80 protein-coding genes, 3 tRNA genes and 1 pseudogene are annotated in these 85,676 nt (G+C 50.3%); 39 read left to right on the plus strand and 45 right to left on the minus strand.

Translation table 11 applies throughout. The features are described from left to right. Window positions 1–6: 6 nt before the first annotated feature. A complete protein-coding gene (locus ABEB26_RS15045) occupies window positions 7–828 on the plus strand; it encodes a DUF92 domain-containing protein (protein ID WP_345722856.1) in 822 nt (273 codons plus the stop codon). Here ABEB26_RS15045 and ABEB26_RS15050 read toward each other — a convergent pair. Then, on the minus strand, window positions 825–1,463 hold the full coding sequence (locus ABEB26_RS15050; RefSeq protein ID WP_345722857.1) for a hypothetical protein: 639 nt from the start codon (window positions 1,461–1,463) through the stop codon (window positions 825–827). The genes ABEB26_RS15045 and ABEB26_RS15050 overlap by 4 nt on opposite strands. Before the next feature lie 10 nt (window positions 1,464–1,473). Beyond that, window positions 1,474–2,208, minus strand: coding sequence for a zinc-binding protein (locus tag ABEB26_RS15055; RefSeq protein WP_345722858.1), 735 nt, complete (start codon window positions 2,206–2,208; stop codon window positions 1,474–1,476). A gap of 155 nt (window positions 2,209–2,363) precedes the next feature. On the opposite strand from ABEB26_RS15055, the gene ABEB26_RS15060 reads away from it, so the two are divergent. The 3 genes from ABEB26_RS15060 (at window position 2,364) to ABEB26_RS15070 (ending at window position 5,984) form a co-directional block, all read left to right on the plus strand. Next, on the plus strand, window positions 2,364–2,999 hold the full coding sequence (locus tag ABEB26_RS15060) for an HAD family hydrolase (RefSeq protein WP_345722859.1): 636 nt from the start codon (window positions 2,364–2,366) through the stop codon (window positions 2,997–2,999). Next, window positions 2,999–4,183, plus strand: a complete 1,185-nt coding sequence (locus tag ABEB26_RS15065; RefSeq protein WP_345722860.1) for a glycosyltransferase — start codon at window positions 2,999–3,001, stop codon at window positions 4,181–4,183. The genes ABEB26_RS15060 and ABEB26_RS15065 overlap by 1 nt, the downstream gene beginning before the upstream one ends. Window positions 4,184–4,310: 127 nt before the next feature. Then, a complete protein-coding gene (locus ABEB26_RS15070) occupies window positions 4,311–5,984 on the plus strand; it encodes a hypothetical protein (protein ID WP_345722862.1) in 1,674 nt (557 codons plus the stop codon). 51 nt (window positions 5,985–6,035) lie between these two features. On the opposite strand, the gene ABEB26_RS15075 is transcribed toward ABEB26_RS15070, so the two are convergent. Both ABEB26_RS15075 and ABEB26_RS15080 read right to left on the minus strand, forming a co-directional pair. Then, a complete protein-coding gene (locus ABEB26_RS15075) occupies window positions 6,036–7,145 on the minus strand; it encodes an MraY family glycosyltransferase (protein ID WP_345722863.1) in 1,110 nt (369 codons plus the stop codon). 45 nt (window positions 7,146–7,190) lie between these two features. Further along, window positions 7,191–8,222, minus strand: a complete 1,032-nt coding sequence (locus ABEB26_RS15080; protein WP_345722864.1) for a ThiF family adenylyltransferase — start codon at window positions 8,220–8,222, stop codon at window positions 7,191–7,193. A gap of 240 nt (window positions 8,223–8,462) precedes the next feature. On the opposite strand from ABEB26_RS15080, the gene ABEB26_RS15085 reads away from it, so the two are divergent. Then, window positions 8,463–9,188, plus strand: a complete 726-nt coding sequence (locus ABEB26_RS15085) for a sensor histidine kinase (protein WP_345722865.1) — start codon at window positions 8,463–8,465, stop codon at window positions 9,186–9,188. 37 nt (window positions 9,189–9,225) lie between these two features. Here the strand turns inward: ABEB26_RS15085 and ABEB26_RS15090 are convergent, their stop codons facing one another. The 4 genes from ABEB26_RS15090 to ABEB26_RS15105 all read right to left on the minus strand — a co-directional run bounded on the left by ABEB26_RS15090 (window position 9,226) and on the right by ABEB26_RS15105 (window position 13,610). Continuing rightward, window positions 9,226–10,035 carry an alpha/beta fold hydrolase gene (locus ABEB26_RS15090; protein WP_345722866.1) on the minus strand — a complete coding sequence of 270 codons (810 nt, stop codon included), beginning with the start codon at window positions 10,033–10,035 and terminating at the stop codon, window positions 9,226–9,228. Window positions 10,036–10,047: 12 nt separating this feature from the next. Continuing rightward, window positions 10,048–10,992 (minus strand): hypothetical protein, encoded by a 945-nt coding sequence (locus tag ABEB26_RS15095; protein ID WP_345722867.1) that lies wholly within the window; start codon window positions 10,990–10,992, stop codon window positions 10,048–10,050. A gap of 218 nt (window positions 10,993–11,210) precedes the next feature. Continuing rightward, complete coding sequence (locus ABEB26_RS15100) at window positions 11,211–13,373, minus strand: peptidase domain-containing ABC transporter (RefSeq protein ID WP_345722868.1); 2,163 nt, start codon at window positions 13,371–13,373, stop codon at window positions 11,211–11,213. A gap of 36 nt (window positions 13,374–13,409) precedes the next feature. Beyond that, on the minus strand, window positions 13,410–13,610 hold the full coding sequence (locus tag ABEB26_RS15105) for a hypothetical protein (protein WP_345722869.1): 201 nt from the start codon (window positions 13,608–13,610) through the stop codon (window positions 13,410–13,412). Window positions 13,611–13,802: 192 nt separating this feature from the next. Between ABEB26_RS15105 and ABEB26_RS15110 the strand changes: the two genes are divergently transcribed. The 6 genes from ABEB26_RS15110 (at window position 13,803) to ABEB26_RS15135 (ending at window position 21,670) form a co-directional block, all read left to right on the plus strand. Continuing rightward, window positions 13,803–14,030: a mersacidin/lichenicidin family type 2 lantibiotic gene (locus ABEB26_RS15110; RefSeq protein ID WP_345722870.1), complete on the plus strand. Its 228-nt coding sequence runs from the start codon at window positions 13,803–13,805 to the stop codon at window positions 14,028–14,030. Between the two features lie 56 nt (window positions 14,031–14,086). Continuing rightward, on the plus strand, window positions 14,087–16,819 hold the full coding sequence (locus ABEB26_RS15115) for a tetratricopeptide repeat protein (protein WP_345722871.1): 2,733 nt from the start codon (window positions 14,087–14,089) through the stop codon (window positions 16,817–16,819). Next, window positions 16,816–18,651: a type 2 lanthipeptide synthetase LanM gene (gene lanM, locus ABEB26_RS15120; RefSeq protein WP_345722872.1), complete on the plus strand. Its 1,836-nt coding sequence runs from the start codon at window positions 16,816–16,818 to the stop codon at window positions 18,649–18,651. Before ABEB26_RS15115 ends, lanM begins: the two co-directional genes overlap by 4 nt. A 110-nt stretch (window positions 18,652–18,761) precedes the next feature. Beyond that, on the plus strand, window positions 18,762–20,162 hold the full coding sequence (locus ABEB26_RS15125; RefSeq protein ID WP_345722873.1) for a DUF7133 domain-containing protein: 1,401 nt from the start codon (window positions 18,762–18,764) through the stop codon (window positions 20,160–20,162). Continuing rightward, on the plus strand, window positions 20,162–20,572 hold the full coding sequence (locus tag ABEB26_RS15130; RefSeq protein WP_345722874.1) for a c-type cytochrome: 411 nt from the start codon (window positions 20,162–20,164) through the stop codon (window positions 20,570–20,572). The genes ABEB26_RS15125 and ABEB26_RS15130 overlap by 1 nt, the downstream gene beginning before the upstream one ends. A 30-nt stretch (window positions 20,573–20,602) precedes the next feature. Then, complete coding sequence (locus ABEB26_RS15135; RefSeq protein WP_345722875.1) at window positions 20,603–21,670, plus strand: glycosyltransferase family 4 protein; 1,068 nt, start codon at window positions 20,603–20,605, stop codon at window positions 21,668–21,670. 238 nt (window positions 21,671–21,908) lie between these two features. Here ABEB26_RS15135 and ABEB26_RS15140 read toward each other — a convergent pair whose 3' ends face one another. Beyond that, complete coding sequence (locus tag ABEB26_RS15140) at window positions 21,909–22,133, minus strand: helix-turn-helix domain-containing protein (protein WP_345722876.1); 225 nt, start codon at window positions 22,131–22,133, stop codon at window positions 21,909–21,911. A 124-nt stretch (window positions 22,134–22,257) separates the two neighbouring features. On the opposite strand from ABEB26_RS15140, the gene ABEB26_RS15145 reads away from it, so the two are divergent. Next, entirely contained in the window at window positions 22,258–23,415 is a 1,158-nt protein-coding gene (locus ABEB26_RS15145; RefSeq protein WP_345722877.1) for an RNA-guided endonuclease InsQ/TnpB family protein, read from the plus strand. Window positions 23,416–23,807: 392 nt separating this feature from the next. After that, entirely contained in the window at window positions 23,808–24,179 is a 372-nt protein-coding gene (locus ABEB26_RS15150; protein WP_345722878.1) for a response regulator, read from the plus strand. A gap of 106 nt (window positions 24,180–24,285) precedes the next feature. Here the strand turns inward: ABEB26_RS15150 and pruA are convergent, their stop codons facing one another. The 3 genes from pruA to ABEB26_RS15165 all read right to left on the minus strand — a co-directional run bounded on the left by pruA (window position 24,286) and on the right by ABEB26_RS15165 (window position 27,300). Further along, complete coding sequence (gene pruA / locus ABEB26_RS15155) at window positions 24,286–25,839, minus strand: L-glutamate gamma-semialdehyde dehydrogenase (protein ID WP_345722879.1); 1,554 nt, start codon at window positions 25,837–25,839, stop codon at window positions 24,286–24,288. A gap of 78 nt (window positions 25,840–25,917) precedes the next feature. Next, entirely contained in the window at window positions 25,918–26,664 is a 747-nt protein-coding gene (locus tag ABEB26_RS15160) for an iron-sulfur cluster-binding protein (RefSeq protein ID WP_345722880.1), read from the minus strand. A 240-nt stretch (window positions 26,665–26,904) separates the two neighbouring features. Beyond that, a complete protein-coding gene (locus tag ABEB26_RS15165; protein ID WP_345722881.1) occupies window positions 26,905–27,300 on the minus strand; it encodes a CoA-binding protein in 396 nt (131 codons plus the stop codon). 220 nt (window positions 27,301–27,520) lie between these two features. On the opposite strand from ABEB26_RS15165, the gene ABEB26_RS15170 reads away from it, so the two are divergent. After that, on the plus strand, window positions 27,521–28,147 hold the full coding sequence (locus ABEB26_RS15170) for a nitroreductase family protein (protein ID WP_345722882.1): 627 nt from the start codon (window positions 27,521–27,523) through the stop codon (window positions 28,145–28,147). A 243-nt stretch (window positions 28,148–28,390) separates the two neighbouring features. Here ABEB26_RS15170 and ABEB26_RS15175 read toward each other — a convergent pair whose 3' ends face one another. The 4 genes from ABEB26_RS15175 to ABEB26_RS15190 all read right to left on the minus strand — a co-directional run bounded on the left by ABEB26_RS15175 (window position 28,391) and on the right by ABEB26_RS15190 (window position 33,029). Then, window positions 28,391–29,806, minus strand: coding sequence for a phosphoglucomutase/phosphomannomutase family protein (locus tag ABEB26_RS15175; RefSeq protein ID WP_345722884.1), 1,416 nt, complete (start codon window positions 29,804–29,806; stop codon window positions 28,391–28,393). 112 nt (window positions 29,807–29,918) lie between these two features. Beyond that, window positions 29,919–30,899 (minus strand): nucleotidyltransferase family protein, encoded by a 981-nt coding sequence (locus ABEB26_RS15180; protein WP_345722885.1) that lies wholly within the window; start codon window positions 30,897–30,899, stop codon window positions 29,919–29,921. A gap of 75 nt (window positions 30,900–30,974) precedes the next feature. Then, window positions 30,975–32,045 (minus strand): mannose-1-phosphate guanylyltransferase, encoded by a 1,071-nt coding sequence (locus ABEB26_RS15185; RefSeq protein ID WP_345722886.1) that lies wholly within the window; start codon window positions 32,043–32,045, stop codon window positions 30,975–30,977. A gap of 15 nt (window positions 32,046–32,060) precedes the next feature. Beyond that, window positions 32,061–33,029, minus strand: a complete 969-nt coding sequence (locus ABEB26_RS15190) for a GDP-mannose 4,6-dehydratase (protein ID WP_345722887.1) — start codon at window positions 33,027–33,029, stop codon at window positions 32,061–32,063. Between the two features lie 121 nt (window positions 33,030–33,150). Between ABEB26_RS15190 and ABEB26_RS15195 the strand changes: the two genes are divergently transcribed. From ABEB26_RS15195 to ABEB26_RS15215, 5 genes are read left to right on the plus strand one after another with little or no spacing between them, the layout of a single operon-like run. Next, window positions 33,151–33,801 carry an NUDIX hydrolase gene (locus ABEB26_RS15195; protein WP_345722888.1) on the plus strand — a complete coding sequence of 217 codons (651 nt, stop codon included), beginning with the start codon at window positions 33,151–33,153 and terminating at the stop codon, window positions 33,799–33,801. A gap of 27 nt (window positions 33,802–33,828) precedes the next feature. Beyond that, entirely contained in the window at window positions 33,829–34,350 is a 522-nt protein-coding gene (locus ABEB26_RS15200; RefSeq protein WP_345722889.1) for a hypothetical protein, read from the plus strand. 11 nt (window positions 34,351–34,361) lie between these two features. After that, window positions 34,362–34,877 (plus strand): hypothetical protein, encoded by a 516-nt coding sequence (locus ABEB26_RS15205; RefSeq protein ID WP_345722891.1) that lies wholly within the window; start codon window positions 34,362–34,364, stop codon window positions 34,875–34,877. 11 nt (window positions 34,878–34,888) lie between these two features. After that, window positions 34,889–35,680, plus strand: a complete 792-nt coding sequence (locus ABEB26_RS15210; protein ID WP_345722892.1) for a zinc-ribbon domain-containing protein — start codon at window positions 34,889–34,891, stop codon at window positions 35,678–35,680. 1 nt (window position 35,681) lies between these two features. After that, window positions 35,682–36,431: a glycosyltransferase family 2 protein gene (locus tag ABEB26_RS15215; protein ID WP_345722893.1), complete on the plus strand. Its 750-nt coding sequence runs from the start codon at window positions 35,682–35,684 to the stop codon at window positions 36,429–36,431. A 74-nt stretch (window positions 36,432–36,505) separates the two neighbouring features. Here the strand turns inward: ABEB26_RS15215 and ABEB26_RS15220 are convergent, their stop codons facing one another. After that, a complete protein-coding gene (locus ABEB26_RS15220; protein ID WP_345722894.1) occupies window positions 36,506–37,000 on the minus strand; it encodes a Dps family protein in 495 nt (164 codons plus the stop codon). 262 nt (window positions 37,001–37,262) lie between these two features. On the opposite strand from ABEB26_RS15220, the gene ABEB26_RS15225 reads away from it, so the two are divergent. Continuing rightward, window positions 37,263–38,342 carry a hypothetical protein gene (locus ABEB26_RS15225; protein ID WP_345722895.1) on the plus strand — a complete coding sequence of 360 codons (1,080 nt, stop codon included), beginning with the start codon at window positions 37,263–37,265 and terminating at the stop codon, window positions 38,340–38,342. 24 nt (window positions 38,343–38,366) lie between these two features. Here the strand turns inward: ABEB26_RS15225 and ABEB26_RS15230 are convergent, their stop codons facing one another. Then, window positions 38,367–39,008, minus strand: coding sequence for an alpha/beta hydrolase (locus ABEB26_RS15230; RefSeq protein ID WP_345722896.1), 642 nt, complete (start codon window positions 39,006–39,008; stop codon window positions 38,367–38,369). 4 nt (window positions 39,009–39,012) lie between these two features. Beyond that, a complete protein-coding gene (locus ABEB26_RS15235) occupies window positions 39,013–40,095 on the minus strand; it encodes a DPP IV N-terminal domain-containing protein (protein WP_345722897.1) in 1,083 nt (360 codons plus the stop codon). Window positions 40,096–40,196: 101 nt separating this feature from the next. Between ABEB26_RS15235 and ABEB26_RS15240 the strand changes: the two genes are divergently transcribed. Continuing rightward, entirely contained in the window at window positions 40,197–40,712 is a 516-nt protein-coding gene (locus tag ABEB26_RS15240) for a MogA/MoaB family molybdenum cofactor biosynthesis protein (RefSeq protein WP_345722899.1), read from the plus strand. Between the two features lie 760 nt (window positions 40,713–41,472). On the opposite strand, the pseudogene ABEB26_RS15245 reads toward ABEB26_RS15240, so the two are convergent. Next, window positions 41,473–44,040, minus strand: a pseudogene (locus ABEB26_RS15245) (lamin tail domain-containing protein); the annotation flags it as partial. Between the two features lie 210 nt (window positions 44,041–44,250). On the opposite strand from ABEB26_RS15245, the gene ABEB26_RS15250 reads away from it, so the two are divergent. Beyond that, a tRNA-Gln gene (locus ABEB26_RS15250) sits at window positions 44,251–44,324 on the plus strand. Between the two features lie 99 nt (window positions 44,325–44,423). Here ABEB26_RS15250 and ABEB26_RS15255 read toward each other — a convergent pair. The 3 genes from ABEB26_RS15255 to ABEB26_RS15265 all read right to left on the minus strand — a co-directional run bounded on the left by ABEB26_RS15255 (window position 44,424) and on the right by ABEB26_RS15265 (window position 46,875). Continuing rightward, window positions 44,424–45,641, minus strand: coding sequence for an MFS transporter (locus tag ABEB26_RS15255; protein ID WP_345722900.1), 1,218 nt, complete (start codon window positions 45,639–45,641; stop codon window positions 44,424–44,426). An 8-nt stretch (window positions 45,642–45,649) separates the two neighbouring features. Next, the gene (locus tag ABEB26_RS15260) at window positions 45,650–46,345 is read right to left on the minus strand and encodes an SGNH/GDSL hydrolase family protein (RefSeq protein WP_012192320.1); all 696 of its coding nucleotides are present in this window, start codon (window positions 46,343–46,345) and stop codon (window positions 45,650–45,652) included. Between the two features lie 239 nt (window positions 46,346–46,584). Further along, window positions 46,585–46,875 (minus strand): GlsB/YeaQ/YmgE family stress response membrane protein, encoded by a 291-nt coding sequence (locus ABEB26_RS15265; protein WP_345722901.1) that lies wholly within the window; start codon window positions 46,873–46,875, stop codon window positions 46,585–46,587. 367 nt (window positions 46,876–47,242) lie between these two features. On the opposite strand from ABEB26_RS15265, the gene ABEB26_RS15270 reads away from it, so the two are divergent. Together ABEB26_RS15270 and ABEB26_RS15275 are read left to right on the plus strand one after the other, a co-directional pair. Beyond that, window positions 47,243–47,509, plus strand: coding sequence for a hypothetical protein (locus ABEB26_RS15270; RefSeq protein WP_345722902.1), 267 nt, complete (start codon window positions 47,243–47,245; stop codon window positions 47,507–47,509). Between the two features lie 214 nt (window positions 47,510–47,723). Then, window positions 47,724–49,016 carry an MFS transporter gene (locus tag ABEB26_RS15275; RefSeq protein WP_345722903.1) on the plus strand — a complete coding sequence of 431 codons (1,293 nt, stop codon included), beginning with the start codon at window positions 47,724–47,726 and terminating at the stop codon, window positions 49,014–49,016. A 69-nt stretch (window positions 49,017–49,085) separates the two neighbouring features. Here the strand turns inward: ABEB26_RS15275 and ABEB26_RS15280 are convergent, their stop codons facing one another. The 8 genes from ABEB26_RS15280 to ABEB26_RS15315 all read right to left on the minus strand — a co-directional run bounded on the left by ABEB26_RS15280 (window position 49,086) and on the right by ABEB26_RS15315 (window position 58,705). Continuing rightward, window positions 49,086–49,856 carry a class I SAM-dependent methyltransferase gene (locus ABEB26_RS15280; protein WP_345722904.1) on the minus strand — a complete coding sequence of 257 codons (771 nt, stop codon included), beginning with the start codon at window positions 49,854–49,856 and terminating at the stop codon, window positions 49,086–49,088. A 24-nt stretch (window positions 49,857–49,880) separates the two neighbouring features. Further along, window positions 49,881–50,648, minus strand: coding sequence for an HNH endonuclease (locus ABEB26_RS15285; RefSeq protein ID WP_345722905.1), 768 nt, complete (start codon window positions 50,646–50,648; stop codon window positions 49,881–49,883). Between the two features lie 59 nt (window positions 50,649–50,707). Further along, a complete protein-coding gene (locus ABEB26_RS15290) occupies window positions 50,708–51,664 on the minus strand; it encodes an aspartate carbamoyltransferase catalytic subunit (RefSeq protein ID WP_345722906.1) in 957 nt (318 codons plus the stop codon). Window positions 51,665–51,739: 75 nt separating this feature from the next. Beyond that, window positions 51,740–54,823, minus strand: a complete 3,084-nt coding sequence (locus ABEB26_RS15295) for an AAA family ATPase (RefSeq protein ID WP_345722907.1) — start codon at window positions 54,821–54,823, stop codon at window positions 51,740–51,742. Further along, a complete protein-coding gene (gene pyrR / locus ABEB26_RS15300) occupies window positions 54,823–55,359 on the minus strand; it encodes a bifunctional pyr operon transcriptional regulator/uracil phosphoribosyltransferase PyrR (protein WP_054535825.1) in 537 nt (178 codons plus the stop codon). Before pyrR ends, ABEB26_RS15295 begins: the two co-directional genes overlap by 1 nt. Window positions 55,360–55,453: 94 nt before the next feature. Continuing rightward, on the minus strand, window positions 55,454–56,170 hold the full coding sequence (locus ABEB26_RS15305) for a dolichyl-phosphate beta-glucosyltransferase (protein ID WP_345722908.1): 717 nt from the start codon (window positions 56,168–56,170) through the stop codon (window positions 55,454–55,456). 339 nt (window positions 56,171–56,509) lie between these two features. After that, window positions 56,510–57,808: a fumarylacetoacetase gene (gene fahA / locus ABEB26_RS15310; RefSeq protein WP_345722909.1), complete on the minus strand. Its 1,299-nt coding sequence runs from the start codon at window positions 57,806–57,808 to the stop codon at window positions 56,510–56,512. Next, complete coding sequence (locus ABEB26_RS15315) at window positions 57,809–58,705, minus strand: hypothetical protein (protein WP_345722910.1); 897 nt, start codon at window positions 58,703–58,705, stop codon at window positions 57,809–57,811. Window positions 58,706–58,931: 226 nt separating this feature from the next. Here ABEB26_RS15315 and ABEB26_RS15320 point away from each other — a divergent pair, with 226 nt between their 5' ends. From ABEB26_RS15320 to ABEB26_RS15340, 5 genes are all read left to right on the plus strand, one after another. Further along, window positions 58,932–59,480 carry an RNA 2'-phosphotransferase gene (locus ABEB26_RS15320; RefSeq protein WP_345722911.1) on the plus strand — a complete coding sequence of 183 codons (549 nt, stop codon included), beginning with the start codon at window positions 58,932–58,934 and terminating at the stop codon, window positions 59,478–59,480. Between the two features lie 138 nt (window positions 59,481–59,618). Then, window positions 59,619–60,176, plus strand: coding sequence for a CvpA family protein (locus ABEB26_RS15325; RefSeq protein ID WP_345722912.1), 558 nt, complete (start codon window positions 59,619–59,621; stop codon window positions 60,174–60,176). 41 nt (window positions 60,177–60,217) lie between these two features. Next, the gene (locus tag ABEB26_RS15330; protein WP_345722913.1) at window positions 60,218–62,638 is read left to right on the plus strand and encodes an endonuclease MutS2; all 2,421 of its coding nucleotides are present in this window, start codon (window positions 60,218–60,220) and stop codon (window positions 62,636–62,638) included. Window positions 62,639–62,690: 52 nt separating this feature from the next. Further along, window positions 62,691–63,065, plus strand: a complete 375-nt coding sequence (locus ABEB26_RS15335; RefSeq protein WP_345722914.1) for a hypothetical protein — start codon at window positions 62,691–62,693, stop codon at window positions 63,063–63,065. 96 nt (window positions 63,066–63,161) lie between these two features. Further along, window positions 63,162–64,256, plus strand: a complete 1,095-nt coding sequence (locus tag ABEB26_RS15340) for a sensor histidine kinase (RefSeq protein WP_345722915.1) — start codon at window positions 63,162–63,164, stop codon at window positions 64,254–64,256. A 40-nt stretch (window positions 64,257–64,296) separates the two neighbouring features. On the opposite strand, the gene ABEB26_RS15345 is transcribed toward ABEB26_RS15340, so the two are convergent. Next, window positions 64,297–64,977 (minus strand): deoxynucleoside kinase, encoded by a 681-nt coding sequence (locus tag ABEB26_RS15345; RefSeq protein ID WP_345722916.1) that lies wholly within the window; start codon window positions 64,975–64,977, stop codon window positions 64,297–64,299. Between the two features lie 329 nt (window positions 64,978–65,306). On the opposite strand from ABEB26_RS15345, the gene ABEB26_RS15350 reads away from it, so the two are divergent. After that, a tRNA-Thr gene (locus ABEB26_RS15350) sits at window positions 65,307–65,382 on the plus strand. Window positions 65,383–65,411: 29 nt separating this feature from the next. On the opposite strand, the gene ABEB26_RS15355 is transcribed toward ABEB26_RS15350, so the two are convergent. The 3 genes from ABEB26_RS15355 to ABEB26_RS15365 form a co-directional block, all read right to left on the minus strand. After that, window positions 65,412–66,347 carry a YitT family protein gene (locus ABEB26_RS15355; RefSeq protein WP_345722917.1) on the minus strand — a complete coding sequence of 312 codons (936 nt, stop codon included), beginning with the start codon at window positions 66,345–66,347 and terminating at the stop codon, window positions 65,412–65,414. Window positions 66,348–66,603: 256 nt separating this feature from the next. Beyond that, a complete protein-coding gene (locus ABEB26_RS15360) occupies window positions 66,604–68,172 on the minus strand; it encodes a sensor histidine kinase (RefSeq protein WP_345722918.1) in 1,569 nt (522 codons plus the stop codon). 79 nt (window positions 68,173–68,251) lie between these two features. Next, window positions 68,252–68,734, minus strand: a complete 483-nt coding sequence (locus ABEB26_RS15365; protein ID WP_345722919.1) for a DUF2306 domain-containing protein — start codon at window positions 68,732–68,734, stop codon at window positions 68,252–68,254. Window positions 68,735–68,938: 204 nt separating this feature from the next. Here ABEB26_RS15365 and ABEB26_RS15370 point away from each other — a divergent pair, with 204 nt between their 5' ends. Continuing rightward, a complete protein-coding gene (locus ABEB26_RS15370) occupies window positions 68,939–69,520 on the plus strand; it encodes a redoxin domain-containing protein (RefSeq protein WP_345722920.1) in 582 nt (193 codons plus the stop codon). 3 nt (window positions 69,521–69,523) lie between these two features. On the opposite strand, the gene ABEB26_RS15375 is transcribed toward ABEB26_RS15370, so the two are convergent. The 6 genes from ABEB26_RS15375 to ABEB26_RS15400 all read right to left on the minus strand — a co-directional run bounded on the left by ABEB26_RS15375 (window position 69,524) and on the right by ABEB26_RS15400 (window position 75,419). Continuing rightward, a complete protein-coding gene (locus ABEB26_RS15375) occupies window positions 69,524–70,264 on the minus strand; it encodes a tetratricopeptide repeat protein (RefSeq protein WP_345722921.1) in 741 nt (246 codons plus the stop codon). Then, entirely contained in the window at window positions 70,261–71,274 is a 1,014-nt protein-coding gene (locus ABEB26_RS15380; RefSeq protein WP_345722922.1) for a vWA domain-containing protein, read from the minus strand. The genes ABEB26_RS15375 and ABEB26_RS15380 overlap by 4 nt, the downstream gene beginning before the upstream one ends. Beyond that, entirely contained in the window at window positions 71,274–72,266 is a 993-nt protein-coding gene (locus tag ABEB26_RS15385; RefSeq protein ID WP_345722924.1) for a vWA domain-containing protein, read from the minus strand. The genes ABEB26_RS15380 and ABEB26_RS15385 overlap by 1 nt, the downstream gene beginning before the upstream one ends. 185 nt (window positions 72,267–72,451) lie before the next feature. Beyond that, window positions 72,452–73,372, minus strand: coding sequence for a hypothetical protein (locus ABEB26_RS15390; protein ID WP_345722925.1), 921 nt, complete (start codon window positions 73,370–73,372; stop codon window positions 72,452–72,454). 10 nt (window positions 73,373–73,382) lie between these two features. Continuing rightward, complete coding sequence (locus ABEB26_RS15395) at window positions 73,383–74,270, minus strand: DUF58 domain-containing protein (protein ID WP_012192422.1); 888 nt, start codon at window positions 74,268–74,270, stop codon at window positions 73,383–73,385. Between the two features lie 171 nt (window positions 74,271–74,441). Beyond that, window positions 74,442–75,419 (minus strand): AAA family ATPase, encoded by a 978-nt coding sequence (locus ABEB26_RS15400; protein ID WP_012192423.1) that lies wholly within the window; start codon window positions 75,417–75,419, stop codon window positions 74,442–74,444. Window positions 75,420–75,749: 330 nt separating this feature from the next. Between ABEB26_RS15400 and ABEB26_RS15405 the strand changes: the two genes are divergently transcribed. The 5 genes from ABEB26_RS15405 (at window position 75,750) to mtnP (ending at window position 80,520) form a co-directional block, all read left to right on the plus strand. Then, entirely contained in the window at window positions 75,750–76,232 is a 483-nt protein-coding gene (locus ABEB26_RS15405; RefSeq protein WP_345722926.1) for a plastocyanin/azurin family copper-binding protein, read from the plus strand. Window positions 76,233–76,392: 160 nt separating this feature from the next. After that, complete coding sequence (locus ABEB26_RS15410; RefSeq protein WP_345722927.1) at window positions 76,393–77,466, plus strand: PstS family phosphate ABC transporter substrate-binding protein; 1,074 nt, start codon at window positions 76,393–76,395, stop codon at window positions 77,464–77,466. Between the two features lie 3 nt (window positions 77,467–77,469). Next, window positions 77,470–79,143: a sensor histidine kinase gene (locus ABEB26_RS15415; RefSeq protein ID WP_345722928.1), complete on the plus strand. Its 1,674-nt coding sequence runs from the start codon at window positions 77,470–77,472 to the stop codon at window positions 79,141–79,143. 26 nt (window positions 79,144–79,169) lie between these two features. Further along, window positions 79,170–79,562, plus strand: a complete 393-nt coding sequence (locus ABEB26_RS15420) for a response regulator (protein ID WP_012192427.1) — start codon at window positions 79,170–79,172, stop codon at window positions 79,560–79,562. Window positions 79,563–79,659: 97 nt separating this feature from the next. Beyond that, window positions 79,660–80,520 carry an S-methyl-5'-thioadenosine phosphorylase gene (mtnP, locus tag ABEB26_RS15425; RefSeq protein WP_345722929.1) on the plus strand — a complete coding sequence of 287 codons (861 nt, stop codon included), beginning with the start codon at window positions 79,660–79,662 and terminating at the stop codon, window positions 80,518–80,520. A gap of 100 nt (window positions 80,521–80,620) precedes the next feature. Here the strand turns inward: mtnP and ABEB26_RS15430 are convergent, their stop codons facing one another. From ABEB26_RS15430 to ABEB26_RS15445, 4 genes are all read right to left on the minus strand, one after another. Further along, window positions 80,621–80,776: a Flp family type IVb pilin gene (locus tag ABEB26_RS15430; RefSeq protein ID WP_345722930.1), complete on the minus strand. Its 156-nt coding sequence runs from the start codon at window positions 80,774–80,776 to the stop codon at window positions 80,621–80,623. Window positions 80,777–81,002: 226 nt separating this feature from the next. Beyond that, window positions 81,003–81,158: a Flp family type IVb pilin gene (locus tag ABEB26_RS15435; protein ID WP_345722930.1), complete on the minus strand. Its 156-nt coding sequence runs from the start codon at window positions 81,156–81,158 to the stop codon at window positions 81,003–81,005. Between the two features lie 101 nt (window positions 81,159–81,259). Continuing rightward, a complete protein-coding gene (locus tag ABEB26_RS15440) occupies window positions 81,260–82,303 on the minus strand; it encodes a histidine kinase (RefSeq protein WP_345722931.1) in 1,044 nt (347 codons plus the stop codon). A 64-nt stretch (window positions 82,304–82,367) separates the two neighbouring features. Next, the gene (locus ABEB26_RS15445; RefSeq protein WP_345722932.1) at window positions 82,368–83,564 is read right to left on the minus strand and encodes a beta-ketoacyl-[acyl-carrier-protein] synthase family protein; all 1,197 of its coding nucleotides are present in this window, start codon (window positions 83,562–83,564) and stop codon (window positions 82,368–82,370) included. A 107-nt stretch (window positions 83,565–83,671) separates the two neighbouring features. Between ABEB26_RS15445 and ABEB26_RS15450 the strand changes: the two genes are divergently transcribed. The 3 genes from ABEB26_RS15450 to ABEB26_RS15460 form a co-directional block, all read left to right on the plus strand. After that, window positions 83,672–84,523 carry a DUF72 domain-containing protein gene (locus ABEB26_RS15450; protein WP_345722933.1) on the plus strand — a complete coding sequence of 284 codons (852 nt, stop codon included), beginning with the start codon at window positions 83,672–83,674 and terminating at the stop codon, window positions 84,521–84,523. Between the two features lie 32 nt (window positions 84,524–84,555). Further along, a tRNA-Sec gene (locus ABEB26_RS15455) sits at window positions 84,556–84,652 on the plus strand. Window positions 84,653–84,919: 267 nt separating this feature from the next. Continuing rightward, on the plus strand, window positions 84,920–85,676 hold a 757-nt coding region (locus ABEB26_RS15460), incomplete at its 3' end, for an elongation factor Tu (RefSeq protein ID WP_345720277.1).

The following is an 85,676-nucleotide window of genomic DNA, read 5'->3' on the forward strand; positions in this document are numbered from 1 at the left end:
AGCGGCATGCTCCTACGCTTGTTAGCAGGATTTGGCTTGAGTTTGCTGGTTGGCGGGCTAGGCTACTGGCGACGCTCATTAAGCCTGAGTGGTTGGCTAGGTGCAGTTTTGATCGGCACATTGACGGTGGGCTGTGGCAGTTGGGCTTGGGGCTGGCTGATTATTTTATTCTTCGCTAGCTCAAGCCTACTTTCCAAAGTGGGCAAGCGTCGCAAAGCCGCCGTGGCACTCGATAAATTCAGCAAAGATGATCGGCGCGATTTGTGGCAGGCCATGGCCAACGGTGGCATTCCCTTGCTAACGGCCTTGGGCTACGCTTGGCAACCGCATTTCGCTTGGTGGGCTTTGGCACTCGGTGCAACTGCAACTGCAACCGCCGATACTTGGGCCACTGAAATCGGTACACTGAGCAAAGGTCGCCCGTTTATGCTAACAACCTTTAAGCAGGTTGAACGTGGCCGCTCAGGGGCGATTTCGGGCTTGGGCATGGCTGCCACCAGCCTTGGAGCTTTACTGATTGGCCTGAGTGCTTGGGGCTTGACTGGTTTAGGGCTTGGTAATGGCCAAGAACCACAGGTGTGGTTTGTGATCGCCGCAACGATTGGCGGGATTGGTGGCTCTTTGGCCGATAGTTTGCTCGGCGCGACGGTGCAGCAAATGCGCTGGTGTGAGCATTGCGCCAGCGAAACCGAGCGGACAATCCATAAATGTGGCAACCAAACCCGCCATTATCGTGGCCTGGCCTGGCTTAACAACGATTGGGTTAATTTGATCAGCACTGGGGCGGGAGCCTTGGTCGCACTATTAATTGCGGTTTTAGCCAATTAAAAATAATTACTGGTATACCACGGCGAATATTTAATATGGCGAAATTCGCGGCTGGGATAAATCACCATGGGATCATCAGCATCGATCTGCACAGCAATCGTGTTGCCAATCGCGATGCGAGCAAACTGCAACTCTTCAACCATCCAAGCAGTTTGGGCTTGATAACTTGAGCCACCGTGGCGTTGCACATCGAGGGTCAAAATTACTTCAACATCGCGGCGAAAACCATTACTTGAAATATACCGACCCTTTTCGGTATCAAGCACGTTCGCCGTGGCAGCGGTTGAACGTGCAAATTGGATCTGATTTCGGGCATCAATATCAGCTTTTGCTGGCTTGGGTTGTTTCCCACCTAGCGTAGTTTGTTTCGGTTTAATCAATAATAATGGCAGATACAACAACGGAGTGTAGACCAAAACCCCGCTTGCTAGCAGCAAAAATGGATTAATCAAGCTTTGTTGCCCATTTTTCTCGCAATAAAATTTGCTTTTACGGGTGATCGTTTGCGGCGGAATGATCGTACCGCCATTACAAACCAAGGGCGTGGTTAATTTAGCGGCACTTGGCAAAAAGGTAAAAAAGCCCGTTGTTGCAAGCATAAAGGCCAAAAAAGCTGCGACCAGTAAACGCATCATTCCCCCAAGCCTATTCTAAGGTGCGCATTGCTGCCAAAACACCACGAATGCCAATTTGTTCTTCGAGTTTGAGGCATTGCTCCAAACCTTTGCGATAAGGGTGCTCAGCGTTGCGTAATCTTTCAGCCGCCTTGGTTGCGCCCAAAAATAGCAAATGTTGGTAGGCAACCCACTCGGCAAAGCCCTCGACCCAATCGTAATCAGTTAATAATGGGCAATGTTCGCCCTGCCAAACGTGGGCAAATTCGTGGGCCACTACCAACCGAAAACGCCAACGCGGCAAGCCATACAAGGCATAAACCACCCGCATTCGGCCTTGACGCAGATAGAGTCCAAGCATTTGTTGGCCTTCGGTGGCAATCGCGCCTTGGTGAGCCAAATCTTGAATCGTGGGCTGATCGACCAGCCGAAAGCTGGCCCCAACTTGGACTTGCAGGCCAGGGTGTTGGGCGAGCGAAGCGACGGTCGAGGCATATAAGGCTTGGGCTTCTTGCGGATCATAAATTGCGCTACGATGGCAACCGCCACATTGCACCCGCCCATCGTGCAGCGTCCAGCCATCGTCGCCAACTGGCGCGGCACAGCTAGCACAGCGCGGGCGTTGCTCGATACAGGTTTCGCAATAGCGCTCCGGGCGGTCGGGCAAAAAATAATATGCGCCCAACAAGCGTTGCCCACACAAGGCACAATGGCTTTTATCAAGTAATTGTTGGCTGCGAATTGGCGGAATCAAACGGCTTGTCATGGATTTTCAACTCTCATCTAGATTGCCCCGATAGATTGGCTTGGTATCTGCTACAATTATCCCACGTTGTTGAGCCTGTAACTTAGACGCACAAAGCTTGATTTAGTTTTGGTCTATTTAACTTGTCGCCTGATGTCTAGATCTGAGGTAGAACCATGACCCAAGCCATCCTATTCGATTGGGGCGGAGTTTTCAACCCGCAACATGAGTCACTTGACGGCTATCGTAGTATTGCTCAGCGCTATGGACATTCGGCAGAATCGTTGTATGCCTTGTTGTATAACGGCGATGAATGGCGACAAGCCCGCATTGGTGAACTAACCAGCCAAGCCTATTGGTCGAGCATGCAGCAAAAGTTGGGCGTTGCTGGCGAGCTAGCTATCTTTATGGGCGAGCTTTTCGCTGGTGAACAACTTAATCAACAGATGGTGCGGATCGCCCAGGTTTTGCATCGACGCTATCGTACCGGTTTACTCTCAAATGCGCTTGATGATCTGGAGACGATTTTGGAGCGCTGGCAGGTTGCCAATTTATTCGATGTGGTGATCAATTCGGCCCGAGTTGGCGTGGCCAAGCCCAATCCGCATGCCTTTGAATTGGCGGTTGCAGCCTTGGGCGTACAAATTCGCGATATTATTTTTATTGATGATAAATTGCGTAACGTGCTAGCAGCCCGTGCTTTCGGCCTACCGACCGTGCATTTCACCACCACCACAGCGCTGCTCGACGAGTTGGGAACTTTGGGTGTACTCAAACCACATGAACGGGCGATGCTGCGCGAGGAGCTTTAATGATGCGGATTGTTGCGCTAGCACCGTTTGGTTTGCGCCCCAAAGCCACATTAAGTCGTCGAGCCTTGCCAATGCTTCAAGCTGCCGCCGCCCGTGGTGATGTTGTGCATGTGCTAGCTCCAAGCGATCTCTGCCTCGCCGATGCTGGTTCAACCAGCATAATCAAGCAAATTACGGTCGAACATGGCCCAGATTTTGGCCAAGGCAACGCGGCGATGCTGCGTTCGGTAGGTTGGATGCTCAAGCGCTGTTTGGCGCTTCAGCCTGATCTAGTGCATTTGTTTAAACCCAAGGGCTATGGTGGCATGGCCTTGCCCTTGATTCGGCGTTTGCGGCCTAAATTACCTATTTTTGTTGATACCGATGATTGGGAAGGCACTGGCGGCTGGAATGATCGGCTCGATTATCCGCGCCAGATCAAAATGTTGATCGATTGGCAAGAACGTAATCTGCCCAAATTGGCCGATTGCGTCACGGTGGCCTCGCAAACCTTGGCCAACCAAGTGATTTTGTTTGGTTTGCCGACTAACAAGCTGCTTTATCTACCGAATGGAGTTGATCTGCCGCGTCGCCAATTGCCTGAGCGTAACCTAGCCCGTGCCCAGCTGGGCCTCAACCAAGACCCGATTATTTTGCTCTATAGTCGTTTTTGGGAGTTTCCAGTGAGCGATGTTGTGGTGATGATGGTTGGCGTGTTGGCCCAGATTCCTACAGCAAAACTCTTGGTGATTGGGGCGGGCGAACATGGCGAGGAGCAGCAATTAACGCTGTTAGCTCAGCGGGCAGGCATCAGCCATGCGCTGGATAACCGTGGTTGGAGCGAGCAAAGCATGATTGATGCAGCGCTAGCCGCTGCTGATGTAGCGCTCTACCCAATGGATGATACCCTGCTGAATCGCGCTAAGTGTTCAGCTAAACTAACCGAACAAATGCAAGCAGGCTTGCCGATTGTGGCCGCAGCGGTTGGTCAGGTAGTTGAATATCTCGACCAAACCAGCGGTGTGTTGGTTGAACCAAGTAATAGTGGAGCTTTGGCGCGGGCCGTAATTCAGCTCTTGCAGCAGCCACAACAACGCCAGAGTTTAGGGCGAGCTGCTCAAAATCGCATCGAAAAGCTCTTTAATTGGCCTGCGCAAAGTCAAACCCTACTCCAACGCTACGATGCCTGCTACAAGGCGCAGTAACTCAAATGCATCTAAATTGGCAAGATTTGTCATATCAAGGTCGTCTTCATGACGTATCGTTAACCTACCGGACTTTTCGTCGTACTCTTGGAGGTAGTGTATGTGGTTTATCCGAAGAGTGTGTTTCGTGTTGGTCTTTTTAGGTCTGGTTGCCAGTGCTTGGCTTAAACCTGCGCCAATGGCAGCCCAAACCCCATTGACAGGTGATCAAGCTGCTCCGTTGTTGAACCCAGTGAGCGAAGGCACGCTCCAAGATTTTGAGACGGGACTCAACAGTACTAATGGAGCGGTGCTCTATCAAACCGCCGCCTATCCTGGAACGGCGTTTCATCGGCGCAATTCAACCGTTGGCTACGCCTACTATGGTGGTGGCTGTACCTATCTTACGGCGGCTAACGGCGGTAACGAAGATAACAATGCGCTTAGCACCCGCCTCGATCTGCCTGAAGGTGCGGTTATCGTCGGGGTTGAGTTTCAATATCGTGATACCGATGCAGTTAATAATTCCCGCTTATACCTCTATCGATTTGATGGTGCTGGCGGAATTGCCTCAGTTGCTTTATTAAATAGTAGTGGCAATGGCGGACACGGCTCAAGCTATACCACCACCAATCTCAATACCACCTATGATCCCTTTAACTATTCCTATTCTTTAGTTTGGTACAGTGGAGCAGCCGGGATAAACCATGCGCTTTGTGGCGTGCGGGTAAAATATGCTTATAGTGCACCTGTTGCACGGCCATTTACCATGCCCCCAGCCAACCAACCAGATGCCTTACAAGGTGGCAGCAGTGGCTATAGCTTCACCGCTGCTAGCGATTTTGTGGCGATTAATGATACGATCTCGTATAGCTATGCAGGGGCTGGCTGTATGATTCACAATGGTGGGGCCAACCTTGCCGCCGAAGTTGACATGCCCGATGGTATGGAGTTTCGCGGTTATCGTGCTTTCTACTACAACACTGTCAGCGGTGCAGCCATGAATGCCAACCTTGCAAAAATTAATGGTAGTACATCGGTCGATGTATTAGTTGGCAGTACGACCACAAGTGCTGGCTATGGCGAAGATTATTTTACCTTTCCAACTACCGAAATAATCGATGAATTATCGAAAGGTTATTTGTTATATATTCGGCCTGGAACCTCCAGTGTAACCAGAATGTGCGGTATTCGCTCGTTTTGGGCGATTCCAGTCCAGGCTCGTCCAACCTCAGCCTATACCAACCCTGTTAGCCAAGTCAGCTCAGATCGTGATGCTAGCGGGATGTTGTTGAGCGAAAATCGTCCTCAGCCGAACCAATTGCATAACGTTGATCTTAGCATGCCCGAAGAACTGGCAAGCCCAATGATCACCAATGAATATCAATTTCTGACTGCACGTTCATTTGTGCCGCGCGAAAGTGCCCAAGGTATGGAAAGCTCAAATAATGGTTGTGTCGCGTTTGGCTCAGATCTTGAGCTTAGCTATACTTTCCAATTACCACCTAACAGCGGGCTTCGTGGGGTGCGCTTCTACTATCGCAATCCAGCTGGAGATTCGGTGCTGGCACGGTATTGGGCCTATAATGGCTATAGTTGGTTTACGCCGATCTTTAGCTATTCGATTCCATCATCAAGTGATTACACTTCTAGTTTAGTCAGCTATACTGGCTCGCACTACGACCTTTCGAATGGCACTGTCTCGCATTCGTTGAGTGTCGCTGCGCTTAATAGTACTAGCACAGTCGATTTTTGTGGGGCGCGAGTGTGGTATACAACGGGCCTGCGTTCGCTCTACATTCCAGTCGCTTTCAAGAATTAGCCAGTTCGCTAAAAAGCCAAAGGCCACAGCCAAGCGCTGTGGCCTTTTTGATTAATGCGAATTTTGGGTTTGGGGCTGTTTGCGGGCCAAATAGAAGAGCAGGCCAATCATCAGGCCGGTCAAAATGCTCAACGCGCCCAATTTCCACCAGCTATCGGGCAGTAACAAGCCTAAGCTGCCAAATAAGATGCTGACGGTGTAGTAAAACGCTACAACTTGGCGTTGCGAGAGGCCTAAATCAAGCAAACGATGATGCAAATGGCCGCGATCTGAAACGCTAGCCCCGGCTCCGCGCACCCGCCGCCAGATGATCATCCATACCCCATCAAGCAAGGGCACGCCTAGCACCAACAAGGCCGTGGCGAGCTTGGCTCCACCGATGATTGAGCAAATCGCCAAGGTATAACCGATCACCATCGCGCCACCATCGCCCATGAAAATTTTGGCTGGGTGAAAATTATGCGGCAAAAAGCCCAAGCAGGCTCCAGCCAAAGCCAAGGGCACTAAAACCAAGGAATATTGGCCCAGTGAGTAGGTATGAATCGCTAGCACAATCGCCGCAATCAACGTCACGCCTGCTGCCAAGCCATCTAAACCGTCGATCCAGTTGAGCGCATTGGTCATGCCCACAATCCAAAAAATCGTGAAGCCAATTGCCAAGGGCGGCCATATTTTATGAAAATTCACTTGCATAAACGGCGTGTTAAATGCTGTAGCGATAATCCCTCGTGCCCCAACATCAACCCCATTCACTGCTGGATGCAGCGTCCATTCCCATAAATAGGGGCCAACCGCAATCAATGCCGCCAGAATTTGAATCATCAAGCGAAAGCGAGCCGAAAGTTTTTTGAGATCGTCGATGGTCATGACGACCCACATCAGGGTTGCCCCCGCAGCCAGCAAGCCCAAACGAAAGCTTTCAATCGGGAAGCGCTGCATTTGCGGCACGCCCCAAGGCACAACCACCGCCGCCGCCAAAGCCACCATAAAGCCAGCGAACATGGCCGCCCCACCCAACCTTGGGGTCGGAATCTGATGCACGCGCCGCGCTTCAGGCAGATCATACCAACCCTTGCGAATACACCAAGCCCGAATCAAGGGAGTCAACATAAAAGTGATGCTGGTGCCAAGGGCTAAAACCAGCGCAAATCGCAGAATCATAACTGCTCCAGCATAGACGTTCAAGATTGAACATGAAATTGTCGATTAATGGTTAATCCAGCGATTGTAAAACCCGCGTGCCAGCGCTGGATCGTCGGTGCCGCTGATAATCACGCGGCCATCAGGGAAAACTGTGGCTTGCAAGGTTTCAGCCGCAAAACGCAGCAGATAATCGGTTTGAATCACCCGTACATCAGCTTGCTGCAAATGCGCTGCTAATTGAGTCAATGCCATTTTGATTGGCTGCTGTGGCCGAATTTGAATCGCATTGCGGCCACATAAACTCAAGGTTGGTGCACTATCTTGATCAAGCAAGTCGAATTGGCGCAAACCACAGACTGGGCAATCGGGGCGCGGCGCTGGCAGTGGCAGATGCTCAAATTGCCAAGCCCACAGATCGAGCATATATAAATCGGGGTTGGCTTGGCCCTGGCCAGTGAGCAATTTGAGTGCTTCAGTTGCTGCCAAGTTGCCAATGACCCCCACAACTGGCCCAACCACGCCAGCAGTTTCACAGGTTGGCATGCTGCCTGGCTCAGGCGAAGTTGTAAAAACACAGCGCCAACAGGCTTGCTCGGGCCGAAAATTGGCAGTCATGCCATGACCACCCAACACGCCACTATAAATCCATGGGCGGTCTTCACGCACACACCATTGATTGATCAGCAAGCGGGTTTCAAGGCTGTCGCTGCCATCCATAATTAAATCGACCCCAGCCAGCGCTTGATCAATCGTGCCAGCGTGCAAATCGAGTACCAAAGCCTCAATTTCGCAAGCACTGTTAATGTGTTGGGCATGGGCTTTGGCCGCCACGACTTTGGGCAATAACTGAGCAGCATCAGCCTCGGTATACAAACTTTGGCGCGGCAAATTGTGTTCTTCAACCCAATCACGGTCGATCAGCCGCAAATAGCCTACGCCCGCTCGTAGCAAGGCATGGGCGATGGTGCTACCGGTTGCTCCCAAGCCCACAATTGCTACTCGTGCTTGGGCTAAGCGCTCCTGTCCGGCTTGGCCTAGCCCAGCAAACCGAGTTTGGCGACTATACCGTGCTGCTTGAATCCCACTACTGGGCATAAAACCCCCTATTTGCATTGTGGCTCATTGTACCGCGCAGGTGAGACAGTATCAACTTGACAGAGATTGATACCGCCTCGTAAAATCGTACTTAATTGTTGGTTATTTGTAGCATGGCCTCTTGATTCAGTCGCTTACTCAGCCCTCACTGTGTAAGTTATTTTTGCTATGATGCCCAGCTACGCTTAGCATTATTTTGACGTGTTAGATGGGAAACACGGCGCACCCAAGGAGTTACCGATGAGCCGCGCCAGCAGCTTTGAACGAGCCACACTCGACCCGTTTTACCACGAGCTTCGCACCTCGCTGACCTTGATCCAAACCTGTACCGATTTGTTGATGCATGCCGACCAAATCGGGCAGGCCGATTTACGCAATTTTTTACAAATTATCCGGCGTGGTGGCACTCGGATTGATCGGCTTGTGCGGGATTATATTTTGTTGGCCAAGGGTGAGTATGGGGTTTTGAGCGAGGAGAAAGTTGCTCAGCCAACCTCAGTTTTACCACCACTCAATTTAGCGTTGCTTGAGGTTCGCGCCGAAAGTAATGATCGTGGGGTCGAGATTGTGAGCGATCTGCCCGAAACGATGCCCTTGGTTTTGGCCAACCCCGACCATTTACGCTTGATTATCGAACGTTTGTTGAGCGTGGCGTTGCGTTTTGTGCGCAATTCAGGCGATGCAGTTGTGGTGCAAACCCGTACCATGCCCGATAGCGTGGCGGTGGTCTTTACGGTCGAAGGTGTGCCGCTGACCGACGAAGATTTACCGCGAATTTTCGATCGTTTCTTCGTGCCGCAAAATTTGCCACTCTCACGCGAACAACATGGCTTGGGCTTAGATTTGCCAGTCGTCAAGTCGTTGGTTGAATTGTATGCTGGCAAGGTGGCGATCGAGCGTTTGGCCAAGGGCAATGTGTTTGCCTTTACGATTCCTCGGGCCGAGCCAGAAACCAGCCGTAGCTAAAATAATTCAGCGCAGCCATCACGGCTGCGCTGTTTTTTTAGGCCTGCAACACCCGATCAAAAAAGGCCAAAATCTGTTGGTTAATCTGTTGAAGATGAGGACTGTTGGCTCCAAAATTGTGCTCAGCTTCGGGCAAGAGCACTAATTCTACCTCGGCATTAGCCGCTTGTAAGGCTTGTTGCAAAATCAAGCTTTGGCCGACAGGCACAGTTTGATCCTGCTCGCCGTGAATTAGCAAGAACGGCGGGGCTGGCTGATTAAGGTAGTTCAATGGGTTTGCCTGTTGCACCAACTCAGGGCGGGTAGGCAAAGCGCCGCCAACCAACAACGATTCGGGTGAATCTGGCTCGTCGTGCCAAGCGCCAAGCTGGCTCAAATCGCTCGGCGCAGCCACTGCGACCACAGCTTGTACTTGGCTTGGTTGTTCAGGGCTGCCGTTGTTGCCCTCTAAACTTGATTCAGCTCCAGTGACACCCAATAAACTCGCCAAATGACCGCCTGCATCGTGGCCCCAAACCCCAATGCGCTGTGGATCGATGCCCAAGCGTTGCGCATTCGCGCGAAGCCAACGCACAGCCGCTTTGGCATCGTGCAGTTGAGCCGGGAAAATCGCCTGATCGCTGCGGCGATAGTTGATGCTGGCTACGATGTAGCGACCTGTTTGGGCCAAAAATGGATCGCTGCTCAGGGCTTTATCGCCGCGCCGCCACATCCCACCATGGATATAAATCACGACAGGCAAGGCTTGGCTTGGCAAGGGTTCGGGTCGATACAAATCGAGAAACAGCCAATAGCCAGCGGCATTGCCATAGGGCAAATCGGTTAAACATTCAACATCATTCGCCATTGAATCCTCGGTTTACTTGGCAATTGGCTGGCGCACAATGCCTGGTACAAAATCGGGTGGCGTGTAAATCAAGGCAATCGCCCCAGGAATATAGCGTTCAAAGGTTGGCAGCACATTTGCCAATTGGGCATTGTTGCTAATATGGCCAGGGCTGACCAGCCCTTGATTATGCCAAGCTACAAAGGTCATCCAATTAACCGTCACCCAATCGTGTTCGGCGCGATAACTGGCAACCTCAAAATTAGCAGCTAAATATTCGACCGCTAAGAATGGATCGCTAATTTCGGCAGCAACTTCGGTTTCGCTTGGTTTCCAATCGCTGTAACGTTGCATGCGGTCTTGCAAGCTGCTACCAAAAATTGCAATTGGAATTGGGCGGTTGGTTGGCTCGTTGAGTGAGTTAACATAAGGCATTTCGCCATTCAATAAACTCAAGCCAACCGAAGGCCGCAAATTGGCGGGCCAGACGCTAAAATTACCCAAACCCAGCGAGTTGGCAACTCCTTGAGCCTCTTGATAGACCGGAGTTACTGCACGCCCAAAGCTACCACGAGTCGCCAAAGCACTGTTATATTCAAAATAGAGTTGGGCCGCAATTAGCACGGCAAATTGATCATCTGTAAGTTTGGTAATGGCTTGGCGATTATGGCGTTTGGCGCTGGCAATAATGCTTGAACGCAAGCGTAGCATGGTCAAATTAAAGCTTGGGTCGAAATAGGCCTCAGGCACATCGGTTGGGTAAGGCCGACCAGCGGCATAAAATAGTGCCTTGGCACTGGGCCAGCCGATGATCGCGGGCGCATTGGGTACATAGAAACTGTGAGTTTGCGGTGGCGCATATTGGTCGAACACCATTGGCGCTGCCGCCACAATCACTTGCCTCCGCTGTAAGCCATGAACGCCCAAAACTGCTACTAAAAGCAGGCAAAAAAATAATCGCACCTTGCGACGCGACATACAGGCTCCTTTGCTTCGTCTACACACAGCCGCAGTTTATTCAAATCGTCATGCTGCGCTGCTAGTGGCAGCATAGCATATGGCCTCGATTTTGGGAATACACCAAAGGGTTTATTTTGGGTTGGGTTTAACCGCTTTGGCGAGCAAGTTCTAGGCTAAAAGATCTAGTCTATAGACGTTGTTGTCGGGTAAAACGTTGCATGGAGCCTCGTTGCATTTTAGGTTGGTTGTTGATTGGCGACCATATGAGCATAGACTCCATTTGCGCCAACTAGCTCGCTATGAGTGCCTTGTTCAGCAATTTGCCCACGATCAAGTACGATGATTAAATCGGCATTTTTGACCGTGCTCAGGCGATGGGCAATCACAATTCGGGTGCAGTTAAGCTGATTCAGTTGTTGCTCAACAATCTGTTCGGTTAGGGTATCGAGTTGGCTGGTAGCTTCATCCAAAATTAAAATTGCAGGTTGGCGCAACAAGGCGCGGGCAAGTGCGATGCGTTGGCGTTGACCGCCCGAAATCCCGCCTGCCGCCTCGCCAACCCGTGTTTCATAGCCCATTGGCATGCTCACAATGTCGTTGTGCAAGCCGGCTCGTTGGCTCGCCGCAATCAGTTGGGCAGCTGGTAGAGCGGCTCGTTGCAAATTGATATTTTGGCGAATCGAGCCACTAAATAAAAAGGCATCTTGTAGCACTACCCCAAATTGCTGGCGCAAGGCTTGACGATCATAGTCCTCGATCGGGCGCTCGTCGATCCAAATCTGGCCGCTACTGGGCTGATACAAACCTAACAATAATTTGGCGAGTGTGCTTTTACCCGAGCCAGTTCGCCCAACCAATGCTACTTTTTGGCCTGGCTCAATTTGCAACGAAATATCCCGCAAAATCGGCACAGTATGCGGATTATAGCCAAAACTCACGTTTTCCAGCCGAATTGCGCCTTGCAAGTTTTGTTCGGGTGCGAAGCTGCCATCTGGCTCAGGCTGGGCCATCAACACATCATTTAATCGTTCGAGATAGCTGGTTAATAATTGCAAGCGCTGGCCTTGGCTAATTAATGTGACCAACGGCGCAAGCGCCAAGGTACCAATTGCATTTAATGCCAGCATTGTGCTTAAATCCATCTGGCCTTGATGCACTTCACGCAAGCCGACCCACAGCAAAATCAAAGGTGTGGCGGTTTGCAGCGTGCCCAAAATGCTATCGACAACTGCGCTTAGGCGTTGGCGACGCAGGCTGGTATTGCGCTGGCGACGAGCCAAATTTTGCCAATAGCCAAACGAATAATGCTCCACGCCCATGGCTTTGATCGTAGTAATGCCACTTAGTAACTCGACTAAATAGCTCTGAGCCTCGCTTTGCTCCAACAAATCGGTCTCGACCAGCGGGCGCAAACGGCCTTGGGTTAGCCAAATAATGGTCACTTGTAGCAAGGCAATGATTGCGACCGTCAAGCCAAAACTGCGACTTTGCCAAAACAACAAGCCACCATACACCAGCATCAGCCCGCCATCGAGTACGACCGATAGCACCTGGTTGGTAATTAATTCGCGAATTGTGCTGTTGCTGGTTAGGCGCAGCAATAAATCGCCGCTGCTGCGTTGCTCAAAAAAGGCCAAGGGCAAACGCAACAAATGGCTTAAAAAATGTTCACTTAAATCGGTATCAAAACGCAGTTGCAATTGAATCAACAAGAGGCTACGCATATATTGAATCAAAAAACGGATGCTGATGATTAAGCCCAACCCCAGCAATACCCGTCCCAGCAAGACCTCAAAACTTGGCAGGGTAACCTGTTGCACCAAACTTTTGGTCAATAATGGCAAGGCCAGCCCAACCAATTGCAACAAACCTGAGGCCACGATAATTTGTACCAATAAACTGGGCTTGGCTAAAAGCGTCGAGCGAATTAAGCGCCATTGGTTGGTGTTGGAGCGTTGACGTTGCTCAAAATTGGGGCCAGGCTGGCAACTAAGCACAATCCCAGTAAAACGTTGATCAAGCTCGCTTAACTCAACAAAACGCCGACCCAAGGCTGGATCAACGATGGTTGCGCCGCGTGGTGACCACTGTTCAAGCACCACAAAATGATTAAAATTCCAATGCAAAATTGCCGGGAGTTGGAGTGAGCCAAAATCGAGGTTTTGTAGGGCAAAGGCTCGCACAATCAGGCCATAATGACGGCCAGCAGCAGCAATTGTTTGGGCACTCAAGCCATCACGCGATGGCCGACAGACCTCACGCGATTCAGCCACCGAGGTTGCTCGCCCCCAATAGGAGAGCACCATGGCCAAACATGCCGCACCACATTCAATTGCACTTAATTGGAGTAAAACTGGAACCCGCCGCCGTTTGAAGCTTGCCAACCAACGTTTCAACATCGCCAAACCTTGCTTGTAGCGCAAGGTTGTCCGGGGCTAGAGGTTTACGATCGGTGCACCAACCACAACTAAGCTGACAGAAAGCACCGCGACCAGCAACCACAAACTACGCAGCAACAGCGGCGAAATCCGCTCTTGGACAACCTGCTCTTGATGATGAGCAACATATGAGGTTAGCGCAGCCGAGCGAAACAGAGTGGTGTTTGGAATTAGGGTGGTTTGGCTGTGGTCATTCATTGGGGTGTCCTCCTGCGAAACTGGCCCCATTTAACCACAGTTGGGTTTTGCCAACTAGCCCAAAACCGATATAAAAACCGATATAGCGTTATCGCTCAAACTACGCTTGCCAATAACTATATTTTAACCGTATACTAGGGCATCTAACAACCTCCCGATTAAACCCACCCTAAAAATCAAAGGAGACCCAGCATGTCGCATGAAGAAACGATCAACGCGTGGAATAATGCTGATCAAAATCCTGAGGCTGAACCCACTAAACCCCAGCCAATGCCTGCGAATCCTGCCGGAATGACTGAATTGAGCGATGAAGAATTACGCCAAATTCAAGGTGGTACCTTGGTCGATTGCAGTATCATCCCAACCATGACTTCGGTCACTAGTGCGGTTCCCTGCGTGGTTCATACCGACGAACAGTAGCCAATTAGCCAAATGTCCTTGCTTTCCTGACTTCCACAGCACACTGGACAGCGTATATGACTAAGCTTGATGCCTCTTTTGGAATGTGGCTTAAACAACGCCGAAAGACCCTCGATCTGACCCAAGACGAGTTGGCTCATTTGGTTGGCTGTGCCACGGTCACGATTCGTAAAATTGAAGCTAATACGCTTAAGCCTTCAACCCAGATTGCGCAGCGCTTAGCCCAATGTTGTAATGTTCCCGAAGCTGAACATACAGCATTTGTTCATTTTGCGCGTTCGGAAACAACCACTGGGCCAGTATGGTCTGATCAAACACCAGGTGCTGCACGGGTCAATTTTGTGGTCGATCAACCACCCCATAACTTGGTTGATTTACCCAATCCATTGATTGGTCGCGATGGAGATGTTGCGACCATCAATGAGCGCTTGGCCAACGAGCATGTGCGTTTATTAACTTTAGTTGGCCCGCCTGGGGTTGGCAAAACTCGTTTAGCGTTGCAAGTAGCCCAACAACAACTTGAGCGCTTCCGTCATGGGGTGTTTGTCGTAGCCCTTGCTCCCGTAACCAATCCCCAAGATGTGTTGAGCGTGATCGCGCAAACCTTGGGAATCAAAGAAACTGGCATTCGTCGCAGCTTCGAAGACCTCAAAAATTTTTTGTACGACCGTGAAGTATTGTTGGTGCTCGATAATTTCGAGCAGGTTTTGCCCGCCGCTAGCTCAATCGATCAGCTGATTCAGGCATGTTATGGTTTGAAGGTGTTGGTTACCAGTCGCGAGGCTTTGCGCTTACGCCGTGAACGCCGTTTTGCAGTTGCGCCGCTGGCGATCGCCACTCCTGTCAGCGATGAGCCAAGCGCCACGCTCTCGCCAGCCGTCGCCTTGTTTGTTGAGCGAGCACAGGCCGTCAATCCCGATTTTGAAATTAACGAAACCAGTCTGCGTGATATTAGTGCCGTTTGTCGCCAGCTTGATGGCCTACCGTTGAGTATTGAGTTGATTGCCGCACGCAGTATGTTGCTTGCACCCAAAGCGATGTTGCGCCATCTTGAGCATCAATTAACCGTCTTAACCAGCCGATCGTCTGATCATCCGCCGCGCCAACGAACCCTGCGTGATGCAATTCGTTGGAGTGTTGATCTGCTTGAGCCGAGCGATCAGCAGATGTTTATGCACGTTGGGGTCTTCCCGCAAAGTTGTACGCTTGAGGCACTTGCCGCTGTTGGCGCAGAGCAAGCTTGGGCGCTCGATTTGCTTGATGGCTTAAATACCCTAGCCGATAAAAGTTTGCTCTACGCCAAGGCTGATCAACAGGGTGAGACGCGCTTTGAGATGTTGAATGTGTTGCGCGAATATGCCCGCGAGATGTTGCAACAAGCTGGTTTATTGATCCAAGCGGCCCAACGCCATGCCCAATATTATTTGCAGTTGGCCCAAATCCTCCAAGCCGATCTCAGCCAACATAACCAACATGTGACCGCTGGCGATCGCTTTGAGCGCGATTTATTCAATTTTCGGGCGGCCTTAGAATTTTTCTTTACGCAACGCCAAACCGAACAAAATATCCAGCTTGCTACCAGTTTGGCCGATTTATGGTATTTGCGCGGTTATGCTGGCGAAGGTCGGCGTTGGCTGGCCCAAGCAATCGATCAAGCCCAAACCACCCAAACCACGCTTGAGCCAACCCTTTGGATCGAAGCACTCAACGCGGCGGGCTATCTCGCCTATCATCAAGGTGATTATGGCGATGCTGCTCAAACCTTCTCACAAAGTCGCCAGCTGATCGAAACTGCCAATGATCAGGTTGGTATGGCGCGAGTCTACAATAATTTGGGCTTAATTGCTCACTGGCAAGGCCAATATGCCCAATCTGAGGCTTTGCTCAACGATAGTTTGCAGATTTGGCGCAACCTTGACATGCCCATGGCGATTAGTAGTTTGGTCTGCAACCTTGGGGCACTTCAGCTTGATCGTGGTGAATTGAGCCAAGCTGCCGAGTTGCTTGAACAAAGCAAAGTGCTCTGTCAGCAACAGCATTATGAAAATCGCATCTCAATGGTTTTGCAACATCAAGGCAAATTGGCGCTCTACCGTGGCGATTATGCGACTGCCCAGCGTTGTTTTAGCGAAAGTCAGGCCATCGCCGAGCAGATGAGCAATAAAACTGTAATTGGTTTTGCCCTGATGTACCAAGGTTATACCACCCTAGCCGCAGGCGAATTGGATCAAGCAGCCTGTTATTTGAGCAAAGCCGCCCAGATGAGCCAAGATCTTGGTAGCAAGCACATGGTGTGTATGGTGTTGGCGGTGCAAGCACAGTTGGCCGTCGAACAAGCGCAATATCTGGTGGCTCGTCAATTATTTACCCAAGCCTTGGAGTTAGGCCGTAGCATGCAATTTGGCACAGGTATTGCCAATGCTTTGCGTGGTTTGGCGCTGGTCGATGCGATTCAAGGCCACTATAGCCCAGCGTTGGAGCAAATTAACCAAGCAATTCAAGGCTATCGCACCATCGGCAACCCCGAAGGTTTGCTCCAAGCGCTTGAAACCTTAGCTTTTTGTTTGGCAACCATGGGCTATGGCAACACAATCGAGCCGGTTGTCGCTGCGCTCGAACAGTTGCGCCACGAATATGGCTTGCGGCGCTGGAACAATCAACAAGCGCGGTGGCAACAGATTCAACAAGCTCTAGCGAAGCCAGATCAAACAACCCTTCCAGCCGAGCCAGTTGTTGCCCAATTGCTCGACCAGATGCCCAGCCTTAAACTGCGTGAGTTACGCACATGAATTGGTTGGCAAGCCTGAATCTACGCGAGCGTCAGCAGCTTGGCTTGAGCGAACTTGGCGCTCGAGCCACCTCGCGCTATCAACGTTGGCGCAAGCAAGCTCCCTTCGAGCAAACGCTCTGGTGGCAGGCGCGGCTGGCGCTGGATGGATTCGATGATCAGCAATTCCAAGCACTACTAGATCCCGCCGTTGTCGTTGCTACCCCGCCATGGGCCGCAACCCTCGCAGCATGGCGCGAATGGCAAGCCCGCCCACATCCACGCTGGCTCAACCAACCAAACTTGGGCTATCCGCTGTGGCCAATCGTCGATTATTGCCTAGCCCAAATTGAACAAGCCTTGCAGCAAACGCAGGTTAAGCATGCTTGGCCTAGTTTGCAGGCGGCAATTGGCAAGGCATTGGTGCAACGCTTAGCCCAATTAACCGCCCAAACTATGGTGCTTGAGCTGAATGTAGCTCGTTTGCGTGGCCAACTCCAAGGCGCAACCAGCCAAGCACGCTTTGAATATTTCATCAAACGCTATAGCCAAATCGGCGATTTGCTCGATCTACTGGCTGATTATCCGCTGTTGCTGCGTAGTTTGGTGCACGAATGCCAAACAACGATTAACTTTATCAGCCAAATTGCCCAGCATCTTGCCCACGATTGGCTGCAAATCCAACAGCATTTTGGGCTTGAGCTAGCCGAATGGATAGGTTTGGAAAGCTTAGGCGACCGCCATGCTGGCAAGAGTGTATGTCGCTTGGATTTTGCCAGCGGCCAACATTTGGCCTACAAACCGCGTTCGCTGAGCACCGAAGTTGCCTTTAATCAGGTTTTAGCTTGGCACAACCAACAACCCCAAACCATCCAATTACGTGGTTTGAAGGTGCTCGATTGTGGCAATTATGGTTGGACGGAATGGCTGCAAGCCTTGCCATGCGCCGATTCGGCGGCGGTACGGCGTTTTTATCAACGCCATGGAGCATTATTGGCCTTGCTTTTGGTGTTGCAAGCTTGCGATGTGCATTATGAAAATGTGATTGCCGTCGGCGAATATCCTGTTCTGATTGATCTCGAAGGCTTGTGCCATCCCCTGCTATTGAGCAGCACCAACGAATTGATCGAGGCTGAACAAGTTGGCTTGTTGCCACGCTTGCACTTTGCCACCGAGCAACATCCTGGGGTCGATATGAGCGGCATCGCGGGCAATGCCGATCAAACCCTGCCCTTGCCTCAGCCAGTGTGGGATGAGACCAATACGGATCAAATGGCGTTGCGCTATGCCCCAACCGCCGTGCCAGCCGCCCACAATTTGCCTACCTGTAGCAAACTCCAGATCGATCCGCTAGACTATGCCGCTGAGGTTGAGCAAGGTTTTCGCACCACCTATTTAACCTTATTGAGCGCCAAAGCCGAGTTGTTGAGCAATATTCTCGCCGTTTGCGCCGATACCACAATTCGGGTGATTGCCCGCCCATCGAATAGTTATGCGATTTTGCTGCGCCACGCTAGCCACCCCAATCGGCTACGCGATGCGCTTGATCGTGATTGTTTGTTCGACCATTTGTGGCTGAGCATTCCTGAGCGACCTCATTTGAAGCCCTTTTTGCAAACCGAGCAAGCCGCCCTGTGGCAAGCCGATATCCCATGGTTTGGTACAACCCCACGTTCGCAAACCATTTGGGATGCAAACGGCGAAACTTTGCCAATTGAATTAGCCCAAAGCAGTTGGCAACGAGTCGAACTGGCGGTCGAGCGCCTGAGCCTTGAAGATTGCGCAAGCCAAATCGCCCAAATTCGCCATGCTTTTGGGACTAACGCTTCACCCAAATCGCCCCAGCAGCCATGATATACTGAGCCTAGTAGCCCTGCTACCAACTCCCTGAAACTTCAAACAACCCACCTTGGCTGGCATGTGCCAGCCAGCGTTTTGGTGCACATACAAAGGAATGAATCACGATGCTGTTGAATATTGCGACCTTAGTGCTGCTATCACTTTGGTTGGGGGCGATGATTGGCGGATTAGCGCTCATGCGCCAAGCAGGCCGCTGGCGCTGGATTGGCCTAGTAATTGCCGTGCAAGGCTTGATCCTGCTGGTATTTCAAGGCTTGCTCAGCACCTATCCAATTGGGATTGGCGACCCATTAATTCGGGTGAAATTTTGGGATTTGCTGAGCCAAGCGGCGGTCGTGCTCGGTGCGTTGGCTGTTGTCGCAGTTGTTTTATGGTGGCTGGCCAAACACATTCGCTATAGCATCGATCAGCAATTGCGCCGCCGTGGCTTAGCCTTATTTTTGCTCTTGGGCATGCCCCTAATTGCCACACCAGCCTTTTATACCATGTGGCAAACGAGCATTCCCGAGCGCGAACGTGAACGCAACCCCGATCTTCGCGCAATCAATTTGCCCGAAGGCTTTGAATGGAGCATCTACGCTCGTGGCACGATGGATAATCCGACGGCAATCGCCTTTGGGGCTGAAAACGAGCTGTACATCGCCGATATTGCTGGCGATCTGTGGATTGGCCGCGACCAAAATAACGATCAGCAGATCGATAGTTTGAGCAAGTGGGCTGGCGATTTTGATTTGTTAGTGGGCTTGGTCTGGCGTGATGGCGAATTGTATTGCGCTAGTTCCGGCAAAATCGAGGCCTTGCGCGATAGCGATGGCGATGGTGTGGCCGACAGTCGTCGCATCGTGGTCGATAATTTGCCTTCGATGATTTTACAGCCACACTCCAACAATGGCTTGGCATTTGGCCCTGATGGCCGTTTGTATTTTGGGGTTGGCAGCACTACCGACGGTAAATTTGAGGAAAATGAATTGGCCGCGAGCATTTTATCGGTCAATCCCGATGGGACTGATTTACGCCCCTATGCCCGTGGCTTGGGCAATGTGTTCGATGTCGCCTTCAACGCCGATGGGGCGCTGTTTGGGGGTGATAACGGCCCTAGCTCGGTTGAGGGCAATGATCCACCAGATGAATTTAATTATTTGGTTGAAGGCGAACACTATGGCTACCCCTACTTTTTTGGTGACCCGCCCAGCGACGGCGGCACTCGCGGCGCATTGATCAGTTTTCCGGCTCACACTGTGCCAACTGGAGTCACCTTTTACAGCGGTAATCAATATCCGCAAATTTATAGCGATAGCGCCTTTTTGACGCTCTGGCAGACGGGCGAGGTTGTGCATATCGAGGTTGGGCAAACCAGCAACGGCGATTATTTAGCCAAATCAACGACCTTTGCTGATGGCATGCTCTACCCGATTGATGTGATTACTGGCCCCGATGGCAACTTGTATATCGCCGATTTCGGTACGAGTGCAATCTACCGAATCACCTATAATGGAGCGCGTTAATGCGACGATTTGGCTATTTCGTAGTGGCTTTGCTGGTGCTGGGCTGTGGCGCGGCCAACGATAGTACCAGCGTGGGCAATGCCGAGCGCGGCAAACGCATTTTTCAGGGAACCGAAGTGTTGACCCTCGATCAACTTGAGGCATGTGTTGATTGTCATAGTGATGTTGCCGGTGAAGCAGGCCAAGGCATCGGCCAAAATCTCTCAAATATTGGCAATCGTGCTGCCCAACGCCCCGATGGCACAAGCGCGATCGATTATCTGCGGCTCTCGCTGACCGAGCCAGATAAAGAACTGGTTGGCGGCTTTCAAGAGGGCATTATGCCGCGCGATTATGCCCAAAAATTATCAACCCAAGATATTAACGATCTGATTGGCTATATGCTAACGCTAAAAAGTGGCATTGATTAAGTGCGTTAGCTTTGAATGAATGTAGGTGCTATGCAGCAATTGCGAATTGCATTCTTGGATTCGTGGTTACAAGCAGTGGTTGATGGCAGCGGCACGGCGGCAGCAATCGGCGGTTTAGCACGGACTTTGCAAGCCCGTGGCCATGTGGTTGATCGGATTGTGCCAACTGGCAAGTGGCCACGTAATTTGACCTTACGTCGACTTTATTACAATTGGCAATTGCCCCGCCGCCTCGCCAACCACAACTATAATTTGGTGGTTGGCTTTGATATTGATGGGGTGCGGGTTGCTCAGCGCTTAAATGTGCCCTATATCTGTAGCATCAAAGGCGTAATTGCCGAGGAACAGCGCCATGAACAAGGCTTTATTCGGGCCTTGCTCTGGTCGCTCTCACGGATTGAATTGATCAACGCTCGGCGTGCGCCCAAGGTGATTTCAACCAGCGAATATTGCCGCCAGATGATTCATGCTCATTATGCTGTGCCAATCAGTAAAATTGGAATTGTGCCCGAAGGCATCGATTTGAGCTTGTGGCAGGAGCAAGCCCATAGTACCCAGCGCGATCCATGGACGGTGTTGTGTGTAGCCCGCCAATATCCACGCAAACATGTGATTGACTTGATTCGGGCCTTTGCCAGCGTGATTGAACAAGTGCCCCAAGCTCAATTGGTAATTATTGGCGATGGTCCTGACCATGATGTGTTGCGTGGCGTGGTGCGAGCCTACAATCTTGAAAGCTCAGTGCGCATGCTCGGCGCAATTGCTGATGATGCTGAAGTGCGGGCGTGGTATGGGCGCAGCAGCATTTTCTGCTTGCCCAGCGTTCAAGAAGGCTTTGGGATTGTCTTTTTAGAGGCGATGGCTAGCGGCTTGCCGATTGTCAGCACTAACGCCGCAGCGATTCCCGAAGTTGTGCCGCATGGCCAGGCTGGCACATTGGTTGCTCCAAACGATGTGACGGCAATCGCCGAGGCGCTGATTGAGCTACTACAAAACCCCGAATTACAACAGCGCTACCGCGACTATGGCTTACAGCATGTTCAGCAATATGCTTGGGAGCAGGTGACCGATCGCTTTTTAGCAGCAGTTTGGGCGTAGGTTGGTTGTATTCATCCAATTGTTAACAATTTATAAGGAACGCCGCAGAATACCCCGCCCCAAGACCCGCGTGGTGGGTTCCCCGCGCGGGATGCATGCGTGCCAGTTCTGACGAAGCGTAGTTGAAGAGCGCATACGATTTCGACGATTACAGGAGATGGTTTAATCCTCGCGAACGCCTTACCTTCCTTGTTCGGTGGAGCCGCGCCCTCGACCGTAGCAGCGGTGTGAGGGCACACTAGTCATCCTCGAGGACTAATACTGCTCCGACGGTACATGGGAGCCATGCACAAATTCGCCCCAAGTCATCAAGCGGCACATTCTTAATCGTGTTATTGAGGAGGCGTTCAACAGCGCTCCGACTTGCCCCCGATTCTGCGGTGATCACTCGTATCCCCAACGTGCGATTTTCTTTGACTTCTTTTTGTGCCACAAGGACACGGAGGTAGCTTTTAACTTTCATGGCAATAGCATAATAGAGTTAAATCTATTATGCAACTACTCCTATAATAGTGTTTTTAATTCAAATATATTGATTATTGAACAACGTAGTGGTATAATGTCAATACGTAAAAGGAAGTCTGCTCATGCGAACGCTGACCCGTTGCTATAAATATCGCCTGCACCTTACCGCTGACCAACAAACCACCTTGGTGCAGTGGGCGGGTTGCCGACGCTTTGTCTGGAATTGGGCGCTGCACTGCAAGCAAGCGCACTATCAAGCAACGGGTCAACGGCTGAGCTATCAACGGCTTGCGGCGATGTTGGTTGACTTGAAACGTCAGCCCAAAACGGCTTTTTTGCGTGATTGCCATTCGCAACCGTTGCAACAAGCGCTGATGGATTTAGAAACGGCCTTTACCAACTTTTTTGCCAAACGCGCCAAATACCCGCGTTTCAAAACTCGCAAAACCACGCCGCACAGCATGTGGTTCCCGCAAGGCGTGACGGTGGTTGATGAACGTACCATCAGCGTACCAAAAATCGGGCTGCTTGGTGCGATTATTCATCGCCCGCTGATGGGAACAGCGAAGGGTGTAACGATCAAGCAAGATCCAACAGGCGCATGGTGGGCAGTATTCGTATGCCACATTGACCGCCCTGATGTTCACCCAACGGCTAGTAATCCTGTGGGCATTGATGTGGGACTTGAATCATTCACCACCCTGTCAACAGGCGAGAAAACAGCACCACCAAAGTTCTACCGCCGCAGCCAGAAGAAACTTGCCCGCGCTCAGCGCAAACTCTCACGCGCTCAAAAGGGCAGCAAAAACCAATTAAAAGCACGCAAGCGCGTCGCCTGTATTCACCAGAAAATCAGTAACCAACGCGCCGATTGGCTGCATAAGCATGCATTGGGGATCGTTCGCCAATTCGACGTGGTGTGCATCGAAGACCTGAATATCAAAGGCCTTGCGAGAACTAAGCTGGCCAAATCATTCAGTGATGCCGCCCTGAGTACCTTCATGCAACGATTGCAGGAAAAAACCGAATGGCACGGACGACGGGTGATTAAGGTTGGGCGGTTCTACGCCTCATCAAAAACCTGCCACCACTGCCAGACCAAAACAGCCTTGATGCTATCTGATCGCATATGGACATGCTCCACCTGTGGCATGACCCATGATCGCGATGGCAACGCCGCGATTAATATTCTGCATGAAGGGCTACGCCTGCTTGCCGTTGGGACGACGGAAAGCCAAAACGCTGCTGGAGATGGTGTAAACCCAGCGAAATGCTGGTAACCGTCGTTGAAGGCAGAAGCCACGCCCCTTGTGGGCGTGGTAGTTCACATACTTTTAGCCACTTTTAAATGAGAGCAATTGAACTTAATCTAGGGTGGAAACTAGCAGCTAATGTTAGTTCAATCACAAGCATTTTAGCCCATTAGAATGGCCTAATCAATTAATCGACCAAGCTAGCTAGCAGGCTAGGTCGTGGTTAATCGAGCCGAACTTATTTTTCAGAAAAAATTAAGTTTTTTTATACATTTTAGGCTTGCCAGTCATATCTATCTATGTTACCCTGCATGCTAATTAAAGAACTACCCAATCAGGGACTCAATTCCTATTGTCCAATGAGTGTTTTGTCGAAGCATCGATCGAGATTTCATACCTCTACGGACACTGGAGCAGGTATGGCTTGTTTATTTATAGTTGATGATCAACCAGACACTCACATTATTCTCGCGCGTTTACTTGAGGTTGATGGGTATACGGTGGTTGGGGCACACAATGGTAGTGAAGCCCTGAAGCAGATACCTGTAGTTCGCCCAGCTTTGGTGTTATTGGATTTAGCCTTGCCGGGGATCGATGGTTTAACCGTTGCTAAACAGCTACGCACCAATACCAGCACCAAGCATGTGCCAATTATTGCCATGACGGCCTTTGGTGGCAACGATTATCGTACCCAAGCTATGGCAGCTGGTTGTAGCGAATATCTCTTAAAACCATTGGATTTTGCTAAACTTCGCGGGGTGATTGCGCAATTAGTCTTGCAAGTAGCCTAAATGCGTGATGATGAGTGGGGTGTCGGCATGAAACCCGAGCAATAATCGGGCTTTTTTATTGCCAAAACATGGCAGCATGGATCAACTCCATGCTGCCATGCGTTTTTTAGAAGCGATCGGTGATGGTTTTGGCTTGGGTGAACAACAAGAGGTAATCGGGGCCGCCAGCTTTCGAGTCGGTGCCGCTCATGTTGAAGCCACCAAATGGCTGCACCCCAACTAACGCGCCCGTGCACTTGCGGTTGAAATACAAGTTGCCCACATGGAAATCGCGGCGAGCTTCTTCCAGCCGTTCGCGTGAGCGACTAAACACTGCTCCAGTTAAGCCATACTCGGTGTTATTGGCAATTTCCAAGGCATGCTTCCAATCATTGGCTTTGATAAATGCCAAGACTGGCCCGAAAATTTCTTCCAAGGAGAGCCGAGCTTCGGGGGCAATATCGGCGATAATCGTTGGCGGAATGAAATAGCCTTCTGAGCCATCGCCTGTTTCGCCGCCAAGCATCAAGCGACCTTCGCTCTTGCCAATTTCAATATATTCGCGAATCTTGTCGAAGGCTTTTTGGTCAACCACCGCGCCCAGATGGTGCTTGGGATCGGTGGGATTGCCCATGGTCAGCTTTTTGGTGCGATCAACGACCTTTTTCAAGACTGTGCTATAAACGCTCTCGACGATAATTGCCCGCGAACAGGCTGAGCATTTTTGGCCTTGGAAGCCAAACGCTGAGGCCACAATCGCATCGGCAGCAGCATCGAGATCGGCAGTTTCATCAACTACAATCCCATCTTTGCCACCCATTTCTAAGATGGTGCGTTTGAGCCAGATTTGGCCAGCTTGCAATTTGGCTGAGCGTTCGAAAATCCGCAAGCCAATTTCTTTCGAGCCAGTGAAGGCGATCAAGCGGGTTTTGGCGTGATCAACCAGGGCATCGCCCATTGCGCCGCCTGAACCAGGCACGAAATTAACCACCCCATCGGGCAAACCAGCTTCTTCAACCAACAAGCGTACAAATTGGGCGGCAATTGCAGGCGAGGCCGAGGCTGGCTTCAACACTACCGTATTGCCAGCAGCAATTGCAGCGGTGGTCATGCCGACCATAATCGCCAAGGCAAAGTTCCATGGTGGAATCACCACAGTCACGCCGAGCGGCACATAACGTAATTCATTTTCCTCGCCGTTGTAAGCGACGACTGGTTGCGGGCCACCAAACTTAATTGCCTGACGACCATAATATTCCATAAAGTCGATTGCTTCGGCCACATCAGCATCGGCCTCAGCCCAACTTTTGCTCACTTCATACACCAACCACGCCATAAATTCAAACTTGCGGCGGCGCATCACTGCCGCAGCGCGGAACAAATAGCGGGCGCGTTCTTCTGCCGCGACGCTGCGCCATGATTCGAAGGTCGTGGCGGCAACTTCCACCGCTTGATTGGCATGCTCAACCGTTGCCTTGGCAAAACTGCCGACAACTTGGCTTGGCTTGGCCGGATTCAGTGAATCAAATGTATCAGCCAGTTCGATATGTTCGCCACCAATCAGAAGCGGATAAGTACGCCCTAATTCATCGCCAACTTTGCTCAGTGCCGTGCGCATCGCATCGGCATTGGCTTTCACACTGAAATCGACAAACGGTTCGTTGCGGTACTCGGGTAACATGTACATCTCCTAGCGATAAGCGCCATTGCTTATTTGGATCAGATTGTGGATATTCTATACGAAATTGCTTAGCTTAAGTTAGGCCAATTCACGCAAATCCAGCGCTGGCCCATGGCTACACAGCAATTTTGGCTGTTGCCGGGTAGGTTGCCAGCACCCCCCACACATGCCAATGCCGCAGGGGTAGGCTTGATCGACGATAAACGCCGCAAAACCTTGTTGCCAAGCATAGCGTTCACGCCGAATCCGTTGGCTCAAACGACTGGCCAAATCTAGGCTGCCAGCGGCTAGCAAGCGATTGGCCCAAACCAATGGAGCATCAAGTTTGGCGCTACTTTCGAGTAAATCAAGTACATCGTCGGTGGTCGCCAAGTATTCGATCTCAGCTGGGAGCACAAACGGCGGTACGCGCATTTCATCGTTGGCACTTGCCAAAAGCAACACTGGTGAGCCAGTTTCGGTTACCCGTTGGGCATACAACAACAAACTGTAAATTGCATTACCCTCAGCAATCAACAAGGTTGCTTTTTGACCTTCGCTGCTGAGCGGTCGGCCAAGTGGCCCAAGACAATCAAGCTCAAAGCCTTTGGGCAAACGGGCAATACTCGCCAATAACGGGTCTTGTAAATCCAAGGCCAAGGTGGCGGTGCTACTGCGATTGGTCGCAATAATCCAAGCCCGACTGCGCAAAAGTGGGTCGTTGCTTAACCCATGATGCAGCATCGCCCATTGACTAGGCTGAGCACTGGCTAGTTGCGGCGAGGCGACAGTCAGCAAGCCATAATGTTGATTCAATTGTTGCTGATCAAGTATAACTGTTTGCATAGCAGCATTATCCGAGAAGATCGGGGCTTATGCAAGGAGTCACGAGGGGTCAGGAATGAGGGACTAGGTATCAGATAGGCGTGGGGATTCTTACATGAAATACACGAAGAACAAGGGGGCCGTAGTCAGAAATCAGGGGCCAAAACGCTCAATCCTGATCCCTGACTGCTGGCCCCTGACTCCTAGCTACTCTCTGGGTCAAAATCCGATCCCCAACCCCTAACAACCGATCCCCGACAACTACAACTGTTGCATATGCTCGACTTTAATACATTTATCCATGACAACCTCTAAGCCAGCGGCTTCAGCAGCGGCGGCAGCTTCGTGATTAACAATCCCGAGTTGCATCCAAATTGCTTTTGCGCCAACCGCAATTGCTTCTTCGACCACTGGCGGCACATCTTCGGCGCGGCGAAAAATATCGACAATATCAATTGGCTCTTTGATATCGCTCAATGATGCAACTGGTTGCTCGCCAAGCACTGGCTCTTTGAGCACCGGATTGACCGGAATAATTTTATAGCCCGCCCGTTGCATATATTCAGCTACGCCATAGCTCGCCCGATCGGGCTTGTTGCTCAGGCCGACTACAGCTATTGTTTTAGCGCTGCTCAACAGTTGTTTAATATCGCTCATAATTCCTCCTTATAACCAACATGTATCGCAAGGATTGTACCCCAAAAAGGCGAGCTTGCCCGAAATTGCCAAGGATTAGGACGGCAATAACACCCCTTGGGACGAGCCAAAGGACACGCCGATAGATCAATTCAAGGACAATATGTAATTATCATAGTTACAGATACAGCAAACGCAGCCCAAACGTCAGCGCTGCACTATTTTCTAGGAGCTTAGACCAATGACTCAGCCAGCCGTTAACAATACCTTGAGCGTCGCCGAAGCCATTTCAAGCCGCCGCTCAGTTCGTAAATATACCAGCGATCAAGTAAGCCAAGCCGATCTCAACACCATCTTGGAATTGACTGGCAAAGCTCCTTCAGCTTGGAACATTCAACCATGGCGCTTTGTCGCAGTGCGCAACCAAGAAGTCAAAAACAAACTGCAAGCTGCTGCTTATGGCCAAGGCCAAGTTGGTAGCGCTCCAGTGGTAATTGCCGTTTATAGCAATACCGCCGAAGCCCTTGATACCCTCGCCGATGTGATTCACCCAGGCGTGCCAGCCGAACAACGCCAAGGGGCGATCGATGGTATTTTGGGTGCATTTGCTCAACGCAGCCCCGAAGAAAAAGAAGCTTGGGGTTTGGGTCAAACCAATATCGCCCTTGGCTATCTCTCATTGGCCGCTCGCTCATTGGGCTACGACACCTCGTTGATGTTGGGCTTTGACCCAGCGCAAGTCAAAGAAATTTTGGGCTTGCCTGCGCACGTTCAATTGGCAGGGTTGGTTGCCTTGGGCGTTGCTGCTGAAGAAGGCTACCCACACCATCGCCACGCTGTCGAGAAAATCACCCAATTCGTTGACTAAGTTTGGTTTGAACCAATAAAGCAAAAGGCCAGAGCATTACGCTTTGGCCTTTTTAGTTTGGAATTTAGGTAGCGGAGTTCAGGGAGTTTTTAACCACGAAGGACACGAAGAACTCGAATGTTGGTTGTGTTGGACTCTTAGAATTTGGATAAATGCCAAAAATCACTTAACTAAACTTAGCGATCTGCGTGTCCTTCGTGGTTTCATTCCAAATTATGCTTCCTGCTCTTCGTGGATCAATGCCTATACGCCAGCGATCACACGGCCCTCGGCTAACAATTTTTCGACCAACTCTGGTGAGCGGGTTTCGGTGTAAATGCGCAACAATGGCTCAGTGCCCGAGAAGCGAATCAACAGCCAACTGCCATCTTGCAGGTGATATTTGTAGCCGCCTTGGGTTGTAATCGAATTCACCGTCAAGCCAGCTAAGGCATCGGGGCGGGCTGAATCAACTCGCTTGAGAATCGTATCGCGCTGCTCAGCAGGATAAGTAATATCCAAACGATCATAAAAATGTGGCCCAACTTTGCTGAACAATTCTTCCATGGTTTCGCTGGGCGTTTTGCCGCGCTTCAAGAACAAATCGAGCAACAGCAACGACGACAAAATCCCATCACGTTCCGGCAAATGCTTGGCAAAGGCAAACCCACCTGATTCTTCGCCACCAATAATTGCGTGTGATTCGATCATCTTGGGGCCGATATGCTTGAAGCCAACCGGAGTTTCGTAAATTGGCACATTGTAAAGCTCAGCCAAACGATTAACCATCGAGGTGGTTGAAAGCGACTTAACGATGGGGCCGCGCCAACCTTTAACTTCTAATAAATAATAGGTCAGTAAGCCAAAAACCCGTAGCTGATCAACAAATTTACCTTTTTCATCGACCAAACCAACCCGATCTGCATCGCCGTCGTAGGCCAAGCCCGCGAAGGCTCCACTTTGCTTAACCACATTTTTGAGCTTGGTTAAATTGTCGTCGATTGGCTCGGGCGAACGCATGCCCGGGAACAAGGGGTTGCGCGTATCGTTGATTGGCACAACTTTGGTTTGACCACCGTCAAGCAAGAGTGGCAAGAAACCAGCCCCAGCCCCATACATTGCATCGTTGATGATCGTCCAACCCTCACGTTTGATTGCCTCAAGATCGACCATTTGCTTGATCTGCGCCACATAATCGGGCGTGCCGTTGATCCGTTCAACCAAGCCTTGTTTTTCGGCCTCACGCAGCGCCATGCGTTTAACTGGCGCTTTCTCCAAACGATCTTCCAAGCGGGCAATTACTTCGGGCGAGGCTGAACCAGCATATTCGGGTTTATATTTATAGCCATTATCGCTGGGTGGGTTGTGCGAAGCAGTGATAATTGAGGCTCCACCAGCCTTTTTGCACAAAATGCTCCAACAAACCACCGGCGTAGGAGTCGCTTTTTCAGTTAAATAGACATGAATTCCGTTGGCAGCCAGCACCTCGGCGGTGGCGGCGGCGAAGCGCTCGGAACCGAAACGAGTATCATAGCCAACCACCAACCCGCGCGGGGCCAAGCCCGACTCATGCAGATAATCCGCGACGGCTTGGGTGACAATTCGCACATTGTCAAAGGTATACTCTTCGGCGATCGCTGCTCGCCAACCGTCGGTGCCAAATTTGATTGCTGATGCCATACACGCTCCTGAGCTTGCGATTGAAATTGGTTTCCCATGAATAGAGATTGCTGACGATCGCTCGTCAATACAACGAAATAGCGTTCAAAAATTTGAATGGGGTTGAATGATATTAACCAAGCGCGAGACCTTCGACAGTTGCATGGTGGGCAACGTGCACATCATTGGCAATGGCGACATTGTTTAGGTTTGCAGCGGCTTCAATTGTAACACGATCCCATGCGATCACCCGTTCAAGTCGGGCATGCTCACCCACCACACAGCCGCTGCCAAGCATAATCGGGGCAATTAATTGGGCGCTAGGGCTGATTTGAGCATCAGCCGCAGCCCACACTCCTGCTGCATATTGTATGCCATGCACCGTTTCATATGGTAAATGACCGAGCAATACCGCTGCGTTGGCCGCTAAATAGCCTGCCAATGTGCCAATATCTTGGCTGTAGGCGTTGTGTTGATAGGCATAAATCGGGGCTTGAGCCGCTAGCAAACTGGGGAAGAGATCGCGTTCGAGCATGGCAAAGCCTTGAGTGGGAATCTGGGCAATCGCCGCTGGCTCAAATACATAGGCTCCGCTATTAATCGTGTTGGCGAGGGCAGTGCCAGCAACAGGTTTTTCTTGGAAGGCATAAACCCGTTGATTTTGATCGCTGGCAACTACGCCAAAGGCTGAGGTATCGGCCACTTGGCGCACGGCAATCGTAGCAACACCGCCAAATTGGGCATGAGCTTGCCAAAGTTGGGCCACATCAAAATCGGTCAATTCGTCGCCGTTCAGCACCAAAATCGGCCCAGCCTCAAGCAAATTGGTTTGCTCAAGGGCGTAGCGCACTGCGCCAGCTGTGCCCAGAGCTTCTGGCTCTTGGACAATCTGCAAATCTAGCCCAAAGGCTGTGCCATCGCCATAGGCAGCCAAAAATTGCTCGGCCAAATATTGCACTGCCAAAATCACATGGCGCACCCCTTGGTTGCCCAAACGCCGCAAGGTTCGGCTCATCAACGCTTCGCCAGCAATCGGTACAAGTGGCTTGGGGAGTTGATTGGTCAATGGGCGTAGGCGTGTGCCTAATCCGCCAACTAAAATAACTGCACGCATACAACTGCTTTCATAAAAGCACGGCAGTGGTTTGGTTATCGCTAACCACCTGCTGCCGTGCCCTTCAATTATAACTTACAATACATCATTGCGGCCTTCAGTCCGCAATTGATCGACAATTTTCTTGACATCTTGGGCGCGATCACGTGGGGCAATCAGCAAGGCATCGCCAGTATCGACCACCAAAAAGCCATCAAGGCCAATTGTGGCGATCATGCGGCCTGAATCGCTGTAAATCAAGGTCGATTTGGTATCAACCTCGACGTGCGGCCCAATCACCACATTGGCCGAATCGTCGTCGCTCATCAAGGTGGTCAGGGTGTGCCAATCGCCAACGTCGCTCCAGCCAATATCAACTGGCACAACCGCGACGTTCGGCGCACGCTCCATAATCCCATAATCGACGGTGATATTTTCGACGTTCTCCCAGACGTGGGCTAGAGTATCGTGGTAGCGCGATTTGCCAAACGAGGCTTGCACTTGATTGAGTTGGTTGCGCAATTCGGGCATGTGGCGGCCAATCGCATCAAGGAAGGTTTTGGTTTGCCAAACGAAAATTCCAGCGTTCCAGAAATAATTACCTTTGGCCAGATAGCGCTCAGCAGTATCTTGATCGGGTTTTTCAGCAAACCGCTGCACCCGATGAATTTTATGATTATGAGCTTCGGTGATCAATTCGCCACATTGAATATAGCCGTAGCCTGTATTGGCAAATGATGGCTTGACCCCAAGCGTCACCAAATAGCCTTCGCGAGCAGCAACTTCGGCGGCTTGCAGCGCTTGACGAAAGGCTTCGTTGCGTAAAATCAAGTGATCAGCGCTCAGGACCGCCATTACTGCATCGGGAGCTGAGCGGCGCATATGAATTGCCGCCAAGCCAATCGCCGAAGCTGTACCACGGCCACTCGGCTCTAAAATAACGTTATTGCGCGGAATATCGCTCAACTGCTCACGAATTAATTCCTCGTAATCCGAGCCAGTCACCACGAACACCCGACCCTCTTCGATCAAAGGCCGTACTCGATCGACAGTTTCTTGCAGCATGGTGCGATTTGAAAGCAAGGGTAAAAATTGCTTGGGCTTGGTACGACGTGAACGCGGCCACAATCGCGAGCCAGTACCCCCAGCAAGCACTAAAATATCCATATAGTTAATCCTCTGTTATTGGTTAATGTGGGAACCAACTCTCTCTTGCTCGGTTGCGACGTGGCCGCGCCATTCATTCAGAATATCGCTCAGCGTATCATCAAGACGATACTGCGGCTCCCACCCGATTTGGCTGCGCAAGCGACTAGCATCGCACGCCACAATTGGCACATCAACTGGACGCAAGCGTTGAGGATCAACTTCGACCGTGATCGTTTGGCCACTGAGTGCAATGAGGCGATCAAGAATTGACTGAATTGAGACACTCTGACCTACGCCAATATTATAAATTTCGCCAGGCTGCGCTCGTTCAAGCAGCAGATGATAGGCCCGCACAACATCACGCACATCGCTAAAATCGCGCTGCGGCGTAAGGTTGCCAACCTGAATCACTGGCGGCTGCAAGCCTGCTTCGATGCGAGCAATTTGGTGGGCAAAGGCTGGCACAACAAAATCAGCCCGTTGGCCAGGCCCAGTATGGTTAAATGGCCGAGCACGAATCACCTTCAGGCCATGGCTATACCACCATTGCCCCGCCAGCAAATCTTGGGCTGCCTTGGAAACAGCATACGGATCAGCTGGGCAAAGCATGGTGTTTTCGTCGGCGGGCAAGCCTGAACGATGGGCCATGCCATACATCGCATTCGAGCCAACCACCAACACAATTGGATCAAGTTGAGCCGACTTGATCGCTTCAAACAGGTGCAATTGGCCGAGTACATTGATATTAAATGTCCCAGCGGGATCACGAAACGATTGGGGAATCGCCGATTGGGCCGCTAAATGCACCACCACATCAGGAGCTGCATTTGCCACCGCCGTTGCTACCGCCGAACGATCAAGCAGATCAGCCAGCACCGTTGGAAGTTGTGGGTGGGCTTCACGCCCCAAAGCCCATAATTCCCAAGTCGTTGCTTGCTGCAAATAGCGAACAAGATGTTGGCCAACAAAGCCATTAGCGCCAGTAATTAATGCTCGTGTCATAGCCCGCACTATACTGCGAGTTGAGATTGTTGGCAAGAAGCTGTTTATGCCTATTCGCATGGGTGGCTTAATCTTCTATACTGAGGATGGTTTTTTGGATATTTGTGCTGGAGATCGTTGAATGTTCGAGCAATTTCACCTTCCGATTGCGGTTAGCGCCGAATTAGCCGATTTAGTCGCTCGTTTTGGCATGCCCCGTTTGCATCAAGTGGCCTTGATTGTGCCCGATGGTCAGTATCCGGCTACTGCCGCTGAGCAGGCGCTTGTTGTCCAAGGCCTCTTTGCACCCTTTGGCAAAGCCGACCGCTATGGCGAAGTTTGTATGGTCGTGCAACGACCCGATGGCAGCCTGATTAGTGCGCGGAAGGCCTATTATCCGGCTGAGGCTTTTCGCTTATTGACTGGTGGGATCAATTACGATGAGCCAGTCTATGAGGCGTTATTGCGCGAAACCGCCGAAGAAACCGGGCTTGATGTGCAGGTTGAGCGCTTTTTGGCGGCGGTCAGTTATCGCCCAACCACCAGCCCAACGCCCACGTTTTATACCTTTGCCTTTTTGCTGCGCGAATTGGGTGGCACATTGGGGGCAGTCGATGAATCGGAGCAAGTCGCGGCCTTTGGCTTTCCTCAGGTGAACGATCTGCCAACCCTTGCTAGCCAGCTCGAAAGCTTGAGCGGCAGCGAAGATCACGAAATTGCTGGCAATTGGCAAGATTGGGGCCGTTTTCGAGCTGTGCCACATCGAGTTATTTGGAATTATTTTCAAGCCTAAATGAGGCAACGAGAGGAGTAAACATTTATGCAATGTCCACGCTGTACCATGGCCGTTCCGGTTCCTAGGCATAGTTGCCCCTATTGCGAGCAAAAATTAGTCAAATCAGGCCAAGGTTTGTTCCAACCTCAAAACCTTGGGTTCGCTATGATGATTGCTGCGAGCCTGATTTTGCTTGCAATATTCTTGCCCTTACTTCAAATTGACCAAAGTGATCAAGCATTTAAACTTATTGATACCTTCATGCGTAACCAACTTGCGCCGTGGCCCGAACGTTGGAGATTAATGGGATACACCCTCGTTGGAATTGGTGTTATAGCTTTCATTTGTGGGCTTCGATGTTTCTTTGCTTTACATTCGGGCTGGGCAACGCTTGCGACTTCAGTCGCGAGTTTCAGTTTAGTTTGTGTGCGTGTTGTCTTCAAAACTAAGATCAATGGAGCAAGTTATGGGTTGGGATTTTGGGTGCTACTTGTTGGTGGATTAGGAGTCCTCATCAGCGGTTTTTTGGTTCGCCATTTTAGTCGAACAAGGCCAAATAACACTTAAAGGAGGAAGCGATGCAATGTCCACACTGCGCCATGACGATGCCGATGGTGAGTGATAATTGCCCTTATTGCGGTAAATCGCTCAGGTTGCGCCAAGCACAAAACAGTATCAGCCTCCAGGCATTTGGCTCTTCAATGTTTTTAGATGCGATCCTGATGCTGGCCGCACTCGGCTTAGGCATAGCTCAACGCGCCAGCGATAGTCAAAGTTTTCGTATGCTTACCAGTATCAGCCAACCGAGCATTGAATGGCCAGTTTTATGGGCAAGCCTCAGTTATGGCTATGGAATTGTGGCTTTGCTGGCATTGTTGGGTAGCATTAGTTGCATGATTACCAAAAACCGGCGTTGGGCCATGGGTACACTGCTGTGTGGCATGGCTGGCGTGGCAATCTTGGCAACCTTTGGGGCTGGCATCTTATTCAACGATTCTGGCTATAGCCCTGGGTTTGGCCTTTGGATTGGCTTATTTGGTAGTTTTACCTTGACGACCTCAAGCCTGATGTTTCAATTCTTGACCAGAAAATGAAAGGAACCGCAATGCAATGTCCTCAATGTTCCGCCGCTGTGGCTGATAGCAGCCGTTTTTGTACCTCGTGTGGCGCGACAATCACTCAACCTGCCGCCATGGATAAAACCATGGCCTTGTCCAACTTGCCACCAATGACTAGTCCAGTTGATAAAACTCAAGCGATTAATCCGGCGCAAGTGCCAGCCGCGCAGCCAAATTATGGCCCACCAGCGCCAGTTCAACCGAATTATGGCCCACCAGCCCAATCCAATGCCTACTCGCAACAAGGCTTTAGCCAACCTCAACAGTATGGCCAGATGCCGCCAGCAAATTATGGCCAAGTGCCGATGGGTTATGCAGTGCCCAATCAAGCGGGCTATGCGGCGATTCCCGCCGCCAATGGCAGCATTCCTGCAATTCTAATGATTGTGAGTGCCTTGGCAATCTTGATTGGTATTTTTCTGCCATTAATTGTAATTAGTGGTACAAATATTAGCCTATTGCAAATGCTTGATCCTCAATATGCGCAAGATGTGGTAAGTGACGGGGCGGCAATATTTGTGTATGGTGTTCCGGCTGGAGCTGGGCTTATGCTATTGCTCGGTATCATGGCTTTTATCAAACGCCGTAACCTCTGGGGCGGCCTAAATATTCTGCCAAGTTTATTTGTTTTAGGTATTACAGGGTTATTACTGATTGGTGCAGCAGTCAGCGAAGATATCGATCAAGCAGGTTCGGGTTTGCTGCTCATGACGGTTAGTGCTGCGGCTGCATTGGTTGCAAGCATTGCCTTTTTGATTCGTAAGAAGCAGCCACGCTAATATGTTGTTATCTGTTGCAATTATTGCTCGCGATGAAGAGCGCCATATCGGGGCCGCTTTGGCCTCAATCGGCAATCTGGCGGCTGAGATTGTGGTTTTGCTCGACCCCCGTACCCGCGATCGCACCGCTGAAATTTGTGCTCAAGCTGGGGCACGTGTGGTCGAAGCGATGTTTGAGTCGTTTCCGGCGCAGCGCAATCGGGCTTTGGCCGAATGCCGAGGCGAGTGGGTGTTGTTTTTAGATGCTGATGAGCGGGTAACTCCCAACTTACAGCATGAAATTCGCCAGCTGTTGCAAGGCCAATCAAGCCATGTCGGCTATTGGATTCCGCGCTTCAATCGCTATTGGGGGCGAGCGTTGCGCGGCGGCGGTTGGTATCCCGACTATCAGCTACGTCTATTACAACGCAGCAAAGCCCAGTATGACACCACGCGCTTGGTGCATGAATTGGTGATATTGGATGGCAGCGAAGGCCAGTTAACCCAACATCTTGAACATATCAATATTGAATCGTGGGCCGAGTTGCGTGAAAAACAGCAGCGTTATGCCCAAGCCGAGGCCGCCACGCTCTATCGCAATGGCGTGCGCGTCAAGCCCCAAAACTATATTTTGCAGCCGTTGCGAGCAATTTGGCGGCGCTATATCACTTGGGGTGGCTATCGCGATGGCTGGTTGGGTATGCTTTTGGCCTTGGTGCTGGGCTGGTATGAGTTTAAAATGTACCTCGCCTTAGCCAAACATGGGGCTTAAATCAAAATGGGTTGGGGAAATTGCCCCAGCCCATTCTTGACTTGACATCATTGTTAATGTCTTCGCTCGCTTACTTAACCTTTGGTTTCTTGAGAAAGTTCAAAAAGAAACCAAACTCGATTTTCGGTCTGATCAATCATTGGTTCAAGCTCACTGGCGGTGGCCACATCATTGGCCTTATCGGCTACGTCATGGGCTTTGCGCAAGTTTTTTACCAAGGTTTGATTATCGCCAACCAACTCAGTTAGCATGTTTGCTGGCTCAACAAACTCAGCATTATTATCATCAATCGTTTGCAGTTCGCTGATATGGCCGATTGAGCGCAACGATGTGCCCCCAATGCGGCGAGCGCGTTCGGCCAAAATATCGGTTGTGGCAAAAATCTGATTAGCATGCTCATCGAACATCAAATGCAAATCGCGAAAATGGCGACCAGTCAAATGCCAATGGAAATTTTTGTATTTCATATATAGGGCAAACGAATTGGCCAAGCTGCGGTTGAGTGCCTCGATGACTGGGCCAGTCGCTTTTGCATCTAAGTCAGTTGGGGTTTTTAAACGTTTATCCATTTTACTTTTGCTCCTTCAAACAACGATTTTCGATTAATAGCATTGCAGATGATGTGCCATGAAATTGAGATTATGAATCCGATTCATGACACCTTGCGTTGCAAGGGATTGACAAGCCTTTAATCAATCCCTAGAATAAGCCCATCAATGCTTACACCTTGATTAACGTCTTTTACGGTTGTTGGATCTGCAACAACCGCGCCGCTGTAAACGTCGATGCAGAGAGAATCTCAACACGTTTTAATTCAGAAAGGGTCCACGTATGCGCCAGTATCTTGACCGCTATGTGATGCCGCTTTGGCAAACCTACAGTTCACCAGGGCAACCACTACGCCCGACAAATACGCGGGCGCTGCACACCATTTATGGCATTTGGTTGTTTGCATTTGTGCTCAAATTGATGGGTTCGGGCTGGGATGTGGCTTGGCACTTCCGCTTTTTACGCGATGATCTAGCCCCACCGCATATGATCAATACGGTTGGCACGATTATCGTGATTATGCTGGTGATGTTCCATACCTGGACAGGTTATGGGGTTGATCGGCTGACCTTGCGCTTGATGCAGGCGGGGATTTCGATCTTTCTGATTGCAATTCCGCTCGACTTGATTAACCACCGTTTATTTGGTCTCGACATTACCAGTTGGAGTCCAACTCATGCCTTATTGTATCTTGGCACGGCGGTGATGTTGTTGGGTGTGTTACGTGGCTGGTTACTGCTCACTCCCGAAAGCTCAATTAAAACAGTCTTTGGGATTGGCTTTTGGGCCTTTTTGCTCGAAGATTTCTTGTTTCCCTTAGGTCAACAAGAGTATGGTGTAATTGCAATCGAGGCTATCAACATTGGCAAGCCCTATGCTGATGCCGAATTGTTGCTCGAAGCAGGAGCTAATCCTGCTCGGCTAGCGATTCCAGTGCCAACATGGCTCTATCCACTGTGGCTGATTACCTCGTTGGTTTTGGTGCTTTTGGCTGCTCGTTTGGTTATGCGTGGGCGCTGGACAGCAACTCTGGTAGCAGGCAGCTATTTGCTCTATCGGGTTGTCTCGTTCTACATTTTGCGTGGCATTGAGTTTCCACCATCGTTTGTCCCATTATTTATGATTGGTACAGCCTTAGCAATTGATATTGGTATCACCTATCGGGTAAATGCTTTGGTTGCTGCAATAGGAACCTTGATTATGTTCTATGCAGGGGCATTGATCAGTTACCAAATCACCCTCATGCCGGAGATTCCCCTCGAGACAATTCCCATCGCAGCAATTCTTTTATACAGCGTTTGGGCGGGCGCACTCTGGATTGAGCGCAGCCCATATGTGGAGCGCTGGCGTACCTTAGTCTAGGTTGATTGAATAACACGGAGCAATTTACTGCTCCGTGTTGTTATTTAATGCCTGTTCGAGCCAATCGACTGTGAATTGCCCTACTTCATCTTCACGGGTTAGATAATAATGATCGGCCCATTTGAGCAAATGCCAGGTTTTTGGCTCAGTTGCTTGTTCAAACGCCGTGCGGGTTTCAATCAAATCGAAAAATTGATCGCGCTCGGCCACAATTGCCAATAACGGCCCATGTTGGCCTTGAGCACTCTCCTGTAATCCAACAGGGTTGGGCGTAACTGCCACGGTTGCCCGAATCGTTGGGTCGTTGGCCATCACCCGTAATACCAATTGTGCTCCAAACGACCAGCCAATTAAGCAGATTTTGGCCTGCGGTGCACGTTGCCGCGCTTCGGTCAAGGCTGCTTGCAAATCGAGAGCTTCGCCTGGGCCGCCACTAAATTCGCCTTGGCTTTGGCCAACCCCGCGTGAGTTGTAGCGTAAAACCCCCCAACCACGGTCGCGCAACACTTTGAAGGTTGCAAAAATCGCCCGCTGATCCATATTCGACATTGGCGGAAAATGATGCGCCAATACAGCAACCATTTGTGTCGATTGGCTTGGAGCTAGCCATTTGCCCTCAAGTAAGGTGCTGCCATCGGCAGAAAGAAAATGAATTGATGTTTGCATGGGATTACTCAACGATCCAACGAGCTTGGGTGGCATTTTCGATCAGCACCCGAGGCTCCGAATTTTCAGCCAAATTAACCGTCCAAATTGCCGAGGGTACGTTTGCTGAACCCACGGTTAAGCGCGTCCAGAGCAATTGTTGACTATCGGGAGTCCATTGTGGATCAACATTATCGTAGCCGCCGCCCGCCGTAATTGCCCGTGGCTCGCTACCATCAGCATTAACAACCCAAATTTCGCCACGAGGTACTTCACGGGTGCGGCGCACAAAGGCGATTTTCGTGCCATCAGGCGACCAAACTGGCGTAAAATCATCGGTATCGGTTTGGCTAGTTAAAGGCGTTTGTTGCTCAGTTGCCAGATCAAATACGATTAATTCGTTGCGAAAACCTGCTTGCGACTCCCGCAACACACTAATTACCAAGCGCTGATCATCAGGCGACCAATCAAAATCGCCGCTAAATGGAATGCGCCGCAACACATCGCTAAAATCGAATAAGACCAATTCGTTACGCAATGGATCGGTAAAGCCTAACAAGCGCCCAGCATTCGACCAATGTGCGCCGAAGGTGACAACATCGCCGCCTTTGACAACGGGGCTAACTTGAGTTCCATCGGGCTGCATCAACCAAAGTTTAGGCGAACCAACTCCGCCAGCACTAATTGTGCGCCGTTCATAGACAATTACTCCATTAGCAGGCGACCAATTTGGCGTGTAGCCAGTCCAATCGGCTGAGCCAGTGCTGGTAATCACCTGATTTTGGGTCAGATCAAACATTTCGATGCGGCTTGGTTGGGCTTCGGCTTGAGTGGCATAGGCGACTTTGCGCCCATCGGGGCTAAGGCTGTAATCGCTAACTTGCGGCACAAGTAATTGCTGCCCTTGACCATTGGCATCCGAACGCCACAATTCAGCTTGCTGGGCAGGATTGCGCAAAAACAAAATACCATTAACTTGAGCTTGATTTGAATTAGGGTTGGAAACTTGGCCTGCGCTGGGCTGTTGGCCAATCGTGACCAGCAAAATTACGATCGCTACCAAGCCTACTGATAAACTAGTTACAGTTCGACGACCTATCTGATCCATGACGACTCCTTGGGCATACTTGGCTTGATTATCACCCTATAGCCAGCTTTGAGCAAATGCGCTACGATAGGCAGAATGCCCGATTTAGTGAAGGAGGTCGTATGGGCTACAATGATCATGCTGAGGCAGCGGCGCAACATCAAGCACCAGTGCGCTGCGCAATTATTACTATTAGCGATACGCGCACCAGCGAAACCGATAAGAGTGGCGCACTGACCCATGAATTATTAACTGCCGCAGGCTTTGAAGTTGTCGAATATCGAATTATTCCCGATGAACCTGATCAGGTCGCTGAGTTTGTGCAACAGTGTATTGCGCGGAGCGATTGCGACGCTGTTTTAACCAATGGCGGCACTGGGATTGCCCGCCGCGATGCCACGATTGAGGCGATTGCCCCGTTGCTCGATAAAAAATTGCCGGGGTTTGGCGAAATTTTCCGTATGCTTTCCTACAACGAAATTGGCGCAGGAGCCATGCTTTCACGTGCGATCGCGGGTATCGCTGGCCGAACCTTGGTTTTTTGTATGCCTGGCTCGTCGGGAGCGGTGCGTTTGGCCATGCAATCGTTGATTTTGCCTGAACTAAAACACCTCGTTTGGGAAATAGCCCGCCAGTAATGCCATAACCCCGAACCAGCCAACCAAGCCCAAACAAGCCAATCAGCCAAACCCAAAGTATTGGCAGGTTTGGTTGGCTGGTCGCAGGCAAGCGTTGCGGCAAGCCCAAATCGGTAACGTGACGCACTTGTAAACGCCAAACATCATCGTAGCGGCTAACAATTCCAGTGACGTTTAATTGAGTTGATGTTGGCAGTTGAGGCAAGTTTTGGCCTTGCGCCAAGCGCACTTGCAAGGTCTGAGATCCAAACTCGACTAATAAACTATCGGCGTGGCGTTGTTTATAGCGTAATGGCAATTTAACCAACTGCCCAAGATTGGCTTGTTCTAGCTTCTTCGGTCTATGAATGACTAAATTGACTTGATTGTTAATAATTTTGAGATCATCAGCATCAGCCACAATCAGCTGTGGCTCTTGATGATAACTGCCAACTTTGGCCTGAATTTGCAGGTGCATTCCTTGACGTAATTGAGGCAAAGCGACGTTATTGCTGATAAATACCAACATTCCGGCGCTGGCATCTTGCAGATAAAACGCCCGTTGGCGGAACAAATTAAGTTCTGCACTGACTACGCCTTCAACCACAACTTGGCTATCGATGGGTGCTTGTTGGGCTTGGCCTAAACTCATGGTTTTGGTGGGTTGGGACTGTACAGGATTATTAGCTTGCTGCGGGCTGGGTTGCGCAAAAAGTTGCCATTGTTGGTTGCTTGGATGCCGGCCCCAACTTTGATCATAATCCAATTTGGCATAGCTAACCTGATCAATTACTACTCCATTTGGTTGGAGCAAACGCACCTCTTCGCCAGTATTGGTGAGGCTTAGTTTGCTTTGGCTGGCAAAAATCACCAGATACCCTTGGGAGGCGATGCGCATTCCAGCGGGGAAGCGCCATGGTCGCGAGCCTGCATCAGCTGTATCATCCAACTGCCAACCAGTTAAATCAACCTGAACATTATTTGGATTATACAGTTCAATCCATTCATCGCTGCTATTAGTTTCGCCATCAGCATTCCAATCGATGGCCCGGGGTGCTGGCAGAATTTCATTAATCTGCAGTGATGGATAGTTAGCTTGCAAGGCGATGGTTGGCTGAGCAGTCGGCTTGGGTTTGGCAGTTTTTGGCTTGGCAGTGGCTTTGGGTGTGCTGGTTGGTTTTACTGTACTCGTTGGTTTAGGCGTTTTGATTGCTGATATGGCGGTTGGTTGCGGCGCACGGTTGGGCTGGTTGGGCGTGGCTGGAGCATTATTTTGCCAACTCTCAGCGTCGGGAATACGGCTCCAAGTGGTGCTTGCTAGTGGTTTGGTATAGCTCAATCGATCAACTACCCGACCATCGGCCATAGCTAGTTCGACGCTATCGCCACTATCGTTGAGCAAGCTACTTAACGTGATTGTTAAAAATTGACCTTGGCTAATCTGGGTATTCGCAGCAATTCTGATTGTTGTGCCCGAATCATCGCTAATGCTCCAACTACTCAAATCGAGCGTTTGAGCATTGGTTGAATACAGTTCGATCCATTCATTGCCTAGCGGCGAAATTTCGTTGATCACAAGGCCTATGGGAATTGCTGCTAACTCGCGATTGCGATAATTAGGGCTGGCTCGCATGCCGTTGTGCCAATTCAAACCACCATCAGGCCAACGCCCAGCCGACAAACCTGGTAAGGCTGAGCTATAACTCCAAACTGTATATTCTTGCAAACGATAATCCAGCAAACGCACTATGTCACCGTTATCATTAAACAGATTGCTGCTGTAGATGGTGTGCCAACTACGTGGCTCAATCAAGCTATCGTCGGCGATCCGAATTGGCGTACCTCCCGCATTGGCCTGATCATCAAGCCACCAACCACTCAAATCGATTGCAACACTACTAGCGTTATATAACTCGACAAATTCCTCGCCAGTGTGTGGCCATGCTAAGACCTCATTGATCAGGAGTTGATGCGGTTCAAGGCTAGGGTTTTGGCGATTGCTGCTGGCTGGGGTGGCGCGTGAAGCTGCTTGCCATGGGCCAACCCCATCAGGCCAACGGCTCCAAGTGCGGTTGCTCAGACTGCTGGCGTAATCAAGGCTATCAGTGATAATGCCTTGATTGGTAATCAAATGAACGCTATCGATTTCAGCATTCAACAGCGTACCAACCGGAATCACCAAGAATGAATTGGGGCTGATGATGGTTGAATGTGGGATGGTTTGGGCTGCGCCGCCGCCCTCAAGCTGATCGTCAATTTTCCAGCCTTGCAAATCAAGCGATTCAGGGCCAAGGTTGTAGAGTTCAATCCAGTCGGTGCCAGTCAAGGGTTGGCTCATCACTTCGTTGAGCACAATTCGCGCGTGAGTGGGTACAATTGGTAAATCAGCCGGATTGCTTTGGCCTAAACTTGGCGCTCGATTCGTCGCCCACGTCCCCGTGCCATCGGGAATTCTGGCCCAAGTACGGTTGCTGATAGTTGTGTTATAGCTAAAAGCATCGATCAATTGGCCTGTTGAATCAAACAGCCGCACATCATCAGCACTATTGTTGTAAACATTGGTCATTGAAATTACCAGCCAACTTGTTGGCTGAATAATCATTTCAAGCAGGATTGGGTTGGCTCCAGCAACGGCATCATCAAGTTGCCAACCTTGCAAATCGATCGCCTGATCTCCAGCGTTGTATAGCTCAACCCATTCTTTGCCACTGCTTGGCGCTGCCATCAATTCGTTGATTCGAATCTGTGTTGGATTTGGCGTGGCGGTTGGGGTTTGGGTTGGCACTGAAATTGGAGTTGCTGTTTGGGTTGCTGGGGTTGGGGTTGGGCTTGGTTGATTTGTAGCTGTGCTTGTACTAGGTGGAACGGTTGTAGCCGTGTTGGTTGGAATTGAGGTTGGTGTGGTTTGGCTATTGGCGCTTGCTGGGGTTGGCGTGGTTGCTGCTTGCCATGAGCCAGTGCCATCGGGCATGCGGCTCCACGACAGGCCTTGGCTGGCACTGGTGTAGCTGTGCTGATCGATAATCTGGCCCGTAGGATCGAGCAAACGCACCTGATCACCACTGTTATTCAACACGTTGCTCAGTGACACAACTAACCAATCGTTTGGCGCAAGCAGCGTGGGAGTTGGCAAGATTTTGGGGCTGCTGCCACCTTCGATATCATCAACCGCCCAACCGCTTAAATCGATGATGGTTGTGGTTGGATTGTATAACTCCACAAATTCGCTGCCGCTGCTTGGAATCGCCAAAAATTCGTTGAGCACCACTTGGGTTGGGCTGGTTTGAGCCAGCATTGGTTGTGGCCAGAGCCAACCAAGCACCATCAATAGCCAAACAAATCGCTGCATAGCCGCCTCGCAATTGGAACACCAAAAGCCAAGATTGCCCTACTTAGATACACAAGTGAGGATTTTTTGGCATGTCCAAGTGAGCAATTTCGACCCAAGTTTTGCAATGACTGGCAGCTTATAAATCTACGACTTTCGTCCGATTTGCAAAAAATGAGCAACTATGCTATACTATCAAAGTCAACGGAAACGTTGAAGATAACTCGGTGATGGCGGATCGTCTAAAGGTAGGACAACAGTTTTTGGCACTGTTTATCTAGGTTCGAATCCTGGTCCGCCAGCCAACAAAACTCAGCAATTTTGCTGAGTTTTTTGTTTAACCTTGATATTTTGGCCTAACAAAAAAGGCTGGCGTATTGCCAGCCTTTGAAGCTTCAACATAACTACATTGGTGGCTTGATGCCGCTTGAAGCCACACTGACCGGATGCTCCTCTTTGACATTGACCCGATCAATTCCAGTCATCATCAAGCCCAAGAGGGCTAGCACCAAACAGCCAATCGTGCCAAACAGCGCTTGATCGCTATGTTTATCGCCAACCATGGCCATAACGCCACCAGTTAACGCTGGCCCAACAAAACTGCCAAGTCCATAACAAACGGTAAACATACCGCTTGCACCGCCTAATTTGGCTGGGGGAACCCGTGCCGCCAACACTGCTAAACCAATCGGGTAGAGCGTTCCAGCGAACGCTCCTAGCAGCATCCCGAGAAATAGGGTTAGCAAAAATGGTGGGTGTAGGGTCGAGAACAAGGCTGCCGCCGAAAGCAATGATAACGAGCCAATCAGCAATGGCCGATAGCCATAGCGATCAAGCATACGCCCAATTGGCACTTGGGCCACGATGTTGGCAATCACGGTTACCGAAATCAGCGTGCCAAGCTCCCAGTTGCTGTAGTTGAGGGTTGGCAGCAATGAAACTAGCGACAACGTGCCATAGCCATAGAGGAAGGCAATCGCCAAAGGCAAAATCAACGGACGGGTGATTTTAAAGCTCACGCCGCCGCTTTCATGCTCAGTATGGGCCACATGTGGCTCTGGTACAACCAATACCACAATTACGGTTGCCACAATCGCCGCAGCAACGGCTACCAAAAATGGATGGACAGGATTTTTGGTCCATTCATAAACTGCTGTGCCAATAATTGGGCCAGCCGCTGTACCGCTGGCAAGTGACATTCCATAAACTGCCGTGTTATGCCCACGCTGCGCAGGCGAACTAACCCTGCTAACATAGGTTTCAGCGGCAGTCCAAACGCACGACCAGCCAATCCCCTCGAAAATCCGCCACATAAAAAAGAGCGGGATATTATTTGTCCATGGCATTGCGAGCATGGCAACAGTGTAGGAAATTAAGCCAACGATCAAAAATAGTCGAATGCCAAATTTATCAATCGTGCGACCAATCGGCATGCCCGTTAGCACAAGGCTGGCGAACATCACGCTGGTACTCAAGCCCACGATAAATTCATCAGCGCCATTTTGTTCAAGCAAATGCGGAATCAACGGGTTGATGATCCCAATTCCAAGGGCAGTAACCGCAACGCAGAGATAAATTGGCCACATTGGATGACGCACATGCGTCGAAGGAACCTGCTGCATAATACTCCTCACGCTATTGCCCGCAACCCAGTTGGCCAGGTTTGGGTAATTACGGAGATTTCTTCATCAACAATCGTTTGGATGCCTTGGATATTTGGGTGAATATTGGTAAACCAACGCACATCATGGCCATGAATATGATCAAGTGCTGGCCCCAATACCGGAAAATCCTCATCGACTGAGCCAAAACCACGCGCCCGTAAATCCCAGTTGCCTTGTTGGGTTTCGCGTTTCATTCGCTCGAAAATATCGACCACCGCATAACCACGCTGCTGGGCAAGTTTGGCAATCATCCGATAAACTGGCTCAAGCTTGGAGTTACGATCAAAGGCATAATGTGCTGGATAATCGACGTAAATACCAGTCTCCAAGATAATTTTGGCTTGGGGATAATCGCGCTCGAACAAATCGCAAAGCTCGATCAATTTGGCTTCAAATGGCCCAATCCCATAGCGTTTACGATCATTCACGCCATACCGCACAATAATCAGATCGATTTCGGGATAGCGAGCCATCGTGCGATCATAGCGTTTGAGAAAATCCTCGGTTGCTTCACCATCTAAGCCTTCATTATGGACAAGCGTTTCGTCGGCAAAGACGCTACGCAAACGGGTTTGCAGCAAGGCATCGCCACGCTGATGCGGCAATGCATACGAACAAGCAACCGTACAATCACCAACTTGCAAAACCAACGGGCCAGCCATCCAGAACCTCCGCCGAAACGTTGATATTTGCGGCATCCACAGCAAACATCACATACGGCAGTATAGCGGTCTCGTCTACTTTTGACAACTTTTAGCATGACATAAAACGAGTTTTTGGATTACGACAGTTCGTTTCAAATCCTAAACTCATCAAACGCTCATTCTGGTAGCGATCAAAAAAGCGTCCTGTCATACGACGACAGAACGCTTGAAGTTTGTTTTAGTTTAAGCGGGTTTTTTTAGATGCGACGGCGACGGGGAGCACGCATAAACGAAATTACCAAGGCAAACAAAGTTGCGCCAATAATTGACCAGATAATAGGGAAGGGCTTGCCTTCAATATCGAGAGTCAAAAGTTCGGGCAAACCTAAATTGGCAGCCAACCATGAGCCGAGCAATGCGCCGATAAAGCCAACCCCAATTGAGGCCAACAAACCACCCATGCTATAGCCAGCAATCGCTTGACCAGCCGCACCACAAACCGCCGCAATCAATAACATCAACAATAAGCCAACAACTGAAAATTCCATGATTTTCCCTCCTAAATGTGATATTCATAATCCTATCTGTCATCTGCTATTCTGTAAAAGCAAATGTTGTGCCATGAGTAAGGATGAATGATGAATGATGAAGGTGAAAGAGGCTAGGATTAACTCAAAAGCGCGGCGTGAAGGATGAAACGTTGGGAGATCTGAAGCTAATCGGGCAAATCTGTGGCAATCTATGGCTAAAAACAACTTAGCGGCCTTCGTGCCCTTCGCGGTTTCCGCCCTTCCTAACTACCCCTAAGGATTAACCATCTTCTCACCAAAACAGGACAATTAGTGGCGATCTTTTGCCCCAGCCTTTGTTACAATAGATAGCACGATTATTGTCAAGATAGATAAAGGGTTGCCCATGGCTTCATCAAGCAGTTTTATCATCGTTCTTTTAGTGGTGGCAGTGATTGGCTGGTTGGCCACTGTCCATTGGATTCGGACGCACGAGCGTATTTCAGCCCGATTGAAGCGACTTTTGGTGCTCCCTGCTTGGTTTCCATGGATGGGCGCAGCACTGGGCGTGCCCGTAATGCGCGGCGATATGCCACTAGGCGATTTGGGCAAGGCCATCGCTAGTTTTGTGGTTGGCTTGGGTGTTTTTTTACTGACTCGCCGCGAAGCCTAAATATTTCCCCAGCTACCTCAATCAAATAACCAGCTTTTTTAGCAAATAACCATTTCTAGATTGAACCCATGGTTGCAGCAATTCAGCCATGGGTTTGCTCATGCCTAGCCCCTGAATAGGAATAATAGGGGTGTTATTCATTCAATAGTTGTATGCAAAAATTAGCATATCGTGATATGATAAACCTATTGCTGCTTAGACAGGAAGCCGACAGATGCTTGAAAAACGCACATTAGCTCAAACTTTGCATATTCCACGGCAATGGCCGTATATGTTTCGGGCGTTGAACCATCGCAATTTTCGCTTGTTTTGGTTTGGTCAACTTATTTCGCTAATTGGCTCATGGATGCAATCGCTGGCGTTGCAATGGCTGGTCTATCAACTGACTAGCTCAGCCTTTGCAATGGGCACGGTTGCCGCATTAACCTCATTGCCAGTGCTCTTGCTCTCGCCATTTATGGGTGTGGTGGTTGATCGCTATCCCAAGCGCTGGGTGGTGTTTTGGGCCCAAATGGGCGCGATGATTTCATCGTTGATTTTAGCAATTTTGACCTTTAGCGATAGTGTGCACTATTGGCATGTGTTAGCCTTAGCACTAGTCAATGGGGTGGTTAATGCCGTTGATATGCCAGCGCGTCAAGCCTTCACCTCAGAAATGATTGGCAATCGTGATGATCTGATGAATGCAATTGGCCTGAATGCCTCGATTTTCAATGGTGCACGGGCAATTGGGCCAGCCGTTGCCGCAATGTTGGTGAGCGCGGTTGGTTTGGCTTGGGCCTTTTTGCTGAATGGTTTGAGTTTTATCGCTGTGCTAATTGGCTTGATGATGATGACGGGCTTGATTGCGCCAGCGCCACGCAAAAGCGACAGCTCATCGGTGAACGATTTTATGGATGGCGCACGCTATTCCTTGCAAACGCCCTTGATTCGCATCATTTTGGTGTTGGTGCTGGTGCCAAGTATTTTGGGCTTTGGCTATACCTCGTTGCTGCCAATTTTTGCCGACCAAATTTTGCAAACACCACTTATCCCTGAAGGCTCAACCCGTTTGGGTGCGATGATGGTGGCGAATGGCATCGGCGCATTGTTGGCCGCGTTGCGAGTTGCCCGCACCAATGCCCAAACTGATCGGCGCAAATTATTGCTGAATGGGGCGCTTGGTTTTGGCCTAGGCATCTGTTTGTTGGCCTTCAACCGCTCGTTCTGGTTGGCCTTACCAATTATGACCTTCACCGGTTTTTCGATGGTCAGCTTTTTGGCTACCGCCAACACGATTTTGCAAACCACCGCGATTGACAGCTTGCGCGGACGGGTGATGGGCTTTTATGTGATGACCTTGGTTGGCTTGGGCTTGGTTGGGAGTTTGCAGGCTGGGTTTGTGGCTGAACATTGGGGCACGCCGATCGCAACTGGGATTGGTGGCTTGGCCTGTGTGATTTCGGCGTTACTTGGTTTGCGTTCCAAAGCCTTGTTGACCTTGGTTCCACAGAAGGAACAAGCCTAAGTAGGAGCTACGCAATGGGGCGTGTAACAACGCCGTGATCGTTTTCAGGCGATCATGGCGTTCTTAATTTTAGCGACACACAAATAAACCGACTGCTTTTTGAATTGGAAATAGACCTTGATTGGCAGCTAACTGTTCGCTGACCAACTCACGACAAACTGCCAAGTTTTCCTCGCTTAGGCGTTGAGTCGAACGCACATACTCGACGATTGGCTCAACCTCGGTCACGGCCAAATTATTTTCGAATTTGATCATTTCAACCTGCTCGAATTGACTTTGTAGCAAGGCCTTGCCATTTTCGAGCGTAAAACTCAGACTGAATGGCGTAACATCGGCGCTAGGATCGACGGCTTGAATCAGTTCTTTGATTTCGTGCATATGCTGATTGCCATTGGTTGCCGCGAAAAATGTGCCATTTGGTTTGAGTACTCGGCGAATTTCGGCCAAAGCCAGTGCCTGGTCGGCAACGTGATAGAGCATATGGTTTGCAATCACTACATCAAACGAGGCATCAGCAAATGGCAAATAATGGGCATCGATCTGGCTAAAATTCAATTGTGCTAAATCGGCAAGTTGGGTTTTGGCAGTTTGCACCATACCCAAAGAATGGTCGCTATAGCTAATTTGTAACTGGCCCAAATCGTGGCGATGCTCGTGCCATAAACGCCCAGTGCCGCCGCCAAGCTCCAAAACTCGGCCTTCACTCGGCAATTGCATCACATCCCACAGCCAATCGACCCAATCTTGGGGATTGGTGCTAAATCGCTCGTGAATCGCGATGCGGGCTTGCAGATTATTGCTGGTGCCATATTGTTGGGTTAATTGCTGACGCATGGTCATAATCAAGCTCTCCCATAATCTATCCTAGCCTTGGAAAATATGTTGATTGTGGTAGCGCAAAAAGGCAGGATCAGGCTGAAACCGTGCAGGTATTTCAATTTGCCCTTGATCGTAGGCCAATAATAAATCGTTTGTGGCCGAGTTAGCTGAGGATTTGATGAGGGTTGATGCAACCTGAATTCGATAATCGGGAGTAATTGTGATCAAGCCACGATCAAAAGCCCGATCATGCAACGCATTCAAACATAGCCCATTATGCGGATTGACTCGTTGTTCGGCGGCATGTGCCCAAGGGATAATGTGGCTGGCATTCAACAAACTCGGAATATTTAAGCCAGTGATGCAGCAACGCTGATCATAGGCTGCGAGCACCAGTTTACGAAAAAAATGCTGATTCACCCGAACTCGCCGGAGTTGCTCACGCTCTAAACCTTCGATGATTGGCAGTTCAAGCAGGCTCGTTTCAGGCTCTGCTGCCTCTGCTGGCGATAATTTTGCCAACAATTGTTCACTTTCAAAGGCCAAAGCTTCCCAATTATTATAAAACTCGTTCCAAATTGCTAGATCGGCTTTGCTGCCATGGCTTGCTCCTGCAATACCACGTTGTTTTAAGGTTGGGTCAAGGCTGGCAAAATTTGATAATTTGAAAGATACAGCTCCTGGAGAACGCCTGATCAATTGAGCCAAGGCAATTACTTGGGGATTTTTGGCATTGATTTTACCAAAAGGGATCTGATAATAAAGATTGAAGGCAAGAATTAATTCATCACGTTGCCAAAGATTTCGACTCATCGCTATCTCCTCAACAAAAGACCAGCCGCAAATAACTGCATTTACGGCTGGCTGCTGGCCTAAACCTGTTCGCTACCAGTGGCGAGGTAGTAGAACAAGGCCATGCGCATGGCTACGCCATTGGTAATTTGGGTTTCAATCACTGAATGCGGGCCAGTTGCCACATCGGGCATAATCTCCACGCCTTCGTTCATCGGGCCTGGGTGCATCACAATCACGTTGGAGTTGGCGCTGGCGACGCGGGTGGCATTCAGGCCAAAGCGGCGGCTATATTCGCGCAATGATGGTAGCAAGCCGCCTTCCATTCGTTCGTGTTGCAAACGCAAAGCCATCAGCACATCAGCACCTGCAGCCGCTTGATCAAGGCTATGCGAAATTTCAACCTTGGGCCAGGTGCTTTGCCAATATTTGGCAGGGCCGATCAAGGTTGGTGGGCCACAAACCACCACTTTGGCCCCCATCGTTGTGAGTGCCCACAAATTCGAACGAGCCACGCGGCTATGCAAAATATCACCAACAATCACCACTTTTTTGTCGGCCAGCTCGCCCAGCCGTTCGTGCATCGTAAACAGATCAAGCAAGGCCTGTGATGGATGGGCATGACGACCATCGCCACCATTAATCACTGAGCCACGGAAATGCTGAGCCACAAGATAGGGTGAGCCACTTTGGCCATGGCGCATCACAATATAATCGGCTCCCAAGGCTTGCACCGTGCGCACCGTATCAACTAACGATTCGCCTTTTTTGACGCTGGTATCTTTGGCTCCAAGGCTGAGCACATTGGCCGAGAGCGCTTTGGCCGCCAGTTCAAATGATGAACGAGTGCGGGTGCTATCTTCCCAAAACATATTGACCACAATTTTGCCGCGCAAGGTTGGCACTTGCTTAACCGGACGCTCCAGCACATCCTTCATCTGGGTGGCGATGGTCAAGAGCGTGCGTAACTCATCGGCACTCCAATCATCAAGATCAAGCACATGCCGACGGCGCGGAGTAGTGGTTGGCGAACTCATAAAAATTCTCCATCTATAGCAAGTAGCAACTAATAAACAAAAGCGCTTAGGTTATGGCCTAAGCGCCTTGACGGTTTAGCGACGGGCTGGCAAGGCTGCTCGCCAACGTAACGCCGCTTCAATAAACAGATCAAGCTCGCCAGCAAGGGCAGCTTTGGGATTGGTATGCACAATTTCGGTACGCGGATCTTTGATTGTTGAGCGCTTGCCCAAGTGATAGCTGCGCACCACCGAACCCCAAGCATCGTCACTGGGTTGAATAAAATCATCAAGTTGTTTCATTGCCAAGCGCCCTAACAGGATGCTCAGCAACATTTCGCGCACTGCTCGTTCGCTGCCAGCACAAGCAAAGGCGGCTGTGCCACTGTAACGATGCAGCGCCCGCCCAGTTACCCGCAACTTACGCAAGAAATAGCCATCGGCGCGGGTATTCATCACGGACATTTCGATCTCGCTGCTGGCTGGGGTAGGCGTATCTTCGGTTGGCACAGGCAACACGCTAATTTGCACTTGGGTCACGGTTTTGAGCCGTGGCTCGCCGCCAGTTTCTGAGATGCGATGCGTGCCTGCTTCGCTGCGCAATAAGCCAAACGCGCCAGAACCGCTAATCTGCAAAGTTACGCGAATCAGATTATCTTCGGCGGGCGTTTCGTCGATCACTTTGGCCTCAAAGCGCTTGCCCAGCGACCATTCCAAGTAGGCGTTGGCCAAGTTGCGAACCCAGCGCAAGCCCGCTTGGTCGCTCTCCAAAATGATATAGGCATCGTGCCAATCTTCGGGGTTGCTGAACAACATTTCGAGTTCGGCAAAGCGTAAATCACGCTCAAGCCGTTTGGCCATACGCATCAGTTCGGGGAACAAACGCCGTTCGTTGCGATCACGAATCCGTTGCAACAGTTGGGCCGCATCATCATATAAACGTCGTAGATCGTCGCAGCGGCCAACGCGTCGTGCCACATTACTCAATTCTGTTAGCAAAAATTGCGCTTGTTCATGATCATCCCAAAAGCTGGGGCTAGACATTTCGTCCATCAACTCGGTTTGGCGTTCACGGGCCTCAACCACATTCAATTGTTTGATCAGATGATTGAGCCGATTATGCAGTTGCTCGATAAATTGCGCTGCTTCTTCGATCGTTTGGGGCAATTGCAGCGCTTGCTCCTCAGGCGATGGTAGCAGCGGCTCGTCATCATCATTCGCTACCCACGAAGCCTTGATTTGCTCGCGGGCCACGTATAAGCGCAACAAGCCATTGGTTTGCTCTGGCCGCGTTAGCAAGGCCGAAGCCAAAGGATAGGTGACCATCTTTTCGATTTGGCGCTTGAGATAGCGTGCGCCATAACGGATGCTATAGCCATGTTTGAGCAAAATATCCAACACAGCATCGTCAAGTTCAACTTGCACGTTGCGCCGCACCAAGCCCTCACGCTCGAATAATTTGCGCATTTCGCGGGCGGCAATTTTGCGCATATCGCTTTGCGAAAGCGGCTTGAAGAAAATCACTCCATCAAGCCGATTGATAAATTCAGGCGAGAAAAATTCTTCAGTTTCGCGCAATACTCGCCGTTCAACTGCTTCAATGCCTTCGCGGGCAGCAAAACCCCAAGTCTCGCCTTGAACAATCGTTGCGCCAAAATTGCTGGTCATAATGATGATCGTGTTACGGAGGTTAATTTCTTCGCCCATTGCATTGACCAAAATACCTTCATCGAACAATTGCAAAAAACGATTGAAAATTGAGCGATGGGCTTTTTCAAATTCATCAAGCAAAAGCACTGCAAAGGGCAAATTGATCAGCGCCATGGTCAGTTTGCCCCGACGTTCAGCATCGCTATCGCCCCATGTTCGGCCAAATAATTGGGCAAAATCGTATTCGCCGCTGTAATCGGCCATATTGAAGCGCACAAAGCGTTCTTCGCTACCAAACAAGGTTGAGGCTAGAGTTTTAGCTAGCTCGGTTTTGCCTACACCAGTTGGGCCAAGGAAAAAGTATACGCCCATTGGCCGCGCCGGATCGTGCAAGCGGGCTTTGAGCAAGGCCAACTTTTGGACCATGGCAATCACTGAGGGGTCTTGGCCTAACACGCGTTCGCTGAATGAACGACGCAAAGCAATTTCATCGAAGCGCTCATTTTCATCGAGCAATAATTTGGTCAGGCCGGTGCGATTGCCAAAACACTCAACCACATGGCGCGGCAATACTTCTGATTCATGCTGACGTTCAGCTAGGAGTAACGAATCTTCCAGCAATTCAATCGCCTTGCCAGGAAACGCTTGGTTCAGAATAAAGCGGCCTGCAATATCAATCGCAGTCGCTTGGCTGGCGGCCTCAATCGTGGCGCGTTGGCGATGGCGTTCAGCCACATGCTGCACAATTTCGGCAACCTGCTCGGGTTTGGGAATCGCCAATTGAATCGAGGTAAACAAATCGGCGAACGATTCGCGATCGGCAGCGATCGCCTGCCATCGATCTGGGCGGGCTTCAGCGATAATTTTCAACTTGCCGCTGTGCAAATTTGACTCAAGCGCGGCGGCCAAATCATCATCATCATCATCGCCACGCTTGACCCCTGCCCCAACCGCCGCATGAATATCGCGAATAAATAACAATACCGCGCCATGTTCAGCCAATTTGCCGAATAAGGTTGAGAGATTGGCTCGCCAGCCCTCGCCAAATTGCAAACCAGCTAACAACGAGGCTGGAGTCATCTCATACATCGGCAAATCGCGCAGTTTTTCGGGCATATCTTGGGGGGTTTTAACCAAACGCCGCACCAACTCATGCACCAAGGCGGTTTTGCCCGAACGCGCTTTGCCCAAAATAATTGGATTCACATGATCCATCGAGGTGAGTAATTGCTGGACTGCCAGCAAATCTTCATCGCGCAAAAAGGCTGGGCGCAACTCATCGCGTTCAGCACGAGCGCGAAGGTCAATCGTACAGCGGCTCAACAAATTGGCTAGTTCTTCATCTTCAACCATAATTCTCTGCTCACCTAACAATGGTGCAAGTTCATCAAGGGTCGCCAACAACGCAGCAGTTTCTTCGCGGCCATCAAGTTGCAATGGTGCCACCGCTGCTCGTTTGCGCCGTGACCCAACCTGCTCCAAAAAGCGTGATGTCCGTCGCCGTCGTCGTGCTTGCCCGCTTCGCCCCATCAGTCCTCCTGCACAATTACAACACTATCTTGGGCTGAATCAATTTCACTGAGTTGCACATCAACCCGCTCATTTTTGGCGGTTGGAATATTTTTGCCCACAAAATCGGCGCGAATTGGCAACTCGCGATGGCCGCGATCGACCAGTACGGCCAGTTGGATGGCACTTGGGCGACCCCAATCGCTCAACTCATTCAAGGCGGCGCGGATGGTGCGTCCGGTGTAGAGCACATCATCGACCAACACCACCACGCGTTTGCCTAATTCGGGCAAAATCGTGCGGCCTAAGATGGGGGCTGGCCCACGCGAATGTAAATCGTCGCGGTAAAGGCCAATATCAAGCTCGCCGACTGGCACCTGCACATGCTCGGTTTCGGCGATCATCGCGGCCAAGCGGCGAGCCAAGGGCACACCTCGTCGATGAATCCCCACCAGCGAAACCAAACTAGCTCCAGCGTTGCGCTCAACGATCTCATGGGCGATGCGTTTGAGGGCGCGGCGAATTTCCTCGTCATTCATCAACTGTTTGGGTGTCATGGGATCTTGCTCCTGCCAGCAATAGCGTATTGTCTATTGTAGCCCCGATTGGCTGGCGGCGCTACCACACAGCGACCTAGGGCTAATGAATGATTTAGCCGCCCAAGCGAACCCGCACCAAGCCTTTAATATCTTGCCAGGCGGTTTTAACAATTTTGACCGTCGTGCCCAAATCTTCGATCCATTCAACTGGCACTTCAAAAATGCGATAGCCCCGCCGTTCAGCTTTGAGCAACAATTCAGTATCAAAAAACCATTCGTTATCGCGCACCATTGGGATGAGTTCTTGGGCTGCTTGACGCGTAATCGCTTTGAAGCCACATTGAGCATCACGAAAACGATGCCAAAACAGCACTCGAATTAACAAATTGTAGGCGCGGGAAATCATTTCGCGCTTCCATTGACGCGTAACAATCGCTCCGTGCATCAAGCGTGAGCCAGTGCCAAGGCTATAATCGCTGTGAATTAGGGCAGCAAGCAATGGTGGTAAGGCCCGCAGGTTGGTCGAAAGATCAACATCCATATAACACAGGATATCGGCTGAACTTTTGAGCCAAGCAGTGCGCAACGCCCGGCCTCGCCCACGTTGCTCCAAGCGCTCAAAATCGACCTCGCCAGGAAAACGGCTGCGCAGATCTTGGCAAATTTGGGGCGTGCGGTCGGTTGAGCCATTATCGGCAACGATGATACGCCAACGATAGGGGCACGAGGCCTGCAAAAAATCGCGAAGGGCTAAGACGCTTTGCTCTAGCTGCTGCTCTTCATTCAATACCGGAATTACGATATCAACAGAGTAGTCGGTGTGTGCCATACAACCTCGGAGAAACAACAAACCCTAAGCCGACGATCCGACCTAGGGCATGAGCGAAAATGGGCAAAAAATTGCTATTGAGCTACACGCCTTCGCAGCCTCGCCGGACCGCATTTAAAGGACTGCTCGATTATAGTTGGCAGCTTGGGTAGTGTCAATCCTCGATAAGTATGAAGGATGAAGGATGAGGGATGAAGAAGAACATAGAGCATAGGGAGTGTAGTGACAGGCGGTAGGCTATCGGAGCAAAAGCCAAAAGCCAATAGCCACACTCTGCGCCTCTGCGTTAAGTTCCCGGGCCTTATGTTCTTTGCTCTATGTTCTATGTTCTTTTTATGGTTAATCCATCACAACACCACGACATTCACCAAGACCAATTTTTAGGCCATCGGCAGCACCGCACCAGCCGCGGATAATCACTTCATCGCCAGCTTGCAAAAAGCGGCGTTGCTCACCATTGCTGAGCTGAATTGGCTCTTGGCCGCGCCAGGTTAGCTCCATCAAACAGCCGCGTGAGTTTTTGCTTGGGCCTGAAATCGTGCCGCTGCCCAATAAATCGCCAGGCTGTAGATTGCAACCATTGCTGGTGTGATGGGTCAGCATTTGGGCAAATGTCCAGTACATATCACTAAAATTGCCAAGGCTGATGACTTCGGCGGCTTGGCCTGCTGCACGCATGCTGGCAGTTTGTAAGCTGACTTCCAATACCAAATCAAGGCCGCCAGCGCTGCGATTGGCTGGGCTATCCAAGTAGGCGAGTGGCGCAGGATCGTCGGCGGGACGTTCGAAGGCGGGGCAGCGATAGGGGGCAAGGGCTTCGAGGGTGACGACCCATGGCGAGATGCTGCTGATGAAATTCTTGGCCAAAAACGGCCCGAGCGGCTGATATTCCCAGGCTTGAATATCGCGTGCCGACCAATCGTTGAGCAAACAAACCCCAAATACATGATCTTCGGCCTGCTCAATGCTGACTGACTGACCTAAATCGTTGCCCTGACCAACCCAAAAACCCAGCTCTAGCTCGTAATCGAGCAAGCGACATGGCCCAAATGTTGGTACTTCAGCCTCGGGAGCTTTGGTCTGACCATTGGGTCGTTTGATTGTTGCACCGCTAACCCGAATCGATGAGGCTCGCCCATGGTAGCCGATTGGCACATATTTATAATTGGGCAAGAGTGGATTGTCAGGGCGGAACATTGAGCCAATGTTGGTCGCATGAAAAATCGAGGCATAGAAATCGGTGTAATCGCCAATTGTGGCAGGCAATGCCATTTCGGCCTCGGCTTGAGCCAACAGTAGTGGGGTTAATTCGGCTTGCAAGTTTGTGCCTTCGCGCAGCATTCGGCTGAGTTGCAAACGAATAGTGCTCCAAACCGCAGGCGTTAGGCTCATTAATTGATTCAGGTTTTCAGCCCGACAGGCTGCCAAACTGGCTTGATCAAGCTCGTTCAAATAATCAGCAGCTTTGTTTAAATCAAGAATTTCAGTGCCGATTGCTACGCCGATGCGCCAATGCTCTTGGCTAGCTTGGCGGCGAAACACGCCAAACGGCAAATTTTGAATCGGAAAATCGGCTCCAGCGAGGTTGGCGCTGGCTACCCAACTGCGCAAGTCTGGATCATGGGTTTCGTTTAACATTTAATTGGTTGCTCCATAGGCCAAGGCTGGCTGCTCGATAAAGCTGGCAAATTCGTTGATCGGCTCCTCGAACGAGCACGAACCAAAGGCAATTAAGCCGCTGTGGCGCACGGCCAACAAATCATCAGGCTCAAAATGCCAGTTACGCCAGCTCATTTTTTGCTCGGTTAGCTTAATTGCCGCAGGATCATGCTCCAGCAAGGCTGCGAGCACCTCTTGATGGGCGGCATTTTCTTGCAACAACGCGCTAGCTAAAATCAGATTGAGGTAGCCATACATCCAGCCCTCAGCACTATCCGTTGCATAGGTCAGGCGATATTGGCCACGCAAAGGGTGGTGTAAACCAGCAGTCGCTTTATAGGCGACCCCATTGCTGATACAGGCATGCAGAAAGCGCACAATCTGTTCTGGTTCAGGAAAAGCTTCGGCGATAATCCCACCAGTGCGAAGTTTGGCGCGTAACCCAGTGCTTCGCAGGGCTGCGATTAAATGGCTTGGATCGTGATCATGGGGAATTTCAACGAATATTGTAATTTGTTCAGGCATGGCCGCATGAATCGCCGCGATTTGTTCGAGGCTCTCGGCCTTAACTTCAGCTGTATCAATCACGAACCAACCCTGATAACGCTGATTAAGCGCTGGGATTTCGGCAAGTTGAGCAAGATCGTTAGCTAAGAGGCTGATTATCCAAGGCTGGCTTGGCTGCTTGCCAAGGCTGGTTTGCCATTCGGCAATCCGGCTGTAGGGCAAAATAAAACGGGCTAAATAGCCGTGTTGGTTGCTAGTACGATAGTTGGCATACTGGCTGGTCGCTTGATCCATGGCTAGGGCGGCTGGTGGAAAAAGCCCTGCATAATCGATCAATCCAGCGAGCAGTGGTTCCCAAATCGGTGACATATCCAAAATCCTCCACGTCATTGTGGGACATACGATATCCGATGATACTTCAAGTGTACGTGAAGTGAGCACTTGGGGCAAATAGTTGAGATTCATTCCATCGCAAAACCGAGCGTCAGTCTAAATCCAGAGACTGATGTCAAATCATTTAAGTTATGGTCAAATAAAGCTAGCAACGGAATTCAAGCAGCGCTTAATCTCAAGGCCCAAAGGAGCCAACCACGCAATGGATGAACGTCGATTAATTCGGGTTAGTAAATATCTGAGCAAACATCTACGCCATCAACCAGAGCGCTTGGGATTAACGCTTGAACCAGGTGGTTGGGTTGGGGTTGAGCAACTTTTAGCGGCCTGTGCGGCCAATAATTTTGCAATTAGCCAAGCCGAGTTACTGGAAGTTGTTAAACAGAACAACAAACAGCGTTTCGGCTTCGATCCAACTGGCCAAAAAATTCGCGCCCACCAAGGCCACAGCGTGGCGGTCGATTTAGGCCTCGTGGCCCAGCAACCGCCAACCATCCTGTATCACGGTACAGCCAAACACAACTTAGCAACAATTTTGAGTGATGGACTACGGCCTATGCAACGCCAACATGTCCATCTCTCGCGTGATCGGGTGACGGCGCTACAAGTAGGGGCACGTCACGGCCAAGCAGTGATTTTAATCGTCCAAGCTGACGAACTATATCGGGCTGGACAAGCTTTCTTTTGCAGCGACAACGGCGTTTGGCTGACCACCGCCATCGCTCCTGCCTATCTGACGCTTGAAAGCTAAGGCGCTTGGGTTGTTCTGAGGCGGCAGATCGGGCTATGCTATAATACGCCCATCGCGCTTTGGCCACCCATGATCCAGCAACATCCACGGATTTTCCGCGATGTTTTGGCTCTGCGTGGGTAGATGAGGAACTTGCTCATGCCATTTGTAGACATTCTGTTGCTGCTTTTCGTTGTGATTGGGCTATTCTATGGCTTTTTTCAAGGCATGTTAAAAGTTGGTGTTGCCATTTTCGTTTTTTACCTAACGATTGTGCTTTCATCACTATATTATCGGCCATTAGCCTTGATGATCAGCAAAAATTCGACAACACCATTCCAAGTTTTGGAAATGTTATCGTTTTTGATTTTGTTGTTCGTACTATTTTTTATTTTGCTGTGGGTGGCCAGCTATACCTTTCGCTATCTCAAAGTTGGCGGTCAACTCCAATATATCGATAAGGTAATTGGAACCTTCCTTGGGTTAATTCTCGGGGCAATGATCGCCAGTATTTTTGCAATGATGTTACGGTATTTATTTACAACAAATGCAGCAGCAGTGCTCGATTATCCAGCGATGAAGTTTCTACAAGCTAGCACACGGGCATCAGTATTAAAAGATGTATTTTTAAATATTATCTTGCCGCTGATTTACGGGCCAATTAGTCCAATTATGCCCGATAGTGCTGATACATTATTCCGTAGTATTCAACGGTAATCGTGCAGTGCTTTTGCACTTGCAATAGAAGAAGTTTCGTGATGATATCAGAAGTTGTACTCCAAACCCTTGAGTTCGATAAAGTTCGTGATCAGCTTGCACGTCATGCTGCGTTTAGCGCAAGCCGTGAGTTGGTTGCGCAACTCCATCCATCAACCGATGGGCAGTGGATTCTGCAGGCGCAAATTCGTACCAGTGCCGCTCGTGCTTTAATTGAATCGTTTGCCGATGTCTCAATTGGCGGTGCTCGTGATGTTCGCCCTGCGGTGGAACATGCTCGTCGTGGTGGGATTCTTGAGGCGAGTCGGGTACAAGAAATTGCCTCTACCCTCAGTGCAATGCGGCGGTTGCGCGGCCAAGTCTTGCGCAATCATCCCGATTTTGTGCCATTACACCCTTTGGCTGATCAACTGCCAAATTTGGCCACGCTGGAACATGAAATTGAACGCACAATCGGCCCTGATGGCGAGGTTTTAGATAGTGCTTCGGCTGAATTGGGCCGCTTGCGTAGCGCCATTCGGGTGGCGTTTAATCGGTTGCAAGAGCGTTTGCAAGCAATTATCAATTCGTCGCAATATGCTGATGTGCTGCAAGAGCCAATTATCACGGTGCGCGATGGCCGCTATGTCGTGCCAGTCAAAGCGCCGCAACGCCGTGCCTTACGCGGGATTGTCCACGATCAATCATCGTCGGGCGCGACCCTGTATATCGAGCCATTGGCCACGGTTGAGTTAAATAATCAGTGGCGTGAGCTGCAATTGGCTGAACGCGAAGAAATTCAGCGCATTTTGGCGGCACTTTCGGGCAAAATTGCCAATGAAGGTATGGCGATTATTGTTGGGGTTGAGGCTACCGCTGAATTAGATTTAGCCTTTGCCAAAGCCAAATATAGCATTAGCCTGCGGGCTAACCAACCTGCGATCAATACTCCAGCTCCCGTCGATGATCTGCACCCCGAATCAACCCTGTCGTTGCTCAAAGCCCGCCATCCCTTGCTCAACCAAGATCTGGTTGTGCCAACCGATGTCTGGCTGGGCGGCCCAACTCAGATGATTATTATCACTGGCCCGAATACTGGTGGTAAAACGGTGGCGCTCAAAACCGTCGGTTTGATGGCATTAATGGCCCAAGCGGGTTTGCATATTCCGGCCCATCAAGGCTCACGTCTCCCCATTTTTGGTAAAATTTTTGCTGATATCGGCGATGAACAAAGCATCGAACAAAGCCTCTCGACCTTCTCCTCCCACATGACTAACATCATCCAAATCTTGGATCGGGTAACCCCCGATTCGTTGGTGTTGTTTGATGAATTGGGTGCTGGCACTGATCCGGTCGAGGGTGCTGCTTTGGCCCGCGCGATTATCGAACGCTTGTTGAATGTGGGATGTTTGGCGATGGCAACCAGCCACTATGCTGAACTCAAGGCCTTTGCCTATAGCACTGATGGGGTTGAAAATGCCTCAGTTGAGTTTGATGTTGAAACCTTATCACCAACCTATCGACTTTCAATCGGCTTGCCAGGCCGCTCGAATGCTTTAGCAATTGCTGAACGCTTGGGGCTTAAACGCGATTTGATCGAACGCGCTCGGGCGACGATTAGCCGCGATAATGTCCAAGTTGAAGATTTGCTGGCCGCGATTCATCGCGAACGCACAACCGCCGAGAGTGAAGCCGCCCGCGCGATGGAATTGCGCGAAGATGCCGAGCTGGTGCGTGATCGCTTGAGCCGTGAATTGTATGAGTTTGAGCAGGATCGCGAACAGCAATTAGCCAGCTATCAACGCCAACTTGATGATGAATTGCGCGACGTGCGGGCTGAATTGCGCCGCTTACGCGATGAATTTCGCTCAGTTTCGGTTAGCCGCCAATGGATGGAACAAGCCGAACAACGCCTTAGCCGAGTTGCCGAACGGGTTCCCCAAACTCCAACTCCCCCCAAAGCCAAAGTTCCAGTTGTTCCCAAAGTTGCGCTTGCTCCATTGCCTCGCACAATTCAAGTTGGCGATCAGGTGTTTGTGAGCAGCGTTAAGCTTTCGGGCGTGGTGCTCGATTTGGATGAAGAGGCCAACGAGGCCGAAGTTCAATTGGGTGGCTTCCGTTTGCGGGTCGATTTACGCGAGTTGCGGCTCGAAAAAGCTGGGACTACCCCAACGCAGGCGACCCAAAAATATGTGCCTGTTCAGCGCATGATCAATACGCCACCGCCGCCAAATGTTTCGATGCAGCTTGATATGCGTGGTTGGCGAGCCTCAGATGTGGAAAGTCAGCTCGATCATTATCTCAACGATGCTTACCTAGCCAATCTTTCAGAAGTGCGTTTGGTTCATGGCAAGGGTACGGGGGCGTTGCGCCAAGTTGTACGAACGTTGCTCAAACGCCATCCCTTGGTCGAATCGTACAATAGTGGTAGCCAAGGTGATGGCGGCGATGGCGTAACAATCGCCAAAATGGTTGCCCGTTGAGTCAGCACAGGGTTGAGTTCGCTCAGCCCTGTTGTTATTTTAGAAATCGATTATGTATTTTGTGCCGCACGATCAAGATAGGTATCAAAGCATCAATCAACCGTTGCTCTGGCTGAGCGGGCTGAATGCAAGCTGGAGCGTTTGGGCAACGCAGCATCAGTTAGCCCAAATCGATTTGCTATGGGTTGGCGTATTGTTAGCTGGCTATACGGGCTTGCTGGCTTGGCTGCGCACTCTGAGTTTTCAGCGGCGACGTTTGGTGATCGATGGGCTGCTGATTGTACTGACTATTGCTTTGGGCTTAGTTGGCACAGTCGTATTTGTGCAGATTACATCAATTTCGATGGCAGTTTGGCCGTGGCTGCGCCAAATGGGCTTGGTGGTTGGGCTATTACTTTGGCAACAATGGCGCATGATTTCAACCTAATCTGCTTGAAATGTGCCCAAAATCAAGGCTTTTTTGGTATGATCTCTGCAAGATAGCTGAATGTACAGTTCAGCCAAAGCTAGGAGCCAACAAGCCATGATTCATTCGGCAGCGTGGTTAAGGCAACGCCATCGGCGGGTAATGCGTGGGTTACGTGCATACTTCGGCTTGCAATTAGGGCTTTCGGTTGGCGGTGCGTTATTGCTGTATTGGCTTGGCGAGCGGCCTGTTTCGCCATTAATTATTAGTAGCGGCATCGTGGTTGGCCTCTTGTTATTGCCACAGGCTCGGCGCTGGCTGGGCTGGTTGTATATTCCCAGTTTGTTATTAACTGATTTGGTGCATGTCACTGCGCTGCTGTGGCTAACTCCCGCCAATGCCCTAGAACGGGGCAGCTTATGGGCCTTGGCCTATATTCCATTATTGGTAGCGGCTGGGCGTTGGTGGAGCTATAGCGGTGGGGCTTTGGCCTTGGTGGCAATGTTGATTGCTGATGCGGCGGTGCTGTTTGGACGCTTGGCTTGGCGCGAGGCCTTGCCAGTGTTTATTTTTCAGGCCGTTACGGCAGCCTTGGGCACTTGGGCCGCCGCCCATAACGAATCGCGCACGCGTCGCGATTTACTGCATAGTGAAGCCTATCATCTGAGCGAATCGCGGGTCAATGAGCTAACCAAAAGCTATCAACAAACGATTCAGCAATTGCAAAGCCTACGCGAAAACCCTGAAGCCGCGACCATCGAACAACTGCGCCAACAACTTCACCGCACCTTGCGCGATGTTGGTGGCCTGCCTTTGGCCCAACGTACCTTGCCGGAAGCTTTGGCCGCCGAGTTGCGCACCCTGAAAACCGAGGGCAATTTAACCATCAACTACACCTGCGATGGTCATTTGCCAGTGCTTTCGCCCAGAGCAACAGCCTATGTTTGGCGAGCCGCCCAAGAATTGCTGAGCAACGTGCGTGATCATGCCCAAGCCCAGCATTTGGATGTTGAGTTATATGGCGATGAAGCGACAGTCGTGTTGCAAATTCGTGATGATGGCGTTGGTTTTGACCCGAATTTGCTGCGTAACGATCAGCATTATTCCAGTTTAGCAGCGCTCGCAACCCAAGCCGAAATCCATCATGGGACGTTTGAAGTGCAATCACAACCCCAAGCGGGTACAACCATCACCTTGCGCGTTGAGGGCTAAGATGAAGCCCAAGCCTCAACTGAAACCTGGGCTAATTAAGCTAGGCTTTATCACCGTTGATCGGTAAGCGATATTGAAAATTGCTACGCCGACCAACTGCCTGCCCAATAATTTCGATCACTTGTTGGCGATGATCGTCGCGATTGACTACATCTAAATCATCAGTTTCGATTGTGAGCACTGGACATAACTCGAAACGGCGGAGCCATTCATCATAACGATTATTTAGATGGCTCAAATAATCGGCGCTAATATTCATTTCGCTTGGCCGAGCGCGTTTTTTGATTCGCTCCAACAGCGTGGGAACCGAGCCGCGCAAATAGACCATCAAGGTTGGCGGGGTGGTCGATTGAATCAGTGCTTGATAGAGTTTGCGATAGGTACGAAAATCGCGATGGCTCATAATCCCCTGCTCCAACAAACCCTTAGCAAACACCTCATAATCTTCATAAATCGAGCGATCTTGAATTAATGAGATTGGTGTATCGGCGATTTCGCGTTGTTGCTCGAAGCGTTGAGCCAAAAACCACATTTGTGAATGAAAGCCCCAGCGATGCTTATCGGCATAAAAATCATCGAGATAGGGATGATCGGCCACAAATTCGTAGTAGGGTTGCCAGCCAAAAGCGGCGGCTAAAGTTTCGACGAGGGTGCTTTTGCCCACCCCAATATTGCCCGCCACACTCAAATATAAGTGTTGGCCGAAAAATGTATGTCCCATGGTGCTTCAATCCTTGTTACCAGGCGAATCGTTGTTCTGCAACCAATCCATTATAAAGTCAAAAATCAAAAGGCAGAGGGCAAAAAGAACATAGAACATAGAACATAGAGCATAGGAGTGAGGGATCGGGGATCAGTTATTAGCAAAGAAATATAAATGATCATTCGTGTAATTCGTGCAATTCGTGGCTAAAAATAAGCTTCGCGCTCTTTGGGTTCTTCATGGTTTCAGTTTCGTACTCCTTGCTGGCCCCTGACTTCTGAATCCTGACCCCTCGAATGACATTTGACAAGGCTGATGGGCACTGCTATAATTTTCAGCGCACATCAGCCGATGTAGCTCAGTTGGCAGAGCAACTGTTTCGTAAATAGTAGGTCACGAGTTCAAGTCTCGTCATCGGCTCCACTTAATCACTCACTTCGGCGAGTGATTTTTTATTCGGCTTTGGCAGGCCGGAAGCCCTCACCAAGTACCTCAACTGCCTCTGTCATTACCACAAAGGCCCGTGGATCGATGTTGTAAATCATCTTTTTGAGAATTGCAATTTCGGCTTGGCTGATGACACACATCAACACAGCTCGTTCGCGGCCACTATAACCGCCACGACCTTCGAGCATGGTTACCCCGCGATCAAGATCGTGCAACACAGCATCGCGAATTGCCTCAGGTTTGTCGGAAACAATCAAGGCTGAACGGCCATCGCTGAAGCCTTCTAACACAATATCGATCACGCGGGTTTCGATAAAGGCTAGCAACAAAGCATACAGCACCGGAGTTGCGCCGTAAATCCAGCCAGCTGCGCCAAACACCACTACGCTCGAAATCAACATCGATTGGCCTGGACGAATGCCACGCCATTGCTGCAACAAGCGAGCCACAATATCGACCCCGCCAGTTGTACCGCCAACCCGCAAGACCAAACCTGTGCCGATGCCGCTGAGCAAGGCTCCATAGGCGATGTACAACAATGGTTCGCGTTGCACAAACTGGCCTACGCGATTGGCTGTGAGATCGATAAAAACCGAGAGCATCACTGTGGCGAAAATCGTGCGCAAGCCAAAAACAAAGCCGCCCAAACGCTTCAAGCCAATAATAAACAAGGGAATATTGAGCACCAACGACGTTACGCCAATTGGCAAGCCAAGCAGCGTTTTGAGCATGGCGGCAATCCCCGTCACCCCGCCAAAAATCACATTATTGGGGTCGAGAAATATATTCAAGGCGAGCGCGATACAGAGCGTACCAATCGTCATCACCAAATAATCACGCAGAATGCCGGGAATTTGTTCGCGGCGGATAGCTAAACGGTGCATAAAAACCTCAAGATGCTGATAACCAACCAAAAAGACCACCTCAACAAGGTGGTGCATCCATGGTTCGCTATCAAGGTAGCTGTTGATAGCGCTATCCTACCGCGAAATTATTAATTTTCCAACCCCATGAACCTATGCCATTAGTCCTAAGCCTCGAAAGGATGAATGAGGGATGCAGGAAAATCGGAAATCAAAAGCATGAAATTTAACCGCGAAGAACGCGAAGGCCAGGCCACAAAGGATGAGGGGTCAGGGGCGAGGAATCAGCTTGGACTGACCCCTGACTCCTCGCCCCTGACCCCTGACTCCTCGCTTATAACGGCAAACACAACGTCAGCAACGTACCAGCGTTTGGCTGGCTTTGAATCGAGAGCGAACCTTGGATCAGCTGAGTTCTTTCGCGCATACTGGTCAGGCCAAAGCCGCCGCTGGCTGTTTGTTGCACAGCAGCAAGTTCAAAACCTTGGCCATCATCGCTGACCGTGATTTGAAGCTGGCCGGCAGCGACGATTGATCGGATGGCCACATGCTTGGCTTGGGCATGCTTTTCAACATTGCTCAAGGCCTCGTTGACCACTCGTAACACCTGAATCGCCATATCGCTGGGTAGCGTAAGCTCTTGACCATCGTGGCTATATTGGCTTTGAATATTGGTACGTTGATGAAATGTATCAACCAATTCGGCCAAAACATCGCTGAGTACCCGCCCATCGATCGCTGGAGCAGATAAGTTCCAGACGCTGCGCCGTAGATCGTGCAAGGCCGCCAAGGCCAAATCATAGGCTTTTTGCAAGCGTAGTTGGGCTTTTTCGGGCTGATGGAGGTTGCGTATGCCAGCCTCGATTTGTAAGCGCAAGCCAGTTAGTTGCTGGGCCAAGGTATCGTGAAAATCGCGGGCTAGGCGGTTGCGCTCGGCCAAGGTTGCCGAGAAACGCGCTTGTTCGTAAAGTTGGGCGTTGTAAATTGCCATTGCTGCGGCATCGGCAAATGGTTGCAACGCTTGGCGCAAGGCTGCATTGGCTGGCTGGACGCTCCAATAATTTAAACGGCCAATTGTTTCACCTTTGACGTGAAGCATAATCTCAAGGCTTTGTAAATTTGAATCGGGGCTACCAACGCTGGCAACGATCCGCCATTCTTGATCTTCGAGCAGAGCCACCGTAACCGCTTGGGCATTGGCTAAACTGCGGCCTGCCTCAGCCACTTGGGCTAAAACGCGGGCTAATTGAACTTCGCTCGATAATGCAGCGGTGATGGCACTGAGTTGTTGTAAATAATCACGTTCTTGGGCTAGTTCTTGGGCTAGCTGCTCGACTTTTTGGCGGGTGAGCACCGATTCGTTGGTGACATAACCAAACAATGTAACAAACAGGAGTAATACAATCTGGCTCGATAAGGCTGATAAACCAGCACTGGTTAGCGGCAAGCCCGAGGCAATAAAGCTGGCACTCATCAATATTGCAATTAAGCCAGCAATGATCAGGGTTTTGGGCAAGGGATAGGTTCCGGCGATAAAGACCATTGGCACCATAAAGGCAATTGGTTGGGTCGTGAAATCGCGACTAATCAGTTGCATCAAGGCCGCAAGCCCAAAAACTACACTAATTAACAGTTGAGGATTGCGGCGAAAACGGGTACAAAGTGGTGTTTCAAACCAAAAAAAACTTTTCAAGCCAACATAACCAATGGCTGCGCCTAAATAAATAACTAAATCCACGCCACGCAGACTGCCATTACTAAATCCAATAATTGGCGGCACAACACAGGCCACCAAGGCGGCAATAATGCCCGACCACAACAAACTTTGGTTGTGAACCCGATCTTGAGCGGTTTGTTGATCAATTGTGATTGGCTCTGGGTGCATCATAAACCAGCTACTCACCTAAATCTGCCATACTATAGCATTATTGGCTTCTAGCGCCCAGCTAAAAGCCAATGATCATGTTGATTAATTGCGCGGTTTAGTTGCTTGCTGCATTACCCAATTGTTTAGATTTGGGGGCAAATCCATAGCGTTGATCAAGCTTACGACCCACATAGGGCAGAATAAAGAAGGGTAAAGAAACTTCCGCCGCAAAAATCCAAAAATTAATCTCAACTCCAATGCGGGCAATAATTTGATTGAGGGTTGCAACACATACAAAGGCATACGATTGGGTCATCCATTGATAGTGCAAGCGTAGCCAGCGTCGCCCCAAGCGTTTGCGAAAGAAAATTACGCTATAGGCAATGGTCGCCGAAGCCATTCCCAATCCGTTCAGAACATCAGGTGCGCTAACTCCGGCCCGACTGATGACGATGCCTGTGCTGAATAACGTTACCCATCCTAACAAATAGCCTTTGCCAATCCAACGATGGGTTGTTGTGCCGTTGGGCCAGCGATAGGCCGCCAAGCCAGCGCTCAGCGCTAAGACCGCCCCAATGATATGCAAAATCAGAAACATTGCCACACCTCACCAGTAAAGAAGCCTAATTCCAATGACTGGAGTTTAGCAATGTGCGCGGGCTAGTCCATCAGTACTAAGTGCTACAACCAAACTAGATCAAAAGAACTAGTTGAGGTTAGCCATAATGTTGCCTACTATTGGGTGTCGGGCAATGCTATCGTATCTCCAACGCTCCACCTTTAATCCACGAGGAACCTAGTGATGGATACGGCTTTACCCCTGATTGCCATTCGTGATATCTACAACCAGAGTTTACCATTTGGCTCGTTATGGCGCGATCAAGCGGCGCTTTTGGTGTTTTTGCGCCATCCAGGTTGTGCGGTCTGTCGGCGCAACTTACTCGATTTATATGAGTACACCACAGCTTTTCGCATGTTGGATATTAATTTGGCGGTGATTACGATGGCCGAGCCAGCCGCTGCCCAAGCTTTTGCGCGGCTCTATCGCTTGCCAATTCCAATCTACAGTGATCCAGAGCGCCAAATTTATCGGGCAACAGGGTTTAGTGAGGGTAGTTTGTATAGTGTGGTCAGCCCACAGGTGATGTTGCATCAGGCTTGGCAGTTTTTGCAGGGGCATTGGGTTGGGGGTGGGCAAGGTCAATCACTGACCCAACATGGCGGTCACGCCTTGATTAAATGTCGCGCAACCGCCCCAAGTTATATTCATGTCGCCGATCCAATCTATCGCTATCCAGCGTGGCAAAGTGTCTTGGAATATACCCAACAGCGTTTTTATACCAATGAAGAGATTAATCCCAACTTTGCTCGTCAATTGGCTTAACCTCTACCAACCTTCGTCATCGCCGCCTTGGCTATCGGTCGGGTTGCCATCGGCTCCAACTGCATAATTATCATACAGATCTTCGCGATTGCGATCCTCGCTACGCTCCAATTGATCGAGTTGGCGCTCAGCTTCATCAGGGTTCATACTTGACGGTGGTGCTTGGGGACGTTCCGGTGGTTGGCCGCCGCCACTCGGATCTTGGTTTGGATCAGGTTGTTGACCATCTTGGGGTGGTTGATTGGGATCTTGTTGGCCATCCTGTGGCTGCTGATTGGGATCTTGTTGATTGCTAGCTTGTTGCTGTTGTTGCTGCTGCTCTTGGATTTTTTGGGCTAGCTCAAGGTTATATTTGGCATCAAGATCATCGGGATTGATCCGCAAGGCTTTTTTATAGGCTTCAATCGCCTCATCAAGCTCCTCTAGCCGAAAGTGGGCATTGCCTTGGTTGTAATAAATAATTGCTTGGGTCGCAGGGTCGGCAGTTTGCAAGGCATTATTTGGGGCTTCAATTGCCCCTAAATAATCGCCCATTTGGTAGCGCGTATTGCCTAAATTAACCTGTGGTTCAGGCCGATCAGGAGCCATCAACACTGCTTCTTTATATTGATTGAGGGCTTGACCATACACGCCCTGCTCGTAGAGTGCGTTGCCCTCAGCATTAATATCGGCGGCAGACGGTGCGCCACAACCAGTCAGGGCTAATAACAGCAAGCCCGTGCTAACAATCGTTGTAGGTTTCATGCTGCTACCACCTTTCGTTGCTCCAAGCGCCCCACAAAGACATCGGCGACTAATAAAATAAAGGCTAGGCCTGCGAAAATATAGAAGCGCTCGCTGTAAACTCGCCGAGTTTGATCAGTCAGATCAACCGGGGCGCTTTGTTCAAGCGCGGTTTGCAATTGGTTAAGATCTAACGTGCTGCCATCGAAGTAGGTTCCACCAGTGGCCGAGGCAATTTGCTCAAGCAAAGGCCGATTGAGTTTGCTAATCACCCGTTGGCCTTGATCTTCGACATAACTAATATTACCAAGCTCATCGTAGATTGGAATTTGGCCGCCAGCTTCGGTTGCCATGCCAATCGTATGAATTGTCAGCCCCATTTTGGCTGCTTCACGCGCGGCGGCAACTGCTTCGCCATCGCTTTGTTCATCGGAATCGCCGCCATCAGTGATCAAAATCATGGTGCGGCCTTCGATTTGGCCAATTGGAAATGAGCGTAAGCCCTCAGTGATGACTTCCTCAACATCGGTGCCACCGAGCGAAAGCCCACGTGGGTTGATTGGCTCAACCAAGGAGCGGGCCGCTGCGAGGTCGCTGGTCAAGGGAAATTGCACATAACTCGACGAACCAAACATCAGCATGCCCACTTGATTACCTTCTAAGCGATCAAGCAGCGCTAAAACCATGCGTTTGCTGGCATCGATCCGCGATGGCCGTACATCTTGTGCTGCCATACTGCGTGAACCATCAAGCAAGATTAACACTTGTAAACCGCTACGCTTGAGCGTTTCATCGCCGCTACCCCAAACTGGTCGCGCCAGTGCCACAATGATTAATCCTACGGCACTGAGTTGCAAGACGATCCGAATGCGGCGTTGGCGAGCAGGCTGCATCGAAAGCAACGAAGCAATTAAGCCTGGATCGCCGAGCGCAGCGCGATCACGTTCTTCGGCGCGACGAGCGAGCCAGAATACCCCCGCCAAGGGCAGTAAAACCAATAAGAGCCATAAATTTGCTGGTACAAGTGCCATTAGCCAATACTCCGTAGAATGGTATTGCGTAGCAAAATTTCAATCATCAAGAGCAAGAGTGCTCCAGCGGCCCATGGTTGCCAAGCCTCGGTGTAGCGGACTAATTTTTCGCTAGCGACTTGCGAGCGTTCCATTTTATCGATCGTATCGTAGACATCGCGTAGGCCTTGTTCATCGCCAGCACGGAAGAAAATTCCGCCCGTCTGTTCAGCAATATCGCGTAAGGCTACTTCATCCTCGGCAGTTGGCGCGGGAATTAGGTAGGTTTCGTCGCGCCAAGGATCATGCACGGGATATTCGCCGCCGCCTGGTTTGCCGACCAAAATTGTATACACCCGCACATCTAAAGCACGAGCAATTTCGGCAGCTTGGGCTGGCTCGATATCGCCACGATTGTTGGAGCCATCGGTGAGCAAAATCACGACTTTGCTTTTGGTGGTGCTGTTGCGCAAGCCATTGACCGAGTGGGCTAAGGCGATGCCAATCGCCGTCCCATCAGGGCGGCGTACCGTTTGCACTTGACCCAATAAATTTTGCAAAAAGTCGTAATCAAGCGTCAACGGCACTTGGGTAAAGGCATGGCCTGAAAAAACCACGAGGCCAATCCGATCATCTTTGCGGCCTTTAACAAACTCTGAAATGACTTCTTTGGCTACGGTGATGCGGTCTTTTGGCTCGAAGTCACCAGCCTTCATACTCAGCGAAATATCCAAGGCTAGCTGAATATCGATGCCTTCGCGTACCACTCGCTCGGAGCTTTGGGCATATTGTGGCCGAGTGAGGACTACCACCAACAAGCCAATTGCCGCAGCTCGCAACGAAATTAACACAGGTCGCATACGAATCCGCCACGACGGCTTGACCCCACGCAACATGCCCAAATCGGAGAAGCGCATGGTCACGACTTCACCGCGACTGCGGCGATACAGCGACCACCAGACAATCGGCACAATCGGCAACAACCAAAATAACAACGGATAAGCAAATGTCATAAGCAACTCTGATATAAGGATGAAGGATGAGGGATGAAGGATGAATTAATCAGCTTCATAACCTTTACCATCGATCAATCGTCAAGTAATTTAAATCGTATCTCAACCAATATATTTGCATCCCTCATAATTTATCCTTCATTCCTTCGTTTTCCTCCCTCATAATTCATCCTTCATAATTTAGATTAGCGTGTCGCCAAAATTGCTTGGCGGGCGTTATCAATCATGGCGTGGGCTTCGATTGGATTGGGTAGTTGGCGGGCAAATTTCACGCCATCAGATTCAGCCAGCAAGCGCAGCAACATATCACGGCGTTGTTGCATGCCAGGGTGTGAAAGCGCCAAACGCACTTCGTTGGTAGTTCGCTCAAGTGCTGGCACCGAAAAACGATCAGTGATGAAGGTTCGTAGCACATCAGCAATCAAGGCATAATGTTCGACAATTCGGCCTTGATCGATTAAGCGTAAACTGCCAATCCGTTCAAGCTCAGCCATGGCTACCGCAAACGGGTCACGAACTGGCTGCGGTGCTTGGGCCGGAACTGGCACTGGCCGATGCTTGCGGAAGTAGGTGATCGCCCACGCCGCAAAGCCAGCCACCAAAATCGCCAACAACGAAAGGCCAATAATCAATAAATAATTTGCTTGTTCATTCATAATCAATTGTGGTTTCAATGGTTTAATATCTTCAGGATTTTCATCGAGCACCGAAGCCACTTCGACACTAACGGGCTGGGTATTGGCGCGGCCAGTGGTTCCATCGGGATTGGTTATTTTGACCAGTTGGGTTGGAAAAGCATGAATGCCCACATCCCAGTTGGTTAATTGGCAGCGCCAGCCTTGGCGTAAGCCATCGGCAACGCTGGTTTCAGTCAGCGGAGCACACTCGCGTACTTCCCATTCGCCAAACATTTTGGTTGGCATCGCTGGGAGTTCGCTTTTGAAACCGTTGGGCGTGGTCACTTGCAATTCGTACTCGACCAAATCACCAACAGTAATTTTGGTGCGATTGAGTTGAGCACGCACGGCTACGGCTGGCTCGGCGGCTGCGACCGGCGCAATTAAGAGCAAACAACTGAATCCGAATAACCACCACAATTTTGCCATAGCTGTTCCTCTAGCCGCGTTCACGGCGTTTCATCCGACGATTAAAGAAGCTTTGCAGCGAATCGGCGTAACGCCCATCAGTTTGCAAACTCATATGATCAACGCCCAAGGCCCGTAGTTCGGCTACATGGCTTTGGTGTTGAGCTTCGGCCTGCTTTTCAAACATGTCGCGTAATTTTTCATTGCGCAAATCGACAACCAACTCTTGGCCGGTTTCGGCATCTTGCAGCCGTACCAAGCCAACCTTGGGCAATTTACGTTCGCGCGGGTCTTCCACTCGCACTGCGACGACATCATGGCGACGCGCCGTAATCCGCAACGGTCGAATCCAATTATCGAGCGAGCGAAAATCCGAGATAATGAAGACCAAGGCTTTGCCTTCGACCACGTTGTTAAGGTAATCCAAGGCTTTGGTGATGTTGGTGCCGCGATGCTCAGGGTCGGTTGTGAGCAACGATCGCACAATTTGCATCACATGGTTACGGCCTTTGCGCGGCGGGATAAAGCGCTCAACTTCCTCGGTAAAGAGCAGCATGCCCACGCGATCGTTGTTGCGCACCGCCGAAAATGCCAAGGTTGCGCACAATTCGGCTTCTAGTTCGCGTTTGAGTTTGCGGGTTGTGCCGAAATCTGCCGAAGCACTCATATCGACCAGTAGCATCACGGTCATCTCACGCTCTTCGACAAAGCGCTTGATAAACGGACGGCCTGTCCGCGCGGTGACATTCCAATCGATCGCACGCACATCATCGCCAGGCTCGTATTCGCGAATTTCATCGAACTCAACGCCACGCCCCTTGAAGCTGCTCATGTACATGCCAGCAAACACACCAGTTACCAACTTGGTCGTTTTCAATTCAATGAAGCGCACTTGGCGCATGAGTTCTTGTAAATTCATGGTGTATCCGATTATTGATCCACGAAGGACACGAAGGGGTCAGGCTTTAGGGACGAGGAGCCTGTTTTGAATTAGCTGACCAATCAGCACTCCTGATCACTAACCCCTAGCACCCTCTGCGCCTCTGCGTTAAAAACTGGCCCCTGACGACTGATCCCTAGCCCCTATACCCTACGGCACCCGCACCCGATTGAGAATTTGGGCTACCAAGTTTTCCGAAGTGATATTTTCGGCTTCGGCTTCGTAGGTGGCGATCAAACGGTGGCGCAGCACATCTAAGGCCATATGTTTAACGTCATCGGGCGTGACATAAGCACGGCCTTGCAAGAAGGCGGCTCCTTTAGCGGCCAAGGTCATAAAAATGGTGGCCCGTGGCGATGCGCCAAATTCAATATAGGGCTTAATTTGTGCCAAGCCATATTGCTCAGGTTTACGGGTGGCAAACACCAAATCCAAAATATAATGCTTGACCCGATCATCAATATAAATTTGATGGAAAATCTTGCGAGCGTTATCCAACTCCTCGATTGTCATCGTTGTGCTCATTTTGGGGGTGGTTGCCCCAGTCATGCGATTGAGAATTTCGTATTCTTCCTCGCGGGTGGGGTAATCAACGACCACTTTGAGCATAAAACGATCAACCTGCGCTTCAGGCAAGGGGTAGGTTCCATCGTTTTCAATTGGGTTTTGGGTTGCCATCACCAAATATGGGTGGGGCAATTTAAAGGTATCCGAGCCAATTGTTACTTGACGCTCTTGCATGGCTTCGAGCAAAGCACTTTGCACTTTGGCCGGAGCACGGTTAATTTCGTCGGCCAGCAAAAAGTTGGTAAAAATTGGCCCTTTTTTAATCGAAAAATCGCCAGTGCGTTGATTGTAAATTTGCGTACCAATCAAGTCGCCAGGCAGCAAATCGGGGGTAAACTGAATCCGTTCAAATTGGGCATGAATCCCTTCGGCCATGCTTTTAACCATTAAGGTTTTGGCCAACCCTGGAACACCTTCAATTAATAAGTGACCATTAGCCAACAAACCAATCAAGATGCGTTCAGCTAATGCCCGCTGCCCAACAACAATTTTTCCTACTTCGCCCACAAGGCTTTGCAAGGCCTCGCCTGCGCGGCGTACATCGCTACTATTTGTTTCCAAGGTGAACCTCGCACGTCAACAACGGGTAGCCGAATCTTTTTTCTGTTGTCGATAATACCATAACCTTGAGCCAAAAACCCGCTTTTTTAGCTGCGTTTAAGCCAATTCTCACCATACTTAAGCTATGAAGAAACGATGAAGACTGCTGCTAGGCCGTTGTGCCTGAGTAAAATGCTTAAAAATTGCCAAACAAGCTGTAGTGATCACGACAATCAGGTTAATGCCTGATACCCATCCCCTGTGGAGGCAGGTATACTAGGTTTGTGCCTTCCAACCGTTGCCAAGCTGCCAACGGTTGTTTTAATGAATACCGTTTGAAAGGATGCTTCCGTGAAGAAGTTGAGTATTGCACTCTTGCTTGTTGTTTCGTTAACTTTAGCTGCTTGTGGTGGAGAAGCTGCCACGACCGCCCCATCAACAGATAACGGCGCTGCAACTAGCGCACCCAGCACCGGTGGCGGTAGCTCGACTCTGACGATTGACGCTGCGGCTGGTGGTACCTTGGCTTTTGCCGCAACGGCAGCCGAAACCACTGCTGGCGAAGTGACCGTGACCTTTAATAACCCGGGCGCTTTGGCTCATAATTTGGTCATCGTCAAGCCAGGCGAAGAACAAGCTGCGGTTGATGCCTCGATGGCTTCGGCTCCTGACTTCTTGCCTCCTGCCGACAAATCTTTGGGTCATAGCAAAACGATTGCTGCTGGCGCAAGCGATACCTTCACCGTGAGCTTGCAACCAGGTACTTACAGCTTTATCTGTACCTATCCGGCCCACTATGCTGCTGGCATGAAGGGTACTTTGACCGTCAAATAAGCAACGAGCAACCCTCGTAGTAACCAACGCGAATGGCACACCCATTCGCGTTTTGGTTTAATTCAGCCCATAGATTTTTGAGATTCTTAACTTCGATATGACCAACACTTAACAATTGGCAACTACCCTACAAGCTGTATAGTTTGTGGAGTGTTGGGCTGTGCTACAACGATTTTTTTTGCTTTGCTGCCTCGTAACGTTGGCTGGATGCGGTGCAACCACCGCTCAACCGACGGCTACCAGCCTCCCCGCGACAGCAACACCTGCCCCAACCACTCTCGCTCAAGCAACTCCTGCGGTAACGGCTAACCCAGCTTTGCGCGGCACAATCGTGATCGATGGCTCAAGCACGGTGTTTCCAATTACCGAAGCAGTTGCCCGTGAGTTTGCCCTGAGTGCGCCGAATGTTCAAGTGCAATTGGGCGTGAGCGGCACTGGTGGCGGGTTTAAGAAGTTTTGTGCTGGCGAAACGGTGATCTCCGATGCTTCGCGCCCAATTAAACAGAGCGAAGCCGCTGAGTGTGCCGCCAACCAGATTGATTTTGTGGAAATCCCCGTGGCCTTCGATGGCCTTTCGTTGGTTGCCAACCCCAGTAATACCTGGCTCGAATGTATGACCGTGGCCGAGTTGAATACCCTCTGGCAACCAGATGCGACCAATATCATCACCAATTGGCGTATGTTGCGGCCCACTTGGCCAACCAGTACCTTGCAATTGTATGGTGCGGGCCAAGATTCGGGCACCTTCGATTATTTCACCAGCGCAATTGTTGGAACTGAGGGTTCCAGCCGCAGCGACGTGATCAGCAGCGAAGACGATTATCTGATTGCGCAGGATATTGCGGGTGACCCCAATGCCTTGGGCTATTTTGGCTATGCCTATTATCGCGAATATCAAGAACGGTTGAAATTAATAGCGGTCGATGCTGGTAATGGCTGTGTTTTGCCTTCTGAGCAAACGATTGCTGATGGCTCGTATCAACCACTTTCGCGGCCAATTTTCATTTATGTCCGCGCCGATGCGCTTGATCGGGCTGAAGTTGCGGCCTTTGTTGATTTTTATCTCAGCGATTTGGCGCGAGTGGTGGCGGATGTGAAATATGTGCCCTTGCCAGCTCGCGCCTATCAATTTGCCCAAGAGCGCGTGCAACAACGCAAACTTGGCTCGCTGTTCGAGGGTGGTTCGCAAATCGGGGTTTCGATTGAACGCTTGCTTGAGCTAGAAGGACAATAAGCGATGCGGCTTTCTTTTCGCACAAAATTGCTTGGCTCAATTGCCCTCGACTTGGCCTTGATGATCGCCTTGGGTGTTTTTGCGTTAAACGGCTTTAGCAACGTTTTTCAAAAAGCCTCGATGATTGAGCAAATTACAATTCCTTCGCTTGATTTGAGCGATCGGATTAATTTTATCAGCACAAAATATCATGCCTTGCAGCTTGAATATATTATCAACAATAGCGCTGCTGATAAATCCCGCATCGAGGGTGAAATGCAAGCACTTGAGCAACAAATGGATGCTGCATTTGCTGCATATCGCCAGCTTGATACCACTATGGTCGAAGGTGAAACCTTGAACGCGGTGGCGATGGCTTGGCAACGTTTTGTGCAAGAAACCAACGAACAATTTTTGCCAACTGCCCGTTTGAGCAATACAGGCAGTGTGCAGCCAGCGCTCAACCGCCTCAATCCCTATTACGAAGATGTGCTCAGCGCAACCGATATTTTGGGTCAGTTGAGCCAAAATCAAGCCAACGAGGCCTTGGCTTCGGTTGGTCAAACCTTTGAATCAGTTCGTTTGGTGATTTATGGCGAAATTGCCTTTACGGTGCTGCTTTCGGGCGCAATTGGCTTGATGTTGGCAACTCGTACAGCACGGCGGATTCGCAATTTGACTGATGCTACGGTAGCCGTTGCTGGCGGCGACCTAGAACGCACGGTGCAAGTGCGCGGCGGCGATGAATTACAAACCTTGGCAAGCAACTTCAATAGTATGGTGCGTAGCTTGCGTGAACATCGCGATATGCTTGAACTCCGCAATGCTGAATTGGCTGAGAGTTTGTATGTGCAACAACAATTAACCGAGGATATTATTCGGCGCAAACAGGCCGAAGAAATGGCTTTACGCGCTCAGGCCGCAGCAGAAGCTGCAAGCCAAGCTAAAAGTATGTTTGTAGCAACTATGAGTCACGAATTGCGCACGCCGTTGAATGCAATTTTGGGCTATACCCAATTGCTACATCTGGGAGCCAAAGCTCGCGGCCAAGAAGATGTCTTGCCACAGCTTGAGCGAATTCGCTTGGCTGGTAAACATCTGCTGACCTTAGTTTCGAATGTACTTGATTTCTCCAAAATTGAGCATGGCAAGATGAACCTTGATCTTGGCGATGTGCAATTGGCCAGCTTAGTTGATGAAGTGATGGGGATTGTTCAGCCCTTAGCTGAAGCCCGTTTTGATCAACTGACGACTGAATTTGCTAGCACCAGCCTGATCTACAGCGATGGTGGCAAAATTCGCCAGATTTTATTCAACTTATTGAGCAATGCGATCAAATTTACTGAGGCTGGCACGGTGACCCTACGCGTGTGGGATGAGCAACGTGCTGGTGAGCCATGGCTGGTATTTGCGGTCAGCGATACTGGCATTGGTATGGCTCCTGATCAATTACGGCGTTTGTTTAAGCCATTTGTCCAAGCCGATGAATCGACGACCCGTACCTATGGCGGCACTGGCTTAGGCTTGGCGCTTAGTCAGCAACTTGCAGCGATGCTTGGCGGCTCGATCAGCGTTGAAAGCTGCCCCAATGTTGGCTCGACCTTTACATTGCAGATACCCGTTCAATGTCCAGAGCAATCTGAAGCTACGCTGGTGATGGCTGCATCACCACTGGTTAATTCGAGCGCTGTGGCCTAATACCCAACCAACTTAGGAGGATTCCCATGGGGATGATTTTAGTTGTTGATGATAATGGCGATAACCGTTTCTTGCTTCAACAGATGTTATCGTTGAATGGCTATAGCGTGATTAGTGCTGTGAATGGGCAAGATGCCCTCGATAAAGTGCATAACACCACTCCCGATTTAGTATTGATGGATATGGCGATGCCAGTCAAAGATGGCTGGACGGCAACCGCCGAACTGAAAGCTCAAAGCCGCTATTCGCATATTCCAGTGATTGCAGTGACTGGACATACCACCTACAACGAACTATCACGCGCCACAGCGGCTGGCTGTATCGATCATCTCGAAAAGCCGATCGACTATGAAGTGCTCGTGCGCAAAGTGGCCCAATATCTAAAAAAAAATGAAAAACAATTGGCGCTAGGCGCTTAAGTTTTTTAATTAATAACGACTCGCCCTATCACGTCAGTGATGGGGCATTTGGCGTGTGCTCTGCTATACTAAACCAATCTAAGCAGGAGGATTATTGATGGAACCTATTAGCATTGGAATTATTGGCGGCAGTGGGCTGTATGCAATGGAAGCCCTAACCGACCGCAGCGAAATACAACTTACAACTCCATTTGGCGATCCCAGCGATGCTGTGATTGTTGGCAATTTGGCTGGGCAACGAGTAGCTTTTTTGCCACGCCATGGTCGTGGGCATCGCTTTACCCCTTCGGAAGTACCCTATCGCGCTAATATTCATGCGCTCAAACAATTGGAAGTGCGCTTTATTCTTGGGGTTAGTGCAGTTGGCAGCTTGCGCGAAGAGTTGGTGCCTGGCCATTTGGTTATTCCTGATCAAGCGATTGATCGGACGAAGGGTGTGCGGCCTGCAACCTTCTTTGGCGAGGGTGTCGTGGCACATGTGGCGTTTGGCGAGCCAGTTTGCCCACATTTGAGTGCTTTGGTGAGCAAGGCTGCCCATGCTGCTAGCAACACAACCGTGCATGATGGTGGAACCTACTGCTGTATGGAAGGACCACAGTTTTCAACCAAGGCTGAGTCGGAGCTATATCGCAGTTGGGGTTGCTCGATTATTGGCATGACCTTATTGCCAGAAGCCAAACTTGCGCGAGAAGCCGAAATTGCCTATGCCAATCTTTCGCTCGTTACCGATTATGATTGCTGGCATCCTGATCATGATAATGTCACGGCGGCGATGGTGGTTGAAACGATCAATCGCAATGTAGCAGCCGCTCAAAATACGATTGCCGCATTGATTCCATTGATTGATCCAGCGGCGGTGTATCCAGCGCATTCGGCATTGGCCCATGCCGTGATGACTGCTCCAGAGTCGATTCCCGCAGCAGCGCGTGAACGTTTGGCCTTGCTCTATCGTGGCTAATACCTGAATAATCGTTTGTGCTGATTGAGGTTTACGAAAACGATGATTAAATACAAAACCAGCACCAATTGGTGCTGGTTTTGTGTGCTTTCGGTTGAACCTAGTTCAAAGCGGTAGCAACGGTGTTGAGTTTGTTGTTGACGTTCTTGCCGAGCAAGGTCAAGACAGCGATAACAACGATAGCGATCAAGGCGAGGATCAAAGCGTATTCAACCAAGCCTTGGCCTTCTTCTTTAGCGAAAAATGAACGAAACATTGCAGTATCTCCTTACGAGAAAGAATATAATTACGATGTGTGCATCATATCCGACCTTGGTGGGAACGACAATAGGATGTTGGTACTATCAACGAGGGTGGATTCAAATCAACCATGGGTTATATCGAGTTTATAGCGGATTTAGGACTGGAGGGGCACTCAAAATCGAGAGTTAAATACAAAACCAGCACCGATTGGTGCTGGTTTTGTGTGCTTTCGGTTGAACCTAGTTCAAAGCGGTAGCAACGGTGTTGAGTTTGTTGTTGACGTTCTTGCCGAGCAAGGTCAAGACAGCGATAACAACGATAGCGATCAAGGCGAGGATCAAAGCGTATTCAACCAAGCCTTGGCCTTCTTCTTTAGCGAAAAATGAACGAAACATTGCAGTATCTCCTTACGAGAAAGAATATAATTACGATGTGTGCATCATATCCGACCTTGGTGGGAACGACAATAGGATGATAGTACTATCAATAGGGGGGACTAGGGTGCAGGTACAACTGCCACAACACGAGTCCCCCGTCCTACCGTGCTTTCTATGCCCATTTGGCCACGTAAGAGCACTTCGGCTTGTTGGCGTAGGCTAGCAATCCCCATATTGCGCTTGCCGGTTGGGTCGTTGAGCGTTTCGGCCACATGAAAGCCAGCTCCATCATCCTCAATCGCAATTTGAATGCGACTAGCATCAGCCTCAAGAATAATGCGGACATGCGAAGCATTGGCGTGGCGTTGCACATTATTCAACGCTTCTTGGACAAAACGGAAAATCGTTACTTCATAATGACCAGGCAAGCGAGTTTCTAAACCTTGCACCATTAAATTGATTTCGATGTTATTTTTATCACCAAATTCTTGGCTATAGCGCTTGAGTGTTGGCAATAAACCTAAATCATCAAGGGTCATCGGGCGTAAATCGAAGATAAAACGCCGTGTATCTTGCAACACGGTGTTAATCGCCGTTTTGAGGCTGGCCATCTCCGAACGAGCTTGATTAGTATCGTGATCGAGGAAGCGTTCGCAAATTTCGGCGCGTAGTACCAAGTTGCTCATTGATTGGGCTGGACCATCGTGCATTTGCAACGAAATCCGCAGGCGCTCCTTTTCTTGGGCTTGAATAATCGCTGCAATTTGTTCTTGTGGATCAACGTGTGGCAAGTTTGAAATGGTTGTTTCGGCCACAACGCTGACCTCATCGAGGCTTTGAATCAGTTTTTGCAACGTATCTTGTTGTTCGCGCAGCACTTGTTGCTTGGTTTGGAGTTGCTCAACTTGGCTGCGCATCATCTGAACGCGAGTTTGGACCTCTTGGGCCGAGGTATAGAAATTTTTAATATCAACTTTTTCGTAGCGCTCGAAATTGACTTCCATATCGCGACGGCGGCTGGAAACCGACATTTCACGTTGCGACATTTTATCGACTTCGGCTTGATTTTGGCGAACTAAGGCATCAAGTTCGGTCATTTGGCGACGAATGCGGTCTTGTTGGTCACGCAATTCTTTTAATAATGCGTCTTTATCGGCTGCCATAAGCCCTCCAATTCGATGGTGGTGCGTGAATGAAATTATACTGGTGGCGATTTTACTGCGTCAATTATACCCAGCGACGCAGCACTAAAACGGCGTTGGAGCCACCAAACCCAAATGATTCTTTGACTGCAAGATTAATTGCTTGTTTGCGAGCACCTTCAACCACAAAATCCAAATCGCAATCAGGATCACCTGCTTGCCAATTAATGGTTGGTGGCAGCACTTGATCGCGCAAGGCTAAGATGGTGGCAATGGCTTCGAGGGCTGAGCTTGCACCCATCGCATGGCCAGTTGCGCCTTTAATTGCTGAAATTGGCACATGCTTGGCCTGTGTACCAAAGACTGCTTTGATTGTAGCTGCTTCGGCGGCATCGCCTAGCTTGGTGCCAGTCGCATGCGCATTAATATAATCGACATCGTGAATACTAATTTGGGCACGTGCTAAAGCTTTGGTTAATGTTAATGTCTGGTGTTCTAAATCGGGCGCTACAATGCTACCACTGGCGGTTGTTGCGGCTGAGGCCACAATCTCAGCTAAAATAGGTGCATTACGAGCTTGGGCGTGCTCTAAACTTTCGAGCACAAACGCGCCTGCACCTTCAGCTAGCACTAAACCATTGCGATTGGCGCTGAATGGACGGCAGGCTCGGCCTGGATCGCTCAGGTCGCTGGCGAGTACACGCAAGGGTTTCCATGCTGCATACATGCCTTTGGTAAGCGGTGCATCGGAAGCTCCAGCAACTGCGATTTCAATCACGCCAGCCCGAATCAAATCGGCGGCGATACCAATTGCTTGCAAACCTGAGGCACAGGTGGCCGAAATCAGGGTGCTTGGGCCGTGCAGATCAAAGACTGTACAAAGATGTGGCAGCACTGCGGCAGGCATACAAGCTGGCACGGTATCTGCCCGTACTTTGCCATTGGTGAACCAATTTTCGTAGCAAGCTTCGATCGTCGAAATCGTAGTATAGCCTGTGCCCCATAAGACAGCGGTATCTTGGGGTAGGCCTTTGGCCATGGTGATCGCTTGTTCCACGGCATGATGGGCCAAGCTGATCATGCGGTCGGGCTGGCGGCGATGGCTGGCGAGCAATGGTAAATCGGGGGTTGCGCCACCAACCACTGGATCTTTGTAGGGTGCTAGGTCGGGCAGTGGCTTGACCCCGCTTTGGCCTGCCAACAAGGCCGCCCAATACGATTCAATATCATTCCCAAGGGCGCTGCAAATCCCGATTCCGGTGATGACAACTCGCTGTTTCATAGAGGCTCCTCTGCGCTGCCGACCTACCACAGGCTCCATTGTCGTGGTATGGCTTGGTGGTTTCGGGGTTATGATGCTACTGTTCATTGTAGCGGGGAGTGTATCCAATGTCGAATATCTATCTGGGCTGTGCGATTTGGGGCTATCGGCCTTGGGTTGGCCAGTTTTTGCCTGCTGCAACCAGTAATGCCGAAATGCTCAAGGCCTATGCTGAACGTCTGACGACGGTGGAAATTAATGCTACCTTTTATGCAGTGCCTGATCAGCCCACGGTCTTGCGTTGGGCTAATGATACGCCGGATAACTTTCGTTTTTGCCCAAAAATTCCTCAAGCAATTAGTCATAGTGGTAATTTGGCCCAGCAAGTGGCCGCGACCAAGGCTTTTGTGGCGCAGATGCAATTGCTTGGCCCAAAACTTGGCCCGATTTTTCTGCAACTTGGCCCAGCGTATAGCCCAGCCAATTTTAGCGATTTGCAACAATGGCTGGCGGCTTGGGAGCATAATGTACCTTTGGCGGTTGAAGTGCGCCATCGTGGTTGGTTTGCAGCCCAAGCAACTCAACGCTTGAACGGCTTATTGGCTGAGCATGGTGTTGGTCGCGTTTTAGTTGATGTACGACCCATTAACACTGGTGCAACCAAAGATCAAGTAATTTTAGATGCACGCCGTAAAAAGCCCAGCGTACCCTATCATGTCGATGTAACTGCGCCGTTTGTGTTGCTACGCTTTATGGGTCACCCCGATTTAGCGCTTGACCAGCCGTTGCTGGAGCAATGGGCCGATACGATTGTGGCAATGTTAAGTGATGGCCTGACCGTGTATGCGTTTATGCATTGCCCAGTTGAAGAGCGCTCGCCAGAGATGTGTGAAATCCTAGCGCAGGCCTTGGTTGCACGTGGGATTGATTACCCCTTGCCAACGCCGCCAGCACCAATTCAACAACTTTCGATGTTTTGATCAAACGGCGGCTTCGTGGTACTGTTGCCAATGGGAGTACATGGGGTCTGGTGGCCTCGTCAGTCTTCAAAATTGGTCGGCGCTATGACGAATAGCGTTGGTGTGTTCGATTCGCACGTACTCCCGCCAGATACGAATTCACAACCTGATTTTGAGAGGAAATCGTTATTTGCGTTTCCGCCAAAAGGTGTGTTATAATCGGCTTTCGTGCGAGTTGTGACATTTAAACAAGTCAACTTTATCTGGGTAAGTGTACCCCGCACACCATAACGTAGAACCACGTAGGGAATGGTCAATTAAGGAGCCGCAGGGCGCGACTACCAATTTTCCATTCCTGTTCCGTTGTCTTTTTGTCAGCGGCTAACGGTATTTGTAATAGCAGGAGCCACAACCAACATGGCTAAGCAAAAGTTTGAGCGGAATAAGCCCCACATCAACATTGGGACGATCGGGCACGTTGACCACGGCAAGACGACCTTGACCGCTGCCATCACCAAAACCATGGCACTGCGTGGCCGCGCTGAATTCCGCGCCTTCGACCAAATCGACAATGCTCCCGAAGAACGCGCTCGTGGGATTACGATTTCGATTTCACACGTGGAATACGAAACCGAAAATCGCCACTACGCTCACGTGGACTGCCCAGGCCACGCCGACTATATCAAGAACATGATCACCGGTGCTGCCCAAATGGACGGCGCAATCTTGGTGGTATCGGCACCCGACGGCCCGATGCCCCAAACCCGCGAACACATCCTCTTGGCTGGCCAAGTCGAAGTGCCCGCGATGGTGGTCTTCTTGAACAAAGTTGATATGATGGACGACCCTGAGTTGCTCGAACTGGTGGAAATGGAATTGCGCGAGTTGCTGAGCAAATACGGCTTCCCGGGCGACGAAATTCCGATCGTGCGTGGTTCAGCCAAAGGCGCATTGGATAGTGCATCAACCGATGCTGGTCAACCCGAGTATCAATCAATCCAAGAATTGATGCAAGCGGTTGACGATTACATCCCAACCCCCGAACGTGCGATTGACAAACCATTCTTGATGCCAATCGAAGACGTGTTCTCGATCAAAGGCCGTGGCACCGTGGTGACCGGTCGGATCGAACGCGGGATCGTCAAAGTGGGCGATACGATTGAAATCATCGGGA

Origin of the sequence: Herpetosiphon gulosus (assembly GCF_039545135.1) — a bacterium.
Classification (GTDB): Bacteria; Chloroflexota; Chloroflexia; order Chloroflexales; family Herpetosiphonaceae; genus Herpetosiphon; species Herpetosiphon gulosus.

Bases quoted from the DNA above. Each gene is read 5' to 3' on its own strand.
- ABEB26_RS15045 (WP_345722856.1), top strand. From the start codon at position 7: ATGCTCCTACGCTTGTTAGCAGGATTTGGCTTGAGTTTGCTGGTTGGC.
- ABEB26_RS15050 (WP_345722857.1), bottom strand. From the start codon at position 1,463: ATGATGCGTTTACTGGTCGCAGCTTTTTTGGCCTTTATGCTTGCAACA.
- ABEB26_RS15055 (WP_345722858.1), bottom strand. From the start codon at position 2,208: ATGACAAGCCGTTTGATTCCGCCAATTCGCAGCCAACAATTACTTGAT.
- ABEB26_RS15060 (WP_345722859.1), top strand. From the start codon at position 2,364: ATGACCCAAGCCATCCTATTCGATTGGGGCGGAGTTTTCAACCCGCAA.
- ABEB26_RS15065 (WP_345722860.1), top strand. From the start codon at position 2,999: ATGATGCGGATTGTTGCGCTAGCACCGTTTGGTTTGCGCCCCAAAGCC.
- ABEB26_RS15075 (WP_345722863.1), bottom strand. From the start codon at position 7,145: ATGATTCTGCGATTTGCGCTGGTTTTAGCCCTTGGCACCAGCATCACT.
- ABEB26_RS15080 (WP_345722864.1), bottom strand. From the start codon at position 8,222: ATGCCCAGTAGTGGGATTCAAGCAGCACGGTATAGTCGCCAAACTCGG.
- ABEB26_RS15085 (WP_345722865.1), top strand. From the start codon at position 8,463: ATGAGCCGCGCCAGCAGCTTTGAACGAGCCACACTCGACCCGTTTTAC.
- ABEB26_RS15090 (WP_345722866.1), bottom strand. From the start codon at position 10,035: ATGGCGAATGATGTTGAATGTTTAACCGATTTGCCCTATGGCAATGCC.
- ABEB26_RS15095 (WP_345722867.1), bottom strand. From the start codon at position 10,992: ATGTCGCGTCGCAAGGTGCGATTATTTTTTTGCCTGCTTTTAGTAGCA.
- ABEB26_RS15100 (WP_345722868.1), bottom strand. From the start codon at position 13,373: ATGTTGAAACGTTGGTTGGCAAGCTTCAAACGGCGGCGGGTTCCAGTT.
- ABEB26_RS15105 (WP_345722869.1), bottom strand. From the start codon at position 13,610: ATGAATGACCACAGCCAAACCACCCTAATTCCAAACACCACTCTGTTT.
- ABEB26_RS15110 (WP_345722870.1), top strand. From the start codon at position 13,803: ATGTCGCATGAAGAAACGATCAACGCGTGGAATAATGCTGATCAAAAT.
- ABEB26_RS15115 (WP_345722871.1), top strand. From the start codon at position 14,087: ATGACTAAGCTTGATGCCTCTTTTGGAATGTGGCTTAAACAACGCCGA.
- lanM (WP_345722872.1), top strand. From the start codon at position 16,816: ATGAATTGGTTGGCAAGCCTGAATCTACGCGAGCGTCAGCAGCTTGGC.
- ABEB26_RS15125 (WP_345722873.1), top strand. From the start codon at position 18,762: ATGCTGTTGAATATTGCGACCTTAGTGCTGCTATCACTTTGGTTGGGG.
- ABEB26_RS15130 (WP_345722874.1), top strand. From the start codon at position 20,162: ATGCGACGATTTGGCTATTTCGTAGTGGCTTTGCTGGTGCTGGGCTGT.
- ABEB26_RS15135 (WP_345722875.1), top strand. From the start codon at position 20,603: ATGCAGCAATTGCGAATTGCATTCTTGGATTCGTGGTTACAAGCAGTG.
- ABEB26_RS15140 (WP_345722876.1), bottom strand. From the start codon at position 22,133: ATGAAAGTTAAAAGCTACCTCCGTGTCCTTGTGGCACAAAAAGAAGTC.
- ABEB26_RS15145 (WP_345722877.1), top strand. From the start codon at position 22,258: ATGCGAACGCTGACCCGTTGCTATAAATATCGCCTGCACCTTACCGCT.
- ABEB26_RS15150 (WP_345722878.1), top strand. From the start codon at position 23,808: ATGGCTTGTTTATTTATAGTTGATGATCAACCAGACACTCACATTATT.
- pruA (WP_345722879.1), bottom strand. From the start codon at position 25,839: ATGTTACCCGAGTACCGCAACGAACCGTTTGTCGATTTCAGTGTGAAA.
- ABEB26_RS15160 (WP_345722880.1), bottom strand. From the start codon at position 26,664: ATGCAAACAGTTATACTTGATCAGCAACAATTGAATCAACATTATGGC.
- ABEB26_RS15165 (WP_345722881.1), bottom strand. From the start codon at position 27,300: ATGAGCGATATTAAACAACTGTTGAGCAGCGCTAAAACAATAGCTGTA.
- ABEB26_RS15170 (WP_345722882.1), top strand. From the start codon at position 27,521: ATGACTCAGCCAGCCGTTAACAATACCTTGAGCGTCGCCGAAGCCATT.
- ABEB26_RS15175 (WP_345722884.1), bottom strand. From the start codon at position 29,806: ATGGCATCAGCAATCAAATTTGGCACCGACGGTTGGCGAGCAGCGATC.
- ABEB26_RS15180 (WP_345722885.1), bottom strand. From the start codon at position 30,899: ATGCGTGCAGTTATTTTAGTTGGCGGATTAGGCACACGCCTACGCCCA.
- ABEB26_RS15185 (WP_345722886.1), bottom strand. From the start codon at position 32,045: ATGGATATTTTAGTGCTTGCTGGGGGTACTGGCTCGCGATTGTGGCCG.
- ABEB26_RS15190 (WP_345722887.1), bottom strand. From the start codon at position 33,029: ATGACACGAGCATTAATTACTGGCGCTAATGGCTTTGTTGGCCAACAT.
- ABEB26_RS15195 (WP_345722888.1), top strand. From the start codon at position 33,151: ATGTTCGAGCAATTTCACCTTCCGATTGCGGTTAGCGCCGAATTAGCC.
- ABEB26_RS15200 (WP_345722889.1), top strand. From the start codon at position 33,829: ATGCAATGTCCACGCTGTACCATGGCCGTTCCGGTTCCTAGGCATAGT.
- ABEB26_RS15205 (WP_345722891.1), top strand. From the start codon at position 34,362: ATGCAATGTCCACACTGCGCCATGACGATGCCGATGGTGAGTGATAAT.
- ABEB26_RS15210 (WP_345722892.1), top strand. From the start codon at position 34,889: ATGCAATGTCCTCAATGTTCCGCCGCTGTGGCTGATAGCAGCCGTTTT.
- ABEB26_RS15215 (WP_345722893.1), top strand. From the start codon at position 35,682: ATGTTGTTATCTGTTGCAATTATTGCTCGCGATGAAGAGCGCCATATC.
- ABEB26_RS15220 (WP_345722894.1), bottom strand. From the start codon at position 37,000: ATGGATAAACGTTTAAAAACCCCAACTGACTTAGATGCAAAAGCGACT.
- ABEB26_RS15225 (WP_345722895.1), top strand. From the start codon at position 37,263: ATGCGCCAGTATCTTGACCGCTATGTGATGCCGCTTTGGCAAACCTAC.
- ABEB26_RS15230 (WP_345722896.1), bottom strand. From the start codon at position 39,008: ATGCAAACATCAATTCATTTTCTTTCTGCCGATGGCAGCACCTTACTT.
- ABEB26_RS15235 (WP_345722897.1), bottom strand. From the start codon at position 40,095: ATGGATCAGATAGGTCGTCGAACTGTAACTAGTTTATCAGTAGGCTTG.
- ABEB26_RS15240 (WP_345722899.1), top strand. From the start codon at position 40,197: ATGGGCTACAATGATCATGCTGAGGCAGCGGCGCAACATCAAGCACCA.
- ABEB26_RS15255 (WP_345722900.1), bottom strand. From the start codon at position 45,641: ATGCAGCAGGTTCCTTCGACGCATGTGCGTCATCCAATGTGGCCAATT.
- ABEB26_RS15260 (WP_012192320.1), bottom strand. From the start codon at position 46,345: ATGGCTGGCCCGTTGGTTTTGCAAGTTGGTGATTGTACGGTTGCTTGT.
- ABEB26_RS15265 (WP_345722901.1), bottom strand. From the start codon at position 46,875: ATGGAATTTTCAGTTGTTGGCTTATTGTTGATGTTATTGATTGCGGCG.
- ABEB26_RS15270 (WP_345722902.1), top strand. From the start codon at position 47,243: ATGGCTTCATCAAGCAGTTTTATCATCGTTCTTTTAGTGGTGGCAGTG.
- ABEB26_RS15275 (WP_345722903.1), top strand. From the start codon at position 47,724: ATGCTTGAAAAACGCACATTAGCTCAAACTTTGCATATTCCACGGCAA.
- ABEB26_RS15280 (WP_345722904.1), bottom strand. From the start codon at position 49,856: ATGACCATGCGTCAGCAATTAACCCAACAATATGGCACCAGCAATAAT.
- ABEB26_RS15285 (WP_345722905.1), bottom strand. From the start codon at position 50,648: ATGAGTCGAAATCTTTGGCAACGTGATGAATTAATTCTTGCCTTCAAT.
- ABEB26_RS15290 (WP_345722906.1), bottom strand. From the start codon at position 51,664: ATGAGTTCGCCAACCACTACTCCGCGCCGTCGGCATGTGCTTGATCTT.
- ABEB26_RS15295 (WP_345722907.1), bottom strand. From the start codon at position 54,823: ATGGGGCGAAGCGGGCAAGCACGACGACGGCGACGGACATCACGCTTT.
- pyrR (WP_054535825.1), bottom strand. From the start codon at position 55,359: ATGACACCCAAACAGTTGATGAATGACGAGGAAATTCGCCGCGCCCTC.
- ABEB26_RS15305 (WP_345722908.1), bottom strand. From the start codon at position 56,170: ATGGCACACACCGACTACTCTGTTGATATCGTAATTCCGGTATTGAAT.
- fahA (WP_345722909.1), bottom strand. From the start codon at position 57,808: ATGTTAAACGAAACCCATGATCCAGACTTGCGCAGTTGGGTAGCCAGC.
- ABEB26_RS15315 (WP_345722910.1), bottom strand. From the start codon at position 58,705: ATGTCACCGATTTGGGAACCACTGCTCGCTGGATTGATCGATTATGCA.
- ABEB26_RS15320 (WP_345722911.1), top strand. From the start codon at position 58,932: ATGGATGAACGTCGATTAATTCGGGTTAGTAAATATCTGAGCAAACAT.
- ABEB26_RS15325 (WP_345722912.1), top strand. From the start codon at position 59,619: ATGCCATTTGTAGACATTCTGTTGCTGCTTTTCGTTGTGATTGGGCTA.
- ABEB26_RS15330 (WP_345722913.1), top strand. From the start codon at position 60,218: ATGATATCAGAAGTTGTACTCCAAACCCTTGAGTTCGATAAAGTTCGT.
- ABEB26_RS15335 (WP_345722914.1), top strand. From the start codon at position 62,691: ATGTATTTTGTGCCGCACGATCAAGATAGGTATCAAAGCATCAATCAA.
- ABEB26_RS15340 (WP_345722915.1), top strand. From the start codon at position 63,162: ATGATTCATTCGGCAGCGTGGTTAAGGCAACGCCATCGGCGGGTAATG.
- ABEB26_RS15345 (WP_345722916.1), bottom strand. From the start codon at position 64,977: ATGGGACATACATTTTTCGGCCAACACTTATATTTGAGTGTGGCGGGC.
- ABEB26_RS15355 (WP_345722917.1), bottom strand. From the start codon at position 66,347: ATGCACCACCTTGTTGAGGTGGTCTTTTTGGTTGGTTATCAGCATCTT.
- ABEB26_RS15365 (WP_345722919.1), bottom strand. From the start codon at position 68,734: ATGTTTCTGATTTTGCATATCATTGGGGCGGTCTTAGCGCTGAGCGCT.
- ABEB26_RS15370 (WP_345722920.1), top strand. From the start codon at position 68,939: ATGGATACGGCTTTACCCCTGATTGCCATTCGTGATATCTACAACCAG.
- ABEB26_RS15375 (WP_345722921.1), bottom strand. From the start codon at position 70,264: ATGAAACCTACAACGATTGTTAGCACGGGCTTGCTGTTATTAGCCCTG.
- ABEB26_RS15380 (WP_345722922.1), bottom strand. From the start codon at position 71,274: ATGGCACTTGTACCAGCAAATTTATGGCTCTTATTGGTTTTACTGCCC.
- ABEB26_RS15385 (WP_345722924.1), bottom strand. From the start codon at position 72,266: ATGACATTTGCTTATCCGTTGTTATTTTGGTTGTTGCCGATTGTGCCG.
- ABEB26_RS15390 (WP_345722925.1), bottom strand. From the start codon at position 73,372: ATGGCAAAATTGTGGTGGTTATTCGGATTCAGTTGTTTGCTCTTAATT.
- ABEB26_RS15395 (WP_012192422.1), bottom strand. From the start codon at position 74,270: ATGAATTTACAAGAACTCATGCGCCAAGTGCGCTTCATTGAATTGAAA.
- ABEB26_RS15415 (WP_345722928.1), top strand. From the start codon at position 77,470: ATGCGGCTTTCTTTTCGCACAAAATTGCTTGGCTCAATTGCCCTCGAC.
- ABEB26_RS15420 (WP_012192427.1), top strand. From the start codon at position 79,170: ATGGGGATGATTTTAGTTGTTGATGATAATGGCGATAACCGTTTCTTG.
- mtnP (WP_345722929.1), top strand. From the start codon at position 79,660: ATGGAACCTATTAGCATTGGAATTATTGGCGGCAGTGGGCTGTATGCA.
- ABEB26_RS15430 (WP_345722930.1), bottom strand. From the start codon at position 80,776: ATGTTTCGTTCATTTTTCGCTAAAGAAGAAGGCCAAGGCTTGGTTGAA.
- ABEB26_RS15435 (WP_345722930.1), bottom strand. From the start codon at position 81,158: ATGTTTCGTTCATTTTTCGCTAAAGAAGAAGGCCAAGGCTTGGTTGAA.
- ABEB26_RS15440 (WP_345722931.1), bottom strand. From the start codon at position 82,303: ATGGCAGCCGATAAAGACGCATTATTAAAAGAATTGCGTGACCAACAA.
- ABEB26_RS15445 (WP_345722932.1), bottom strand. From the start codon at position 83,564: ATGAAACAGCGAGTTGTCATCACCGGAATCGGGATTTGCAGCGCCCTT.
- ABEB26_RS15450 (WP_345722933.1), top strand. From the start codon at position 83,672: ATGTCGAATATCTATCTGGGCTGTGCGATTTGGGGCTATCGGCCTTGG.